The organism is Mesorhizobium neociceri, from assembly GCF_013520985.1.
Classification (GTDB): Bacteria; Pseudomonadota; Alphaproteobacteria; order Rhizobiales; family Rhizobiaceae; genus Mesorhizobium; species Mesorhizobium neociceri.
The window spans coordinates 56,514-170,518 of record NZ_JACDTY010000014.1 but is presented as its reverse complement, the minus strand read 5'-3'; the positions used below and the strand labels follow the sequence as shown (position 1 = coordinate 170,518).

At 63.2% G+C, this 114,005-nt stretch carries 109 protein-coding genes and 4 pseudogenes (2 of these 113 cut by a window edge); 56 read left to right on the top strand and 57 right to left on the bottom strand.

All coding sequences use genetic code 11. From position 1 onward, the window contains the following. The 8 genes from H0241_RS25000 to H0241_RS24965 all read left to right on the top strand — a co-directional run. Nucleotides 1–700, top strand: partial view of an ABC transporter substrate-binding protein gene (locus H0241_RS25000; RefSeq protein WP_181060492.1) — the 3' portion only. The gene continues 569 nt to the left of window position 1, outside the view; only the last 700 of its 1,269 coding nucleotides appear in the window; its start codon lies off the left edge, out of view; the stop codon is at nt 698–700. A gap of 81 nt (nt 701–781) precedes the next feature. Further along, nucleotides 782–1,717, top strand: a complete 936-nt coding sequence (locus H0241_RS24995; RefSeq protein ID WP_181060491.1) for a carbohydrate ABC transporter permease — start codon at nt 782–784, stop codon at nt 1,715–1,717. Next, nucleotides 1,710–2,615: a carbohydrate ABC transporter permease gene (locus H0241_RS24990; RefSeq protein WP_181060490.1), complete on the top strand. Its 906-nt coding sequence runs from the start codon at nt 1,710–1,712 to the stop codon at nt 2,613–2,615. Before H0241_RS24995 ends, H0241_RS24990 begins: the two co-directional genes overlap by 8 nt. An 82-nt stretch (nt 2,616–2,697) precedes the next feature. Next, nucleotides 2,698–3,804: an ABC transporter ATP-binding protein gene (locus tag H0241_RS24985; RefSeq protein WP_181060489.1), complete on the top strand. Its 1,107-nt coding sequence runs from the start codon at nt 2,698–2,700 to the stop codon at nt 3,802–3,804. Nucleotides 3,805–3,826: 22 nt separating this feature from the next. Beyond that, complete coding sequence (locus H0241_RS24980) at nt 3,827–4,594, top strand: SDR family NAD(P)-dependent oxidoreductase (RefSeq protein ID WP_181060488.1); 768 nt, start codon at nt 3,827–3,829, stop codon at nt 4,592–4,594. After that, nucleotides 4,591–5,601 carry a sugar phosphate isomerase/epimerase family protein gene (locus tag H0241_RS24975; RefSeq protein ID WP_235984457.1) on the top strand — a complete coding sequence of 337 codons (1,011 nt, stop codon included), beginning with the start codon at nt 4,591–4,593 and terminating at the stop codon, nt 5,599–5,601. Before H0241_RS24980 ends, H0241_RS24975 begins: the two co-directional genes overlap by 4 nt. Beyond that, nucleotides 5,601–6,413, top strand: coding sequence for an SDR family NAD(P)-dependent oxidoreductase (locus H0241_RS24970; RefSeq protein ID WP_181060487.1), 813 nt, complete (start codon nt 5,601–5,603; stop codon nt 6,411–6,413). The genes H0241_RS24975 and H0241_RS24970 overlap by 1 nt, the downstream gene beginning before the upstream one ends. A 229-nt stretch (nt 6,414–6,642) precedes the next feature. Then, nucleotides 6,643–7,482: an SLC5/6 family protein gene (locus H0241_RS24965; RefSeq protein ID WP_181060486.1), complete on the top strand. Its 840-nt coding sequence runs from the start codon at nt 6,643–6,645 to the stop codon at nt 7,480–7,482. Nucleotides 7,483–7,680: 198 nt separating this feature from the next. Here the strand turns inward: H0241_RS24965 and gloA2 are convergent, their stop codons facing one another. Together gloA2 and H0241_RS24955 are read right to left on the bottom strand one after the other, a co-directional pair. Then, a complete protein-coding gene (gene gloA2, locus H0241_RS24960; protein ID WP_181060485.1) occupies nt 7,681–8,064 on the bottom strand; it encodes an SMU1112c/YaeR family gloxylase I-like metalloprotein in 384 nt (127 codons plus the stop codon). A gap of 280 nt (nt 8,065–8,344) precedes the next feature. Further along, nucleotides 8,345–9,055 (bottom strand): annotated as a pseudogene (locus H0241_RS24955) (mechanosensitive ion channel family protein); the annotation flags it as partial. Nucleotides 9,056–9,383: 328 nt separating this feature from the next. Here H0241_RS24955 and H0241_RS24950 point away from each other — a divergent pair. Further along, nucleotides 9,384–10,019, top strand: a complete 636-nt coding sequence (locus tag H0241_RS24950) for an outer membrane protein (protein WP_181060484.1) — start codon at nt 9,384–9,386, stop codon at nt 10,017–10,019. On the opposite strand, the gene H0241_RS24945 is transcribed toward H0241_RS24950, so the two are convergent. Both H0241_RS24945 and H0241_RS24940 read right to left on the bottom strand, forming a co-directional pair. After that, nucleotides 10,016–10,594, bottom strand: a complete 579-nt coding sequence (locus H0241_RS24945; protein WP_181060483.1) for a GNAT family N-acetyltransferase — start codon at nt 10,592–10,594, stop codon at nt 10,016–10,018. The genes H0241_RS24950 and H0241_RS24945 overlap by 4 nt on opposite strands. A gap of 186 nt (nt 10,595–10,780) precedes the next feature. Continuing rightward, nucleotides 10,781–10,994: pseudogene (locus H0241_RS24940) on the bottom strand (hypothetical protein). 312 nt (nt 10,995–11,306) lie between these two features. On the opposite strand from H0241_RS24940, the gene H0241_RS24935 reads away from it, so the two are divergent. From H0241_RS24935 to H0241_RS24920, 4 genes are all read left to right on the top strand, one after another. Then, nucleotides 11,307–12,662, top strand: a complete 1,356-nt coding sequence (locus H0241_RS24935) for a selenium-binding family protein (protein WP_181060482.1) — start codon at nt 11,307–11,309, stop codon at nt 12,660–12,662. Further along, nucleotides 12,659–13,030, top strand: a complete 372-nt coding sequence (locus tag H0241_RS24930) for a 2Fe-2S iron-sulfur cluster-binding protein (RefSeq protein ID WP_181060481.1) — start codon at nt 12,659–12,661, stop codon at nt 13,028–13,030. The genes H0241_RS24935 and H0241_RS24930 overlap by 4 nt, the downstream gene beginning before the upstream one ends. A 5-nt stretch (nt 13,031–13,035) precedes the next feature. After that, on the top strand, nt 13,036–13,485 hold the full coding sequence (locus tag H0241_RS24925) for a CoA-binding protein (RefSeq protein WP_181060517.1): 450 nt from the start codon (nt 13,036–13,038) through the stop codon (nt 13,483–13,485). A 310-nt stretch (nt 13,486–13,795) separates the two neighbouring features. Further along, a complete protein-coding gene (locus H0241_RS24920) occupies nt 13,796–14,686 on the top strand; it encodes an ankyrin repeat domain-containing protein (RefSeq protein WP_181060480.1) in 891 nt (296 codons plus the stop codon). A 43-nt stretch (nt 14,687–14,729) separates the two neighbouring features. Here H0241_RS24920 and H0241_RS24915 read toward each other — a convergent pair whose 3' ends face one another. Continuing rightward, the gene (locus tag H0241_RS24915; RefSeq protein ID WP_328824820.1) at nt 14,730–15,959 is read right to left on the bottom strand and encodes an NAD(P)-binding domain-containing protein; all 1,230 of its coding nucleotides are present in this window, start codon (nt 15,957–15,959) and stop codon (nt 14,730–14,732) included. 58 nt (nt 15,960–16,017) lie between these two features. Continuing rightward, a complete protein-coding gene (locus H0241_RS24910) occupies nt 16,018–16,575 on the bottom strand; it encodes an OsmC family protein (protein ID WP_181060479.1) in 558 nt (185 codons plus the stop codon). A 240-nt stretch (nt 16,576–16,815) separates the two neighbouring features. On the opposite strand from H0241_RS24910, the gene H0241_RS24905 reads away from it, so the two are divergent. Continuing rightward, nucleotides 16,816–17,013 carry a hypothetical protein gene (locus tag H0241_RS24905; protein WP_181060523.1) on the top strand — a complete coding sequence of 66 codons (198 nt, stop codon included), beginning with the start codon at nt 16,816–16,818 and terminating at the stop codon, nt 17,011–17,013. Between the two features lie 191 nt (nt 17,014–17,204). On the opposite strand, the gene H0241_RS24900 is transcribed toward H0241_RS24905, so the two are convergent. Continuing rightward, on the bottom strand, nt 17,205–18,008 hold the full coding sequence (locus tag H0241_RS24900) for a hypothetical protein (RefSeq protein WP_181060478.1): 804 nt from the start codon (nt 18,006–18,008) through the stop codon (nt 17,205–17,207). Continuing rightward, complete coding sequence (dgt, locus tag H0241_RS24895) at nt 17,978–19,393, bottom strand: dGTP triphosphohydrolase (protein WP_181060477.1); 1,416 nt, start codon at nt 19,391–19,393, stop codon at nt 17,978–17,980. The genes H0241_RS24900 and dgt overlap by 31 nt, the downstream gene beginning before the upstream one ends. A 702-nt stretch (nt 19,394–20,095) precedes the next feature. Between dgt and H0241_RS24890 the strand changes: the two genes are divergently transcribed. From H0241_RS24890 to H0241_RS24880, 3 genes are read left to right on the top strand one after another with little or no spacing between them, the layout of a single operon-like run. Further along, nucleotides 20,096–21,421, top strand: a complete 1,326-nt coding sequence (locus H0241_RS24890) for a nucleoside 2-deoxyribosyltransferase (RefSeq protein WP_181060476.1) — start codon at nt 20,096–20,098, stop codon at nt 21,419–21,421. After that, entirely contained in the window at nt 21,418–22,041 is a 624-nt protein-coding gene (locus tag H0241_RS24885) for a 7-cyano-7-deazaguanine synthase (protein ID WP_181060475.1), read from the top strand. Before H0241_RS24890 ends, H0241_RS24885 begins: the two co-directional genes overlap by 4 nt. Beyond that, nucleotides 22,041–22,700 (top strand): HhH-GDP family DNA glycosylase, encoded by a 660-nt coding sequence (locus H0241_RS24880; protein WP_210285058.1) that lies wholly within the window; start codon nt 22,041–22,043, stop codon nt 22,698–22,700. The genes H0241_RS24885 and H0241_RS24880 overlap by 1 nt, the downstream gene beginning before the upstream one ends. 126 nt (nt 22,701–22,826) lie before the next feature. On the opposite strand, the gene H0241_RS24875 is transcribed toward H0241_RS24880, so the two are convergent. From H0241_RS24875 to H0241_RS24780, 20 genes and pseudogenes are all read right to left on the bottom strand, one after another. Next, nucleotides 22,827–23,810 carry a substrate-binding domain-containing protein gene (locus tag H0241_RS24875; RefSeq protein WP_181060474.1) on the bottom strand — a complete coding sequence of 328 codons (984 nt, stop codon included), beginning with the start codon at nt 23,808–23,810 and terminating at the stop codon, nt 22,827–22,829. A gap of 61 nt (nt 23,811–23,871) precedes the next feature. Then, nucleotides 23,872–24,924, bottom strand: a complete 1,053-nt coding sequence (locus tag H0241_RS24870; protein WP_181060473.1) for an ABC transporter permease — start codon at nt 24,922–24,924, stop codon at nt 23,872–23,874. Continuing rightward, nucleotides 24,924–26,441: a sugar ABC transporter ATP-binding protein gene (locus H0241_RS24865; protein ID WP_181060472.1), complete on the bottom strand. Its 1,518-nt coding sequence runs from the start codon at nt 26,439–26,441 to the stop codon at nt 24,924–24,926. The genes H0241_RS24870 and H0241_RS24865 overlap by 1 nt, the downstream gene beginning before the upstream one ends. Continuing rightward, a complete protein-coding gene (locus H0241_RS24860; RefSeq protein WP_181060471.1) occupies nt 26,438–27,436 on the bottom strand; it encodes a LacI family DNA-binding transcriptional regulator in 999 nt (332 codons plus the stop codon). Before H0241_RS24860 ends, H0241_RS24865 begins: the two co-directional genes overlap by 4 nt. Nucleotides 27,437–27,772: 336 nt before the next feature. Next, nucleotides 27,773–28,222 (bottom strand): GFA family protein, encoded by a 450-nt coding sequence (locus H0241_RS24855; protein WP_181060470.1) that lies wholly within the window; start codon nt 28,220–28,222, stop codon nt 27,773–27,775. 36 nt (nt 28,223–28,258) lie between these two features. Continuing rightward, nucleotides 28,259–28,798, bottom strand: a complete 540-nt coding sequence (locus tag H0241_RS24850) for an isochorismatase family protein (protein ID WP_181060469.1) — start codon at nt 28,796–28,798, stop codon at nt 28,259–28,261. An 89-nt stretch (nt 28,799–28,887) separates the two neighbouring features. Next, the gene (locus H0241_RS24845) at nt 28,888–30,906 is read right to left on the bottom strand and encodes an amidase (RefSeq protein ID WP_181060468.1); all 2,019 of its coding nucleotides are present in this window, start codon (nt 30,904–30,906) and stop codon (nt 28,888–28,890) included. A gap of 297 nt (nt 30,907–31,203) precedes the next feature. Beyond that, nucleotides 31,204–32,451, bottom strand: a complete 1,248-nt coding sequence (locus tag H0241_RS24840; protein ID WP_181060467.1) for an ABC transporter permease — start codon at nt 32,449–32,451, stop codon at nt 31,204–31,206. Nucleotides 32,452–32,487: 36 nt separating this feature from the next. Beyond that, nucleotides 32,488–33,198, bottom strand: a complete 711-nt coding sequence (locus H0241_RS24835) for an ABC transporter ATP-binding protein (protein WP_181060466.1) — start codon at nt 33,196–33,198, stop codon at nt 32,488–32,490. Nucleotides 33,199–33,203: 5 nt separating this feature from the next. Continuing rightward, nucleotides 33,204–33,662, bottom strand: coding sequence for a hypothetical protein (locus H0241_RS24830; RefSeq protein ID WP_181060514.1), 459 nt, complete (start codon nt 33,660–33,662; stop codon nt 33,204–33,206). Nucleotides 33,663–33,778: 116 nt separating this feature from the next. After that, nucleotides 33,779–35,521, bottom strand: a complete 1,743-nt coding sequence (locus H0241_RS24825; protein ID WP_181060465.1) for an alkaline phosphatase — start codon at nt 35,519–35,521, stop codon at nt 33,779–33,781. A 196-nt stretch (nt 35,522–35,717) separates the two neighbouring features. Then, a complete protein-coding gene (locus tag H0241_RS24820) occupies nt 35,718–37,748 on the bottom strand; it encodes an SEL1-like repeat protein (protein ID WP_181060464.1) in 2,031 nt (676 codons plus the stop codon). Nucleotides 37,749–37,830: 82 nt separating this feature from the next. After that, nucleotides 37,831–39,396: a WD40 repeat domain-containing protein gene (locus H0241_RS24815; protein WP_181060463.1), complete on the bottom strand. Its 1,566-nt coding sequence runs from the start codon at nt 39,394–39,396 to the stop codon at nt 37,831–37,833. Nucleotides 39,397–39,501: 105 nt separating this feature from the next. Further along, nucleotides 39,502–40,272: an exodeoxyribonuclease III gene (locus tag H0241_RS24810; protein WP_181060462.1), complete on the bottom strand. Its 771-nt coding sequence runs from the start codon at nt 40,270–40,272 to the stop codon at nt 39,502–39,504. 173 nt (nt 40,273–40,445) lie between these two features. Next, nucleotides 40,446–41,099: an alpha/beta hydrolase family protein gene (locus tag H0241_RS24805; protein WP_181060461.1), complete on the bottom strand. Its 654-nt coding sequence runs from the start codon at nt 41,097–41,099 to the stop codon at nt 40,446–40,448. 176 nt (nt 41,100–41,275) lie between these two features. Continuing rightward, nucleotides 41,276–42,397 carry a tetratricopeptide repeat protein gene (locus H0241_RS24800; protein ID WP_181060460.1) on the bottom strand — a complete coding sequence of 374 codons (1,122 nt, stop codon included), beginning with the start codon at nt 42,395–42,397 and terminating at the stop codon, nt 41,276–41,278. After that, nucleotides 42,394–43,299 carry a non-homologous end joining protein Ku gene (gene ku / locus H0241_RS24795; protein ID WP_181060459.1) on the bottom strand — a complete coding sequence of 302 codons (906 nt, stop codon included), beginning with the start codon at nt 43,297–43,299 and terminating at the stop codon, nt 42,394–42,396. Before ku ends, H0241_RS24800 begins: the two co-directional genes overlap by 4 nt. A 294-nt stretch (nt 43,300–43,593) precedes the next feature. Further along, nucleotides 43,594–46,083 carry a DNA ligase D gene (ligD, locus tag H0241_RS24790; RefSeq protein WP_181060458.1) on the bottom strand — a complete coding sequence of 830 codons (2,490 nt, stop codon included), beginning with the start codon at nt 46,081–46,083 and terminating at the stop codon, nt 43,594–43,596. A gap of 46 nt (nt 46,084–46,129) precedes the next feature. Beyond that, a complete protein-coding gene (locus H0241_RS24785; protein WP_181060457.1) occupies nt 46,130–46,354 on the bottom strand; it encodes a hypothetical protein in 225 nt (74 codons plus the stop codon). Nucleotides 46,355–46,669: 315 nt separating this feature from the next. Beyond that, nucleotides 46,670–46,885, bottom strand: a pseudogene (locus H0241_RS24780) (helix-turn-helix domain-containing protein); the annotation flags it as partial. A 203-nt stretch (nt 46,886–47,088) separates the two neighbouring features. On the opposite strand from H0241_RS24780, the gene H0241_RS24775 reads away from it, so the two are divergent. The 5 genes from H0241_RS24775 (at nt 47,089) to H0241_RS24755 (ending at nt 52,593) form a co-directional block, all read left to right on the top strand. Further along, on the top strand, nt 47,089–48,096 hold the full coding sequence (locus H0241_RS24775; protein ID WP_181060455.1) for an aldo/keto reductase: 1,008 nt from the start codon (nt 47,089–47,091) through the stop codon (nt 48,094–48,096). Between the two features lie 208 nt (nt 48,097–48,304). Further along, entirely contained in the window at nt 48,305–49,252 is a 948-nt protein-coding gene (locus H0241_RS24770) for a substrate-binding domain-containing protein (protein WP_181060454.1), read from the top strand. A gap of 254 nt (nt 49,253–49,506) precedes the next feature. After that, complete coding sequence (locus H0241_RS24765; RefSeq protein WP_181060453.1) at nt 49,507–51,072, top strand: sugar ABC transporter ATP-binding protein; 1,566 nt, start codon at nt 49,507–49,509, stop codon at nt 51,070–51,072. Then, nucleotides 51,069–52,085, top strand: a complete 1,017-nt coding sequence (locus H0241_RS24760) for an ABC transporter permease (protein ID WP_181060452.1) — start codon at nt 51,069–51,071, stop codon at nt 52,083–52,085. Before H0241_RS24765 ends, H0241_RS24760 begins: the two co-directional genes overlap by 4 nt. Before the next feature lie 10 nt (nt 52,086–52,095). Then, nucleotides 52,096–52,593 (top strand): GNAT family N-acetyltransferase, encoded by a 498-nt coding sequence (locus tag H0241_RS24755; RefSeq protein ID WP_181060451.1) that lies wholly within the window; start codon nt 52,096–52,098, stop codon nt 52,591–52,593. 93 nt (nt 52,594–52,686) lie between these two features. Here the strand turns inward: H0241_RS24755 and H0241_RS24750 are convergent, their stop codons facing one another. Then, on the bottom strand, nt 52,687–52,920 hold the full coding sequence (locus H0241_RS24750; protein ID WP_235984456.1) for a hypothetical protein: 234 nt from the start codon (nt 52,918–52,920) through the stop codon (nt 52,687–52,689). 306 nt (nt 52,921–53,226) lie between these two features. Here H0241_RS24750 and H0241_RS24745 point away from each other — a divergent pair, with 306 nt between their 5' ends. Next, nucleotides 53,227–53,763, top strand: coding sequence for an Hsp20/alpha crystallin family protein (locus H0241_RS24745; RefSeq protein WP_181060513.1), 537 nt, complete (start codon nt 53,227–53,229; stop codon nt 53,761–53,763). A gap of 36 nt (nt 53,764–53,799) precedes the next feature. Here the strand turns inward: H0241_RS24745 and H0241_RS24740 are convergent, their stop codons facing one another. The 5 genes and pseudogenes from H0241_RS24740 to H0241_RS24720 form a co-directional block, all read right to left on the bottom strand. Beyond that, nucleotides 53,800–54,429, bottom strand: coding sequence for a glutathione S-transferase family protein (locus H0241_RS24740; RefSeq protein WP_181060449.1), 630 nt, complete (start codon nt 54,427–54,429; stop codon nt 53,800–53,802). A gap of 88 nt (nt 54,430–54,517) precedes the next feature. Continuing rightward, the gene (locus H0241_RS24735) at nt 54,518–55,528 is read right to left on the bottom strand and encodes a LacI family DNA-binding transcriptional regulator (protein ID WP_235984463.1); all 1,011 of its coding nucleotides are present in this window, start codon (nt 55,526–55,528) and stop codon (nt 54,518–54,520) included. Nucleotides 55,529–55,682: 154 nt separating this feature from the next. Next, nucleotides 55,683–56,696 carry a zinc-dependent alcohol dehydrogenase family protein gene (locus tag H0241_RS24730; RefSeq protein ID WP_181060447.1) on the bottom strand — a complete coding sequence of 338 codons (1,014 nt, stop codon included), beginning with the start codon at nt 56,694–56,696 and terminating at the stop codon, nt 55,683–55,685. Nucleotides 56,697–56,732: 36 nt separating this feature from the next. After that, a pseudogene (locus tag H0241_RS24725) lies at nt 56,733–57,502 on the bottom strand (L-iditol 2-dehydrogenase). Nucleotides 57,503–57,683: 181 nt separating this feature from the next. Beyond that, complete coding sequence (locus H0241_RS24720) at nt 57,684–58,997, bottom strand: ABC transporter substrate-binding protein (RefSeq protein ID WP_181060512.1); 1,314 nt, start codon at nt 58,995–58,997, stop codon at nt 57,684–57,686. Between the two features lie 311 nt (nt 58,998–59,308). Between H0241_RS24720 and H0241_RS24715 the strand changes: the two genes are divergently transcribed. Together H0241_RS24715 and H0241_RS24710 are read left to right on the top strand one after the other, a co-directional pair. Beyond that, a complete protein-coding gene (locus H0241_RS24715; protein WP_181060446.1) occupies nt 59,309–60,295 on the top strand; it encodes a tagatose kinase in 987 nt (328 codons plus the stop codon). Next, complete coding sequence (locus tag H0241_RS24710) at nt 60,292–61,560, top strand: D-tagatose-bisphosphate aldolase, class II, non-catalytic subunit (RefSeq protein WP_181060445.1); 1,269 nt, start codon at nt 60,292–60,294, stop codon at nt 61,558–61,560. The genes H0241_RS24715 and H0241_RS24710 overlap by 4 nt, the downstream gene beginning before the upstream one ends. A 102-nt stretch (nt 61,561–61,662) precedes the next feature. Here the strand turns inward: H0241_RS24710 and H0241_RS24705 are convergent, their stop codons facing one another. The 4 genes from H0241_RS24705 to H0241_RS24690 form a co-directional block, all read right to left on the bottom strand. Continuing rightward, nucleotides 61,663–62,031, bottom strand: a complete 369-nt coding sequence (locus H0241_RS24705; protein ID WP_181060444.1) for a c-type cytochrome — start codon at nt 62,029–62,031, stop codon at nt 61,663–61,665. Between the two features lie 22 nt (nt 62,032–62,053). Further along, on the bottom strand, nt 62,054–64,261 hold the full coding sequence (locus H0241_RS24700; protein ID WP_181060511.1) for a xanthine dehydrogenase family protein molybdopterin-binding subunit: 2,208 nt from the start codon (nt 64,259–64,261) through the stop codon (nt 62,054–62,056). 5 nt (nt 64,262–64,266) lie between these two features. Next, nucleotides 64,267–64,737, bottom strand: coding sequence for a (2Fe-2S)-binding protein (locus H0241_RS24695; RefSeq protein ID WP_181060443.1), 471 nt, complete (start codon nt 64,735–64,737; stop codon nt 64,267–64,269). Between the two features lie 130 nt (nt 64,738–64,867). Next, the gene (locus H0241_RS24690; RefSeq protein WP_181060442.1) at nt 64,868–65,692 is read right to left on the bottom strand and encodes an SDR family NAD(P)-dependent oxidoreductase; all 825 of its coding nucleotides are present in this window, start codon (nt 65,690–65,692) and stop codon (nt 64,868–64,870) included. A 117-nt stretch (nt 65,693–65,809) separates the two neighbouring features. Here H0241_RS24690 and H0241_RS24685 point away from each other — a divergent pair, with 117 nt between their 5' ends. Both H0241_RS24685 and H0241_RS24680 read left to right on the top strand, forming a co-directional pair. Beyond that, the gene (locus H0241_RS24685; RefSeq protein WP_181060441.1) at nt 65,810–66,748 is read left to right on the top strand and encodes a GlxA family transcriptional regulator; all 939 of its coding nucleotides are present in this window, start codon (nt 65,810–65,812) and stop codon (nt 66,746–66,748) included. A 59-nt stretch (nt 66,749–66,807) separates the two neighbouring features. Continuing rightward, on the top strand, nt 66,808–67,398 hold the full coding sequence (locus H0241_RS24680) for a DUF922 domain-containing Zn-dependent protease (RefSeq protein ID WP_181060510.1): 591 nt from the start codon (nt 66,808–66,810) through the stop codon (nt 67,396–67,398). A 92-nt stretch (nt 67,399–67,490) separates the two neighbouring features. Here H0241_RS24680 and H0241_RS24675 read toward each other — a convergent pair whose 3' ends face one another. Next, nucleotides 67,491–68,195 (bottom strand): SDR family oxidoreductase, encoded by a 705-nt coding sequence (locus tag H0241_RS24675; protein WP_181060440.1) that lies wholly within the window; start codon nt 68,193–68,195, stop codon nt 67,491–67,493. A 130-nt stretch (nt 68,196–68,325) separates the two neighbouring features. On the opposite strand from H0241_RS24675, the gene gcvA reads away from it, so the two are divergent. Continuing rightward, nucleotides 68,326–69,225, top strand: coding sequence for a transcriptional regulator GcvA (gene gcvA / locus H0241_RS24670; RefSeq protein ID WP_181060439.1), 900 nt, complete (start codon nt 68,326–68,328; stop codon nt 69,223–69,225). A 48-nt stretch (nt 69,226–69,273) separates the two neighbouring features. Here gcvA and H0241_RS24665 read toward each other — a convergent pair whose 3' ends face one another. Both H0241_RS24665 and H0241_RS24660 read right to left on the bottom strand, forming a co-directional pair. Continuing rightward, nucleotides 69,274–70,377, bottom strand: coding sequence for a flavin-containing monooxygenase (locus tag H0241_RS24665; RefSeq protein WP_181060438.1), 1,104 nt, complete (start codon nt 70,375–70,377; stop codon nt 69,274–69,276). A gap of 229 nt (nt 70,378–70,606) precedes the next feature. Beyond that, nucleotides 70,607–71,269: a GntR family transcriptional regulator gene (locus H0241_RS24660; RefSeq protein WP_181060437.1), complete on the bottom strand. Its 663-nt coding sequence runs from the start codon at nt 71,267–71,269 to the stop codon at nt 70,607–70,609. Nucleotides 71,270–71,567: 298 nt separating this feature from the next. Here H0241_RS24660 and H0241_RS24655 point away from each other — a divergent pair, with 298 nt between their 5' ends. Then, on the top strand, nt 71,568–72,788 hold the full coding sequence (locus H0241_RS24655) for an NAD(P)/FAD-dependent oxidoreductase (protein ID WP_181060436.1): 1,221 nt from the start codon (nt 71,568–71,570) through the stop codon (nt 72,786–72,788). A gap of 23 nt (nt 72,789–72,811) precedes the next feature. Here the strand turns inward: H0241_RS24655 and H0241_RS24650 are convergent, their stop codons facing one another. Next, on the bottom strand, nt 72,812–74,239 hold the full coding sequence (locus tag H0241_RS24650; protein ID WP_181060435.1) for a LuxR C-terminal-related transcriptional regulator: 1,428 nt from the start codon (nt 74,237–74,239) through the stop codon (nt 72,812–72,814). Between the two features lie 173 nt (nt 74,240–74,412). On the opposite strand from H0241_RS24650, the gene H0241_RS24645 reads away from it, so the two are divergent. After that, nucleotides 74,413–74,661 (top strand): DUF1127 domain-containing protein, encoded by a 249-nt coding sequence (locus H0241_RS24645; RefSeq protein ID WP_235984455.1) that lies wholly within the window; start codon nt 74,413–74,415, stop codon nt 74,659–74,661. Nucleotides 74,662–74,698: 37 nt separating this feature from the next. Here H0241_RS24645 and H0241_RS24640 read toward each other — a convergent pair whose 3' ends face one another. Continuing rightward, entirely contained in the window at nt 74,699–75,115 is a 417-nt protein-coding gene (locus tag H0241_RS24640) for a winged helix-turn-helix transcriptional regulator (RefSeq protein WP_181060434.1), read from the bottom strand. A gap of 113 nt (nt 75,116–75,228) precedes the next feature. Here H0241_RS24640 and H0241_RS24635 point away from each other — a divergent pair, with 113 nt between their 5' ends. Further along, nucleotides 75,229–75,813 carry a dihydrofolate reductase family protein gene (locus H0241_RS24635; RefSeq protein WP_181060433.1) on the top strand — a complete coding sequence of 195 codons (585 nt, stop codon included), beginning with the start codon at nt 75,229–75,231 and terminating at the stop codon, nt 75,811–75,813. Nucleotides 75,814–75,987: 174 nt separating this feature from the next. On the opposite strand, the gene H0241_RS24630 is transcribed toward H0241_RS24635, so the two are convergent. Then, entirely contained in the window at nt 75,988–76,407 is a 420-nt protein-coding gene (locus tag H0241_RS24630; protein ID WP_181060432.1) for a VOC family protein, read from the bottom strand. 256 nt (nt 76,408–76,663) lie between these two features. On the opposite strand from H0241_RS24630, the gene H0241_RS24625 reads away from it, so the two are divergent. Further along, nucleotides 76,664–77,872 carry an MFS transporter gene (locus H0241_RS24625; RefSeq protein WP_181060431.1) on the top strand — a complete coding sequence of 403 codons (1,209 nt, stop codon included), beginning with the start codon at nt 76,664–76,666 and terminating at the stop codon, nt 77,870–77,872. A 140-nt stretch (nt 77,873–78,012) separates the two neighbouring features. Next, nucleotides 78,013–78,642: an ankyrin repeat domain-containing protein gene (locus H0241_RS24620; RefSeq protein WP_328824817.1), complete on the top strand. Its 630-nt coding sequence runs from the start codon at nt 78,013–78,015 to the stop codon at nt 78,640–78,642. A 49-nt stretch (nt 78,643–78,691) separates the two neighbouring features. Here the strand turns inward: H0241_RS24620 and H0241_RS24615 are convergent, their stop codons facing one another. From H0241_RS24615 to H0241_RS24600, 4 genes are all read right to left on the bottom strand, one after another. Continuing rightward, nucleotides 78,692–78,994, bottom strand: coding sequence for a DUF1330 domain-containing protein (locus H0241_RS24615; protein ID WP_181060429.1), 303 nt, complete (start codon nt 78,992–78,994; stop codon nt 78,692–78,694). Between the two features lie 15 nt (nt 78,995–79,009). Further along, complete coding sequence (locus H0241_RS24610) at nt 79,010–79,546, bottom strand: GNAT family N-acetyltransferase (protein ID WP_181060428.1); 537 nt, start codon at nt 79,544–79,546, stop codon at nt 79,010–79,012. 132 nt (nt 79,547–79,678) lie between these two features. Continuing rightward, on the bottom strand, nt 79,679–80,245 hold the full coding sequence (locus H0241_RS24605) for a GNAT family N-acetyltransferase (protein ID WP_181060427.1): 567 nt from the start codon (nt 80,243–80,245) through the stop codon (nt 79,679–79,681). Between the two features lie 98 nt (nt 80,246–80,343). Next, nucleotides 80,344–82,461, bottom strand: a complete 2,118-nt coding sequence (locus H0241_RS24600; RefSeq protein WP_235984454.1) for a cation:proton antiporter domain-containing protein — start codon at nt 82,459–82,461, stop codon at nt 80,344–80,346. Nucleotides 82,462–82,660: 199 nt separating this feature from the next. Between H0241_RS24600 and H0241_RS24595 the strand changes: the two genes are divergently transcribed. From H0241_RS24595 to H0241_RS24550, 11 genes are all read left to right on the top strand, one after another. After that, entirely contained in the window at nt 82,661–82,846 is a 186-nt protein-coding gene (locus tag H0241_RS24595) for a hypothetical protein (RefSeq protein WP_181060426.1), read from the top strand. A 208-nt stretch (nt 82,847–83,054) separates the two neighbouring features. Beyond that, entirely contained in the window at nt 83,055–85,274 is a 2,220-nt protein-coding gene (locus tag H0241_RS24590) for a sensor domain-containing diguanylate cyclase (protein ID WP_181060425.1), read from the top strand. Nucleotides 85,275–85,429: 155 nt separating this feature from the next. Next, entirely contained in the window at nt 85,430–85,669 is a 240-nt protein-coding gene (locus tag H0241_RS35775; protein ID WP_235984453.1) for a GDCCVxC domain-containing (seleno)protein, read from the top strand. A gap of 33 nt (nt 85,670–85,702) precedes the next feature. Next, nucleotides 85,703–86,170 carry a hypothetical protein gene (locus tag H0241_RS24585; RefSeq protein WP_235984452.1) on the top strand — a complete coding sequence of 156 codons (468 nt, stop codon included), beginning with the start codon at nt 85,703–85,705 and terminating at the stop codon, nt 86,168–86,170. A 134-nt stretch (nt 86,171–86,304) separates the two neighbouring features. Further along, entirely contained in the window at nt 86,305–87,741 is a 1,437-nt protein-coding gene (locus H0241_RS24580) for a multicopper oxidase family protein (protein ID WP_181060424.1), read from the top strand. A 30-nt stretch (nt 87,742–87,771) separates the two neighbouring features. Then, entirely contained in the window at nt 87,772–88,212 is a 441-nt protein-coding gene (locus H0241_RS24575; protein WP_181060423.1) for a DUF411 domain-containing protein, read from the top strand. 28 nt (nt 88,213–88,240) lie between these two features. Next, complete coding sequence (locus H0241_RS24570; RefSeq protein ID WP_235984451.1) at nt 88,241–88,765, top strand: TlpA disulfide reductase family protein; 525 nt, start codon at nt 88,241–88,243, stop codon at nt 88,763–88,765. 3 nt (nt 88,766–88,768) lie between these two features. Then, nucleotides 88,769–89,482: an SCO family protein gene (locus H0241_RS24565; protein ID WP_181060421.1), complete on the top strand. Its 714-nt coding sequence runs from the start codon at nt 88,769–88,771 to the stop codon at nt 89,480–89,482. 41 nt (nt 89,483–89,523) lie between these two features. Then, nucleotides 89,524–90,312 carry a DsbA family protein gene (locus H0241_RS24560; RefSeq protein WP_181060420.1) on the top strand — a complete coding sequence of 263 codons (789 nt, stop codon included), beginning with the start codon at nt 89,524–89,526 and terminating at the stop codon, nt 90,310–90,312. An 80-nt stretch (nt 90,313–90,392) separates the two neighbouring features. Beyond that, nucleotides 90,393–90,872, top strand: a complete 480-nt coding sequence (locus H0241_RS24555; RefSeq protein WP_181060419.1) for a hypothetical protein — start codon at nt 90,393–90,395, stop codon at nt 90,870–90,872. 154 nt (nt 90,873–91,026) lie between these two features. Continuing rightward, nucleotides 91,027–91,449 (top strand): hypothetical protein, encoded by a 423-nt coding sequence (locus H0241_RS24550; protein WP_181060418.1) that lies wholly within the window; start codon nt 91,027–91,029, stop codon nt 91,447–91,449. A 252-nt stretch (nt 91,450–91,701) separates the two neighbouring features. Here the strand turns inward: H0241_RS24550 and H0241_RS24545 are convergent, their stop codons facing one another. Together H0241_RS24545 and H0241_RS24540 are read right to left on the bottom strand one after the other, a co-directional pair. Beyond that, a complete protein-coding gene (locus H0241_RS24545; RefSeq protein WP_181060417.1) occupies nt 91,702–92,370 on the bottom strand; it encodes an ATP-dependent DNA ligase in 669 nt (222 codons plus the stop codon). Nucleotides 92,371–92,668: 298 nt separating this feature from the next. Continuing rightward, nucleotides 92,669–93,811 carry a helix-turn-helix domain-containing protein gene (locus tag H0241_RS24540; protein WP_181060416.1) on the bottom strand — a complete coding sequence of 381 codons (1,143 nt, stop codon included), beginning with the start codon at nt 93,809–93,811 and terminating at the stop codon, nt 92,669–92,671. A 302-nt stretch (nt 93,812–94,113) separates the two neighbouring features. On the opposite strand from H0241_RS24540, the gene H0241_RS24535 reads away from it, so the two are divergent. From H0241_RS24535 to H0241_RS24525, 3 genes are all read left to right on the top strand, one after another. Next, nucleotides 94,114–94,416 (top strand): hypothetical protein, encoded by a 303-nt coding sequence (locus H0241_RS24535; protein ID WP_181060415.1) that lies wholly within the window; start codon nt 94,114–94,116, stop codon nt 94,414–94,416. A 93-nt stretch (nt 94,417–94,509) separates the two neighbouring features. Next, nucleotides 94,510–94,740, top strand: a complete 231-nt coding sequence (locus tag H0241_RS24530; RefSeq protein WP_181060414.1) for a hypothetical protein — start codon at nt 94,510–94,512, stop codon at nt 94,738–94,740. Between the two features lie 161 nt (nt 94,741–94,901). Then, the gene (locus tag H0241_RS24525; RefSeq protein ID WP_235984450.1) at nt 94,902–95,633 is read left to right on the top strand and encodes a DUF2270 domain-containing protein; all 732 of its coding nucleotides are present in this window, start codon (nt 94,902–94,904) and stop codon (nt 95,631–95,633) included. Nucleotides 95,634–95,739: 106 nt separating this feature from the next. Here H0241_RS24525 and H0241_RS24520 read toward each other — a convergent pair whose 3' ends face one another. Continuing rightward, nucleotides 95,740–96,633: a LysR family transcriptional regulator gene (locus H0241_RS24520; protein ID WP_181060413.1), complete on the bottom strand. Its 894-nt coding sequence runs from the start codon at nt 96,631–96,633 to the stop codon at nt 95,740–95,742. A 149-nt stretch (nt 96,634–96,782) separates the two neighbouring features. Here H0241_RS24520 and H0241_RS24515 point away from each other — a divergent pair, with 149 nt between their 5' ends. Genes H0241_RS24515 through H0241_RS24495 form a run of 5 tightly spaced genes read left to right on the top strand, consistent with a single transcriptional unit; the run spans nt 96,783 to nt 99,660 of the window. Beyond that, a complete protein-coding gene (locus H0241_RS24515) occupies nt 96,783–97,187 on the top strand; it encodes a (R)-mandelonitrile lyase (RefSeq protein WP_181060412.1) in 405 nt (134 codons plus the stop codon). Beyond that, a complete protein-coding gene (locus H0241_RS24510) occupies nt 97,184–97,522 on the top strand; it encodes a carboxymuconolactone decarboxylase family protein (RefSeq protein WP_181060411.1) in 339 nt (112 codons plus the stop codon). Before H0241_RS24515 ends, H0241_RS24510 begins: the two co-directional genes overlap by 4 nt. 4 nt (nt 97,523–97,526) lie before the next feature. Beyond that, entirely contained in the window at nt 97,527–97,901 is a 375-nt protein-coding gene (locus H0241_RS24505) for a DUF2255 family protein (RefSeq protein ID WP_181060410.1), read from the top strand. 1 nt (nt 97,902) lies between these two features. After that, a complete protein-coding gene (locus H0241_RS24500) occupies nt 97,903–98,892 on the top strand; it encodes an aldo/keto reductase (RefSeq protein WP_181060409.1) in 990 nt (329 codons plus the stop codon). A gap of 27 nt (nt 98,893–98,919) precedes the next feature. Then, nucleotides 98,920–99,660 carry an SDR family oxidoreductase gene (locus H0241_RS24495; protein ID WP_181060408.1) on the top strand — a complete coding sequence of 247 codons (741 nt, stop codon included), beginning with the start codon at nt 98,920–98,922 and terminating at the stop codon, nt 99,658–99,660. Here the strand turns inward: H0241_RS24495 and H0241_RS24490 are convergent. From H0241_RS24490 to H0241_RS24475, 4 genes are all read right to left on the bottom strand, one after another. Continuing rightward, a complete protein-coding gene (locus H0241_RS24490; RefSeq protein WP_181060407.1) occupies nt 99,620–100,285 on the bottom strand; it encodes a sulfotransferase family protein in 666 nt (221 codons plus the stop codon). The genes H0241_RS24495 and H0241_RS24490 overlap by 41 nt on opposite strands. Before the next feature lie 91 nt (nt 100,286–100,376). Further along, on the bottom strand, nt 100,377–102,029 hold the full coding sequence (locus H0241_RS24485; protein ID WP_181060406.1) for an AMP-binding protein: 1,653 nt from the start codon (nt 102,027–102,029) through the stop codon (nt 100,377–100,379). Continuing rightward, complete coding sequence (locus H0241_RS24480; protein WP_181060405.1) at nt 102,022–108,276, bottom strand: non-ribosomal peptide synthetase; 6,255 nt, start codon at nt 108,274–108,276, stop codon at nt 102,022–102,024. Before H0241_RS24480 ends, H0241_RS24485 begins: the two co-directional genes overlap by 8 nt. Before the next feature lie 100 nt (nt 108,277–108,376). Further along, nucleotides 108,377–109,084, bottom strand: coding sequence for a 4'-phosphopantetheinyl transferase family protein (locus H0241_RS24475; RefSeq protein ID WP_181060404.1), 708 nt, complete (start codon nt 109,082–109,084; stop codon nt 108,377–108,379). 248 nt (nt 109,085–109,332) lie between these two features. Between H0241_RS24475 and H0241_RS24470 the strand changes: the two genes are divergently transcribed. Beyond that, entirely contained in the window at nt 109,333–109,638 is a 306-nt protein-coding gene (locus H0241_RS24470; RefSeq protein WP_181060403.1) for a hypothetical protein, read from the top strand. A 53-nt stretch (nt 109,639–109,691) separates the two neighbouring features. Here H0241_RS24470 and H0241_RS24465 read toward each other — a convergent pair whose 3' ends face one another. Continuing rightward, entirely contained in the window at nt 109,692–110,324 is a 633-nt protein-coding gene (locus H0241_RS24465) for a Vgb family protein (RefSeq protein WP_181060402.1), read from the bottom strand. A gap of 34 nt (nt 110,325–110,358) precedes the next feature. Continuing rightward, a complete protein-coding gene (locus H0241_RS24460) occupies nt 110,359–111,579 on the bottom strand; it encodes a coiled-coil domain-containing protein (RefSeq protein WP_181060401.1) in 1,221 nt (406 codons plus the stop codon). 388 nt (nt 111,580–111,967) lie between these two features. Here H0241_RS24460 and H0241_RS24455 point away from each other — a divergent pair, with 388 nt between their 5' ends. The 3 genes from H0241_RS24455 to H0241_RS24445 all read left to right on the top strand — a co-directional run. Then, on the top strand, nt 111,968–112,720 hold the full coding sequence (locus H0241_RS24455) for a DUF899 domain-containing protein (RefSeq protein ID WP_181060400.1): 753 nt from the start codon (nt 111,968–111,970) through the stop codon (nt 112,718–112,720). Nucleotides 112,721–112,796: 76 nt separating this feature from the next. Continuing rightward, nucleotides 112,797–113,069, top strand: coding sequence for a hypothetical protein (locus tag H0241_RS24450; protein ID WP_181060399.1), 273 nt, complete (start codon nt 112,797–112,799; stop codon nt 113,067–113,069). 44 nt (nt 113,070–113,113) lie between these two features. Continuing rightward, nucleotides 113,114–114,005 carry the 5' portion of a zinc-dependent alcohol dehydrogenase family protein gene (locus H0241_RS24445; protein ID WP_181060398.1) on the top strand. Its footprint extends 113 nt past the window's final position, so the window shows 892 of its 1,005 coding nt (coding positions 1–892); it begins with the start codon at nt 113,114–113,116; the stop codon falls past the right edge of the window.

Here is a 114,005-nt window from a genome sequence, read left to right as displayed (position 1 = left end):
GGATTCGACGGTGTTCGAGGTTGTGCTCTACGGCCAGGACATCGATCTCTATCGCAAGGCGTTCGTCCAGGGCGATGTCGAATCCATGCGCAGCCCGGGGATGGTCAAGGCCTTCGAGCAGATGCGTCTGATGACGAGCAAGTACATGGATCCGGGCATGGTTGGCCGCGACTGGGATTCGATGTCGGCGCTCGTCGGCAAGGGCGACGCGGCGTTCCACATCATGGGCGACTGGACGATCGGCCTGCTGACCGCCGCCGGCTTCAAGGAAGGCACCGACTATGTCTGCGCCCAGGCGCCGACCGATTGGGGCAAACCCGGCTTCATCCTCAACTCGGACTCGGTCGTGTTCTTCAAGCAGAAGGACCAGGATTACATTGACGGCCAGAAACTGCTTGCCAGCCTGATCCTGTCGGCCGACTTCCAGACGGTCTTCAACCAGGCCAAGGGCTCGATCCCCGCACGCCTGGATATCGATCTGTCGAAGGGCTTCAATCCGTGCCAGCAGATCTCGCAGAAGGATTTGCAGGCTTCGATCAAGGAAGGCACACTGGTCCGCTCGATGGCGCACAACATGACCATCCCGCAGAAGATGCGCGGCGCGATCATGGACTCCATCACCGAGTTCGTGGCGACGCCCGACATGTCAGCCGAGGACGGCGCCAATGCGATGGCCGACGCGGCAGAAGCACAGAAGTAGACGGGAGTGGCCGGGCGCAATTTCCATCCGCACCCGGCCATCTTCCATCCCGGTCCGCGCCCTGCCAGTCCCGTGCTCTGAATGTCCAATCACGACCTGATCCTGTCGGTCCCAGCGCCCGCCCGCCCCTGGCGGGAGCGGCTGGGCTCCGCAGTGCCCTTGCTGGTGCTCGGCCCATCGCTTGTGGCGAGCTTCGTCTACGTCTTCGTGTTCACCGGCTGGACGCTCTACATCTCACTGTCGAACTCCTCGCTGCTGCCGACCTACGGCTTCGTCGGCCTGGACAACTACGCGTCACTCTGGGCGAACCGGCGCTGGAACATCGCCTACACCAACCTCTTCTTCTTCAGCGGTTTCTACATTGTCGGCTCGATGGCCGTGGGACTGCTGCTGGCGATCCTGATCGACCAGCGGGTGCGCGGCGAAGCGGCCTGGCGCACCATCTTCCTCTATCCGCTGGCGGTCTCCTTCATCGTCACCGGCACGGTCTGGAGCTGGCTCTACAACCCGGTCGACGGCATCCAGGCGCTGGTGCGCGGTTTCGGCTGGACGAATTTCAGTTTCGCACTCGCCAGCGACCGGCATTATGCGATCTACGCAGTGATCATCACCGGCGTCTGGCAGGCCTCGGGCTTTGCCATGGCGCTCTTCCTGGCCGGTCTGCGCTCGGTGGATCAGGACCTCGTCAAGGCCGCGCAGATCGATGGCGCATCAGCCTTCCGCATCTATCGCAAAGTGCTGCTGCCGACGATCGCGCCGATTTTCCTGGCGGTCGCCGTCATCCAGATCCAGTTCGCCATCAAGACCTTCGACCTGGTGGCGGCCCTCACCAAAGGCGGCCCGGGAATCTCGACCACCTTCCCGGCCATCTATGTCTATGACCTGATGTTCCAACGCGGCCAGATCGGCGAAGGTGCTGCTGCGGCCATCATGATGCTTGCCGCTCTTGCCGTGGTGCTGGTGCCCTATTCGTTCTGGGTGGTCTGGCGCCGGCGCAAGGAAGCCGGCCATGGCTGACGTCTCACTGGACCAGTCGCTCGATCATCGCGCCGCCACGGTTGCGGCGCGCAGGCATTTCCTCACCCGCTTCGTCATCTACGGGCTGCTGGTGATCTTTGCGGCGATCTACCTGATCCCGTTGCTGGTCGTGGTGCTGAATTCATTCCGCGACCAGCAAGAGATCGCGCGCAACGGGTTGATCTCGCTGCCACGCAGCTTCCGCCTCGAAGCCTGGGGCCAGGCCTGGAGCAGCTATTGCATCGGCGGCACCTGCGAGGGCATGCAGCGCAACTTCTACAACTCCCTGAAAATGACGATCCCGGCGACGATCATCTCGACGTCGGTCGGCGCGATGAACGGCTACATCCTGTCGAAATGGCGCTTCAGGGGTTCGGAAGCGCTGTTCACCTGCATGCTGCTCGGTGTCTTCATTCCAGGCCAGATTTCGTTGATGCCGTGGGCGTTCATCCTCGGCAATCTGGGCCTCAGCAATTCGGTCTACGGGCTCGTCCTCATCCACGTAATCCAGGGCATTTCGTTCACCACTTTGTTTTGCCGCAACTACTATGTCAGCATCCCCGACGATCTCATCAAGGCGGCGCGCATCGACGGCGCGGGCTTCTGGCGCATCTTCCGCAAGATCATTCTTCCCCTCTCCTCGCCGATCCTGATCGTCACCGTGATCTGGCAATTCACCGGCATCTGGAACGAATATCTGTTCGGCGTCGTCTTCACCTCCGGGCAGCAGCAGCCGATCACGGCCGCGCTCGTCGCGCTGACGGCGAGCGGCACGAATGTACGCGCCTACGATGTCATGAGCGCCGCTGTGCTGATCGGCGCGCTGCCGCCGCTGCTGATCTATCTCTTCGGCGGCAAGTATTTCGTCCGCGGCCTGACCCAAGGTGCGATCAAGTGAGCCGCGATCAAATGAGGCGCGATCAAATGAGCGGAGCGTGTCTCATGTCGCCGATCGCCCCGTCCCGGAAGAAGAGCATCGCATGTCGACATTGACCATCCGATCCCTGCGCAAGAATTTTGGCGCGGTCGAGGTGCTGAAGGGCATCGATCTCGAGGCGCAGAACGGCGAGTTCATCGCGCTGGTCGGACCGTCCGGCTGCGGCAAGTCCACCTTGCTGGCGATGATCGCCGGGCTGGAATCTGTTACCTCCGGCGAGATCCGCATCGACGGAAGGCTGGTCAATTCGGTGGCACCGAAGGACCGCGACATCGCCATGGTGTTCCAGTCCTACGCGCTCTACCCGACGATGACGGTGCGCGAGAACATCACCTTCGGCATGGAAAGCCGCCGCGTGCCGAAGCCGCAGCAGGACGAGGCGGTCAAGCGGGTTGCCGCTTTCCTGCAGATCGAGCCGCTGCTTGGGCGCAAGCCCGGACAGCTCTCGGGCGGCCAGCGCCAGCGCGTCGCGATGGGCCGGGCGCTGGTGCGTGATCCGAAACTGTTCCTGTTCGACGAGCCGCTCTCCAATCTCGACGCCAAGCTGCGCGTCGACATGCGCACCGAAATCAAGAAGCTGCATCACCGCGTCGGCAAGACGACGGTCTACGTCACCCACGATCAGGTCGAGGCGATGACGCTAGCATCGCGCATCGCCGTGATGCATCAGGGCGAGGTCCAGCAATTCGACGAGCCGGCCACGATCTACAACCGTCCGGCCAACATGTTTGTTGCCGGCTTCATGGGTTCGCCGGCGATGAATTTTCTGCCGGCCGAACTGAGCGAACAAGGCGGTCGCCCCGTCGTTGCCTTGCAGAGCGCCGATGGCAAGACGGCCAGCCTGCCGATCGTCCAGGCGCTTCCATCCACTACACCGCGACAGCTCGTGCTCGGCATCCGGCCGGAGCACATCTACCGCTTCGATCCCGATCTTGCGCGCCGCAAACCAGGCATCGCGCAAATCGATGCCGTGGTCGAACTGGTCGAGCCGACAGGTGCCGAAACCATGGCCGTCCTGCGCCTGGGCGGCAAGGAGATCACCGGTCGTTTTGACCCCGACGGCACGCCACGGATGGGTGAGACGGTGACGCTCGGCATCGACATGGCGCGTGCGTGCCTGTTCGACCCGACGACCCAACGCCTGATCTGACCTGATCTGAAAGAGTTCCGCCTTGTCCTTCGCCACCTATCCGAGCCTGACTGAGCGTGTCGTGCTGATCACCGGCGGCGCGTCGGGCATCGGCGCCGACACGGTCCGCGCCTTTGCCGCCAATGGCGCTCGCGTCGCGTTTTTCGATCTGCAGCAGGAGGCCGGCGATGCGCTTGCGCGCGAACTCGCCGCCACGGCGCCGCAAGCGCCGCTGTTCCTGCGCTGCGACGTGACCGACATCCCTGCCCTCCAGGCCGCGATCGCCACGGTGCGCGACCGCCTCGGACCCGTCGCGGTGCTGGTCAACAACGCCGCCGACGACAATCGCCGCTCTGTCGCCGACATCACGCAGGCGACCTGGGACCACGCCCAGGACGTCAACCTCAGGCACCACTTCTTTGCCGCCCAGGCGGTGCATGCGCACATGAAGGAATTGGGCTTTGGTTCGATCGTCAATTTTTCCTCGATCGCCTGGCGTTTCGGCGCGGCGGAGATGGCGCCCTATGCGGCGGCCAAGGCTGCGGTGATCGGGTTGACCTTCGCGCTGGCGCAGGCGTTTGGCCCCGACAACATCCGCGTCAACGCCATCGAGCCGGGCGCCGTCATCACCGACCGGCAACGGCAGCTCTGGTTCAAGACTCAAGGTGCGGTCGACAAGGTCGTGCAGCGCCAGATGATCCGCAGGGTCCTGCTCGGCGAGGAGATTGCGCGCACGGTGCTGTTTCTTGCCGCCGACGACAGCCGCATGATCACCAAGCAGTCGATCACCGTGGATGCCGGCCTGCGATGACAAAGGATCGCTTCATGCTCGAGGTCGGCCTGAACCCCTACGGCCTGACCTATCATCTCGGCCTCCAGGGCCGCGGCACGCCACGCGCCAATCCCCAGCCTGCGGGGCTGGAAGGGTTCATCGCGCTGGCGACCGAACTCGGCGCACAGGTGCTGGAGATCTGGGTGCCATGGCTGACGGAACTTTCCGACGAAGCGGTGATCGCGCTGCGCGAACGGCTCGCCGGCCTTGGCATCACACCGATCGTCAGCGGCGGCCTTCTCGTGGGTGAACCGCTTGACGATGCATTTCGGGCCGCACGCCTGCTCGAGGCCAAGATCATCCGGACGGCGCTGACGCCGGTTCTCTGTGGCGACCGCAACGCCGCCGGCGAAAAATGGAGCGAGTACGCCGGCATCATTCGAGAGCGATTGAGAGAGTGGGGTGCCCGCGCGATCGCCGAGGGCTATGTCGTTGCCATCGAAAACCACCAGGATTTCACCAGCGGGGAAATCGTCGATTTCTGTGACCTTGGCGGCGAAGGCGTCGGCGTCACCTTCGACACCGGCAACACATTCCCGGTCGGCGAAGCGCCGCTCGATTTTACGCGGCGGATCGCACCTTACGTCCGCCATGTCCACCTCAAGGATTACCGCGTGCAGTTCACGAGCGAGGGCTACCGGCTGGTCCGTTGTGCCATCGGCGATGGTGCGGTGCCGTTTGCCGAGCTGTTTGCAATTCTCGACCAACACCACGATCGCATCACCGCCGTTCTCGAACCGGGCGCATTGGAGGCGCGGCATGTCCGGTTTCTTCGCGACGACTGGTGGCACGGCTATCCCGAGAAGACGGCACGCGAATTTGCAGCCTGCCTGGCGGCGGCGCAGCGCAACCGGCTGCCCGACGATGCCGACTACCGCACCCCCTGGGAGCGCGAAGACGACGTTTCACTGGTTTCCTATGAGCTCGACATGATCCGGCGCAGCGCCGCCAACATGCGCAACCTTGGTTTAGCGGAGAAGATCTGATGACGATACGTGAACTCGATGGATTGACCGCCTTCGTCACCGGCTCCGGCCGTGGCCTCGGCCGCGTCATGGCCGAGCGCCTGGCGGAACTCGGCGCCAATGTCGCGATCCACGACATGGATGAAACAGCGCCGGCCAAATATGGCGAGTTCGCCAATCTCGGCGAAGTGGTCGAGCGCCTGAAGCGGCATGGGACGAAGGTCACGTCGGTGACCGGCAACATCGGCGACCAGAAGGCGGTGGCCGAGATGAAGCGCAAGATCGAGGCCGATCTCGGCGACGTGCATGTGCTGGTCAATTGTGCCGGCGGCGACATCGGCGCCAAGGGCGGCAAGCCGAACCCGAACAACGCGCTGGACATCGAACTGGACGACATCCGCGTGCTCACCGAGAACAATCTGATCGGCACGATGCTGGTCTGCCAGGCCTTCGTGCCGCCCATGAAGCAGCGCGGCGGCGGCTCCGTCGTCAACATCGCGTCGGCGGCCGCACATCTCGGCTGCTCGCCCGAGGTCGTCTACTCCACGTTGAAGGCCGCGGTCGTGCATTACACGCGCTGCCTCGCCAAGGAACTGATCGACGACGGCGTGCGCATCAATGCGGTCAGCCCCGGCGCCACCAAGACGGCCCGCTTCCAGGCGACCCGCGTGGTCGATCCGGAGCGCATGGATTCGAGCAGGAGATCGCTGAACCGCTATGCCGAGCCGGAAGAGATCGCCGAGGCGGTGGCCTTTCTCGCCGGCCCCCGCGCGCGCTTCATCAACGGCCAGGTCCTCCGCGTCGATGGCGGGTTTACGATCTTTCCGGGGTGAAGGGCCGTCGCCCGGCTGCCGAATGAACTGATGCCCATCGATTGCGCAGAACGGTCCCACCACCGCATCGGCCCCTTGGGTATGGACGAATCCACTCATGCGCAATATGGATGGGGATATGGTCTGCCGTGGCGCTTTCGCGCTGAGGCAGGCGACGTTCGTTCAATGACGCTGCGCCGGGCGCCTTTGACGCCGCCCTGCAAAAGTGTCGACATCGGGGGACCTGGTCATGACTGACGACAACAAGCCGGCCGCAGACGTTACCAAGGATTGGCAAGCATCGCAGGGCCAGAAGGCCGGCGCCACGCGGCTGCGCCTTTTTGCAGCGCTCTCGTGGATCATTGCCATTGGCGGCGAGATCGCCGGGATTGTCTTGCTCTACAAGCACAAGTTCGACCACGGAAACCTGCCGCTGCTGATCGGCATTCTGGTCGGCATCGCGATATTTGCCATCGCCGGCAGCCTGCTTTGGAAGGCGGCCAACAGGAAGGACCCGGCTCGCGCATCCGACACATTCAGGTTCTTCGTCCAGAACCAGCTCGGCGCGATCATCACGCTGATTGCCTTCCTGCCGCTGGTTCTGCTGATCCTCAACGACAAGAACATGGACCCGAAGAGCAAGAAAGTTGCCGGCGGCATCGGCGCCGTGCTGGCCGTGGTTGCGACGCTGATCGGGGTCAGCTACCAGCCCCCATCGGTCGAGCAGTACACGCAGGACATGAACGCGTGCGCGACCCAGATCAAGGCGGGGCAGCCGACCACAGCCTGTTCGCCCGAAGTCGCCGCCCAGGCGCAGGCGATCGCCACCGACTCCACCACGGTGGCTGACGCAACGAAGGACGCGGCACACCCCGCCGGCCAGGATGTCGTGTACTGGATCGCGCCTGAAAACGGCGCCGCGAAGTCCGACACGGAGCATGTCTTCCACCTCTGCGCGGCCGTGAGCCCGCTAAAGGACAAGACCGTGAACAGCGGCTCGGTGACGGAAGCCTACGCCCAGAACGCCATCCGCATCACCAAGCAGATCGAGATGGAACAGAAGCAGTGCGGGTTTACAACCACGCCGTGAACCGGCCAGCGTTCTGGCGTGCCGAGGGGAGTGCGCCAAAGCGGACCAGACTGTAGTTGTCTAGCGTTGACGTGCGGCTCCCAGGCACGGAATGCTTACTTGCAGAGCTGAACGCAACGTAGGCAGGCGGCGGCTCGCTAAATCCCTGGCAGTGGCGTTCCCACATCCGATGACATGGTCGCGAAAGCTAACTGTTCCTTATGGGGCTTCGTAGAGTTCCAGCGGCAATCCATCTGGGTCTCTGAAAAAGGTAAACCGTTGGTCTGTATATGGGTCGATGCGGATTGGCTCAACGGCAACGCCGGCGGCTTCCAGGCGCACAATCACGGGATCAAGATTCGCCACGGCAAATGCCAGATGTCTCAGGCCTGTCGCCTCTGGATGGGACGGCCGCATCACTGGTGCGGGGAAGGAGAACAATTCCAGCTGGACGGACCCGATCCGCAGATCCGCCTTCCATGACTGCCGTTCTTCCCGATAGACCTCCCGGATCAGTTCGAGGCCGAGGAGTTCGACGTAGAACCGTCGCGACCGGTCGTAGTCGGTGCAGATGAGCGCGACGTGGTGAATGGCGTTCAGCATGCTACGAACTCTAGCCAAGCCGGCATTTGAGGCCAAGGTTACAATCGGGTATGCGGCACTTTGTTGATGTTCGCGAGGGTCGCCTCGTCCATACGGATTTCATCTGCGTACATCTCTGAAGGCTGCAAATTGAAATATCTAAGAATCCCGCGAGACAAGTTGGAGGCCTGGATTAGCCGGAGTCTAGGTCAGAAGGCTTGCAAACTGGTGGGCACCTGGTAGCGAGAGGACAAGGTGGCCAGTCCGCCTCACCTCTTCTTCCGCATCAACATCGAGAAGATCACTGGTCGTCGTGCCCTCGTCTGACCGGCCCAGCCTCTTTCATGATGACCTCGCGATGCGGATAGGGGATGCTTATGCCGTTTGCCTTGAACGTGTCCCACAGCGCCAGCAGCACCTTGCCGCGCACGTTGGTCAGGCCTTGCTGTGGGTCGCGGATCCAGAAGCGCAGGACGAAGTTCAGCGAGGAGTCGCCGAAGTCCGTCAGCCAGCAGACAGGCCGCCGGTCAGCCTCAACCCGGCCGACGCTGATCGCGGCCTCTATCGCCAGTTCGCTGACCTTGTGCGGATCGGCGTCGTAGGAGACGCCGAAGTTCACGTCGAGGCGCACGAGGTTGTCGCTGAACGACCAGTTGATGACCCTCTGGGTGATGAAGTCCTCGTTGGGGATCAGAAATTCGCGACCGTCGCGCGTCACCACTGAGACGAAGCGCCCCCGCAATTCGCGGATCCAGCCGAAGGTGCCTTCGAGCGAAATCGTGTCGCCCGGCTTGATCGACTTGTCGAGCAGGATGATCACACCGGAGACGAAATTCGAAACAACCTTCTGCAGCCCGAAAGCGAGACCGACGCCAACGGCGCCGGAAAACACCGTCAGCGCCGTCAGGTCGAGACCGACGGCGGAAAGCGCCACGGCGCCGGCCACCAGCACGAGGCCGATCTTTGCGACCTTGCCGACGAGGACGCGGATCGATGGTGTCAGTTCCTCGGAGAGGCGAGGCGGCCGCCTTCCTCGACAGCCTGGCAATCCCTCTGGGCGCGGTTCGTACCATGCGAGGCGATTTGATTGTGGATGCGCTGGATGACGGTGTCAGCTTTTGGGAATCGGCGCCGGTGATTTCAACGTCCGAGATAGGGCGCCAAGCATCCGTCCACGATCCGGCGTTCAAATGTCGGTAGCAGGTCGAAGCGTGCGTGAAACCTTGCCAGGCTGATAAAAGCAACGACCGGCTCAGGAGTAACTGTTGGAACAACTGTGACGGGATTGCTACAGTATTTTAATGCCCTGCGTGTAAGGTAGGACCCGGTTGGGGTGATTCATGTTCAAGATTTTCTATGCATCCGTTGCGCTCGTGGCCATCGTCGCGCCAGCCAAGGCGCAAGATGGCAATTGGACCGGCTACTATGCCGGTGCGGAGATCGGTGCCGGATTTTCGCACCCAGGCTTCAGCGGTGGTGGCGTCGTCAGCGGTTCGGACTTCAACGACACTGCGTTTGTCGGCGGCGTTTTCGTCGGTCACGATTGGCAGTCCGGCCAGTTTGTCTACGGCGGTGTGGCGAGTTTTGACTTCCTCGGGTTTCACGAAAAGACGGGCGAAGATCCGATATTTGGCGGCAAGACAAATTCGTATTCTTATGATCTCGATTGGGTTGCCTCGGCCAGAGCACGCGCAGGATTTCTGGCTTCGGACCAGTTGTTGTTATACGGGACCGCGGGTGTTGCGGTCACGCGCGTCAAGACGTCATTTGATTTCTTTTTAGGCGGCGCGGACAGCTCAAACAAGACACGTGTCGGCGGCGCATTTGGCGCGGGTTTTGAATACGCCTTCGCTCCAAAGTGGTCTTTCAAAACGGAATACATCGAATATCTGTTTGACAAGGTCGAGGTAGCGAACTCGGTTGATTTCAAACCACGGCTCGGGACCCTGAATCTTGGGATTTCCTACCGATTCTAGCTCTGCTTACGACCAAAAGATCTCGCGGTTTCGCGGACGAAATCCCTGGTCAGTCCGGGTCCTTCGAATTTGGGAAGCCTGGCCACAGCGCGCACCCGGCTCTTGAACTCATCGATCGTGAGCGCGAAGATCAGCTGGTCGAGCCTTTGGCCTGTCCCGGCATCGAGACGGTGGGACCGCAGTTCACCCTCTTGCCTCAACATTCCAAGTCGGCATGCGGTAACCGCCGCTTGATTGCGGGACAGTGGCTCAAACATCAACTTTTGCATCCCACGTTCGACAAACATGTGCCAGATCAGGAGCGTGACTGCTTCGAACGAAATTTGGAGCCGTCGATGGGCGGTGTCCCCGACGATGAGGTGCAATGATCCGATACGGTGCCTCTGGTCGATCTCCGCCATGATCAAGCCGATCGGCTCGTCGTTGAGCATGCGAATCGCCAGCAAGTTACGCCGTATGTTGTCAAAGCTGCCGACGTAGGAGCGAAACGAATCCAGGCCCATTGTCGTGCCGGGCATATTTAACCCGGCGGCGACGGCTGGATCGCCAAGCCAGCGTGTGAACCGTTCATTCACCTCGCCTTGTCGTAGCGTGCGAATCCGACAATGTTCGCCGAATCGGTCAACCAGTATCGATCGTGGAGCAGCGTTTATTGGCGGAAAGCCTGTGCGCTGGCCAGGTAGAGGCATCTTGGGCATTTGCGGACTCACCTCCCGTTCAAATATGCACTGACTGAGAATTCGAGACGGCGCGCGGCCCTGCTAGTCCGAAAACCTTACGCTCACGCCGCGCTGCCGAAATAAGCCTGCATCAATTTGCGGCCGAGCGGTTGTTCTGCGCCAACTTGGTCGGATCGAACACCGCCTGTTTTATCCCTTCTCGTGCCAGCGCCGCCTTAAGCGTCGCGACATGGGTGTCGATGTCCGCACGGAGCGAGGCATAGATACTTCCGGTCGCCTGGGTCGGTTCGCTCACATCTGTCGTCCTTTGGTTGGTTGGGGCGGCGGCTTAACACAGATTCGCGGCTGCGCCGATACCGATGAGACCGTCAGTGCACAGCGCCTGTACCGCAAACACAACAAGGCCCCTTCCGGGGCCTTGCGTATCAACCTCCGTGGCGGACTCTCTCCGCCCCTCACTTCCCCATCGGGGGCTCTGTCGCCAAGTTGTATGTCACGTGCGCACTTCACAAGCCACCCCGGCCATAGCGCCAATGCCAAGCATGCACTAACATTCCAGCTCGACCCCGTTGGGGCTGGCCAGTGATCTGTTCAAAGGGAAGTACCCATGACCAATCATTGCTGTGGACCGGGCTATGCTTCTCCAGCCGAGGCGATGACGGCACCTCGCGAAAAGCTGCTCTATACGATTGCCATCTACACCGGCACGGGCATTCAGAAGCCGGACTATCTGTGCACCATCGATGTCGACCCGGAGAGTTCGACCTACAGCCAGGTGATTTCGCGTTTGCAAATGCCGGGCATTGGCGATGAGCTTCATCACTCGGGCTGGAATGCCTGTTCGTCGTGCCATGGCGACGCGAGCATGGAGCGGAAATATCTGATCGTGCCGGGTGTGCGCTCGTCAAATCTGCATATTGTCGATTGCGGTACCGATCCGCGCAGCCCGACACTGTTCAAGGTGATAGACGGCGCTGAAATCAAAGCCAGGACCAACCTGTCGGCGCCACACACGGTGCATTGCCTCGGCTCGGACATCATCGTTTCCATGCTTGGTGACGCCCAGGGCAATGCCCCCGGCGGCTATTTGCAACTCAGCAAGGAGTTCGAGGTTGTCGGCCGCTGGGAAAACTCCATGGGCAGTATCAAGTTTGGTTATGATTTCTGGTACCAGCCGCGACACAACGTGATGGTCAGCTCGGAATGGGCCGCGCCCAATACCTTCATGCCCGGCTTTGACCTGGAAGAGGTTGGTCATCTGAAATATGGCCGGGAGATCCATTTCTGGGATTTTGAAAAGAAGGAGCCAAAGCAAACATTCTATCTCGGTGAAGATGGCTTGATCCCACTGGAAGTGCGATTCCATCATAACCCCGACAGCAGTCACGGCTTTGTTGGCGCGGCCCTTTCCGCAAACATCATCCATTGGTGGAAGGACGCGGCGGGTGACTGGCAATGGGAAAAAATTGTCGATGTCGGCAATGAGCCGCATCCCGAATGGCCGATACCAATACCGGGCGTGATCTCGGTCATTCTGCTCAGCATGGACGATAGATACCTCTATCTGTGCAACTGGTTGCATGGCGACATTCGTCAATACGACATCTCGGACCCTCACGACGCCAAGCTTACCGGACAAGTGTGGATGGGCGGACTTCTCGGCCGTGCGCCTGAGGTCAATGGCGTGAAAGTGACTGGCGGGCCGCAGATGATACAGCTCAGCCTCGACGGCAAGCGCCTCTATGTGACGACCTCGCTGTTCTCGACCTGGGACAATCAGTTCTATCCGGAGATCCGCACCAATGGCGGATGCATGCTGATGGTCAATTGCGACACGGAAAACGGCGGCATGGAAATCGATCCGCTATTCGTTGTTGATTTTGGCAAGGAACCAAATGGACCAAGCCGCTGCCACGAAACCCGTTATCCCGGCGGTGATTGCACGAGTGACATCTGGGTATGACCAGCTTCACCATCACTCTCGCCAATCAAGGCGGTGCGGCCTTTGACGTCGACCGGCGCAAGCCCCTCTTGCAAAGCTTGCGCGAGCAGGGCGTGGATCTGCCGTATGGGTGCAAATATGGCGGCTGCATTACCTGTGCTGCCAAGATGATCAGCGGCAAGGTCGATCAAAAGGCACAGCGGGCGCTGAACAACCGCCAGATCAACAATGGCTACATAATCCTCTGCGTCGCCCGCCCGATGAGCGACTGCACGCTGGAGGTCGGCGTTGAGAGCCACGACAAGCTCTATCGCAACCCCTTCCTTGACCCGCTGGCCGCTCATGAATTGAAAGCCGATATTGCGACCCCGTTGGAAGCAAAGAAATGACCCATATGAATCATGATGAGCCCTATTCCGAGGCTTATCTGCAAGACATTCTGAAATCGGTCAAAACCATCGCGATGGTAGGGGCGAGCCCCGACAAGACCAAGTTTTCCTACGGCGTTCTCAGGGTCCTGCACGAAACCGGCTATGACATGATCCCGGTCAACCCCAGTTCCGGTCTGGATGAGATTCGGGGGCTCAAGGTGTACCCATCACTAGCGGCCATCGACCGGCCCGTCGATATGGTCGAGGTTTTTCGCCGCTCCGAAGATCTGTTGGAAGTTGCACAGGAGGCCATCGCAATCAATGCCAAGGTTCTGTGGGGTCAGATCGGGGTGCGCGATGACGCTGCCGCCCGGTTGGCGGAAGAAGCGGGCTTGAAAGTGGTGATGAACCGCTGTCCCAAGATCGAATTGTTCCGCCCGTTCTGGAAGCCGAAGCTGCACCTGGGAATATGACTGCAGTGTGTCGGAATTCGGCGTTGCCGCAGCAAGGCGTGTCGACCGAGTATGACCTGAACCGGTCATTGCTAGCCCGACTTTCGTTCTCAAGGACGTCTGGCGCAACATGCGCTCATGACCCGGATGAGACCTTACAGCCCGTTGCCAGACGGGCCAGTAAGGACATGGCCGGTCTTCCTGAAAACTTTCATTTCTTCAAGGGCTGCCACCTGAGCCATCGATAGGCGTGGCTACGATCAGGCATTCGTGGTATATTTTGCCGGCTTGAAAGCATGACGCATGCTGCGTTTGCCTTGGGAGATGCCAAATGCGCATGCCCTTGCTCTTCATTCCACTATTGCTTGCACACATCCCGATTGCGTCGCATGCCGCCGACATTCACGACGCCGCCATAAACGGCGATGTCGCGGGGATCGCGGCGGCGCTCAATGCAGGCGCCGGCATAGATGAGAGTGATGGGACCGCAACGCCGCTCTACTTTGCGGTCTGGATGGGCCATATCGAAGCGGCAAAACTGCTCATAGAACGTGGTGCCGACGTCAACGCCCAGACGACTTTGGGTCCCCCGCTGATGATGGCTGTGGGGCCAGGCAAGATCGATCTGTTAAATCTGTTGCTGGAGCGGGGTGCAGATCCAAATTCCGACCGTGGCGGCGAATTCGCCCTTCATGTCGCCGTCACTCTCGATTGTTTCGACTGCGTGAAGGCACTGGTCGAGGCCGGCGCGGACGTGAATGCGAAGGCAATGGACGGCAAGACGCCCCTCCATCTGGCAAAAAGCAGGGGGCAACGCGAAGTTGCCGACTATCTCTTGTCGCACGGCGTCGTCTTGCCAACACCAGCCCCAATCTCGATGAAGTTGGCTTCTGCCGATGTCGAGAAAGGCCGAACCTACTTCACCGGCCGGTGTACCAATTGCCACAACGTCGAGCCACAGGGCGGGAACAAAATAGGACCGAACTTGTGGAGCGTCGTCGGCCGCGACAAGGCATCCATGGCAAATATGCGTTACTCCGACACCTTGCTGGGCTGGGAGGGTGTATGGACGTACGAGGATCTGAACAGATATCTCTTCGCGCCCATGCTCACCACGCCGGGCGTCAAGATGGAGACGCCTGGTGTCCCGGACGACACCGAACGGGTCAACCTGATCGCCTACTTGCGCACACTCAGCGACCAGCCGATCCCGCTGCCCTGAATCGATGGTATCTTGTGTAACTACTGCTACGGGCCTGCCTCGGCTAGCCGATTGAATTTTGCCTGAGGTACGATGCCAGATGGTCGCTGAGATCGCGTGCGTCGTCGCCGGCACCGTCGATCAGCGCGGACTTGCGGCGGCGCAGAAACTGCATCCCCATCAGGTACAGGCCCGGATGTTCCGCAACACCGCCGTCGTGGCGGACGTGGCCCTTGCGGTCGAGGACCGGCAGCTCCAGCCAGGAGTAGTCCGGCCGGTAGCCGGTGGCCCAGATGATCGTCCTGATCGTACCTCCGGCGAGATCGAGGCCGAGCGGCGGGTTTTCCTCGACACGGGTCGGCGGCAGGCGATCCGGCGGCCCGACCGTAGCGTCCAGCCCGTTGGCGCGCGCCCATTCGTCGATGAGGTCGAGCAGCCGGGCCATCTTGAGATCGGAAAGCGCGCACATGTTGCGCAACGACCCGGCAAACTGGGCCTTGCCGTCTTCGGTGATGCCAGCGAGACGGCCGATGAGCCTGACGCCGAGGTCGACCAGCGCATTTAGGTCGAGGGTGGTGCGGTCGGGCGTGCCGGCAAGCTGCAGCGAGGGAACCCGTCGCGCCCGCCTGATGTCGTCTACCTCGTCGTAGCGCTCGTCGAGCACGCCGGCAGCGTCCATCCACCATTCCAGGTCCTTGCCGCGATAGACGCGGGGCGCCCTTATGTGCTCGCCCACCGACAGGGTCACTTGACGCCCCGAACGCTGCAGCTCCAGTGCGATCTGGGTGCCGCTGGCCGACGCGCCCGCCACCAGCACACCACCGTCGGCGACCTGACCCGGATTGCGGTAGGACTGCGTCGTCAGCATGGCGACCGACGGCGGCACGCGGACGGCGAAATCGGGCAGGCGCGCGATGTTGCACGCGCCCGACGCCAGCACGACGGTCCGACACCGCCACTCGCCGCGATCGGTGCGCACGAGATATCCCGCTCCGTCACTGCGAACCGAGGTAACGGTCGTATGTGTCCTGACCGGAGCCGAGACCGCCTTGGCATAGTTGCCGAGAAAGTCGATCACCTCAGGCATCGTCCGGTAGCCGTCGGGGTCGTCGCCGTCGTAGCGGAAGCCCGGCAGCCGGCTCTGCCAGTTCGGGGTGAGCAGCCGCAGCGAATCCCATCGCTCGGTGCGCCACGTATGGGCGATCTCGCCGCGCTCCAGCAGCACATGGTCGATGGAGCGCTCCGCGAGGCAGCGGCTCATCGCGAGCCCCGCGTGCCCTGCACCGACGATCACTGTGGTGACGGAACTAATCGCGCCCTCTATCAGGAGAGTCTACGGCTCGAAGTGCCTCTCAATTCACCACGACCGTGACGTTCGTCGGATTGGTGACAATGTCATAGACCGCCGACCGCTTCTGCGACTGAGCGACGATAGCCTCGATGTCCTCGCGCTTGGCGTCGGCGTCGATGTTGTATTTCACCGTGATACCGCTGAAGCCGTTGCGCACGTCGCTGTCGATGCCGAGTATGCCGGCGATATCCATGTCGCCTTCGATGGTCGCCTTCACCGACTTCAACTGGATGTTCCGGTTCTGGGCAACCGCGGCGATGCCGGCGGTCAGGCAACTCGCCAGTCCGACCAGCACGTATTCGACAGGCGTGGCGCCCTTGTCCTGGGAAGCGAAGACCTCCGGATGGTCTGCGTCGAATGTGAAGGTGGTCTTGCGATGCTGATCTTCGCCGAGACCGTAGAAGCTCTCGACCGACGAGTGGCTGTGGGTGCCATCCTTCCATTCGCAGGCCGCACGCCACTTGAACTGCGCCGCCTCCGGGGCGTTGGTAAGTGCTTCTCGTGCGCCGAGCAGCGCCTCTACGTTAACGCCGTTGTTTGCCTGTACTTCGGAAGCCATAATTAATATCCTCCCTACCTTGCACTGGCTCAAAAACCCGACCGATCTCACTGACCTCCCGATCAGATTTCACCATGGCGCGGCATGCTATGGGTCGGGAAGCGTTTCTTCAAGTTGTTTCCGCAGCGGAATGTTCGCCCTCGTGTACCGAGTTGCGCCTTTGCAGGCTCTGGCGCGACCACGACCTTCAGCGTGGTCAATTGCAGTGTCTGCTTCCGGGCGGAGGCAAAGTTCGCCTCTGTGGCCGACATGAGGCGCAAAGCTGCCGTTCTTCGGCATGGCCAGCGTTGCCCCAAAACAAACAAGGCCCTCTGCGCGGCCGTCAGCCCGCTGAAGGACAAGACCGTCAACAGCGGCTCGGTGACGGACGCCCAGAACGCCATCACCAAGCAGATCGAGATGGAACAGAAGCAGTGCGGGTTCACGACCACGCCGTGAATGAGCCTGCGGTTTGGCGCGCGCAGCCGGGTGCGCCTGGGGCATTGCGGCCTAGGCGGTCGGCAACCCCGACTATCTTGGCGGCTTCGATCCGAAAAGAGGGCCTGTGCCTGCAGTGCCGCGAACGAATCTCTCGCGGTTGAACTGCCGCCGTGGCTTTGTGAGACCGTCTTCCTATCAGGTACCGCTATTCAATGGGAGGTTCCTGACACTGCAATGGCCCGATGCCCATGTGCAATCGTCCTCCTTACGTCCTCCCTCGAAAGGCAGTCACGAAGCACGTCGGCTCCCCTGAATGAGGTAACCAGCCCATCCCCATCTTTTCGCCCCTCTTCCGTAATGAGCCTGTCAAAGCCTTGGTCTGTGAGATGGCGCTCGATGAATGATTTGAGCTTGGGCCCCGGTTCCAAGTTCCAGAGCAGCAGACGGCGGACTGCTCGGTAGAGACTACCCGTGACGGACGGATTGGGCTCTAAGCTGATTTCAATCCGCCCGCTACGCAGATGGTCGAGATAACTGTCGGAGCATATAATCCTGCGCTCCTTCAGGTCGTAAAGGATCGCGTCGCAGTCGAAGAAGGTGCAGTGGGCTATGTCTTCGAGTTTGTGAACGCTAGCGTGCCCCGCTCTCCTAGCCCAAGTCGTTTCCAGCGCCCAGAAATCGAGCTTCCAGCCTTCGGCGTAGAACGAGAAGCCACCATATTTGTTGGGTTCCGCTCTGTGTTGTCGGGCGAATCTAGCTACGGCTTCCACATCGCCTTCGATCACTAGGTCGACGTCCGAGTGGAAAGCTTGGCGCCCAGCGCGCGCAAAATCCCTGACCATGCCGCCTACGATGGCAACACGATCGAACTGAAAGAAGAGCCTCGTCAGTACGCGTCGCAGTCTTACGTTGGGTTCCGACGCTTCCCTCCATAGGAAATCGTCTATCCGCCGCTTGATAGCGCGCTTGTCCGTAGCGACCTTCACCCGGGTATTTGCCTTACCTGTGTCCATAGCTTCAACGCAAAGGAATCCGTCATCCCCGACACCATGTCTGTTAGGAGCCTCAGCTCCCTGTATCGGATGGCGGCCGAATCCATTGTATCATAATTCGGCCGGGATGCCTCCTCGATATAGTTCGGGCTAATTAGGGACCAGCCGTATTTCGCTACCGCGCTCGTGCGCCGAGACGAAATATCCAGGAAGTCCTTCCTCTCAGATATGGCGCGCCAGAAGAACGACATCAAGCCGTCAAGAGCGGAAGCGCCGATGGCTTCCACCTTCAAGACCGCAGGGTTGCTAAACGCATGCTTTTTAGCAACGTCCTTCAGCGCTTCGCAAAGAGGTATCGCATCCATCAGCGGCTTCTCATGCCTGAACGCGAAAATCGCTTCGGACGCGTCGAGGAAGGCAGTGCTTGCGCCTTGAATTAGTTCCTCGATGAGGAAGGCCCGAAGATAGCCGATCTTAATGTCTCGGGCGACGTCAGCATCACGACCACCATTGTGGACCTTCTTGAATCGGATGTCCGCTTCGGCAACCGCCCGAGACCCGCTGCTCCTGTTATCGTGCATGAGGATCGTCAGAACGTCGTCAGGCGATATGATCTTCTTCTTCATGACGTCATCTACGTCGAGGATGCTGTAAGCGATGTCATCGCAGGCCTCCATAATCCAGGTAAGCGGATGCCTCTGCCCCTCCGAGAGCCCGGTCTTCGCCCTCACGTCTCGAACGATGTCCCTCTCGGACTCGAAGTATCCCAACTTCTTGTTGGACGCGTGGGTCTCGTCGAGGTTCCCAGCGCTGACCGGATACTTGAGGAGTGCCGCTAGCGTACCTGCGGTCAGATCAAGTCCGACGCGGTCTACGTGGGTCTGCAGCCTGGTTACCAATCGAAGTCCTTGCGGGTTTCCGTCGAACTTGAGGAACTCGTTGTGCAAGGCTTCTACAACCTTTTCCTTGTCGAGCTTCTTCGATCCCTGTTCGGGGCTGCGGTTGTCAAAAATCCACTCCTCTCGGGCCTTGAACCAATTACCGATGGCGGCCTCACCCTGATGCCCAAACGGAGGATTGCCGAGATCATGTGCAAGGCCGATCGAAGACAGAATTGGCTCAACGACATCATGCAAATCCGCGCCGAAAATGTCCGTTCTTTCACCTGCAATCCGCGCGCCTATCGACCGCGCCAAGTTCGCCACTTCGTGCGAATGCGTGAGCCGGGTGCGGACCCCATCGTTGTCATCCATCGGCCAGACTTGCGTCTTGTCTGCTAGCCGCCGGACGGGCGTGGAGAAAAGAAGACGATCATAGTCCTGCTGGAAGGACGATCTCCAGCCGCGCGGATCTCCGTCTGATGAATCTTTCACGCGAAGGCGGCGCGCTGACCAGATCAGGTTCATCATTGACTCCCAGGGTTCTGGGAAGTGCATAGTAGTTGTGGCCCACAAATGAAAGCTCGGCGCGCTGCGATATGACAGGATAGGGATGACGAGGCATGGACGCTAATTATGAAAATAAAAGTCCGAAAGCCGTCTAAAAACGAGCTTAGCGATCGAGGTTTTGCCGACGCATACCGACAACAATGCAATAAGATTGCGAGCACCTCGCAAATGCGAGGATGGCCGGTGCCGGGCAACTTCATCGAAAATAATGGTGTGTATTATCGGAATTAATACTTGATAAGGGTGGTTCGCTGAAGGTAGTCTATTGCAAAACTTGTGGAGGGATTGATGGGCAGCAGTGGATCAGGGCACCTTAGCGACTATTCTGGCAAACCAAAAACGGAGTCCGGCAGTGGATCGTCCGGCGGTTCCAGTGGCTCAGATAAGTGCGGTGAAGCATTCACCGCGAGCCTCGAAGATGTAGCAAGCCACGACTACTACGTGAATCACGGCTCCGCACCTGCGGTTGGCACCCCGCTTACGGTTGAAGTCAGGGGTCGGGTGGTAGCTGTTTCAGGTACGGAGTCGGTTGGATCGCTACCCACGCGGTTCAACTATCTTGCACGTTGTCTGCAGGACGGCTTCACATATACGGGTATCGTGACCGCATCCTCAAACGGTACCAATCCTCAAGTACAAGCCGATTTTGTGGCCGGCTAGATGCCAGGGACCATACTGATCGGTGAGGTCACGGTTGACTTCACAATGCCGACGCGCGCCACCGACGCAAAGGTGCGACTTGGCGGCGTCGTACATGCAGCACGAGGCTTGTGGGCTAGTGGCCAAGACTACGCCGTCGGGGCATTCTGCCCGGCGTACCTGGTCGAACAAGCGCAGAATTACCTGACCCAGCACGGGTGTCGGGATTTTGTCCTCCTCGGGGAGGTAACCGGTGCACCCAACGTAATCGCAATTGCTGACGTAAGAGAGGTAGGGCACCAAGGGTACGAAGACATCCTGCGTGGCGAGAGAAAAATTGTTCTAAGCGGCGACCACATCGATTTGAAGCGGTTCGACACCATCGTCATCTTCCCAGGAAGCTACGATTTGGAAGGTGTGATCAATCAACTCAGGCCAGGTGCTCGCGTCACGATTGATGCCGCCTACGATGTAGATGGCGCGGACACTCTCAGCTCGCTTACGGGTCGTATCGACTCTATAGTAATCTCGACATCCTCAGACTTGTTCGCAAAGCTTGCATCGAGCGAAATCACTCCGTTATTAGATTTGGCTAAGAGCGTTGGAGCAAAGCATCTGCTCCTGAAAGAGAACCGCGGAGGCAGTAGGCTATTCGACCTCGGAACCGATCGTATCGAGTATATTACCGCTACACTAGACGTCACGACGAACTCGGTGGGTGTTGGAGACGTCTTCACCGCAGTATTTGGTAGTTTCGACGGCAGCGCCAGGGACGCTGCTTGGCGGGGCATGCAAGTTGCGACGGTCTATTCTCAGACTACATGGCCGGACGATCTTCAACGCGACGTCAAGCGAGAACTCCGGATGCCAGTTGAGGTCGTTCGCGAATTAGGCGGCGTCACTTTACCGTGGCATGCGCGTCCGGGTCTGCAGATTTACCTAGCCGCACCAGATTTCTCATACAAAGATCACAAAGAGATCAGCGCTGCAGTTGCGGCGCTCGAATACCATAATTTCCGAGTTAGAAGGCCAGTCAAGGAGAACGGAGAAGCCGACCGCGAAGCACCCGTCGAGTCCCTCTCGTCCTACTACTTTAATGATGTTCAGTTGCTCCGAGAATGTGCAGCAGTTTTTGCGATACCGATCGAACGGGATCCAGGAACACTGGTCGAGATTGGCCTTGCAATAGAGATGGGAAAGCCAGTCGTTACCTTCGACCCTCGCGAAGAGAACCGGAACACAATGGTAATTATGGGAAGTGCCGCTTATTCATTCGATCTCGACGTTTGTTTAAACGGCATGTTTGATACCTTATCGAAGCTCCAGAGGGACGACACTCGTAAATGACCAAGAAAGTGATGCTTCTCGCATCGGGTGGCTTGGACTCAACGACCGTTGCTTTCGGGCTGCATGCGGAAGGAACGGACGTGACCCCGCTATTCTTCGACTACGGGCAACACTGCGTCGAGACCGAGTGGAGCCGGGTGAATGAAGTTCTACCCGCAGATATGAAGCGCCCTGAGCGTGTTGACCTTTCGGACCTTTTTCGTGGATCGAAATCGCGACTGATCGTTGAGGCCGACCTCTGGAAGGACAATGTCCGCGATGATGACCTTTACATCCCTTATCGTACCCTTTTGTTCTACGCTGCTGCTGCTGCAAGAGGGCAAACACTCGGTATCCTCGATGTCTACACGGGCTTCATCAATAGCAACCACGCCAAGGAAATCGACTGTACCGCCGAGTTTATGAATAAGCTTGACGGCCTCACCGACGCCATCGGACCGGTGCGGTTTACGTCACCCTTTCGATACTCATCAAAGACAGAAGTCGCCCAAGAGGCCATTCGCCTCGGAGTTCCCATCGGTAGGACATTCTCCTGCCAAGCATCTAGCAAGCTGCCCTGCGGAGCTTGCCCAAACTGTGTGGAGCGCCTAGGAGCGCTTCAGCAAACGGGACTACTATAGTGACTCGATCTCCGCCGGACCGGCTTGAACTTTTGAAGGCGGCACGCCGTGTAGCGGACTTGGCATCAACGCAAGGCGTCCCAACTACCTATGATGTGCGACGCACAACTTATGAACACGCCGGAGCCCTTCTCGCGGATGCCGTGCTACAGGCGGGGCTTAGCTACCGTTCGGTGGTCATGCCGCGCGTTGGGCGTATTCTGAAAGAGTTTCCGGATGCGGATCGAGTAAGTGCGCTCATCTGTCTCGTTAAGAAGGGCTGCACTGCGCATCTCCTCGACTGGCAGCACTCGACCAAGGTGGAGCGCTTCGAGCATCTGGTCGTATTTCTCCATAAGGCAAAAATGGACACCACAGAGGACATTCGCACGGCGCTCAAATCTGACGCGTTCTGCGCCGACCTCCTATTGTTGGATGGAGTAGGTCCTAAGACGATCGACTACATGGCTTGCCTGGTAGGGATCGAGTCGATTGCTGTTGATCGTCACATCAGAACTTTTGCTGCGCGAGCGGGAGTCAATAACGGCGACTACGACTTCCTGAAGAACGCGTTCTGCTACGCAGCCGATCTACTTTCCATTTCTCGGCGAGAATTCGACGCATGGGTGTGGTCCCGCGAAGCTCGACAAGAGTCGCCACAGTTGACTCTCGTCTTCTAATAGGATCACGCGGCGGGGTATCTCCTATCGGTCAACCCAGCCTTTTGTCGGCCATTAGTTCCCGAACAAGCAAGGCCCCTCACGGGGCCTTGCACATCAACCTCAATGCCGGGCTCTACCCGCCCCTCACTTCCCCATCATCTGCTTAGCATTCTCAGCCGTGATCGCAGTCGTTTCCACCGTCACGGTCGTGTCCACCGACGTCGCGCAGTCGAGCAGGATCTTTTTCGACATCTCGATCGCTTCCTTGGCACCCGTCGGGTAGGTGAAGGTCGCGGCCCAGTCGCCTTTGGCGACGGCCTCGATGCCGCCGGCCGGGCCAGGCAGGCCGTCGGTGCCGATGATCTTGACGTCCTTGCCCGCGCCCTTGGCGGCGAGCAGCGCGCCGGCGGCCATCATGTCGTTGGAGGCGTAGAGCACCTTGATGTCGGGGTGCGCCTGCAGCATGGCGGCGAAGGCGACCTGGGCTTTGTCCGGCACCCAGTCGGCGGCCTGCTCGGCCACGATCTGGATCTTCGCATTCCCCTTCACGCCTTCCTTGAAGCCATTCAGCCGCTCCACCGCCGGCGTCGAGCTCGGCAGGCCCTCCAGCACCGCTGCCTCGCCGCCATCGGGCAGCAGGGTCTTGGCGGTATATTTGCCGGCTTCCTCGGCGATCTTGAAATTGTCGCCGCCGATGAAGGCGGTGTAGTCCTTGCCAGGGTCGCCGACCGTCTTGCGGTCGAGCTCGATGACCGGGATGCCGGCATCCATGGCGCGCTTCACCGCCGGCGTCAGCGGCGCAGCCTCGAAGGGCGAGATCAGCAGGATGTCGACCTTCTGGGTGATGAAATTGTCGACCTGCGAGGTCTGCGTGTTGACGTTGCCGGCGCCGTCGGCGATCTGCAGCGTGAAGCCAGGCACTTCCTTGGCCGCCGCCTCCAGCTCGTCATTGACGTGCTGGCGGTAGGGCTCGGCATTGTTGGCCTGCGAAAAGCCGATGATGAACTGGCCGTCCTTGGCGCATGCTTTCACCATCGGGTCGGCGGCATAGGCAGAGCCTGCAATGCACAGGCCGGCGCCGGCCAGAAGCACGGCCTTGAGGGTCGATGCTCTTGTAGTCGTTGTCATTACTCTCTCCTCCTCGTCGGGCCGGGGGGCCAGACCTTGGTTGACGTTTCGCCGTCTCCTCCTAACGACCCAAACCCTCGCGGCGGCGAACGAGGGATTGAAGCACTGCCGCCAGAACGATGATCGCGGCTGTCGCGAGCAGCTGCATGGCGGGCGTGATGTTGTTGAGCTGCAGGATGTTGGCGAGTGCGCCCAGCATGATGGTGCCGGCGACGGTGCCAACCATGGAGCCGGCGCCGCCGAACAGGCTGGTGCCGCCGATGACCACGGCGGCGATGGCTGTCAGCTCATAGCCCATGCCGTCATTGGCGCTGCCGAAATTGAACTGGCCGGCATGCACGATGCCGGCGAGCGCCGCAGCAAAACCAGTGATGGCATAGACCGAAATTTTCACCATCGACACCGGCACGCCGGAAATGCGCGCGGCGCGCTCATTGCCGCCGACGGCAAAGACATAGCGGCCGAAGCGCGTGGTGTTGAGGACGATGGTGGCGATCGCCGCAAAGACGATGAAGACCAGCGTGGCCACCGGCACGGTGTTGTTGAACAGGCGCTCGCCCAGCACGGCGAAGACCGGCGGCGCCAGGCCCGGCCCGTCGCCATAGGAGATGTTGATGTACTGATTGCCGGAGACAACCAGCGCCAGGCCGCGCGCGGCCTGCAGGCCGGCCAGGGTGACGATGAACGGTTCGAGCCGGAAGCGGGTGGAGATGGTGCCCTGTATGGCGCCGAAGACGATGCCCAGGGCGAGCACGGCAAGAATGGTGGGTATGAGGCCGAACCCGCCGGAGATCATCATCGAGGCGGTGACGACACTGGAGAGGCCCAGCACCGCGCCGACCGAAAGGTCGATGCCGGCGGTGATGATGACGAAGGTCATGCCGATGGCGATGATGCCGGTCTCCGACACGGCGCGCACGATGTTGGCGATGTTGTCGGGATTGAGGAACAGGATTTCGCCATGGCGGCGCGGCGAGAAGATGATGCCGCCGATCGCCACCAGCACCAGGCCGATCAGGCTCTGGAAGCGCACGATGAGCGCCAGCGGGTCGCGATGTTTTTGGGGCGCCGCCGTCACTGGGCTCGCTGCCACGGAAATCTTGTCCTCAGACATCAGGCCTCCCTGCCGTTGGCCGCGGCCAGCACCGTGTGCTCGTCGACGCCGCCCATGAATTCCGCCACATTGCGCCCCTGGCGCAGCACCACGATGCGGTCGCACAGGCCGATCAGCTCCGGCATTTCGCTGGACGCCACCAATATGCCGAGCCCTTGTGCCGCGAGCGCCCGCAGCCGTGCGTAAATCTCGCCCTTGGCGCCGACATCGACGCCGCGTGTCGGCTCGTCGAGCAAAAGCAGGCGCGGGTTGCCGAGGATTTCTTTCGCCAGCACCACCTTCTGCTGGTTGCCGCCCGACAACGCGCCGACCGCGATATCCGGGTTCTTCGGGCGGATATCGAACTGGCCGAAAGATTGTTTGACCGCCTCGGCCTGCCGGCTTGGCGACATCAGGCCTGCCGGCGAGATGCGACGGATGACCGACATGACAAGATTGAGGCCAACGGCCATGCGCAGCATCAGGCCTGAGCCCCTGCGGTCGTCGGTTACGAAGGCGATGCCCGCGTGGCGGGCAGCGCTGATGGAATCAAGCTTTACCGGCCGGCCCGATATGGCGACCTCGCCTTCCCAGCGGCCGGACAGGCCGGTGCCGTAGAGCGCGGACAACAGCTCGGTGCGCCCTGCCCCCATGATGCCGGCGAGACCGACGATCTCGCCTTCATGGACATCGAGCGACACGCCTATCGGCGCCTGCCAGCCGGCGCTGTCGCGGGCGAGCCGGAAGCTCGCATCGCGCAGGCTGAGCAGCGGTTTTCCTGCGGCCTTGGAACGCTGGGGATAGAGCTCGTCGAGCGGACGCCCGACCAGCAGCCGCACCAGTTCGGCCTGCGGCGCGTGTGGCTCGGTGATGCCGGCAACGCGGCCATCGCGCATCACCGTCACCCGGTCGGCAATACCCGGCACTTCCTCCAGCCGGTGCGAGATGTAGACGATGCCGACGCCTGTGGCGGCGAGCTTGCGCATGATGTCGAACAGCCGCTCGACCTCGCCGACAGTGAGTGCCGCCGTCGGCTCGTCCATGATCAGCACGCGCGAGGCGTAGGACAGCGCCTTGACGATCGCCACCACTTGCCGCTGGCCGATCGACAGGTCCGCCACCATCGCCCCTGGATCGATGGCGATCTCGATCGCTTCCAGCCGCTTCTTCGCCTCGCGGCGCATCGCCGGCACGTCGAGGAAGCCGCCCGGACGCATCAGCTCGCGGCCGAGGAAGAGATTGGCCGCGACGTCGAGCGACGGCACCAGGTCGAGCTCCTGGAAGATGGTGGCGATGCCCGCGGCTTGCGCCTCGCGCGGGTTGTTGAAGCGCACCGGTTTGCCGTCGATCTCGATCGTGCCTTCGTCCGGCATGTAGACGCCCGACAAAAGGTTCATCAGCGTCGACTTGCCGGCGCCGTTCTCGCCGAGCAAAGCGTGGATCTCGCCCGCCTTGAGGTCGAAGTCGACACCGCGCAACGCCTGCACGCCGCCGAAGCGTTTGACGGCGCCGGTCATCACCAGAAGCGGCGCGCTCATTTCGGCCTCCCGCAGGAGGCGCGCGCCTGCAGCGTCGCCTGCAGCCGCACCGAGCGCGGCGCGGACGCGGTCGACGCGATGCGGGCGCTGAGCAGCGCCGCCGCCTGGCGGCCGATCTCGGTGCAGGGCTGCTCGATCAGCGTCAGCCTGGGCTCGAAACAGTCGGCCCATTCGAAATCGTCGAAGCCGACCAGCGACAGATCGCGCGGGATGATTAGACCCTTTTCGCGGATGGCGCGGACGGCTCCGATCGTCGTCATGTTGTTGCCGGTGACCAATGCTGTTGGCGGCTGAGGCAGCGACAGGATGGCGTGGGTGGATGCGGTCGCCGCCGCCGTGTCGACATTCTCCGGCGAGACATAGTGCGGCAGGCTCTCAAGTCCATTGGCGGCGAGCGAAGCGTGGAACGCCTCGATGCGCTCGCGCGTCGTCGCCAGTCCGGGCTGGCCGGCGATATAGCCGATGCGCTTATGGCCGAAGGAAGCGACATGGTCGATCAGCGCGCGCATCGCGGTGTCGTTCTCGACGCCGATCTGGTCGAAGCGGTCATCGGCGAAACGGTCGATCAAAACGCACGGCACTTTTTTGTCGGCGAGATAGTCGATGGCCCGTTGCGGCGAGCCCGACGGCGCCAGGATGACACCGTCGACGCGGCGCTGGTGGAAGGCGCGCACCACTTGCAGTTCGCGGTCGGGGTCTTCCTGCGTGTCGGAGAGAAAGACCATCAGGCCGAGGCGCGCGCATTCGGCCTCGACCGCACAGATGATGTCGGTGAAATAGGGATTGGAGATCGCCGAGATCGCCAGGCCGACACTGTTGGTGGTCGATGCTTTCAGCGACCGCGCCAGCTCGTTGGGCTGATAGCCCATGGCGGCAATGGCGTCGTTGATCAGCTTCGCCTTCTCCAGCGAAACGAAGCGCGTGTTGTTGACGACATGCGAAACAGTCGACACCGACACGCCGGCGCGCCGCGCCACCTCAGCCATTGTCGGCAAGACAATTCAGCGCCTGCAAGCGCTCCTCCCTATGCGTTTCCCGTCCGCTCTGATGGCGGATTTTCGGGGAGCTTAGGGTGATCGAAACGTTTGCGCAATCGATTCGATGGAAATTTTTGCAGACGCTGCGCTCTTACCTTCTCCCCTTGTGGGAGAAGGTGGATCGGCGCTTTAGCGCCGAGACGGATGAGGGGTGTTCCAGCGAAGTGAGGCGTTGGTGTTCCTGCTGCCAGGGAGCGAATGCAGATGTGTGCGTCAAGCTGGAGCACCCCTCATCCGACCTCGCTTCGCGAGGCCACCTTCTCCCACAAGGGGAGAAGGTAAAGCGCTCAGCCTTCAGCGTCCCGCATACTCCGCCACCAGCCCCTCATACTCCTCGAACGCCGGCAGCGCAGCGTAGCTGTGCACCGCCGGCGTCTCCGCCCAGGGCAGTTTCTCGCTGGTCCATGTCTCGATGAACGGCGTGAACCAGCCGGGTTCGTCGAGCATGGTCGGACGCAGATTGACGAACCAGTCGAGCTCTTCGGGCCGCGTAAACATCCAGCTCATGCAATGCGGGCAGAAATAGTGGCGCGAGGCGCCGTGCAGCCCGCCGATCACCGGCTCGCCCTGCGTGATTTCGAACCCATCCGAGGGAATGGCGGCGCTCAGCGAATAGGCGCTGGCCGACATGCGCTGGCAGCCGGTGCAATGGCAGGCCATGGTCAAAAGCGGTGCGGCGGAGATCTTGAGCCGCACACGTCCGCAGCGGCAGCCGCCTTCGGCCGGCAAGGTCAGGGTTGGCAAGACAACTCTCCCAGTCTTCCGTGCGGTTGGCGTGCGTCAGGCTTCGGTCAGCGCCTGCGTCGTCACCAGCGTGGCGCCGTCCTTAGCAAAGGCCGCATTGTGTCGAGCGATGATCTCGGCGGCGGTTGCGTCGAGCGTGTCCAGCGTCGAATGCGCGTCGGAAACCACGATGACGGCGAGGCCTTCGGCCAAGGCGCCCTTGACGGTGCCAGCGATGCAGAAATCGGTTTGGGCGCCGGCGAGCACGACCTCGCCAGCCCCCTGCCCGGCCACCCACGCGCCAAGCTCGGCATTCGAGAAGGCATTGCGGACGGTCTTGGAGAATGTCGGCTCGTCCTTGGCCTGGCCGAGTTCCGGCCATACCGGCCAGCCCGGCTCGCCCGGCGCCAGCGGATCGCCGGCCGGCCCGTCATGCCTGATGAAAGCGACCTTGCGGCCCTCGCGTCGCGCCCAGTCGATCAGCGAACGGGTGCGCTCGGCGATACCCGGCGCATCGTGGATCGGCGGCTCGACGCGCCCGTCGAACATGTTGGTCTGGAGATCGATGACGATGAGGGGAGCGGGAGCTTTTGACATGGCGCGAAGATAGCGCGCGAGGGAGATGGGTCAAGCGGTGGAGTTGCCGATCTCCCCCCTCGAGGGGGGAGATCAGCTATTTCGCCGCCTCACCCGATTCCACCAGTCACCACATAACCACCAGCGGTTCGCCCATCCTCCAGCCGCACGATGACGGTGACGATCGAACCGTAGGCGCCGCGCCAGACGCTGTGGGATCTTTCATGTTCGACTGCTGGCACCAGGATGCTGCCGTAAAGGCGGCCGCCGCGTTGCTGTATGGCGACGGGTTCGCCATTGACATGGACCTTGACGCCAACCGTTTCCGGGTCGATCGCAGCATCGAGTTCGACCGTTACGACGATCTCGGCCTGGTCTCCCCGAAGCCTCGTCTCGGCGGCAAGTGTGAGCGTCAACGGCGGCGTATCGCTGGCCCGCGAGCCACCGCGTTCCGCAAACACATCATCCGCCAGCGCCGGCGTGCGCGGCGGGCTGGTGCGGCGTTGGGTGGCGCGCTCGTAGTCGCCGGCCAAGCGTAGCAGGTTCACATCGTCATAGGCCTTGCCGGCAAACGTCAGCCCGACCGGCATGCCGATATCGGCCATCGTGCCCATCGGCACGGTGACGGTGGGGATGCCGAGATGGCGCCACACCAGATTGCCGTTGGCAACCCAGGTACCATTGCGCCAGGCAAGGTCCGCCGCAGCCTCGTCGACATCTGCATCGGCCGGTCCAACATCGGCGACCGCCGGCAGCACCACCGCGTCGAGCCGGTTCTCGTCCAGCCAGTCCTCGAAATCCAGGCGCCGCGTTGCCTCTAGTCCCTTCAGCCCGTCTTCCATCTCGGGAATGTCGCGGAAGGGCGTCACGCCCTGTTTCGCACGGGTGACATAGTCGGCGAGATCGAAACCGTCATTGCCATAGCGGTCGGGCAGCGTGCCCGGCGGCTGCGGGAAAATTTTTGGGCCGTCGACCGAAGCCAGATCAGGGATGGCGGGATCGGCATTGGCGCGCAGAAAATCGTCCCAGCCCCAGATGCAGAGATCCCAGATTTCGCGCTCGGCGAAGGCTTCCGGCACCAGCCCGCGCTCGACCATGTTTTGCGCACCCGGGCGGTCGCGTTCGTAATTGGAGACGACGGGGAAATCGACCTCGACCACTTCGGCGCCGAGTTTTTCGAGATCGCCCGCCGCCTGCCGCCAAAGGTCGAGCACCGAGGCGCAGGTCTCGATGGGCTTTGTCGCCTCGCCATCGCGGCCGATATACATTTTCGGCACGCCGAGACGCTTGCCCTTCAGCGAGCCTTCCAGTTTGAGCGCGGCGTAGCGTGGCGGCCTGAGATCGGCGCTTTTCGGGATCGGCACCCAGGGCTGCACGCGCCAGAAATCGCCGCGCGTCTCGTCATCGTCGGCGACGATCATGTCGAGCAGTCCGAGCATGTCGGCCATGCCGCGCGTGTGTGGCACCACCACATCCATGGTCGGCACCAGCGGCCAGTTGCCCCTGACCGAAATGACACCGCGCGACGGTGTGTAGGCGACCAGCGCATTGTTCGAGGCCGGCGCCCGCCCCGACGACCACGTCTCCTCGCCCAGCCCAAAGGCAGCGAAGCTGGCGGCAGTCGCCGTGCCCGAACCGTTGGACGAGCCGGAGGCGAAGGCGGCGGTCAGGTAATCGGCATTGTAGGGGCTTTCAGCGCGGCCATAGACGCCGCGCTGCATGCCGCCATTGGCCATAGGCGGCATGTTGGTCAGCCCGATCAGCACCGCGCCGCCGACCCTGAGGCACGCGATGGTAAAGGCGTCCTCATTGGCGACGAGATGCTCGAAGGCCGGCGAGCCGGCCGCCACCGTCATGCCCTTGACCTTGTAACTGTCCTTGGCAGTGTAAGGGATGCCGTCGAGCGGCCCGAGCACAGCACCATTGCGGCGGCGCAGATCGGAGGCGGCTGCCTCCTCGAACATTTTGGCATTGAGCACGGGCACGGCATTCAGCGCAATGCCATGGCGGTCGTAATGCGCAATGCGCCGCAGATATGCGCCGACCAGCTCGACGCTAGTGACAGTGCCCGCCTCCAACGCATGGCGCAGGTCGGTGATCGAGGCTTCGACGAGGTGTAGGTCGGGCATGGTATACTCAAGGTGCAGCGGCACAAGAGTCTTGGCATCGGGCGATGCAAGTGTCACGCCTCAAACGGCGGCATGACAACGAAGCTGCTGATCTCCCCCCTCGTGGGGGAGATGGCCGGCAGGCCAGAGGGGGGCGCTGTCCCGCCAGCCTCTCGATAAAACCGGATAACGTCACATCGAAATTGCATGTCGGATAGCGCGAAACTTCATCGGAGGTCGCGATCCTTCGCGCCCCCCTCTGTCCTGCCGGACATCTCCCCCACAAGGGGGGAGATCGGCAGCGTCGCCAACCCGGTTTCAGTTCCTCAGCGCCTGCGCCGGCGATTGCCGATAGGCGAGGATCGACGGCACCACCGCGGCTAGGCCCGCCACGACAAGCAGGATCAGCACTGAGCGCATATCCTCGATGCGGAACGTCACCGGCATAGCGAAACCGCTGGTCTCGGCCATCGCATGCGCGATCGTCCGGGCTGCCAGATAGCCGAAGAGGAAGCCGAGCAGGACGCCGGCGCCGACGATGACGAACGTTTCCACCCAGACGATCCCAAACACCACCTGGCGCGGCGCTCCGAAGGCGCGCAAGGCGCCGATCTGGTGCCGTCGCTGCAGAACATGGACGATGACGACCAGAAGGATTGCCGCCGCGACGAGGAACTGCGCGCCGGCCGCCACCACGGACAGGATGCGCCGGGCATCGCCGAGCGTACCGTAAAGCCGGGTCAGCACTTCGCCGGGAAAGACCGCCAGCGTGCGGTCGCTGCGATATTGCTGGCGTAGCTTGTAGGCGTCGGCGATGGTGTGCGGCTTCACCAGGACGGCCGGCAGGCCAGGCGCCGAAGGATCGAGAACGGCTTCGGGGTTGATCGGCGTATCGAAACCGTGCAGCTCAGTCCCGTCTTTTGCGTCAACCTGCTCGACAAGTGCTGCTATTCCAGCGCGGCCATTCTCGTGTTTATGAACATGCCACACCGCCTCTATCGGAACGATGATCGCCCGGTCCCAGGCCGTGCCGGTGGGGCTGAGACGGCCGACAATCGTATAGGTGAAATCATTGTGGATTTCGGTTGCCGCATGCAGCTGTCCGTGCGCGGGATGAAAGCGGGCGCCGACGCTTTTGGGCACGGAGGCGCCGACCAGCGCATCGCCAAGTCGCGTAAATGTGCGGCCTTCGGAGACACCGCCCAATCCGTCGACCAGCGCCTGTGTGGTTCCGACGATCGGAAAGTTTTCGACGAAATCACCGAAACCGACCGGCGCCGCCCAGGCCACCCGCTTGTCCCTGACGAGACCGGACAGCACATCGCCCGGCATCAGCGACAGCGGTGCCGCCTGCAGAAACACCGAGGACAGCACCAATTGCGTTTCGCTGCCGGGCGCGCCGATCACGAGGTCGAAGGCATCAGCCGCCTGCGCGCTGCCCAGCCGCAGCGCCCGCTCACTGAGCGTCACCGCAACGCCGAGCGCGGTGGCAAGCGCGATCAGCAGCGCCACGGCGGCCACGCCGATCCAGTGTCGCCTCAGATCCGCGGCGATGAAGCGGAGCATCGGTACTTCCTTTTTTCCAAATTTTCAAAGGCGAGCTCAGAAAGCTTCATCGCGCTCGGCCATCTCCTGCAACGCGCCGGTATCGCGCGTCACCTGACCGGCTTCCAAACGGATCATCCGATCCAGCCTTTCTATGAGCCGTTTTTCATGACTCGCGACGATGAGGGTGGTTCCCGCCTCGCCGGCCAATTGCAGCAATAGGTTCGCCACCGCAATTCCGGCATCCGCGTCGAGGCTGGCGGTCGGCTCGTCGGCGACGACAATGGCCGGTCTTGTGACCAGCGCCCGGGCAACGGCGACCCGCTGCATCTGCCCGCGCGACATGGTCTCGACCGGCTGTCCCGGACGCGAGATTTCGACCCGTTCGAGCAGCCGCAATCCTTCCGCCTTCAACTCGGCCACCGGGCGGACCCTCGACAATCGGCCGGGCAACAGCACGTTTTCCAGCGCCGACAGGCCGGGGCAGAGGTAGAACTCCTGCATGACCAGGCCGACATGGGCGGAACGCCAGCGGTCGCGCCTGGCTTCGGAGAGGCTGGAAAGCTCGGTATCGCTCCAGCGCACCGAACCGTGGCGTGTCCTTTCCAACCCGGTCACGATGTTGATGAACGTCGTCTTGCCCGATCCCGAAGGCCCGGTCACGGCGACTTTTTCGCCGGGCCTGATGTCCAGCGCAGGCACGGCCAGCGCCGGCTTCTCAAGGTCGCGGAAGGAGACCCGCAAATCGCGCATGGACAGGCCGAGCATGATCGCTACGCCCGCTGGAAATGCGCGTCGACGATGCGCAAAAGGCTGACGAAGCCGGTTTCCGGATCGGTCCACGAGCCGACTTCCAGTCTGCCTCCCACTTCAATGAGGGCGTTGGCCTGTTCGAAGGTTTGCGCCTGGTCAAGATAGATGACGACGATGTTGTCCGGCCAGTCGGCGTCGGACGAGCAGAACGGACACAGCGCCATCGGTATCTCGGTCAGGACGAAGAATTTCGCCTCGGCCTTGAGCGGCGGCGCCATGAAACCCTGCATGGTGACGTTCTGGCCGGCAAGCATCTTGACCTTGTCGGAAAAGCTCATGCCGAGCACGCCGATCTTGGCGTAGAGGTCATCGAAGGTGAGCGGCGAGGACGCGGCCGACGCGCCGCGCAGAGCCGCCGCAAGACAGAGCGTAGCCGAACCGAGCAGCATGCCGCGACGGGTGATCGGTCTGCACTCCATGATTGCCATTCCCTTGTCGACCGGCACGGGCACCGTCAGCGCCCGAACCATCGTCCCTGCCCGCTCCATCCGCAAGCGCCGGATGGAGCCGCCGGGATCATCATAGACTGCGCGGCTCAGTTCGTCGCCGGCGCCAGTCCGAGCGCATCGGCAAGGACCTTGTAGACGTCGCTCTCCTCCATGTAGCCCTTGAACCCTTCCGCGCCTGGGCCGGTGGCCTGCAACACGACGTCATCGACGGCATGGACCGCGCTATCGGCCGACTTCGGCAGATTGCCGATGCGCAGCACGGCGCCGGGCACGTCCTTGTACTTCTCGTTGGCGACATACTGCTTGCTCTCGTTCTGCACCGCCGGCACGAACGGGCCGTCGAGCTTCGGGCGGAACGTCTCGTAGTAGTCCGGGAAGTTGGCGCCGAAGATTGCCAGGCGGCGCGAGACATCGACGCTATCGGGGTAGCCGTCGTTGTTCTTGTCCTCGTAGTTCGGGAAGCCGGCGTCGGCGTAGGTGCCGACCTTGTCGCGCATGTCGGGGCCTGGCTTGTTGTCGTCGATGGTGCCGACGATGGAGACGCTGTGGGTATGGTCGCCGGTGACGACGATCATCGTATCGGGATGGGTCTTGGCGAATTCCACGGCGGCTCCAACTGCCTTGTCGAACTCGATGACCTCGACCATGGAGCGCTCCCAGTCCATCGGATGCGACATCTTGTCGATCGAGGCGCCTTCGACCATCAGGAAGAAGCCTTCCGGATTCTTCGACAGTTCGCCGAGCGCAACATTGGTCATTTCGACCAGACCCGGCTGATTGGGGAAGGTTTCCACGGTGCCCTTCTTAAGGAAATCGCGGTCGAGCGTGACATCCATGTTGCCGGTGTGGAACAGGCCGAGGATCTTGCCGGTGTTGGTCTTGGACGCGGCCTCGAGTTCGGTCTTGTCGGTGGCAAGCGCGTATCCGGCATCGCGGAATTTCGCGATGTAGTCGGTGTCGTCCTTGCGCTTGGAGCCAGCCGTGCTCTGCGGCAGGAAATAGGCGGAGCCGCCGCCGAGAATGATTTCGGGCTGCGTCTGGTAGAACATGCCGACGATGTCGGCCTTGTCGCCGCGGCTGCGGGTATGAGAGACGACTGCTGCCGGGGTGGCGTCCTCGACCTCGGCCGTCGAGACGACGCCGATCGACTTCTTGCCGGTGCGCCGCAAAGCCTCGGCGATGGTCTCGACCTTCGGGTCATCCTGGCTCGGCTTGGTGCGGTCGGCATAGACGCCGAGCGCGTTCACCGCCGTCTTGTGACCGGTCATGTAGGCCGACATGGTGTTGGCGCTGTCGGTGGCGATGGCGTTGGTCGACGACGTGCCGATAAAGGCCATATGGTCGAGATCGTCCATGTTGAGCCGGCCGTTCGCCTTGCCTTCGGTCATGCCCTTGGACATGATCCGCGCGCCGGTGCGGTGCGCAACCGACATGCCGTCGCCGAGCAGGAAGATGACGTTCCTGGCGCGCGGCGTCGCAGAGGTTCCGAACACCTCCCATTTGACGGACTTGGTCTCATCGCCGGCCTTGGCTTCGATCTCATAGGTGCCGGGCTGGGCGATGCTGGCGGCGCGGATCAAAATGGCGGAGGCATCGACCCCCTCTTCCTTCTCCACGAACTCGACCTTCTTGCCGAGGACCTCTTCGACCGGCTTGCCGTTGATCGTCACCGTGACTTGGTCTGGGGTGACGACCTTGTCGAACTCGACCTTCAGGTCGAAGGGAGATTGGGCGAGGATCGTGGCGCGGTCGAGAGGATAGATCGTGGCTGCACCAGCAGCGCTGGCAAGACTTGTCGTAACGGCAAGCGCGATGAGGGGGCGAAGCATAAGTGACCTCCAAAATTGACTGATAAAAGACAGTTTTTGGTATCCGCTGCCGATGTCCGTTATATGACACGACCTTGCCTGGACCGCTCACATTTCTGCGCCATCCGGAGCCGGTCCAGGCTCGGGATTGAACGAAGCTGCCGATGCGGCGCTCACTTGGTCGCCGGCTATCGCCAGCGTTGCTTGAGCACTCAGCTCATAGCGTCTTGCTGTCGAACTGGCCGTTTTCCTTCATCAGGTCGAGAAAGGTCTTGGCGCTGGAATTACCGTGGGCCGCAGCCTTGAGAAACCATTTGCCAGCTTCCTCGTAGTTTGGCTTCCCACCGATGCCGCGGTAATAGAGCGAGCCCAGACTGAACTCGGCATCGACATTGCCGGCCCTTGCTGCTTCCAGCCACCAGGACTCAGCAGCCTTGTCGTCTCTTGTAATGCCTACGCCGTTGGCCGAGGCATAGGCCAAACTGAGCTGGGCATCGACATTTCCCTGCCGCGCCGCCTTGAACCACCAGGCCGCCGCATCCGCACCGCTTTGCGCAACGCCGACACCCTCGGAATAGGCTGTGCCCAGCGCTTTCTGCGCGAAGGCATTGCCCTGGTCGGCGGCTTTGCGCCAGAGCCCTGCCGCCTGAACGGGGTCCTTCGTTACTCCCATACCATCCCAATACAGCCCACCGAGAGCGACCTGCGCAAGGTCATTGCCCTTGTCGGCCGCCTTGCTCAGCCAGTCGAATGCCTGCCTCTCATCCTTCCCAACGCCTTGCCCGTCCCGATACACGACCCCGACATTGTACTGCGCGACCACATGACCTTTGAGGGCGGCCTTCATCCACCATTGGAAGGCAAGATCATTGTCTTGCGCAACGCCGTGGCCCTCGTGGTAAAAGACGCCAAGCAGGTACTGAGCGTCGGCATTTCCACCGTCGGAAGCCTTTTGTGCCCAAGTCGCGGCCAACGCATCGTCCCGCCCGACGCCTTCGCCGAGGGAATACGCCCGGGCCAGATTGGCACCGGCTTCGGCATTCCCCGCTTCCGCGGCCTTGCGCCACCAATAGACCGCCTGGTCGGCGCTCTTCGCGACGCCTTGGCCCATCGAATAATATCCGCCCAGATTCGACTGAGCGAACACAAAGCCCTGATTGGCAGCCTTGTTCATCCACGCAAATGTCTGGCTGTCGTCCCTGGCTGTTCCTTTTCCCTGACCATATGCAGCCGCCACCGCGTATTGGGCTTCCGCCAGACCGGCGGTTGCGGCCTTCATCCACCATTCGAATGCAAGACGGTCATCCTGACCAACGCCGTGCCCCCGCGAATACAAGGTGCCCAGCAGGGCCTGGGCATTCGGCTCGCCGGCATCGGCCGCCTTTTTCACCCACATTACGGCGGCCTGATCATCCTTCGTGCGGCCTTGACCGAGATAGTAGGCACGGCCGAGACAGAAAGCGGCCTCCGCGTTTCCTTGATCAGCCGCCTTGCGCCACCAGGAGACAGCCTGCTCATAGCTTTGCGCAACGCCGCGGCCCTGCGCATACAGGACGCCGACGGTGTACTGACCATTCGCATTGCCCGTGTCGGCTGACTGCCGGGAGAACTTCAACGCCAGTTGATCGTTTCTTTCGACCCCTTGGCCGTTGAAATAGGCTTGGCCGAGAGAATATGCGGCTTCCCCGCTCCCCTTATCGGCCGCCTTGCGCCACCAATAGAGAGCCTGCTCATAACTTTGCGCCACCCCCTGGCCTTGCCAGTACAAGACACCGAGTTGGTACTGCCCATTGATGTTGCCTTTGTCGGCGGCCTTTCGTGAAAAACTCTCGGCAAGCCGACTGTCCTTTTCGACGCCCCTGCCGGCAAAGTAGGCTTGACCCAGCGCGGCTATAGCTTCCGCATTGCCGCCATCGGCGGATTTCTTCCACCAATACACCGCCTGGCCGTCATTTTGCGCCACGCCCTCGCCGCGCCAGTACAGCGCGCCAAGTTGGCCTTGTGCGTCGACATTGCCAGCGTCCGCCATGACCTTCATTTGACGGAATACCTCGGCATAATCCTTTGCCTGGAGAGCCGCTGCACCCTTTTGTGCCGCCGACCACTGCGCATAGTAATTTCGGACAGGACCGAGCAGCACAAAAACGGCCAGCAACCCCAGAACGACGGTGAGGACCCCTCGGCGACGCGACTTGGGCGGGCTGTAGACAGGTGTATCCACTTTGGGCGGCCAGTCGTTGTTGCTCACGGTCCCCAATCCATTTGCAGCCACCAGTAATCCTTAGCGCAAGCCAGGCTGTTCTGGAATATCCAAAGCATTGGACGTCGCGCTACTGCGGCGCGCCGGCGAACAGTATCTCGCTATCGCCGCCCGTCGCCGGCCAGTCCCTGATGGTGTGGTCGTCGCCGCCGGTGAGCAGCGTGCCGTCGGGGGCGAAGGCGACGGCGTAGATCGGGCCGGTGCGGCTGTCGAACATGGCGATTTGGTTGCCGGTGTCGACGTCCCACAGTCGCGCCGTGCCGTCGAGCGAGCCGGAGGCCAGGCGCTTGCCGTCGGCCGACAGCGCGAGCGTGTAGACCGTGCCTTCGTGGCCTTCGAAGCGGCGCAGTTCCCTAAAGGTGTCGAGGTCCCAGAGCTTGATCGTGTAGTCGCCGCTGCCGGTGATGGCGTGATGGCCGTCGGCGGTGAAGACGGCGCCGTAAGTGCCCTGTTCGTGACCGTGCCAGCTGCGCAATTGCTTGCCGCTTTCGACGTCCCAGTATTTCAGCGTGCCGTCGAGGGAGCCGCTGAGCGCGCGCGTGCCGTCGGGCGAGATGGCCACCGTGCTGATCGGCCAGTCATGTCCGGTCATCACATGCAGCGCTGACTTGTTCACCAGGTCCCAGACGATGACGTTGCCGGTGTCGTGGCCGCTGACGGCGCGTTTACCGTCCCGGCTGATCGCCAGTTTTCGGACACCGCCATTCGCGCCCGACGAGAAGACATGAAGCACCGCGCCGTCGGCGAGCTTTCGCAACACGATCTCGCCATCGTCGCCGGCGGTCAGCGCGGTGGCGCCGTCGGGCATGAACAGCGCCGTGCGCGCCATGTCCTTGTGCTCGCCGAGGTTGCGGATCAGCCGCTTGCCGGCGATATCCCAGAGCTTGATCATGTGGTCGGTGCTGGCACTCATGATGTCGCGGCCATCGGCAGACACGGCGAGCCAGACGACGGCATCGCGGTGGCCGTCGGGCTCAGTCGGCAATGGTGGCTCGGCGGGCGGCAATGGCGCGACGGTTTCGGGCGGAGCCGGAAGCGCGGCCTGGGGTGGCATGGCCGGAGCCGGCGGCGGAGCAGCTTCCGGTGGCGGGGCAGCCGGGGCAACAGCGACCTCGGGTGGCTGCGCCGGTATGGGCGGCGGCGCTGGCTGCGCCGGCTCCGGCGGTTTGGCTGCCTGCACCGGCGGAGCTGGCGGCGTCGCCAAGTCCGGCGGGACCCCGGCGACATCCTGGCCTTTCGGCCCGGCTTTGGGTTCGTTCGGGGCGGCTACCTCAGCGCCCGGGCCGGATGCGCGCAGCGGACCGAACTGGTCGGCCAGCAACGCCAGAACGACAATCGCTGGCAGAACCAGGAAGGTTCTCCGCAGCCGTGGCCTGCCGGGGTTTTGCACCTCGGCCGCCCGACCGAACAGCGGTGTTCCGGACGGCTGGTTCGGACGTCCCGGCAACAGGCCGGCAAAGAACAACAGCGCCCCGATCACACAGACCGCGCCGGCCGCGAACAAGGCAACCAGGTGCACGGAGGCAAAGGATGCCGCGATGCTCGCATCGCCCTGCGCCAGACGCTGTATGGCGAAGCAGACCACGCCGATAGCCAGCGAGAGCAGTCCAAGCAGCCTGTCAGCGCCCCTGTTCATCGACTCTTCCCCCGGGCTGCAAGCTTTGCGGCCGCCCATTCACGAAACTGGCAATGAAACGCGTAGCGCAAAATGTCATGCATGAAAGTGGCTGACATCACGCAGCTACTTCAGTTCCACCCATACCGGCGCGTGGTCGCTGGCGCCGTCCGCACCGCGAACATCGCGATCGATGCCGGTGGCAGTGAGGCGGCGCGCCAGTTTCTTCGACAGCAATATGTGATCGAGTCTCAAGCCGGCATCGCGCGGCCAGCGGTTGCGGCGGTAATCCCAGAATGTGTAGAGCGTTTCCTTGGGATGCTTCTTGCGCAGCGCATCCGTCCAGCCCTGCTCAAGCAGCCGCTGGAACGACGCCCGGCTTTCGGGCTGGACCAGCGCGTTGTCGTCATAGGAGCGGGTGGCGTAGATGTCGCGCGGCTCGGGCACGATGTTGTAGTCGCCGACCAGCGCCACCGGCAGGCCGGTGTCGAACAGCTGTTCGGCATGCGCTTCCAGCCGTTCATGCCACGCCAGCTTGTACTGGAATTTCGGCCCCGGCTGCGGATTGCCGTTGGGCGCATAGAGGCAGGCGATGACGACACCATCGACGGCCGCCTCGATGTAGCGGCTCTGCCTGTCGGCGTCGTCGCCAGGCAGCGCGTCCGCGGTCAGCACCGGCTCGGATCCTCGCGCGAGTATGGCGACGCCATTCCAGGTCGGCTCGCCCTTCCACACCGCGCCATAGCCGGCATCGGCCAGGGCCGTGCGCGGAAACTGCATGTCGCGCGCCTTCAACTCCTGCAGGCAGACGACGTCGGGTTTTGCGACCGCCAGCCAGGCCAGCAGGTTTTGCAGCCGGCTGTTGATGTTGTTGATATTGAAGGAGGCGATTTTCATAGAGAATACCGGGCACGCCTTTCGCTTCGTCATCCTCGGGCTTGACCCGAGGATCCATGCCGGGACGCCTGCCATGGAACGCGGCGAGGCAGAATTCTGCTTCGTAGCTGCGCTCGAAAGTCACGGCATGGATCCCAGGGTCTGCGCCGCGTCGCTTCGCTCCTTGCTTCGCCCTAGGATGACGAAGGCAATGGCCGCGCCGTCCACGCCTTCACCGTCTCGGCCAGCGTCTTCAGATGATCCGCCGTCGAAAACCCCGACAGCGCCTTGCGTGGTTTCAGATCGTGGTCGCCATCCTCCAGCCAGATCACTTCGATGGCGTCGGACAGCGCGTAGGTGGCGACCTCTTTCCTGGTGCCGAACTCGTCGCGCGTGCCCTGGAAGATCAGTGTCGGTGTCTTGAGATCGGCGAGATGTTTTGTCCTGAGCTGCTCGGGCTTGGCCGGCGGATGGAAGGGATAGCCGAGACAGATCAGCCCGGCGATCTCGCCCTTGGCGAACATCTCGTCGGCGACCATCGAGGCCACGCGCCCGCCCATCGACTTGCCGCCGATGATGAGCGGCCCGGTGACGCCCCTCGCCCGGAGATCGGCGATGGCCTTGATGTATTCCGGGTTCACCGTCTCGGCGCGTGGCGGCGGCTTGCGATGGCCGTAGCGGCGAGCGGCCATGTAGTGGAACTCGAAACGCGCAACCTGGAAGCCGGCAGCCGCCAGCGCCTTGGCCGTAGCGGTCATCGAGGGAGAATCCATCGACGCGCCGGCGCCATGCGCGAGCAGGATGGTGACGGGAGCGGTGTCGAAGCCGTCGAAGAGGAACGTGGTCATGGAGACTCCAACGTTGGTGACCCCTTCTCCCCTTGTGGGAGAAGGTGGCCGAGCGCAGCTCGGTCGGATGAGGGGTGTTCCAGGGAACGCCTGCATCTCATTCCTTCCAACACCCCTCAACCGTCTCGGCGCTGCGCGCCGATCCACCTTCTCCCACAAGGGGAGAAGGCAAGAACTCACCCCGCCGTGCGCGTCATCTGCAGATCGACGAACTGTATCCCCTTGGCCGCCATCCGCGCCCATTCGGACTCAGCGTCGAGTTCGAGATAGCGCACCCAGTTGCGGCGCGCTTCAGCCAGATTGCCGGCGTCGAACTCGAGCCTTGCGAGGTTGAACACCGGATCGGCATAGCCCTTGTCGAGCGCAATGGCCTTTTGCAGGTGCCGGCGCGCCGAAGCCACCTTGCCCTGATCGCTCATCAGTCCGGCGAGATTGAACCATGCCTCGACGAAGGCCGGATCGAGTTTGATCGCCCTTGCATAGTCATGCGCCGCGTCGGCCACGCGGCCGGCGCCGCGCAGGCAGTTGGCGCGGTTGAAGGCGGCAATGGCGTCACTCGGATCGATGCTGAGGCAGCGCTGGTAAAGCGCCGCTGCCTGCTCGTGGTCGCCCTGCTCTTCCGCGCTTTCCGCCTCGGCGAACAAGTCCTCCAGCGTGTCATCGCCGGCTGCACTGCCGAGATCGAACAGCAGCTGGCCGTCGAGCTCGCTCTGGCCGCCTTCGAGATAGATCGCATCCGGCCGGCCATGCTGCGAGCCGACATTGAGTGATTTGGCGGTGAGCGAGGCGACCGGGCCGGAGCGATGCACGGAGCGCGCGATGGCGCCCCATGAAGCGCCGCCGGCGACCAGTCCGGCATATTTGCGGGCGAGGATCAGGTCGCGGAAGGAATAGGGTTCGCCATCATGCTCGAAGGCGTCGAACAGGCTGAGCAGGTCGAGATCAGCGCCCGACAGCTTGGACTGGTCGATGAGCGACTGCCTGGACAGCGAAGACGTTTCGGGCGCCTTTATCAGGCCGAGCAGACGCAGGAAGCCATTTTCGCTGAGAAGTGTGCGGCCGGCGGCGCGCTCGGCGATAACGCGGCGCTCGATCTCGGCATCGCCGGTCTTCGCCATGCCGGCCTTGGCAAGCAGCGTGCGCCCGAACGCGACATGGCTGGTGCGCCTGGTGACGCCGCGCCGCAACTGGCCGTGCCGGCGCTCGACCTCGCGCGCGGCCAGCCGCAGCGGGAACGCCACCAGCGCGCCGATGGTGCCGAAGACGGCGCCGGAGGTTATGCCGGTGGGCGCCGTCACCCCTTGCTCTTGCCGACGGCCTTGAGCAAATTGGCCTTCAACGGATTTTCCTTGGCCGCGCCTGCCTTGGCTTTGGCGGCGGGCTTTTCAGCCTCGTCGGCCTTGCTCTTCGACTTGGCCGGCGGCTTGGCCGATTGCGAGAGGCTCGCCTTCAGCGCATCCATCAGGTTGATGACATTGCCGCGTTCGGGAGCCGCCGCAATGATCGGCTTGTGCCCCTTCAGCTTCTCTCGGATCATCTGCATCAGCGCGATCTCGTAGCGGTCCTCGTAGTTCTTCGGGTCGAAGGTGGTTTCCTTCTGCTTGATCAGCGCTTCGGCCAATTGCAGCATTTCAGCGTCGGGCTTGCCGGCCGGGATGTTGCCGAAATATTCAGCTGTGCCACGCACTTCGTTCGGGTTCCTCAAGGTGCAGACGAACATGCCGTTCTCGCGCGAACCGATCGTCACCACCCGCTCGCGGCTGGACAGGACAAGGCGGGCAATGGCGAGCTTGCCGGACTTGCGCATGGCTTCACGCAGCACGGCGAAGGTTTCCTCGGCCATGGCGCCATCCGGAGCCATGTAGTACGGCGCATCCTGGTAGATGACGTCGACCTCGTCTTCGTCGACAAAGGCCTCGATGTTCATCGTGTGGTTGGATTCGATGCGCACCGCTTCGAGGTCGGCATCATCGATGATGATGTACTGCTTGTCCTCGTACTCGTAACCCTTGACCAGATCCGAACGCTCGACCAACCCCAGTTCGGGGTCGACCGGCTTCATGTTGATGCGGTTGTGGGTCTTCTTGTGCAGCTGATTGAACGAGATGCGCTCGCTGGTCGTCGTTGCCGGATAAAGCCGGACCGGACAGCTGACGAGGCTGAGCTTGAGGTAACCTTTCCAACTTGCCCTGGGCGCCATGAACTCTCTCCTACGCGGCCATGCACTGACATTTCAGATTGAGCATGATCTTATCCGAAAACCGGTTCCCACTTTTCGGGATCATGCTCTCTGCAGCGCTTCGTCCGAAGGACGAATGGCGCTGCGAAAATCCTACACTGGCCCCAAACATACCGGCAAATTCCTGACGAAACCTTCCAGGCAGGTTGGAGGGGCTGTTGCTAGAGAATAGTTCAAATTGTTCGCATGGTCGATGGAATTGGAATCGGCCCAGCAAAACTTGGGTTCTCGCCCCTGCCGAGCGGGGAGAGGAACCTAGGTCTTGAAAGCAGGCAAATCCCTGGCGAAATCCTCCATGTCCGCCCAGGGATCGCCCGACGTCGCCAACAGGCCCGGCAGCGAGGAATAGTTCAGATCCTGCGGCGCATCGATGGTCTCCAGGTCGCTCCAGCTTACCGGTGTCGAGGCGGGGAGATTGGTGCGGGCACGCAGCGAATAGGGGGCGGCGGAGGTGTGGCCACGGGCGTTGCGGTGATAGTCGATGAAGATGCGGCGCTTGCGATTTTCCTTGCCCATGGTGGTGGTGAAAGTGTCGGGCGCGCTGGCCGCCAGCTGGGTGGAGATGGCGCTGGTCGCCTGGTGCAGCTTCTTCCAGTTCTGCTTTTGCGTCACCGGCACCGTGATGTGGATGCCACTGCCGCCAGACGTCTTGGCGAACGGCACCAGGCCGAGCCCTTCCAACTGGCCCTTGATGTGGACGGCGGCCTCCACCACTTCGCGCCAGGCGATACCCTCCCCCGGATCGAGGTCGAAGACGATCAGATCGGGCTTGTCGAGACTGGTGCGGTGGGTGCCCCAGGTGTGGAACTCGACGACGCCGAACTGGGCCAGCGCCAGATAGCCTTTTGCGCCTTCGACCGACAGGAAGGATTTGGTTTCGCCCTCGGAATTGACGGTATCGAACGTCACCACCGAGGGCGGCATGCCGGTGAAGGCGTGGCGCTGGAAGAAACAATCCTTCGGCAGGCCGGTCGGACAGCGCACCAGCGACACCGGGCGACCCATAATGTGCGGCAGCATGAAGTCGCCGACCAGCGCGTAATAGACGGCGATGTCGAGCTTGGTCGGTCCGGTCTTGCCGAACAGCCGCCGCTCCGGATTGGTCACCCAGATGGTGGCGAGATCGGCCTCGGCGATCAGCCGCTTGCGCTTGGGTGATACCGGCGTCGACAGGCCGACATCGCGCAGGCCACGGAACACGCCATGGCGCAGCGAATTGTCCGCCGTGCGGTTGGCGTAGTGGATGCGGGCCGACAGCAGCGGCCGCACCCATTTCATCTCGCGCATGATCTCGCGCGGCACGCCTTCGGGCGCCGTCGCGCCGTCGCGCAGCGGCTCCAGCCGCGCCAGCAATTCGGCTGCCGTCGCTGCGTCGAAGCCGGTGCCCACCTTGCCGCGATAGTGCAGTTCGCCATTCTCGAATTCGGCCATGCCGAGCGCGGCCAGTCCTTCGGCGGCGTCGGAGATGGTGTAGCCGGCTATGACGAAATCGCCCTTCTGCAGCGCCTTGACCTTGGTCCAGCTCTTGGTGCGGCCGCTCTGGTAAATGGCGTTGGCGCGCTTGGAGACGACGCCTTCCAGCCCGAGTTCGGTCGCCTGATCGTAAAGCCCCTGCCCGTCGCCCTCGACATGATCGCTCAACTGAATGGCGGAGTTGGCGCCGGCGCCGGCGAGAAGCTCGGCGAGCAGGGCTTTGCGTTTTAAGAGCGGCGCCTTGCGCAAGTCCCAGCCGTCGAGATGCGGGAGGTCGAAAGCGTAGAAATGCAACTTGCTGCCGGCGCCCGCCGACAGGGCATCCTGCAGCAGCGCGAAACGGGAAATGCCCTTCTCGTCCAGCACCATGATCTCACCGTCGATGATCGCCTGGCTGAGCGGCAGCCGCGAGAAGGCTTGCGGCAGGTCGCCATAGCGTTTCGTCCAGTCGATGCCACCACGCGTGATCAGCCGGACCTCGCCATCGATGATATGCGCCATGGTGCGATAGCCGTCGAACTTGATTTCATGCAGCCAGAGTTCGCCTGTGTCTTCCACCGGCCCGCCCGGTGGCTTCGGCACCTGGGTTGCAAGTTGAGGCTCGATGCGTGACGGTGGATCGCCCCTCACAGCGCCGGGCAACGCGCCGGGTTTCAGCGTGCCGGGTCTGGGCGGCAGGCGCGCCGGCTTCTTCGGCGGCGCCACCAACTCCTCGATGCGCTTGCCGGATTTCACGCTTTCCGGCCGCGCTTCGAGGATATCGAGCTCGGTGTCGGAAGCGAGGTCGCGCTCCTTGAACAAGAGCCAGTTTTTCTTGTTCTCGTCCTCGCCGGGCTTTGGTTTCAGACGCGTCAGCATCCAGCCACCAGTGAGTTTTTCGCCGGCCAGCCGGAACTTGAAGGCGCCGGTCCTCAGACTTTTTTCGACATCGTCCATCGGCGCCCAGGTGCCGGTGTCCCAGACGATCATCGGCCCGCCGCCATATTCGCCTTCGGGAATGACGCCTTCGAAGTCGATATATTCGAGCGGATGATCCTCGGTCTCGACGGCGAGGCGCTTGTCGGCCGGGTTGAGTGACGGCCCGCGCGGCACCGCCCAGCTTTTCAGCACGCCGCCGACCTGCAGGCGCAAATCGTAATGGTCGGCGGTGGCGTGATGCTTGTGAACGACGAAGCGATTGCCATCGCCTGAAATGAACCCGCCCGCCGGTTCCGGCGTCTTCGAAAATTCGCGCTTGGCGCGATAGGCTTTGAGCTTGGGCGGGGTGGTCATGTCCGCATGCTAGGCGGGATGCGGCAACTGCTCAATCGATGGCAGCTCAATCGTCGGTGGCCGGCGTCAGGTCGAGCTCGGCCGGCGAAAGGCCGCCCTGAAGCTGGCTCAGCCGGAATTCATCGACCCAATAGGCCTCGCCGTCGACCAGCACGCGGGCCGAGTAGACGCCGCCGGAAAAGCTTTGCGCGGTGACGTACACCTTGTGGCGGTCGAGCGCCTTGCGCACCGCGGCGCGCTTGGAATTCTGGCTGGTGACGGAACTGGCCATGGCTCACTCATACACAAGCGCCGCAAGACATGGCGGCCCTATTAGGATGCTGGAGATCGGGTGCTCTGTCAATTTTGACCGCCTGCGGGCATGACGACCGGCGGCAGTAAAAAGCCCGCTACCTCTAGGCAACGGGCTTTGCAGTGACTGCGATCGTGGCTAGAACGTCGAAGGAAGCTGGAGCGCAATGGCGCGCGAGAGCTGCTGACGCCTGTTCAGCGTCGGCTTTTCATAAATTTTCTTCATCGATATCCCCATAGCCCCAATGGCCGCCGGCACGGGGCGCTTCTAACCGGGCTTTGTCAAGCCAAGCCCTTATTCCGCCGCCAGCTGGGAGCGTCCCCGCACCGTACTGCGATAGACGTTCGGGGCGCTGCCGGTGACACGCTTGAAGGCGTTGGAAAAAGCGCTGTCGGAGGTGTAGCCGAGCCGGCGGGCGAGGCCAGAGACGGCGAGGGTGTCCTCGCGCAGCGCCCGTTCGGCGAGCCGCATGCGCCATTGCGTGAGATAGGCGAGCGGCGCGACGCCGGCACGCATGGGTGGCGTCTATTGCGAAAACGTCGACATCGCGCCGGTCCGAAAACAAGATGACGGCGTGCTGCCAGGGCGGCGCCCGCCTGACCGGGACGCTGGGCGTGATGCCCTATGCGGTCGACGCGCAATCTGCCGAGCGACTATGGAAACGGAGCGAGCGGCTCCTATAATTCCATTTATCCTCCCGGAGATCAAAGACAATGACCTTGAGAACCCGCAAACTCGGCAGCCAAGGGCTGCAAGTGTCGGCGATCGGCCTCGGCTGCATGGGTATGAGCCAATCCTACGGCCCGGCCGACGAGGCGGAATCGATCGCCACCTTGCACCGCGCCATCGAACTCGGCTGCACCTTCCTCGACACGGCCGAAGTCTACGGCGCCTATGCCAATGAAGAATTGCTCGGGCGGGCGCTGAAGGGCCGGCGTGACAAGGTTACGCTTGCCACCAAATTCGGCTTCCGCATCGAAAACGGCAGACAGGTCGGCCCGGAGCGCGACAGCCGGCCGGCGCATATCCGCGAGGCGCTGGAGGGCTCGCTGAAGCGGCTCGGCACCGACCATGTCGACCTCTACTACCAGCACCGCGTCGATCCGGCGGTGCCTATGGAAGACGTTGCCGGCATGATCGGCAAGCTGGTCGCCGAGGGCAAGGTGCGCTTCTTCGGCCTGTCGGAGGCGGGCGCAGCCAACATCCGCCGCGCGCATGCCGTGCATCCGGTGTCGGCGCTGCAGAGCGAATATTCGCTGTGGGAGCGCAATCTGGAGCCGGAGATCATCCCGCTGCTCAAACAGCTCGGCATCGGCCTGGTGCCGTTCGCGCCGCTCGGCCGCGGTTTCCTCGCCGGCGACGTCAAGCGCGCCGAGGATTATCCGGAAGGCGATTTCCGGCGCGGCGACCCGCGCTACCAGGGCGCCAATTTCGACGCCAATGTCGCGGCAGCGGCCACAGTGCAGGAAGTGGCGAGCGCCAAGGGGGTGAAACCCGCACAGATCGCGCTGGCCTGGGTGCTGCAGAAGGGCAATGACTTCGGCATCGACATCGTGCCCATCCCCGGCACCAAACGGCGAAAGTACCTGGAGGAGAACGTCGCGGCGGCCGCGCTGAAGCTCGATGCCGCCGAGATGGCCGCGCTCCATGCAGCACTTGCGCCCGGAAAGGTCTCAGGCCCGCGCTACAATGAGCGGGTCATGACGACGATCGACAGGTAGAGGCGCAGTCCCACCCGTTCTTGCGTAATCGATTTTCCTTGGCTAGCATCCCGCCGTCGGCGCCGGGCGGAGGAGACGTTGCGGCGGACCGGCTGGAGCGCCGTCGCGTCCCTTTGGGCGCTCACAGGACACTCCATTTTTGAATCGACGCAAGATGGTCCCGAACCGCTCCCGGTTCGGGGGTCCTGCGCTTTGTGGAGGATACCAGATGAACAGACGTGAATTCCTGCTGTCGACCGTGGCGACCGGCGCAATGGCGCTGGCCGCGCCCACGGCCTTCGCCGCCGACAAGCTGACCATACTGGGTTCGGTGCCCAATCTCGGCTTTCCGTTCTTCGTGCACATGCTGAACGAGATCAAGGCGGAGGCGCAGGCGCAGGGCGTCAACCTGACCGAAAGCGATGGCCAGAACTCGGCGCCGAAGCAGACCGCCGATATCGAGGCGGCACTGGTGCAGAAGGTCAACGCCATCGTCATCTCGCCGCTTGACGTCAACGCGCTGGCGCCGGCGATCGAGGAAGCAGTCAAGGCCGGCGTTCCCGTGGTCACCATCGACCGCCGCGTCGATGGTGTCGAAGGCATTCTCGCCCATGTCGGCGCCGACAACGTCAAGGGCGGCGAGGCCGAGGCACAGGCCATGGTGGCGGCGTTCCCGAATGGCGCCAAGCTGTTCCATCTGCAGGGTCAGCCGGGCGCCGGTCCGGCGATTGACCGCAACAAGGGCGTGCACAACGTGCTCGATCCGCTCAAGGACAAATACCAGATCATCTTCGAGCAGACCGCCAACTTCGCCCGCGCCGAAGCGCTGTCGGTGACCGAGGCCGGCCTTGCCGCCAACGGCAAGCCGGACGCCATCATCTGCGCCAATGACGACATGGCGCTCGGCGCGCTCGAGGCATGTGCTGCGCGCAACTTCAACGACGTCAAGATCTACGGTTTTGACGCGCTGCCGGAAGCACTCGTCGCCGTGCGTGACGGCAAGCTCGCCGGCACGGTCGAACAGTTCCCCGGCCAGCAGTCGCGCACCGCGGTGCAGATCGCGGTCGCCTTCGCCAGGGACAAGACCGAGCCGAAGGAGAAGCTGGTGCTGTTGACGCCGATCGTGATCGGCAAGGACAATCTCGACAAGGCGGAGAGGCTGAACGAGACGAAGTAGGGCGCTCGACGGCCGCTAGTTGGCGAGGCCGGCGGGACAGCACCCCCTCTGGCCTGCCGGCCATCTCCCCCTCACGGGGGGAGATTGAGCGTTCGACCGCTTTCGCCAACCTCCAGCGTTGCAGGAAAACGCGCCGGCAGGGACGCTGCCAATCTCCCCCCTTTTGAGGGGGAGATGTCCGGCAGGACAGAGGGGGGTGTTCAAGCTCGGCATTGGAGGCCGCATGAACTGCATTGAGGAAGCAACCTTTGTCTATGGCTGAAGCCGCCGCATCATCGCCCCCGCTCCTCGTCGTCGAAGGCGTGACCAAGCACTTTTCCGGCGTCACCGCGCTCAGCGACGTCTCGCTCGAGGTCTGGCCGGGCGAGATCCTCGGCCTGCTCGGCGAGAACGGCGCCGGCAAGTCGACGCTGTTGAAAATCCTGTCCGGCGTGATGCCGCCGTCGAGCGGCCGCATCGTCTTCGACGGCGCCGACTACGCGCCCTCCAGCCCGCAGGACGCCAAGCGCCATGGCATCGTCACCATCTACCAGGAACTCAGCCTGATCCCGACGTTGGCGGTGGCGGAAAACATTTTTATCGGCCGCGCGCCGCTCGGGCCGCTCGGGCTGGTCAGCTGGCGCAAGATGGAGGACGCCTCGCGCGCGATCATCGCTCGCGTCGGCCTCGCCATCGATCCGTCGACGCCGGTGTCGTCGCTGTCGGTGGCCGAGCAGCAGCTGGTCGAGATCGCCCGTGCTTTGTCGCTGAAAAGCCGCCTCATCATCATGGACGAGCCGACCTCGGCGCTGACCGAGACCGAGGTGCAGAAGCTGATGTCGATCATGGACCGGCTGCGCCAGGACGGCGTCGCCATCATGTTCGTCACCCATCGGCTGGAAGAGGCGTCGGCTATCTGCGACCGCATGACCGTGCTGCGCGACGGCAGGCTGGCCGGCCATCTCGACCGCGACGGCCAGCCGATCAAGATTCCGAAAATCATCGAGAAGATGGTCGGCCGCGCCGCATCCGAACTCTACGCGCGACCGACGCAGCGCGATGTTGCCGGCGCGGTCAGGCTCTCGGTGCGCGGCTTGCGGACAGTGCGCGATCCGCTGGCGCCGCATGCCATCGTGCTCGAAGGCGTCGATCTCGACCTCAAGGCCGGCGAAATCCTTGGCGTCGCCGGCCTCGTCGGCTCCGGCCGCACCGAGCTTGCCCGCGCCATTTTCGGCGCCGACCGCATCGCTGCCGGCACGATTGCGCTCGACGGCCAGCCGATCGCGCCAGCTTCGCCCGCCGATGCCATCAAACTCGGCATCGGCCTAGTGCCGGAAGACCGCAAGCACCAGGCGATCTTTGCAGCACTTGGCATCCTCAACAATTTCTCCATCGCCTCGCTTGGCCGCTACAGCAATGGCGCCGGCTTCATGGCCGAGCGGCGCGAGCGCGAGGCGCTGGCTGGCTACCGCAAGGCGCTGTCGATCCGCATGGCCTCGCCCGAACAGGCGATCGAGGGCCTGTCGGGCGGTAACCAGCAAAAGGTCATCCTGGCCCGCTGGCTGGCGCGCGACCCAAAGGTGCTGATCGTCGACGAGCCGACGCGCGGCGTCGATGTCGGCGCCAAGGCCGAAGTGCACCAGATCCTGGTGCAATTGGCAGCTCGCGGCATCGCCATCATGATGATCTCGTCGGAACTGCCGGAAGTGCTGGCGGTGTCGGACCGGATCGTCACCATGCGGCGCGGCCGCATCACCGGCGAGATGCCGGGCGTCGAGGCGACCGAGGAAAAACTGATGGAACTGATGGCGCTCGACCGGAAGCAGGAAGCGACGCAATGACCAGCACCACCGAACAGACCGGGCGTAGCGGCATCAACGTCGCGCGGCTTCTGATGAGCTTTGGGCCGCTGATGTTCCTGGCGGTGCTGATCATCATCTTCACCGTCTTGAAGCCGAGCTTCATCGACCCGATCAACCTGTTCAACATTTTGCGACAGATCTCGATCACCGGGCTGATCGCGCTCGGCATGACCTTTGTCATCCTCACCGCCGGCATCGATCTCTCGGTCGGCTCGTTGCTCGCCTTCTGCGGCATGGTGGCGGCGGTGGTGGCCAAGGGCGGCGCCGCCAACACGCTGTCGCTGTCGACCTCGGGGACTCAGGGATATGGCTGGTTCGCCGCCCTGCTTGCCGCCGTCATCGTCGGGGCGCTCGCCGGTGGTATGCAAGGCTTCGCCATCACCCGGCTGAAAGTGCCGCCTTTCGTCGTCACGCTGGGCGGGCTGACGGTGTTTCGCGGCCTTACGCTGACCATCTCCAATGGCGGCCCGATCTCCGGCTTCGACGCCTCGATGCGCTGGTTCGGTACGGGTTTGATCGGGCCGGTGCCGGTGCCGGCGATCATCTTCGCGGTCGCCGCGATCCTGTGCCACATCGTGCTGCGCTACACGCGCTACGGCCGCGCCGTCTATGCCGTCGGCGGCAATGCCGAAGCGGCAAGGCTGTCGGGTCTGCGCGTCGACCGCATCCTGATCTCGGTCTATGTCATCGTCGGCTTCTTCGCCGGGCTGGCCGCCTTCGTGCTGTCGGCAAGACTGAACTCCTCCGAGGCCGTCGCCGGCATCGGCTACGAACTGACGGTGATTTCCGCCGTCGTCATCGGCGGCACTTCGCTGTTCGGCGGCATCGGCTCGGTCGGCGGCACGGTGGTCGGCGCGGCGCTGATCGGTGTGCTGCAGAACGGGCTGCAGTTCAACAATGTCTCGTCCTACACGCAAAGCATCGTCATCGGACTGATCCTGATCCTGGCGGTGGCCTTCGACCGCTGGCTGAAGTCGCGGGTCAGGCGGTAAGGGTTCGGCGATGGTTCAGATCAGGGCGATGACCGGGAAGGATGTGGCGGCGGTGTCGCGGCTGTTGGGCGAGTCCTGGCGGCGCACCTATTCACCGATCATGGGACCCGAGACCACCGCGCAGCTTTCCGACGACAAGCATGCGCCCGAGCGGCTGGCGGCCGAATTGCTGGATGACAACAAGATGTCGTTCGTGGCCGAGCGGCCGGACGGTTCGATCGCAGGCTATGCGATGGCGGCGATGGACGATCGGGGCGACGTCCTGCTCGACCGGCTGCATATCGACAAGACCGAGTTCGGCAGCGGGCTCGCCACCGACCTGCTGCACGCCGTGCTCGCCGCCCATGCCGGCATTCCCAGCATTGCGCTGGAGGTAATCGAAGGCAACGACCGGGCGATCGCCTTCTACCGGAAGCATGGCTTCGAAGTGGTCGAGCACCGGCCTGCCGCGCACGGCGTCGGCGGCCACGCCTCGCTGATCATGCGCCGGTTGCTGTCGAGGGCGTGACGAGGGAGTGCAGAGGTGAAGAAGTGAGGAGTAACAAGGCGTGGACCGGGTACCCTCCCCACTCCCTACCCCCCAGTCCCTACTCCCTACTGCCTACTCCGCCGCCGCTTGCCGGCCGTCCTCATCCTCCGGCATGTCGAGGATCTCGATCAGCCGCGCCACTTTCGTTCCCGGCAAGGGGCGGCCCTCGTTGAGCAGCGCCTCGTCGGCACCGAGCCAGGCGAAGGCCTCGCGCAGTTCTTCAAGGCTGGCGCCGGTCAGCGCGATGTCGGCAATGACCGCCTCGTCTACCGGCCCCAACACCGAAATGATGTCGTCGCGTGTCATGATGACCTCCATGCAAAGGTGCCGGCCTGTCGTCGAGATGCACTCAGCCATAGACCGGCATCGGGAATAAAATCTGCTGCTGGATGGTATCTGGGTCTTGACTTCAGGCCGACAACCTCCAGATCGACATTTGTCGGTTTGCCGAACGGAACCGGCACAGGGAGCGCCGGCTCTTTGGCCGCCCTGCTTCGAACCCGGAGCGATGGCACGGTTCGACTTGAGAGTCTGCGGATCCAGGCTGAACACACGGATGCGGGGTTGCCGGCATCGCCTTATGTGACCAGTCGAGAAAAGGAGACCAATAAAATGGCTATTCGTGATCTCATACCCTGGGGCCGGGAAGGCAGTCAGGCCCCGAACTTCTATCGCGAAGGCGAGCGCGATCCCTTCATGACCTTGCATCGCGAGATGAACCGCCTGTTTGATGATGCGTTGCGCGGCTTCGACACACGACTGCCGTCGCTCGGCCGGGCCCTTGGCGCAAATGCCAACTGGCCGAGCTTGGAAATCTCCGACGGCGAAACCGAAATCCGCGTGACCGCCGAAATCCCGGGCATGGAGGAAAAGGATGTCGAGGTGATGCTCGATGACGGGATGCTGACGCTGCGCGGCGAAAGGCACGCCGAGACCGAGGACAACGACAAGCAGTTCTCCGAGCGCTTCTACGGCCGCTTCGAGCGGCGCATCCCGCTCGGTACCGAAGTCGAGGAAGACAAGGTCCGCGCCGCTTTCCACAATGGTGTGCTCACCGTGACGTTGCCCAAAACCCAGCGAGCCCAGGCCAGATCCAGGCGCATTCCGATCGGTGGCGACAAAGCCGGAACCGGCAAGAGCAAGCACTGACAATATCGACGCCGGGCGCCTCGCGCGCCCGGCTGCTCACGCGCCGGAATGCGGGTCGATCGCGTAGGGATGCACGGGGTAGCCCGGACCGATAGCCTCCTGCACGCGGCCGGTCCAGGCAAAGAATCCCGGATAGTCGGTCAACAGGAAGCCGCAATCCTGCGCCCGATGGCCATAGGCATAGACGGCGATATCCGCGATCGTGAAATCGTCGCCGGCAAGGAAGGGCGTGTCGGCCAGGCTGCGCTCCAGCGCGGCGAGCGTGCGGGCGCCGGCCTCGCGCTTGGCAGGGACCATCGCTTGATTGCGCTCCAGCCTTCCCGTCAATGTCCAGAAACGCAGCGAGCCGATGACCGGCTCGACATGATATTGCTCGAAGAACAGCCATTGCATGATTTTGGCGTTGGTGTAGCGGTCGGCCGGCAGCAACGGCGTGTCCTCGGCGAGATAGATCAGGATCGCATTCGATTCAGCGATCGCGCGGCCATCCTCCAGTTCGAGCACCGGGACGGCGCCGGCCGGGTTGAGCTTCAGAAAGGCGTCGGTGTGGCTCTCGCCCTCGAAGATCGAGACCATGCGGCTGTTGTACGGGATCTTGAGCAGCCCGAGCAGGACCCGGACTTTCCAGCCATTTTGCGACGGCAGATAATCGTGAAGCGTAAGCATGGTCGTCCTTTCGCAGCGGTCGCAGTCGGATTTGCACACTGCCACAGTACGCGCCACCCGATTCTTGCGGTGATGGACACGCTCCGGTTCAGGCCGAACTGCGCAGCATCAACTCGGCGTTGAGCAGGATGCGGCCGTTTGCCGGTTTGGCCGCCGGGGATTTTTCATCCAGCCGCTCCAGCAGAAGTTCGATCGCCAGCCGGCCGATCTCGTTGTAGTTCTGCGCCACCGTCGTGATCGGTGGGCAGGCATAGCGCGACAGCGGATGGTCGTCGTGCCCGGCGACCCTGAGGTCGCAATCCGCGCCATGACCGACCTTCAGACCGAGCTGATAGGCGGCGGCAAGCACGCCGAAGGCAACACGGTCGTTGGCGCAAAGCACGGTCTTCGTCGGGAAGCCTTGCCCCTTCAGGATGCGCAAAGCTTCATCGTAACCGAATTTCTCGAAATCCCACGACTGCGCGTCGGCAACAGGCGCGATGCTCGGCGTCATCTTCAATTGGTGCATGGCCTCGACATAAGCATCCTGCCGCGCCGAGGCGTTGTTGTTGACCAGCGGCATGGCGAAGTAGCAGGGCGGCTCGCCGGATCTGCAGAGATAGTCGACGATCAGCCTGAAGCTCTGCCTGTTGTCGGTGCCGACGAATGACGAGGTCTCGTCAAGCGGCGAGTCGACATAGATCAGCGGGATGCTCGATCCGAGTTCGGCCAGGATCCGGTGGTGCGACTGCACGCCGAGTGGCGCGATGATGGCGCCGGCAATGTTCATCGACTTGAAGGTCTGGATCGCCTGGTCTTCCATTTCGGCACGTCCGTCGGACGACAGCACAAACGCCAAGAAGCCGGCTTCGTTGGCGATCCGCTCGATGCGGCGCGTCAGTGCCATGTAGAACGGATCGGTCGAATTCGGAATGATGACGCCCAAAATGTTGCTGCGGCGGCGGTTGAGATTGACGGCGAACATGCTCGGCCGGAAGTCGGATTTCTTCAGCGCCGCCTCAATTGTGCCGCGCGTGTTTTTCCGCACCGAGCTAGGGTCGTTGAAATATTTGGAAACCGTGGTGCGAGACAAGCCGACAAAGGCCGAGAAGTCCTCCATCGTCCTGATCGTCTTTGCCATCCATGGGCTCCCTGTTCGAACTGCCGTCGCCACTGTCTACTTGAGTCACCTTTTCGCGGAAAGGAGGAGGACCGTTCTTTCCGGGCGCATGAGCAAGCTTGCTGCTCCATGGGCGTGGCCGCCCTGCCTTGATTTATGACTCCGCGGAAAACTGTACTTTCATCGTCGTTGGGTCGCCGCCGGCTTTGGCGAAAAACGGCAGCAGTTCGGCAAGCGGCAACTGGTGGCTGACAAGCCGCGCCATCGTGCCATCGTCGTGTTTGAGAATATCGAGCGCCTGCGGAATGTTGCGGTTGAGCGAATGCGACCCCGCCAATCGGATCTGGCGGCGGAATATCTCGAACGGTGCGACCGATATCCTGGCATCGGGGGCGCAGACGCCGAAGACGAGCGCGGTGCCGCCATCGGAGGTGAAGCCGATCATGCCCTCGACCACCTTGGCGACGCCGGTGGCGTCGGCGACGAAATCGAAGCCCCGCGCCCGTGCCGAGAGAGCCTGCGATCCCGACACCAACGGTTCCAGCCCGAGCGTTTCGGCAAAGGCGAGGCGTTGTTCGCTGATGTCGGCGACCGCCACATTCTTGACGCCCTTGGCCCTGAGCGAGAGGGCAAGCAACAAGCCGATCGGCCCGGCGCCGAAGACCAGCGCGTTGTTGGGCGCGTTCTTGCCGGCCTCGAGCCCAGCGGCACCGAGACCGTTGAGGACACAGGCGAGCGGTTCGGCAAGGGCTGCCGTGGCGAAACCGAGATCGCCGATCCCATGCAGATGGTCGACGGCAACCAAGCTGAATTCGGCAAAGCCGCCATCGGCGGTGACACCATAGGCTTTCAGGCTGACGCACAGATTGGTGAGGCCTTTCCTGCAGGCGGGACAATGCCCGCACGGAATGTTTGGATCGACGGCGACCCGGTCGCCGGGCCTGACGGTGGTGACATCGTCGGCGACCACTTCCACCGTGCCGGCATATTCATGACCGGGAACCAGCGGAAACGCCCCCTCCCCGTAGCGGCCATGCAGGACCTCGATGTCGGTGTGGCAAAGCCCGGCGGCGCGGACCCGTACCAGAACGTGCCCCGGCTTGATCTTTGGCAGGTCCAGCTCCGCCATGCCGGCAACGCCTGCGGCGGTAAATCGGATGGCCTTCATTTCAGTCTCCCTTGGCGATGCGGCTCAGAGAGCGCTTCAGCTCATCCAGTTGCCGCCATCGACGTTGTAGGTCTGCGCCAGAATGTAATCGCTGTCGGACGAGGCCAGGAAGCGGCGAGCCCGGCAATATCCTCGGGCTGCGCAAAGCGGCCGATCGGGACCGACTTCGCGACAGCGGCCTTCTTCTCGCCGGGCTTCAGGCCCTCCCAGCGGGCGAAGTGGGCGTCGACGACATCCCAATGCTCGCCGTCGACGACGCCGGGCGCGATGGCATTGACGTTGATGCCGTGCTTGACCAGCGCCAATGCCGCCGACTGCGTCGCCGAGATAATCGCTGCCTTGGAGGCGCAGTAAAGCGTCACCAGCGCCTCGCCGCGGCGGCCGGCCTGGCTCGCCATGTTGATGATCTTGCCGCCGCGGCCGCGCGCGATCATCACATTGGCCACCGCCTTCATCATGAACAGCGGCCCCTTGAGATTGATAGCGAACACCCTGTCGTAGCTCGCTTCGGTGATCTCGGTGATCGGCGCCATGTCGAAGATGGCCGCATTGTTGACGAGGATGTCGATACCGCCGAAATCGTGATCGACCTCGGCGACGATCCTGTCGATCGCTGCGAGGTCAGTGACGTCAAGCTTGATGGCGCTGGCCGAAGCACCGATCGCGGCGGCCGCCCGCGTCGCACGCTCGATGTCGATATCGGCAATCACCACGGTGGCGCCTTCGCGCGCATAGGCTTGCGCGAAGCCGAGGCCAATGCCGCGCGCACCGCCGGTTATCAGGGCAATCTTGTTCTTCAATCTCATTTCAATTTTTTCCGCGTTTCTCGAAAAGATGTACCGCCAAATGGCGGCTTTCGTCGCCTGCAAGGAAAGCACGGACCCGCTGTGGACGGGTCCGTGCATCCTCCGGGCCTGCTGCAACGGGAGGTTTTTTAGGCCCGGATCACCAGGGACGGCACACGCACGGTCCCTGGCTTGAACGCGCCTATTTGATGTAGCCAGCCTCGGTCATCGTCTTCTCCACCGAGGCCTGGGCGCCGCTCAGCACATCATCGACCGACTGCTGGCCGGTGACCGCTGCGGCAATCGCCTGACCGACCTCAGTTCCGATGCCCTGGAACTCAGGAATGGCGACGAACTGGATGCCGGTATAGGGAACCGGGTCCTTGGTCTGTTTGGTCGGATCGGCGGATTCGATCGCCGAAAGCACCGTCGCGGCGAAGGGCGCTGCCTTCTGGTAGTCGGCGCTGGCATAGGTGGACTTGCGCGTTCCAGGGGGTGCCGCAACCCAGCCTTCCGTCTCACCGACGCGCTGGACATAGGCTTTCGAAGTCGCCCATTTGACGAAGGACTTTGCTGTATCCGCTTTCTTGGTCGAGGTCGGGATGGCGAGGCTCCATGCCCAGCCCCAGGCCGAGCCGTTGGGCGTCACCGCCACCGGCGCCTTGGCGAAGGCGACCTTGTCGGCAACCTGGCTTTGCTTCGGATCATAGACGCGACCCGCCGCGGACGTGGCGTCGATCCACATGGCGCAATGGCCGGAGGCGAACAAGGTCTGGTTCTCGTTGAAACCGTTGGAGCTGATGCCCGGAGGTCCATCCTTCTTCATGGTGTCGACATACCAGCCGATCGCCTTCTTCCACTCAGGTGAATTGAGCTGCGGCTTCCAGTCCATGTCGAACCAGCGGCCGCCGAACGTGTTCACCAGCGTGCCGAGGAATGCCATGTTCTCGCCCCAGCCCGGCTTGCCGCGCAAGCACAGACCATACTGTTCCTTCGACTTGTCGGTGAGCTTGTCGGCGAATTCCGTGATCTGGTCATAGGTCGGCTGCTCCGGCATCTTCAGGCCGGCTGCGTCGAAAAGATCCTTGCGGTAGAGTGTAAACGAGCTTTCGGCATAGAAGGGCACGGCGTAGAGGTTGCCGTCGACCGTCAGGCCACTGCGGACCGGCGCGATCAGATCGTCATAGTCGTAGTCGGCGCCGAGATCGTTGAGCGGCGTCAGCCAGCCGCTCTTACCCCAGATCGGCGTCTCATAGCCGCCGATGGTCAGCACGTCGAACTGTCCGCCCTTGGTGGCGATGTCCGTGGTGACCCGCTCGCGCAGCACGTTTTCTTCGAGCACCACCCAGTTGACCTTGTTGCCTGTCGCCTTCTCCCATTCGGGCGACAGCTTCTGCATGATGATCATGTCGCCATTGTTGACAGTCGCAACCGTGATCTCCTCGGACAGGGCGGCACCCGCTGTCAGCGCCAAAGCAGCGACCGACAGGCCAAGAATTCCCATACGCTTACCAATTGGCATTTCGTCTCCTCCTTTACGAATGCGCATGTGTAAGTGAACATGCGTGCATATTTTATTGCGCTTGAAGACCGTCAAGTCAAGCCACGCTAGGCCTGATATTTGGTGTCTGGCCCAGGCTCGGCGCTTGACGACCCCGCCGTATGGCGCACTGTAAAGGCCGCACGCGCAGTAGATAAAGTGTACGTACGTGTAGTTTATGTTGACTTCGCGCTCGGCGCGATTTACCTCGGCTACAGCCGGGAGCTATCGTACGACCCGCACGCCGCCAGTGTCCCGTTCCGGCGGGGAGAGAAGGAATTGTAAGCATGAGCCTTTCGCGCCGCAGCGAGATCGCCGCCGAGGCCGTGGGGCCAACGATTGTCGCCGGCGAAATCCTGGTCGAGATCATGGCGACCGAACGGGGCTTTGGCTTCCTCGAACCGCAGACGCTGACAGGGCCATTCCCTAGCGGCGCACCGGCGATCTTCATCGACCAGGTCGGCAGGCTGGGCGGCGGCGCCGGCATCATCGGCTGCGTCGGCCGCGACGATTTCGGCACGCTCAATCTGGAAAGACTGAAGCGAGACGGCGTCGACGTCGCTGCCGTCGATATAAGCGACCGCTTCCCGACCGGATGTGCCTTCGTGCGCTATAGGCCCGATGGCGGCCGCGACTTCGTCTACAACATCGCCGAATCCGCCGCCGGCCAGATCCATCTCACCACCGCCGCACGCGTTCTGGCGGACAAAGCCGGCCATCTGCACATTATGGGATCGACGCTGTCGATTGCCGGGCTGAAGGAAATCGTCGCCTATGCTGGCAAGGCGGTGCGGGCGCGCGGCGGCTCGACCTCCTTCGACCCCAACATGCGCAAGGAGCTGATCGCCGGCGCCGATGGCGCGCTGTTTTCGGCGCTGGTCGACGATGCCGACCTGCTGCTGCCGTCCGGCGACGAATTGCTGGCGGCTGCAGGCATCGACGACGAGCAACAGGCGGTGACGGCGCTGTTTGCCCGGGGCGTCGGCGAGATCGTGCTGAAGCGCGGTGCTGACGGCTCTTCCTGGTTCGGCGCCGATGGCGCAAGGATCGACTGCGCCGGCTTTCTGGTCGAAGAAGTCGACCCGACCGGAGCCGGCGATTGTTTCGGCGCCACCTATCTGACCTGCCGCCGCCAGGGAATGGAGCCCGGCAAGGCCCTGCTCTATGCCAATGCCGCCGGCGCCCGCAACGTCACCCGGCGCGGCCCGATGGAAGGCGTTGCAGGCTTCGACGTGCTTGACCAATTCATCGCCGGCACTGCGAGGCGGACATGAGCCCGCTTGCAGGCCTCGCTACTGCCCACCGAAACGGAACGCCCTACGGCATCACCTCGATCTGCTCTGCGCATCCGCTGGTGATCCAGACGGCAATACGGCGCGCCGCCGCAAGCAAAGAGAAATACCTGCTGATCGAGGCGACCTGCAACCAGGTCAACCAGTTCGGCGGCTATACCGGCATGACGCCGGAAATGTTCGTGGCCTTCGTGCTGGAGATCGCCGGCAAGGGGCTGGACGCCTCGCGCATCATCTTCGGCGGCGATCATTTGGGACCGAACCCGTGGCGCGGCGAGCCGGCGGCGCAGGCGATGGACAAGGCCGAGGCGATGGTCAGCGCCTATGTCAAAGCCGGCTTCAGCAAGATCCATCTCGACGCCTCGATGGGATGCGCCGGCGAGCCGGCGGCGCTCGATGACGAGCTCATTGCCACACGCGCGGCGCGGCTGGCCCAAGCGGCCGAAACGGCGGCGAGAGCAATCGGTAGCGCGTTGCCGGTCTACATCATCGGCACCGAAGTGCCCGCCCCCGGAGGCGTCGATCACGCGATTAATGATCTGAAGCCGACCGAAGCGGCAGCGGCGCGGCGCACGATCGACGTTCACCGCGACATCTTTGCCCGCGAAGGCCTGACGGATGCCTTTGCGCGTGTCCTCGCCGTCGTGGTGCAGCCCGGCGTGGAATTCGGCAGCCAGAACGTGGTCACCTACAATCCCGAAAAATCGCAAGGCCTGACCGGGCTGCTCGATGAGCAACCCTCGCTCGTCTACGAGGCGCATTCGACCGATTACCAGAGTCGCGCGGCGCTGACGGCGCTTGTCGCCAACGGCTTTCCTATCCTCAAGGTCGGCCCAGGCCTGACATTCGCCTTGCGCGAGGCACTTTACGGCCTCGACCTGATCGCCTCCGAAATGGTTGCCGACTATGGCGACAGATCGCTTGCCCGGACGATGGAGCGCGTGATGGTGGCCGCTCCTGGGCACTGGCACAATCACTACCACGGCAGCGAAGCGGACCTCTATTTGCAGCGGCACTACAGCTACAGCGACCGCATCCGCTACTATTGGAGCAACCCCATTGCTGTTGCCGCCGTCGATCGGTTGCGCAGGGCGCTGGACGGCGTCGCCATTCCTGAAACGCTGATGCGGCAGTTTCTGCCGACGCTGCCGGCCAGGCTCGGACCGGCAGGCAATCCGGAGGCGATTTTCCATGCGGCGATCGGTGCGGTGCTGGCGGACTACGACGCTGCCTGCCGTGGCGGTTGAACCCGGTAACCCATCCCGCCGTCGCTTGCCACAGGGCTTGTCACGCCCGCCGTTCGCCCGGCGCCACCGGCACGAGCAGTCGCGCGTTTCAGCCGCCGGTCATCACGGAGAGCCGAGGGACTTGAGGTAGGCGATGATGTCCGCGCGGTCCGATGCCTTGGACACCGCAATTGTCATTGATGTGCCCGGTATTGCCTTGGCGGGCGCTGTCAGGAAGCCATCGAGTGTCTGTTCGTCCCAAGGCTTTGCATAGGCGATCATTGCTTTCGAATAGCGGAAGTTTGGCGCTGTCCCCGCTGGCCGTCCAAATACACCAGCCAGTCCTGGACCGACCTTGTTCTGGTCCGTTGCGGCGTGACAGGCCGCACAACGGCTGAACAGCGTCTTTCCGTGATCGGCATTTCCGTGGGCCGCAGCTGTGGAAACGATGGCCGCCGACAGTATGAGAGCGAGCGACAAGGGATGGCGCATTGCTATTCTCCAGCGGGTTGCTTCAAGCCGATTTCAGTTGCTCGGTGTCGATCGGCAGTTTGCGCAGCCGTATGCCCGTGGCGGCGAAGATGGCGTTGGTCACGGCCGGAACGATGGCCGACGTTCCGGCCTCGCCCATTCCGCCTGGAGGCTCCGTGCTGCCGACGATGTGCACCTCGACCGCCGGCGCCTCGTTCATGCGAAGGATCTGGTAGGTGTCGAAATTGCTTTGCTCGACACGTCCGTCCTTGAGCGAAATCTCGCCATAGAGCGACGCCGTGATGCCGAACATGATCGCGCCCTGGATCTGCGCCCGGACGGTATCTGGATTGACAGCGGTGCCGCAATCGACAGCACAGACGACACGCCGGACATGAACCGTGCCGTCCTTCGACACCTCGACTTCGGCGATCTGCGCCATATAGGTGGCGAAGACAAACTGCAGGGACACGCCCCGGCCAACCCGTTCCGGCAGGGGCTGTCCCCAGCCGGCCTTTTCAGCGGCCAGTTCGAGGACGGCCTTGGCACGCGGCGCGTTGTCGAGCAGAGCCAATCGATAGGCGACAGGATCGTGCCTGGCCGCAGCCGCCAGCTCGTCCATGAAGCTTTCGGTCACGAAAACATTGTGCGACGGCCCGACGCTGCGCCAGAAGGCAGTCGGAATACCCGCGGGTTCCACCTGCAGATACTCGACATGCGTATTCGCCAGACCATAGGCGAGATTGATCGCACCGTCGGTAGTGTCGGGGTCGAGACCATTGTTGAACGCAGGCGGCAGCCAGCGCGCGATGATCGACGAACCGGCGAAGCGATGGTTCCAGGCGATCGGCTTTCCCTTGCTGTCGAGGCCAGCCGATATTCGGTCGAAGAAATAGGGCCGGTACATATCGTGCTGGATATCCTCCTCGCGCGTCCAGACGACCTTCACCGGGCCGTCGACATGCTTGGCGATCTCGACGGCGCGCGTGACGCCATCGACCTCCAGGCGGCGCCCGAAGCCACCGCCGATCAGATGATTGTGGACGACAACCTTGTCCAGCGGCAGGCCGGCGGCTTCTGCCGCTGCTGCCTGGGCTCGGGCAAGGACCTGGCTGCCGACCCAGATCTCGCAGCCATCCTTGCGAACATGGACGGTGCAGTTCATCGGCTCCATGGCAGCGTGCGCGAGGAACGGAACCTGGTAGATCGCCTCGACCTTGGTGGCGGCGCCCGACAGGGCGGCGTCGACATCGCCGATATTCTCCGCAACCGGCCCCGCATTCAGCGTCGCCCTTTCGAGCTCGCCCACGATCGCGTCGGTGCCGAGCTTGGCGTGCGGTCCGTCATCCCATTCGATCGCCAGCGCCTCCAGCCCTTTCTTGGCAGCGCCCATATGGTCGGCCACGACCGCGACGGCGTCATCGAGCCGCACGATCTGGCGCACGCCCTTGACCGCCTTGGCTGCCGCGTCATCCACGCTCTTCACACGGCCGCCGAAGACCGGCGATTGCGCCAGCGTGGCGATCTTGACGCCCGGCGGCCGGGCATCGATGCCATAGACGGCCGTCCCATTGACCTTGGCCGGTGCGTCCAGACGCTTGGCTGGGGTGCCGATGAGCCTGAATTCCTCCGGTCGCTTGAGCGCCACGGTTTCGGGAGCGGGAACGGGTATGCGGGCGGCGTCAGCGGCAAGGTCACCATAGCTGGCACGCCTGCCCGTCGGCGCGTGAACTACTTCCCCGCCTTGCGCGCTGCACGATGCCGGATCGACATTCCAGCGCTTTGCCGCAGCTTGTACCAACATGGTCCTCGCCGTCGCACCAGCCTCGCGCATGGGCTGCCACGCCGCGCGTATCGCGTTCGAATTGCCGGTTGCCTGTATCCCGCCCAGTGCCGGATTTCCGTAGAGCTTTTCGTTGGGCGGCGCATGTTCCAGCCGCACCTCGCTCAGATCCACCTCCAGTTCTTCGGCGATCAGCATCGGAATGGCGGTGTAGGTTCCCTGGCCCATCTCGACATAGGGCATGGTCAGGACAATCTGCCCGTCGCCTGGGATGTGGATGAACGCATTGGGCGCGAAGCCTTCGGCGTCGGCTGCCTGGGCGTCGCCGCTCGCGAATGGCAGGTTCAGGCTCAGCATCAGACCGCCGCCCGCGGCCGCTCCTGCCTGCAGGAACCTGCGCCGGGAGAGACCGTCCGCCCATGGCGACCTATCCGTGACGGCGCCTTCGGAAATCAGCTTGTGGAGCATCATCGTCAACCTCCCTGCCCGTTCGATTGCGTGGCTTGCTTGATCGCTTCGCGGATGCGCACATAAGTCCCGCAGCGGCAGATGTTGCCGGACATCGCGTCGTCGATGTCGGCATCGGTCGGATGCGGGTTGCTGGCAATGAGCGCCGCGGCTGACATGATCTGGCCGGACTGGCAGTAGCCGCATTGCACCACTTCCCGGTCGAGCCAGGCCTTCTGGATTTCGGCGCCCGCCGCCGTCGCGCCGATTGCTTCGATCGTCGTGATCGCAGAGGTGCCAATGCTGTCGATCGACGTGATGCACGAACGGGTGGCGACGCCGTCGATATGCACTGTGCAGGCGCCGCAGAGCGCCGCGCCGCAACCGAACTTCGTCCCGGTCATGCCGAGCACGTCGCGCAACACCCACAAGAGTGGAATGTCACCTTCGACATCGACCGCCCGGTCGACGCCGTTGACCTTGATTGTGAGGGCCATAGTTTCCTCCATGCCATACGGGGGGATTCAGTGCCCGCGAACTCACCCGCCACCTTGCCGGGCAGCCTTTTTGATCGAAGATTTGCGGTCGAGAGCGTTGCGACCGGCTAGCGCAGCAGAAGCCGTCAGCTCATGGGTCGGCTGGTTCAAGATGGCCGAGGTTGTATCGGCGGGCCGGCACAGCCGTCGAAAGCTTCTCGAGCGACATCGCACGGCGCGCCGTCTCGAATGCATCCCACTGAACCTTGTCAGCCAGGGAGGGAATCGTGACGATCTCTCCCTGGTCGAGCCCGGCAAGGGCGGCGTCGACCATATCCTCCGCCGACATCACGATCTTGGTCGGCAGGTTCTTGATCGGAAGTCCGGCGATATCCCAGAATTCCGTCGCCGTCGTCCCGGGCAGGACCGCCTGGATACGCACGCCCTTGTCTGCCAGTTCATGGTGCAGGGATTGGCTGAGAGCCAGCACGAAGGCTTTGCTGGCGCCGTAGACGCCGTTCAGTGTTTCCGGCGAAATCGCCACGATCGAAGCGATGTTGATGATGGTGCCGCCGCCTCGCGCGACGAAGCCGGGTGCCGCGGCGTAGGTCAGCCGGGTAAGCGCGCTGACATTGAGCTGGATCATCTCCTCCATCTTCTTGACGTCTGAATTTAGCAGCGGTGTCGTCGCGCCGACGCCGGCATTGTTCACCAGCATGGCAGTGCCTGCATCCGAACGCAGGACCTTCTCGATCCCGGCCAGTTCCTGACTGTCGTTGAGATCGGCTGCGATCGTCTCGACCGATCGGCCTGTCTCGTCTTTCAGGCGTTGGGCCAACACCGCGAGCCGGCTCCCGTTGCGGGCAACAAGGATCAGGTCATAGCCGCGTCTGGCCAGACGGTCGGCATAGACCGCGCCAATGCCTGAGGAGGCGCCGGTAATCAGCGCCGTGCCCTTGCTTTCAGTAGCGCTCATATTTTGTCTCCCTGTCTTCCAACGAGCCGTCGGTGTTTGCCGGGGGAGATTAGGCTTGTGACGACGAGGCCCAAATGTCATATAACCGACGTTTTAGGACATTGTGCGAGGGTCCCCATGCAACGCATCGGCTTCGTCGTCTCCCCCGGTTTCCGGGTGATGAGCTTTGCGGTGGCCTCGGCGTTCGAATTTGCGAATTTCGAAATGGGTGAGCCTGTCTATGAGGTGCACCTGCTGTCCGAGACCGGCGGTTCGGTCCGCACCTCGCTTGGCATGAGCGTCGCCACGGAGCCGTTCGGCGCTGCGAATTTCGATACGCTGATTTTCGGCCGCGGCACCGAAGCGCCAACGCCGGGCCTGATCGAATTTGCGCGGCAAGCGCCCGCGCGATGCCGGCGGATTGCGGCGACCTGCCTCGGCGCCTTCATTCTCGCCGAGGCGGGTCTGCTCGACGGCCGTCGCGCGACCACGCACTGGAACCGCGCCCGCGACTTGCAGGCCCGGTTTCCGAAAGTGAAGGTGGAGGAAGACCGTATCTTCATCGTCGACGGCCAGGTATGGACCTCAGCCGGAATGACCGCCGGGATCGACCTGGCGCTGGCGATGGTCGAACAGGATCTCGGCGCAGACGTTGCTCGTGCGGTTGCCAGGCAACTGGTCGTCTATCACCGGCGCGCCGGTGGTCAGTCGCAGCATTCGGCCCTGTTGGCGCTGGCGCCCAAGTCCGACCGTATCCAGAACGCCTTGGCCTATGCCAAGCGCAATCTCGATACGCCGCTGACGGTCGGCGAGCTTGCCGAGGCGGCGCATCTCAGCCCGCGCCAGTTCAGCCGTGCCTTTCGTGCCGAAACCGGCCAATCGCCGGCCAAGGCGGTCGAGAATTTGCGGGTCGAGGCCGCCCGGCTGATGATGGAGCAGAGCCGCCATTCCATCGACATTATTGCCCGGCAAACGGGCTTTGCCGATCGTGACCGCATGCGCCGCGCCTTCCTGCGCGCCTTCGGACAGCCCCCTCAGGTGATCCGGCGCAACGCCCGTGCGGAGCTGGTGGCCTGAATGCCACGATGCGCTTCCCCACGCTCATGATGCGTCCGATCGGAAAGCTTCGCTTGGTCATGAGACCCGGCATTCTGTTCGCCCTGCTGGCGGCCTTGCTCGTTGCCACGCCGGCGCGCGCCGACTGGAAGCCGGTCGAGAAGGTCGAAACCTATGCCATATCAGGGCAGAGCGGCCCCGATCTCTATGCCTCGATCGGCGAAGCGGGGCCGTTGCTCGGCAAGGGCCGGGTCATTGCGCACACCAATTTCAAGCTGACCTGGACCAGGGACTACAAGCCGCAAGGTGGCGCCTGCGTGCTTAAATCGGCGCGGCCGAAACTCATCATCACCTACACCTTGCCCAAGCCGGCCGCGCCGCTGGCCCCTGCCGTGCAGAAGAGCTGGGAGATTTTCGCCGCCGGGCTCGCCGCCCATGAAAAGGTGCATGGCGCGGCCATCGTCGAGATGGTGCGCAAGATCGAAGCGATAAGTGTCGGCTTGACTGTCGCGGACGACCCCGGCTGCAGCAAGATCAGGACCGAACTGACCCGGCAACTCGCCGAAATCTCGCTGGCGCAGCGGCAGGCCAGCCGGGACTTCGACAAGGTCGAATTCGGTCCCGGCGGCAATCTGCGGCAGCTGGTCTTTAATCTGATGACCGGGAAATAGAGCCCATCGCGAACCGATTCAGGATGGCGCTCTATCTCTCTGTTTGACCACGATCTTTCGCGATCTGGCGATCACGCCTTGAGCCGCCTTGATCAGATGGCGCGGATGATGCCGCCGTCGACGCGGATGTTCTGGCCGGTGATATAGCCGGCGCCTTCAGATGCGAGGAAGGCGATGGTGGCGGCGACTTCCTCCGAAGTGCCGTAGCGCTGCATCGGCACGCTGTCGCGGCGCTCCTCGGTGGCCGGCAGGCTGTCGATCCAGCCGGGCAGCACATTGTTCATGCGCACATTGTCGGCGGCGTAGGTGTTGGCGAATATCTTGGTGTAGGCGGCAAGGCCGGCGCGGAACACGGCGGAGGTCGGGAACATCGGGCTCGGCTCGACCACCCAGGCCGTCGAAATGTTGATGATGGCGCCGGCCTTCTGCTTGACCATCTGCGGCGCCACGATGCGCACCGGCCGGATGACGTTGAGCAGGTAGACGTCCATGCCGGTGTGCCATTGTTCGTCTGATATCTCGAGGATCGGCGCGCGTGGCCCATGGCCGCCGCTGTTGACCAGCACGTCGATGCGGCCGTAGCGCTCGAGCGTCAGGTCGGCGAGGCGCTGCAGATCGTCATTCGACTGGTTGGAACCGGTGACGCCGAGGCCGTCAAGCTCCTTGGCCAGCGCCTCGCCCTTGCCGGAGGACGACAGGATCGCAACCTTGAAACCGTCCGCCGCCAGGCGCTTGGCCGCTGCCGCGCCCATGCCGCTGCCACCAGCGACGACCACTGCCACTTTTTCTACACTCATGAAGATTTTCCTTCGCGGGTTGGCGGGACTCTGAAAGCCCATGTTTCCGACGTTCGAGCAATGCTATAACTGGTTTTGCTCTCTGGTTCGAACCAGAAAGCCTGAAATCAAGCTGTAGAAAAACTCCTGCATGCCCGAAGCCTTCCTGAGCCTGCCGCCGTTGAATGCGCTGCGCGCCTTCGAGGCCGCCGCGCGCCATCTCAACTTCCGCATCGCCGCCGAGGAACTGAACGTGACGCAAGGGGCGGTGGCGCAGCATATACGCGGGCTGGAAGCCGATCTCGGCACAAAACTGTTCGAGCGGCTGCCGCGCGGCCTGGCACTGACCGACGAGGGCCGCGCCTACGTGCCGAACATCCGCCGCGCCTTCGACCTGATCTCGGAGGCCACCTTGCTGCTGCGGCCCGAACCGGCGCGGCTGACCATCAGCGTCACGCCGAGCTTTGCCACCAAATGGCTGATCCCGAAACTGCCGGAGTTCGTGGCGCACAATCCGCTGGTCGACCTCAGGATTCTCGCCAGCGAAAGCCTGTCGAGTTTTCAGGCCGATGGCGTCGACATTGCGGTCAGGCAAGGCCGCCCGCCCTTCGGTGCCGGCCTGATGGTCGACCTTTTGTTTCCGCAGCAGATCGTCGCCATCTGCAGCCCTGCCCTGCTGCCGGCCGGTGAAAACGAGATCGTGCCGACCGACATCCAGCACCACGTGCTTTTGCACGACGCGCACAATCTATGGCCGGAGTTCATGGAAAAGGCACTCGGCCTGAAGATGGCCACAGAGGCAAAACGCATGCGCTTCAATCAGACCAGCCTGGCGATCGACGCGGCCATTGCCGGCCAGGGCATCGCGCTGGCCAGCCGCTTCCTCGTCGCAGCCGACATTGCCGCCGGCCGGCTGGTGCAGCCGCTCGATGCAGAGATGCGCGGCACGCAGGATTTCTATGTCGTGGTGCCTCGCAAACAACGGCACCCCGAGCCGACGCAAGCGGTGCGGCAATGGCTGCTGGATGAGGGGGCGGTGAAAGATAGCTGATCTCCCCCCTTGCGGGGGAGATTGGCAGCTTGGCCGACAGCGCTTCTTTCACCCACGCCGCGCAATGTCGGCCGCCACTGCAATCGCCTCGCGGCCGATTTCCCGCAACAGACCGGTGACCGGGTTGTAGAAGCCGACGAGGTAGAGGCCGAGCTGCGAGGCGCGGGCGTTGACGCCGCTGCGTTCCGGCTGCAGTTCGGCTGGAACGAATTTCTCGTAGCCCGGTCGGTAGCCGGTGGCGAGGATGACCGCGTCGAAGTTCTCCCGCCTGCCATCGGTAAACTCCGCGCCGTGTTCGGCGAAGCGCGCGATGTCGGGAGCGATCTTGATGGCGCCTTTGGTGATCGCGTCCACCGTGCCGACATCGATGACCGGGATGCGCCCGACCTCGTCGATCTGCTGCAGGATGCCTTGCCTGGGCCGGACGATGCCGTATTTGTCGAGCTTGCCCAGGGCGAAATCGAGAATGATCGGGAACATCCAGTCGTTCAGCGCCTGCGGCATTGGCCGGCTGGCGATGCCGACCATCTGGATCGGCACGCCGAACAGTTGGCGCGGTACGATGTGGACGCCCTTGCGCACCGAAATGGTAGGCTTGGCGCCGCTTTCGGCGAGGTCGAGCGCGATCTCGGCGCCGGTGTTGCCCATGCCGACGATCAGCACCGAGCGGCCGACAAAGGGTGCGGCTTGCGTATAGTCGGCGCTGTGCAGGACCTCGCCCCTGAAGTCCTCGATGGCGGCAAGCTTGGGAACGATCGGCTCTGCATTGTTGCCGCTGGCAATGACGACATGGCGCGCTGTCAGGCTATCCGATTCCGCCTCGACCAGAAAACCGCTGTCGTCGCGGCGAATGGATCTCACCGTCACGCCGAAGCGCGGGCGCAGATCGAATTTTTGCGCGTAGTCGTCGAGGTAACGGACCACCAGTTCGCGCGGCACGTAGCGCGGATAGTCCCTGGGAAATGGCTGGAACGGCAGCGAAGAGAACGACTTGACCGTATGCAGATGCAGCCGACGATAGTGCCGCCGCCAGGCGGGCGCCACCTCCCGGGCTTTTTCGAGGATGACGAAATTCACCCCTGCCCGCTTCAGGCAGGCGCCGACCGCAAGGCCGGCCGGGCCGGCGCCGACAATGACGACAGTGGTGTCCAAGCGATTCTCCTCCCGCCGGCTGGCTAAAGCTATGCGCGGAGGCACAGGCGGGACAAGTGGGGGCGCCTTCCCTTCTCCCCTTGTGGGAGAAGGTGGATCGGCGCGATAGCGCCGAGACGGATGAGGGGTGTTCCAGCGGAGTGAGGCCTTGGCGTTCCCTGGAACAACCCCTCATCCGTCGCCTTCGGCGACACCTTCTCCCACAAGGGCAGAAGGGGGAGCGAACTTCTCACCCCCTCCTGAGCATCCCGGCCTTGGCCAGCGTCTCCATGCCATCGCAGAGATGTTTCTTCAGCACACGCACGGCTTCCGCCGCGTCGCGCTTGCGGCAGGCGGCGAGCAGTTCGCGGTGTTCGGCCTGCGAGACGCCGCGATAGTCGAGGCTGGACAGGAGCATGCGGACATAACGGTCGGCGGCATTGTGGTGCGCTTCGATCAGGCCGAGCAGCCGGGCGTTGCCGCAGGCGCTGTAGAGCGCCAGGTGGAAGGTCCGGTTCAGCGCACCCCAACGGGCGACATCAGGCTCGGCGTCGATGCGGGCGAGCACCTGCGCTGCCTCGTCGAGCTTTTCACTGCCAAGCGTTGGGACAGACAGGCTGAGCGCCTGGCTTTCGAGCAGGTCGCGCAACGCAAAGATCTCCCTGATCTCGGTGGCGTCCATACGGGCGACATGCGCGCCCTTGGTCGGGTGGATCTGCACGATGCCTTCGGCCTCGAGCTGGCGCAGCGCGTCGCGGATCGGCATGCGGCTGAAGCCGAAGCGCAGCGCAAGGTCGTCCTGGCGGAGCGCCGTGCCGTCCGCCAGGCTGCCATCGGCGATCGCCTCGCGCAGCACATTGGCAACTTGTTCGGCCACCGTCTGCGGCCGCTGCATTTCGGCAAATCCACGCATGCGATCCCCTCCTGCCAGCTGCTTCAGCGGCTTCTGCCGCCAACGTCATGGGCGCTGCCCTTCATCCGCCTGCCGGCGCTAGACGTTCGAAAGCCAGGCGATTGGCTCTTCATCCGTACGCGTACACTCCCAGATTGTGACGGAGAGAAGGCCAAAGCTCCTGCCCCAGCGCTCGCTCCCCAATTCTTCACGGGAGAGGTAAACGGCAGCGCCGACGACAACCTTACACAACAAACATGAGCTTGCGCGAATATATGTATTTCGTATACTGGTATACGAGACACATAGGGAGGAGATCGTGGCGCAAACCGCTTCCGCCATTGGCACCCCGGTCGACGCTATCGTCATCGGCGGCGGCATCGCCGGCTGCACGCTGGCCTGGGAACTGGCGTCCAGAGGCGTCAAGACGCTGATCCTGGAGCAGACCCTGATCGCGGCCGAATCCTCAGGGCGCAACACTGGCACCTTGCTCAGTGGGCCGCAGCCGGAGGTGGTCGAAATGCTCGATGCCTGCGCCGCGATCTATCAGGAGCTTGCCGCCGGCCCGGTGCCGTTCGAGTTCGCGCGGATCGGCCATCTCTTGATCTCGGAAGACGAGCAAAGCTTCGACGCGGCGGCCGCTGTTGCCGAGCGCTACCGCGCCGCCGGGGTCACGATGGACAGGATCAGCGGCGCGGATCTGGCGCGCGAGTACAAGCGCATCGGCTTCAACGTCGCTGGCGGCTACCATGTCGGCCGCGCCTGGACGCTGGAGCCGATGGGCGCAACGCATGCCTTCGCGCACGCGGCGCGCGAGGCGGGCGCCAAAATCCGCACCGGCCTGCGCGTCGCCCAGATTTTTTCGCGCAACGGCAAGGTCGAGGGTGTGCTGACCGACCAGGGCATCATCCCGGCCGATCTGGTTTTCATCGCTAATGGCCTGTGGATGTCCGACCTGCTCCGGCGCACCATCGGCGATGGACCGTTGCCCGGCCTGCCCTTCACCGCCGGCCGCGGCTGGCTGATCCAGCTCGGCAAGCTCGATTTCGAGTTGCCGTGGATCGTCGAGGAACTGACATGGCCGGACCAGGAGGAACTCGGGCGGCGCATGAGCCTGTCGGGCCTCGCCGATGTCGCGGCCCAGCGCGACGACCAGCCGGCGGTGGAGGCGATCTGCCTCAACCCGATGCGCGGCGGCGACGCCAGGCTCGGCGCCTCGCTGCAGCCGGCCTTTCGCGATCTGGTGCGCAACACCGATATGGCTGCCCGCATCGCGGCGCGCACACTGCGCATGCTGCCCGGTCTCGGCTCGCCCCGGGTGACGAATGTCTATCCCGGCAACCGCCCGATGCTGTCGGACGGGTTGCCCGTCGCCGGCCGGACTGCGGTCGAAGGGCTGTACTTGCATGGCGGAATGGGCTCGATCGGCATGCACGCTGCCCCCGCCACCGCGCGCTGGCTGGCAGAGGCTGTGCTTTCAGGCGACGGCAATCCGCAGCAGGCATGGCTCAGGCCACAGCGATTTGCGGGATGGGGCTGACCGGTCTTCACAACTGGCGAATCTCAGTCGAGCTTCGCCAGCTTTGCCGCATGACGGATGGTCTTGGCAGCATCCGGGTTGGCTATGGGATATCCGGCGATGAAGCGTTCGACCGAAAACTCGGGAAATTCGGCGCGCAGACGCGCCGCCACGGCGGCAGCCTGCGACGCCTCCCCAACCACCGCGTGCGCCAACGCCAGGAACATCAGCAAATCGGGGGAATCCGGCGCGCCCCGGCGCAGCGATGCGATGGCCTCGCGATGCCTGCCGCCGCCGAACAGGATGCGGCCCTGCATACCGAAATACCAGGACGGCGCCAGCGGATTGAGGCGCATGGCGCGCTCCATGAGCGACATCGCTTCGGTCGGATCGCCAACCACCAGCGCCCTGCTGCCGGCCAGCAGCGCCAGCGTGTCGGCATGGTTGGAACCGTATTCGAACGCGCGCCGGAATGCGCGTTCCGCCGCCTCGAGGTCGCCCAGGCATGCCATGAGATCGCCAAGGCAAGCCTGGGCGCTGCTATCCATCGGGTCGAGCCGGACCGCATTTTCGACGGCCGCCCGCCATCTTTCGATCGCTCCCTTCAAATCGCCATCGAGACCGTGACAGCACTGGATCGAATAGGCGTAGGCGAGCTCGGCCCAGCCCCTGGCAAAGCTGGCGTCGAGCTCGAGCGCGCGTGAAAGCAGCCGTATGGCCTCGGCATTGCCGGCGCGGCTGAACGTGTTGTGATGTTCGACGCCGAGCAAATAGAGGTCATAGGCGCGCAAGCTGGCGGGCGGCCTGCGACGGATTTCATTGCGGCCGATGGTGGCCAGCGCTCCATAACTGCCGGCGACCGCATTGATGACGCTTTCGGTCAGGCTGTCCTGCAGACTGAACACGTCCTCGATCGGGCGGTCGAAGCGATCGCTCCACAGGCTGACGCCGTTCAGCGCATCGGCCAGTTCGACGGTCAGGCGGATGCGATGGTCGTCGGCGCGCAACTGGCCGGACACGATATAGGTGGCGCCAAGCGCCTTGCTGTCGGCGGCGAAATCAGCAGGTATGCTGCCCAGCGCTTTCATGGTGTGAAAACCAATGACCGGCAGATCCCCGTAACGCGCAAGATCGATGGTGATGTCGGATGACAGGCCATCGGCGAAGCGGCCCCAGCGTTCTTCCGGGCTCAGGCTTTCTATCGGGAATATGGCAAGGATCGGCAGCCCGTCCGGTGGATAAGAGGCCGGTTGCGCGACGGAGCCGACCGCAAAATGCGAAGCGAGCGCGATCTTGTTGCGGACGCCAAGCTTTTCGTAGACCGCGGCAAGATGGGTGCGGACCGTCGAAGGCGCGATGAACAGCGCCTCGCCGATCTCGCGATAGGTCAGGCCCGAGGCAAATTTCTCCGCCACCGCGCGCTCGCGGTCCGATAACGCGTCAGCCGGTGAAGACGTCGCGATGCGGTTCATCGGGAATGAGTCCTGCCATCGGATCGGCGCGGTTTCAACCGCGACTGCTGCAAAATACTACAAATGCATGATCCCAAACACCGCATCTGACCGATGGTGAGCCTGCTCGTCGAAGTCCAGATTCCGAGCATGTCCCGCAGATCGGGAAAGCCATGCCAAAGGAGATGAGATCCATGCTGACGAACATATCCGATGTCGATGGCGCGATACGCTTCGACGCCAGCGAAACAGAGGCGAAATTGGCTGCAGGCGCGAAAAACCGGCTCAGCTTGTGGGGCCTGATCAAGGCCTGGGACGACCGTGCCTACTACCGCCGCCAACTGGCACGAATGGCCGGAGATACACCCGAACTGATCGACGACATCGGGCTGACGATGAAGGAGGTAGAGGCCGAGATCGCCAAGCCGTTCTGGCGCCGCTGAGCCACAGGCATCGCGAAAAGGAAGCTAGGGCTGCGCCCTAGCCGATATGCTCGGCCCGCAGCTTCTTCTTCATCTGCTCAAGGGCTACCTCACCGCCTGCGGCCAACTCGTCGGCGATCCTGGCCAGTTCGTTATCGGCCTTGCGGTATTTGCTGCCCCAGGCGCCGAGCGTCGACAGCACCGGCAACAGGTCGATGCCCGCCTCGGTCAGCCGGTAGATCGCCTTGAGCTTGTGCGTGGGGTCGTCGCTTTTGGTGACGATGCCCTCGTCCTGCAAGGTCTGCAGCCGCTCGGCCAGCGTGCGCGACGAGATGCCCTCGTCGGACTGCAAAAACTCCCGGAAGTGCGTCTTCCCCGCGAAAATCATGTCGCGAACGATCAGCAGCGTCCAGCGGTCGCCAAGCAATTCGAGCGACAGGCTCATGGGACAGCCGGATCTTTCCCTGGTCGACATTTCTATGGTTCCATTTTTAAATCACTTTACTATTGACATCATTTTCTCCTTGCGTCAATGGTTTCAAAAGTAAAGCATTTTTCAAGCACTCAGATCGAGCGAGGAGAACGACGATGAGGAAGCTGATCCTGCAAATGCAGATGTCTGTCGACGGTTTTGTCGGCGCTGCCGGCAACGAACACTGGCAGCTCTGGGAATGGGGCGACAACTGCCCGTGGGACGACGAATTGAAGCAGGATTTCAACGCGGTGTTTGCCGGCATCGACACCATTCTGCTCAGCCGCAAGATGGCCGAAGAAGGCTACCTCAGCCATTGGGGCAATGCGGCGAAAAACTATCCGCGCGATCCCTTCTATGCTTTCGCGCAGCGTATCGTCGAGGCGCGCAAGGTGGTGCTGACTGACAAGCTCGCGGCTTCGCGGTGGGAGCGCACGATGCTTGCCAGCGGCGACCTGCCGCGCGAGGTCAAAGTGCTGAAAGCCGAGGGCGGCGGCAACATGGCGGTGTTCGGCGGCGCCGGCTTTGCCTCGGCGCTGATTGCCGCGGGGCTGATCGACGAATTCCAGCTGTTCATCAATCCGGCGGCGCTCGGCGACGGCGAGCGGATTTTCGACCGCGGCGGCTTCAGGCAACTGCGCCTCGTCGGCTCGAAAGCCTATGCCTGCGGCATGGTGGTGAACCGTTACGCCCCGGCTTGACCTAGAGCAATTCCAGGAAAGGTTTGAACGGTTTTCCCGGGAAAAGCGCGTCGCGCTTTCCGTTGGGAATTGCGTTAGTCAAAGAGACAAGCGGCTCAATTATTGAATCGATGAACCGCTGCAACTTTTTGTTTTCACATACGGAAAGCCGCTTCGCGGTTTCCTTGGGATTGCCTAGAAATTAATCTCGACCGAAGCGGCACTGCGCTTTGCCGGCCCGTGAAACACCGCCTCGATGTTGTTGCCGTCGGGGTCAAGCAGGAAGGCGGCGTAGTAACCGGGATGGTAGGGCCGCTCGCCCGGCGCGCCGTTGTCGGTGCCGCCGGTATCAAGGCCGGCCGTGTAAAAGGCATCGACCATGGCGTTGTCCCTGGCCTGGAAGGCCAGATGATGGCGCCCGGTCAGTTGCCCCCTCGCCGCCCGGCTATCGAGGCTGGAGATGAACAGCTCGTCGGCCCAGAAATAGTCCTCCGCCTCGCCGCCGATCGGAATGCCGAGCACTGCAAAAACGGCTTCGTAGAAGCGCCGGCTGGCCTGCAGGTCTTTGACCACCAGCTGGATGTGGTCGATGAGGCGGCCGCGATGCAGCTCCATGAGCGATCTCTCCCGTTTACGAGATCACAAACCTAGTGCCGCAGAATGGCTCGTCAATTCGGCTGTGTATTTTGTCGGCGCGTCGCAGCCCTTGCGCCGCCTGCTTTTGCGGCCTCCGGATGGACTTCCATGCAAACCGGATAAAAAATGCAACCGGATTGTCGGATTCGAAATCCCGCCAACGTCCTTCGGACGCAAGTGGCGTGACGAGGCTGGAAAAAATCGCGCCGCATCGAACCGATTTCGGGAGAAGACCATGAACAATTCCTACCGTTGGGTCATCGTCGCGGCTGGCGCGTTGATGACCTGTGTGGCGCTCGGCGCGATGTTTTCGCTGGCGATCTTTCTCGAGCCGATGGCGCTCGACACCAACTGGTCGCGCACCGGCATTTCCAGCGCCATGACGCTGAACTTTCTGGTGATGGGCGCCGGCGGTTTCGCCTGGGGCGCCATCTATGACCGCGTCGGCGCCCGACCCGTCGTCCTTGCCGGCGCGGTGCTGCTTGGCCTGTCGCTGGTGGTGGCAAGCCGCGCCCAATCGCTGCTGGTCTTCCAGCTGAGCTATGGCGTCATCGTCGGCCTCGCGGCCAGCGCCTTCTTCGCGCCGATGATCGCGCTGACCACCGCCTGGTTCGACACCCATCGCAGCCTTGCCGTGTCGCTTGTCTCGGCCGGCATGGGCGTGGCGCCGATGACCATCTCGCCCTTCGCGCGCTGGCTGATCACGGCCTATGACTGGCGCACGGCGATGTTCGACATCGGCGTGATGGCTTGGGTGCTGTTGCTGCCGGCCGTCTTGCTGGTGCGCCAGCCGTCAGCGGCGGTCGCGGCATCGGATGGCAGCGCGCCGACGCTTGCCGCCGATCCCGGAATGAGCGTCGGCCAGGCGTTGCGCTCGCCGCAATTCCTGGTGCTGGGCATGACCTTTTTCGCCTGCTGCGCGGCGCATTCGGGGCCGATCTTCCACATGGTGAGCTATGCCATGGCCTGCGGCGTGGCGCCGATGGCGGCGGTGTCGATCTACAGCGTCGAGGGCCTTGCCGGCCTTGGCGGGCGCGTGCTCTACGGCGTTCTCGGCGACAGGCTGGGCGCCAAGCCGGTGCTGATCGTGGGCCTCGTCATCCAGGCGGTGGTGATTGCCGCCTATCTCGCCGTCGGCAATCTCGAGCAGTTCTATCTCCTGGCCATCATCTTCGGCGCCACCTATGGCGGCGTCATGCCGCTCTATGCGGTGCTGGCGCGCGACTATTTCGGACCGCGCATCATCGGCACGGTGCTTGGCGCCGCCACGATGCTGTCCAGCCTCGGCATGTCGTTCGGACCGCTCGCCGGCGGCATGATCTTCGACGCCTATGCCAGCTACTCCTGGCTGTTCATCGGCTCGGCGCTGATTGGCCTGGGTGCTGCCGGCATCGCCATCGCCTTCCCGCCGCAGCCCGGCCGGGAGCGGCTGCAAGCGGCTTGAAGTCCCTGGTTTCCGCCCTGGCGGCGCGGAAATCTGTTTGCCCGATGCATGCGAATATGAAAGGCTTCCGACCGAAGATACCGCACGCCGGCCAGGCCGGCGTGCGGTCTTGGCCAAGTCTGTTCACGGAGGCAGTTGCAGTGGGCCTGGAAGCCGAGGACGCGAAAGGCTGGTCGACCCTGTTGGGTGCGGCGGAGAAAGGCGACATCGAGACCCTCCGCGCCGAGCTGGCTGCCGGGGCCGACATCAACCAGACGGATGAGGGCGGCTGGTCGGCATTGCATCTGGCGGCCCACAACGCCCGCGGCCCGGTGCTCGAAGCGCTGATTTCGCATCCGCAGATCAACGTGAATTCCAGGAACAAGTGGAAGAGCACGCCGCTCAGCCTCGCCGCGGCCAAGGGACACCACGCCGCCGTGACGGCGCTGGTCAAGCATCCCGACATCGATATCGACGCGCGCGCCGACTACTATGGCCGGACAGCGCTGATCGAGGCGGCAAGGACCGGGCATCTGGATATCGTCAAGCTGCTCGTCGAACACGGCGCCGACGTCAATGCGGCCGACAAGACCGGCCGCAACAGCGCGCTCATCGAGGCGATCAAGGGGCGGCACTATGACGTGGCGCAATATCTGCTGGAAACGAGGAAGGTGAACTTCCTCAACAAGGACATGCGGCTCAATGCCTTGATCTGGGCCGGCAGCACCCGCAATGCCGAGCTTATCGAGAAGCTGGAAGCCGCGATCCACGCTTTCTTCGAAGGCAAGTAAGCGCGTCAGATCGCTCCGGCACATTTCTCCCAGCGCGACAGATCACGGCCTAGATCGGTGACAAAGCGATCCCTTCGACAGCCAGTATGCGTGTCCTGGCGCTGCGAAAGCGGATCTCCTTCAAACGCTCGTATTCCGGCGAGTCATACCAGGCCGAAAGCGATGCCATGTCGGGAAATTCGATGATGACGAGGCGGTGCGGGTGCCAGTCGCCCTCGAACACCTTGGTCGCGCCGCCGCGCGCGAGATAGCGGCCGCCGTAGCGCTCCTCGGTGGCCGGAACCTCACGCCTGTATTGATCGAATACGGCCGCGTCGGTGATATCGACATCGGCGATAAGATAGGCCGCCATCGGCGTTCTCCCTTCTCAAATTGTCTTCCACATCATCAGGATCGGAACCGGCGCGCCGCCGCTGTCGTCGAAGATCTTTTTCCCGGGCTGGTAGCCGCAGGCCCGATAGAGCGGCTCTCCGGCCATTGTTGCTCCGAGCTCGACACGACGAAAGCCTTCGTCCCTTGCCGCACTTTCGCAAATGGCGAGGATAAGGCGGCCAATGCCGCGCCGCACGAAATCGGGATGCGTATACATCGCCCTGACGCGCGCCGCGTCCTTGGCGGGATCGAGCAGCGCCGCGTTGCGTTCGGGCGACTGATCGCCGCCATACATAGTCGCGCGCCGGCTCCAGCCACCGCAGCCAGCAAGAGCCCCACCGCAGGTCACGACAAAATAGGTTCCATCATCGATTAGCTGCGTGTCCAGGCCCATGATCGTACGGCTGGATTCGATCTGGGCGTCGTCGAGGAAGGGTTTCTGCAGCTCGGCAATCGCCAGCGCCATCAGCGCCGAAATCCCCGCCATGTCGTCGCGTGTCGCTGTCCGGTACTGCAACTCCTGGCCAACCATCAGGGAAATCCCAAAGACCGTCGACAATCGCAATAATATATTAGAACTTGCTCATACTGAAGCTGAATTCGGAAAACGGAGCTGCCAGAATTTGGGTTCCCCACCCTATGGAAGCAGGAGAGGAACCTGGCGTCAAACGCCGCCGGCCTCCACCGTTATTGCGACCACCCAGCGGTGCTTGCCGATCTTGCGGGCGCGCTGAAAACCTTGGCGTTCGAACATCGCCAGCGTGCCATTGTGCAGGAAGGCGCCAGCGACCGAGCGGCCTTCCGCATCCTCGGGATAGCTTTCCACCGTGCCGCCGCCGAGGCGGGCGATCTCGGCGAGCGCGCCGGCAAGTGCTGCCGCCGCCACACCCTTGCCGCGATAGGCCTTGTCGGAGAAGAAGCAGGTGATGCGCCAGTCCGGCAGGCTCGTCAGCCCTTCCTCATAGGCGCGCCGGTGCTTTATACGCGGCAGCTCCTGCGTCGGGCCGAACTGGCACCAGCCGACACAGGCCGCGCCATCGAAAACGAGGGCCGCATGTGCATGGCCCTCGCGGACCCGGGCCTCCTTCTCGGCGCGGTTCCCTGCGGCGCCGACGCCTTTGGCGTGGAAGGCCATGCACCAGCAGCCGCCCCAGACGCCATTGTGCCGCTCGACCAGCGTGGCGAACTGCGGCCAGGTGTTTTCGTCGAGGGGTTTTGCGCTGAAGCTCATCGTGACCTCTCCGACACCGAGGATAACCAATCGGGAGAGATTTTGAAGCTTGGCCGCTTGCTATCATAATGGCATCGCGATTGCTTTGCGCGGAAGCCTCACCCGGTTCCCGTGCCAGACCGCAGCGCCTCGCGATCCTCGTCGTCCCGACGCAGCCTGGAATCGGAGATCAGCACCACCGGGCATTGGCAGCGCTGCAGCACGCCGGTGGTCGTCTCGCCGAAGATGAGTTCCTCGCCGGTGCGCCGCGCCACGCCCATGACGATCAACGCCGCCCCCCTGCCCGCCTGGCGGGCAATGGCATCGGCGGCGGCGGCCCGGCTGCGGATGGCCGTCTCGATCTCGACGCCGTAGCGGTCGGCAAGTGCTACGATATCCTTCAACACCGCCTCCCTGCGGCGATGCGAGACCGTGTCGCGCGGCTCGTCGCGGCCGACGCGCGCGACATAGAGCATCTTGACCGGCGCACCGGTTACGGCTGCGATGGCCAGCGCCAATTCGGCGCCGCGGCGCGCGATCGCGGTGCCGTTGACCGGCACCAGGATCTTGCCGGTTCCGGGGCCTAGCCTTGGCATCTGGCGGCCGGCGCCGGCCGGTTTCAGCACCAGGCAGAGCGGCCCCTCGAAGGCGCCGGCGATCTCGTTGAGGCGGCGTGTGAAGCCGCCCTTCGAGGTGACCGCGCGGCCGAGCCCGATCAGCAGCAGCCCGTAGCCCTTGCGCGCCTCCCTGGCGACCATTTCGGCTGAAAGTTCGACCTCATGGCGGCGCGTGACGAGCGCCGCGCGAGCCGGCTCCTCGTCCGAACTCCTGGCGGCCTCGCGGCTGTCCTCGGCGCCCTTATCGAGTGGTTCCACGTTGGGCTCGGCGTCTTCGCTCTCGCCGCGGGCATGCAACACCGTCGTCGGCCTGCCCGCGCCGATAACGCCGGCGAGGTACGCAGCGAAGCGGCCGATAACGCCCTCGTCGGTCACCACCAGCAGCCGCTCCAGATTGGCGATGAAGCCGCGCTGGTCGATCTCCTCGCGCTCCAGCCGCTTCTTTTCGTTCTCGCCCATCGGCAGGCGGCCAAGCGCCCATCGCAAGGTCGGCGGCATGGCGAGGGTGGTAATGACGGCCATGGTGACGATCATGGTGAAGAGGGTGTGCGAGAGCACGCCGATCGACAGGCCGATCGAGGCGACGATGACCTCGGTCGAGCCGCGCGCATTCATGCCGCAACCAACGGCGATGCCTTCCCTGCGGCTCATGCCGGCAAGCTCGGCGCCGATGAAGGCGCCGGCGAATTTGCCGAAGCTGGCGATCGCGACCAGCGCCACGGTGAGCAGCGCCAGCTGCGGGTCGACAAGCACGGTGAGGTCGGCAGAAAGGCCGGCGACGCCGAAGAACACCGGCATGAACAGCGCTGTGATGACGCCACGCAACTGCCCCTCGATGTGGCGCGACAGGATCGGCGACTCGCCGACCAATATGCCGGCGACGAAAGCTCCGAGCACGGTGTGGACGCCGATCAAATCGGTGATCAATGCCATCGCGCCCATGATGGCGAGGATGACGGTGACGACGGCGTATTCGCTGCGGAACGTGTCGTTGGTCCAGCGGATGGCATCGAAAACGATGCGGCGGCCGAGCGTGAAGGAAAACGCCATGAAGGCGCCGACGCCGACAATGGTGAAGACAAGGCTGCCGAGCTCGATGCGCCCCTTGGTGGCGATGCCGATGGTGATGGCGATGATCACCCAGCCGATCGTGTCCTCGATGATGGCCGACGAGACGATGATCTGGCCGAGGTCGCGGCGCATGAAGTTCATCTCGCGCACCACCATGGCGACGATCTTGACCGAGGAGATCGACAGCGCCGTGCCGAGGAAAAGGCCGGCGACGATGCGCTCGGTTCCCTCGGCCAGCAGCGTGGCCGGCATGAACTGGGCGGCGGCGAAGCCGAGCGCGAAAGGCACGGCGACACCAGCGGCGGAGATGGAAAAACAGGCGCGTCCGACACGGCGCACCAGCCGCAGATCCGTCTCCATGCCGGTAAGCAGCAAAAGCATCAATACGCCGAGCTGTGCGATGGCGTTGATCATGCTCTTCTGCGCGGCGTCGCCTGAAAAGATCACGCGTTCTGCTTCCGGCCATAGCCAGCCGAGCAGCGACGGCCCAAGCAGGATGCCGCCGATGAGCTGGCCCATCACCGCCGGCTGGCCGAGGCGCTCCAGCAACTCGCCAATGCCGCGGCCGACCAGCAGGACATGCGCCTCTCATTCTGCCCGAAATAACGGTTACATGCGACATCGATTGCACGGTCGCGCGCGGCCGGCGGCACTGCGACAATTCGATTCAAATGCGGCTGTGGATGTTTGCTTTCGGGTAAAGCGAGTCGCACATGTTCGGCGCACGGCGGGCAATAAGGAGAAGCTAATGAAAAGCGACTTTGCCGCCGCCCGGCTGCATCTGGAGCGGGCCTGCCACTATCTGCGAGGCGACGACGAAACGAGCAGCGAGGCCCTTGCGGCGCTCGACCTGTTGATCGAGGCGATCGTTGCGGCCCAGTACACACGGCCGGCGGAGGTGGTGGATTTTCCACGGTCGGCAAGGCTGCGGTAGTCCCACGAAGAGGCCGCTTCGGGTAGGAGCGGCCTCGGCATGCCATCGGCTGACGAGCCGGCAATCGCCTGTCTTTAATCGCGTTCGACGGGACAAGGTTCGGGCTCGCCGTTAGCACGTTGATAAGCATTTGGTAATAAAAGACAGACAATGAAATACAGGCTCGATCCAGCGTATAGGATGCCGGTATCCTCGGCGGATTCGTGTCATGCGCATTAGAAGCCAGATCATCCTCAGCATGGTGAGCGCCGCGGCCTTGATCGGGCTGGTTGGCGGCGTTGCCATTTTTACGCAGAAAGCAGCGACCAACTCGCTGGGATTGACCGAAGCGACCAACGTCGCGCGCGAACTGGCCGACACCATCGTCTTCAAATCATCCGACGGTTCGCCTTCGCTGCTCGAGCGGCCTGACGCGCTGCGCGAATTCCTGGAGTTGCAGCACCATCGCTCGCTCAGGGATTTCCTGGTCGTCGACCGCAACAAGGTCCTCCTCGCCCATGCCGCCGACGAGGAACACACGATCGGCGAGAAGTTCGATCACGACCCCAATAACGAAGTCGGCCAGACCCTGGCGGACGGCGTCCCGCGCAAGTTTTCCGATGCCCATGAGGCAAACGAGATACTTGCCGTTCCGATACAGAATGCCGAGGGTGCGATCGCCGGCGCCGTGCTGCTGGAATACGATCCCCTGCTGCGCGCCGCCGAACAGCGCACCAACGACATGCTCTGGCTGGTTGGCCTCAGCGCGGCGGCCGCAATGCTGGTAGCGACGGCATTCGCATGGCTGCTGCTCAACCGTTTCGGCGCCGGCCTTTCCGACATGATGCGAGGCATGCAATCGCTGGCAAAAGGCGATGCCATGACGCGCATAGATCACACCCGCAAGGACGAGTTCGGGCAATTGGCGCACGGCTTCAACATGATGGCCGACCAGCTTGCCTCCGCAAAAGCTCACACCGAGGACATCGTCGAGACGGCGGCCGAAGGTATTGCCGTGCTGGACGCCGATGGCCGCGTCGCCAGCGTCAATCCCGCGGCGGCGGCGATGATCGGACGGCGCGCCGACAAGATCGTCGGGCAGGACTGGGCCTCGGTGATGACAATGCGTGATCCCAGAGGCGGTGAGTTCGCCGGCGGCGCGTCGCCTGTCGAGCAGGCCTTGACCACCGGCCGCCAGCACCAAAGCGAAGTGCGCCTGGCCAAGTCGGATGGCTCGCATGTGCCGGTGATCGCGAGCTGCAGTCCGCTCAGCAGGTCCGACGGCGGTCTCGTGCTGACGCTGAGCGACATCAGCGAGCTGCGCCGCGCCGAGGGGGTGGTCAACGAGCGTGCCGATCAGCTTGCGGTGCTCAACCGTGAGCTGCACGAGAAGTCGGAGACCACGACCCGTCTGGTCAAGCTTGGGGAGCTGCTGCAGGCCTGCGTGACTTTCCCCGAAGCGTTTTCAGTGGTCGGCACCGCCATGGCCGAGTTCCTTGGTGGCCTGAGCGGAACCGTCCACTTGACCAGTGCCTCGCGCAACCTGGTCGAGGAAATGGCGCATTGGGGCGATATTCGGTCGAGCGTCGGGCAATTTGCGCCGGAAGACTGCTGGGCCCTGAGACGCGGCCAGGAGCATGTCGCCGGCCCTGGCATGCTGACGCCGCGCTGCGCCCATATCACCGAGAACGGCAAGAAGGGCTATGTCTGCATGCCGCTGGCGGCGCAAGGCGAGACGCTGGGCATCCTGCATCTGTGCGAGCCGAATGCGGCCGAGAGACCGCAGTGGCTGGCTGAACGGCAACAGATCCTGCGCGGCGTCGTCGACACGCTGGCATTGGCGCTGGCCAATCTTCGGCTGCGCGAGACGCTCAGGCAGCAATCGATCCGCGATCCGAACACCGGCCTGTTCAACCGGCGCTATCTCGAGGAAACGAGCAGCCGCGAACTGCGCCGGATGGAACGCTCGGCCCAGCCGCTGACGATCCTCATGCTCGACGTCGATCACTTCAAGCAGTTCAACGACACGTTCGGGCACGAAGCAGGCGACCTCGTCTTGAAGCAGGTCGCCGCGACATTGATCGAGCACGCCAGGGACAGCGATGTCGTGTCGCGCTACGGCGGCGAGGAATTCGCCATCGTCATGCCGGGATGCTCGCTCGAGGAAGGCGCCGAACGGGCGGAAGCGCTGCGCCAGGCTATCAGGCAGCTTCACCTGACGCATCGCGGCCGCACGCTGGGCACCGTGACGGTCTCGTTCGGGGTCGCCGCCTACCCCGAGCATGGAGCGGGCTGGGCTGAAATCACCAATGCCGCCGATCATGCGCTTTATGAGGCCAAGGGCGAAGGACGCGACCGCGTCGTCGTCGCCAAGAGCGGCGCGCCCGGCGAGCGGCCCGCGATCCAGCTGGTATCGGCCGCGAAAGCGAGTGTGGACATCAAGGGCTAGGCTTTCGCCCGATCAGCTATGTGCTTAGCGGAAAGCATGTGAGATGGTGATGTACGCATAACCTCACTGGAGGCCGATGCACTCGCGCCTGTGTCGGCGCGGTCATGGTCGGTGCGAGCGTTGCCACTACTGATTGCTGAACCGGTGCGATCCGCATGACGCAACTCACATCCACCCTCACCTGTCCGAATTGCGGGCATCAAGCCAGCGAGACGATGCCGGTCGATGCTTGCCAGTTCTTTTACGAATGCAGACGCTGCGGGACGTTGCTCCGGCTGAAGGCGGGATACTGTTGCGTTTTCTGCTCGTACGGAGATGTGCCGTGTCCGCCGGTCCAGGAGGCGCGTGCCGGAGGACCGCCGGCGTCGTGCGGCGGCAAGGATTGTCAGGGTTGACGAGTTCACGCCAAGCGAAGCCGAGCGGCCGTGATGTCGCAGCAGCTGGCGATCACGGGCTTGGGACTTGCAAAAGCCGCGCTTTGCGGTCAGCCTAAAGGGATGGTGGCCCGGCTTTCGCCAAAACATCTGCTCGTCATGCTGCTCGCGGTCTTTCTGACCGCCGGGTTCAGCCTGTCCGCCGCTCAAGCCAGCGCCATGTCCGCAACGATGACAATGACAGCCGACGACAGCATGGCGATGCCCGCCGGTGCAGGCATGGGCAAGATGGCCGATGTCGGCATGAAGGGCGACTGCAAGGCCTGCCTCAAGGATGCCGGTGACAATGGCAATCCGATGCACTGTTCGCCGACCTGCATCGCGCCCGTGTTTGCGGTGCTGCCGCAGGGCCTTGCCATGACGACAGCTCCCCGCTTGCGGCAGCCGGCAGCGCTGCCCACACCGTTCCCGTACGGGCGAAGTTCCCTGCCCGACCCATACCCTCCCAGACCCAGCGCCTGACGCCGATTCAGCCGTCTTACGGCTGACCCCGGCGCCTGATCGCCTGCGCGCGCAAGAAGCGCCGCGGGCACGCATGGCAATCCAGTTCGATGTCGGCATGCCCGCCATCGATCGAGATCGCAAAGGGTTGAAGGGTGAATTACGATTTCCATTATTCCATATCGCGCCGCGGGCTTCTCGCGGCAGTGGCGGGCGCTGCCGTGTCCGCTTCGCTGCGTCCCGCGCGCGCCTCGGCCGTGGACCAACGCCAGATCAAGGTTGCGCCGGGCCAGGCGCCGTTGAACGGCGTCGACGGCCAATCTACCGCTGTCTGGACCTACAACGGCATCGTCCCCGGGCCGGCGCTGCGGCTGCGGCAGGGCGAGCCCGTCCGCATCACCATCGAGAACGGGTTGGATGAGGACACAACGGTTCATTGGCACGGCATCCGCTTGCCGAACGCCATGGACGGTGTGCCCGGCCTGACCCAATCGCCCATCAAGCCGGAAACAAGCTTCATCTACGAGTTCACGCCGCCAGACGCGGGCACCTTCTGGTACCACCCGCATGCCGACAGCCTGGTGCAACTCGGCCGCGGTCTTGCCGGCCCGCTCATCGTCGAGGAGGCCGAGCCCGTCGCCGTCGACCGCGACCTGCTCTGGTTGCTGCAAGATTGGCGACTCGCCGCCGACGGCCAGATCGCCGGCGGCTTCGGCAGCGCCATGGATGCGTCGATGTCCGGCCGCGTCGGCAACCTCATCACCATCAACGGCACCGCGCCGGGCGATCAGAATGTGAGGGCGGGCGAGCGCGTCAGGCTGCGGCTCGCCAATGCCTCGCTGGCCCGCATGATGGCGCTTCGCTTCGAAGGCCACCGCCCGGTCGTCGTCGCGGTCGACGGCCAGCCCTGCGACCCGCATGAGCCGGAGGACGGCCGCCTGGTGCTGGCGCCGGCCATGCGCATCGACATCGTTCTCGACTTGCAAGGTGACCCCGGCAGCAGCCACGCGGTCATAGACGACTTCTATGACGGCCTTGCCTATACGCTGACCAATCTCGCCTATGACAAAGCGGCGCCGTTGCGCGCCCATCCTCTCGACGCGCCTGTCGGCCTGCCGCGCAATCCGCTACCCGCGCCGGACCTCGCGAACGCCGTGCACCAAGAGATCATGCTGCAGGGCGGCATGATGGGCGGCGGCAAGCTGAAGGGCGTCGGCGGCATGATGGGCATGGGAATGCCCGGCATGAACGGGGGTGCCGCCTGGGCGATCAACGGCATGTCGATGACCGGCGACGGCCACGCCGGCATGGCGCCGCAGTTCACGCTCGAACGGAGCGCCACCTGCCACCTCACCATCCGCAACGAGACCGCCTGGTGGCATCCCATGCACATCCACGGCTTCAGCATGCTGGTGCTGTCGCGCAACGGCGCGGCCGTGCCACACCGGCAATGGCAGGACACGGTGCTGCTCGCCCCCAAGGACACGATCGAATGCGCCTTCGTCGCCGACAATCCCGGCGACTGGATGCTGCACTGCCATGTCGCCGACCACCAGATGGCCGGCCTGATGACCGTGCTCCGCGTCAAATGAAGTTGAACCGCTTACCCAAAGGAGACTGAAATGAAACTGATCTATCGCCTAGTCGCCCTCACCGCCCTTGTCGCAACGCCCCTGCCCGCAGTCGCGGCGACGATCCAGGCGGTCATGTACAAGAACCCGCAATGCAGCTGCTGCGAATCCTACGCCAACTACCTTGAGCACAACGGATTCAAAGTGGACATCAAGCCGGTCAACAATCTGTCGCAGATCAGCAGCGATGCAGGTGTGCCCGCCGACCTTGAGGGCTGCCACACGCTGATGGTTGACGGCTACGTCGTCGACGGTCTGGTGCCGGTCGACATCGTCAAGAAGCTGTTGACCGAACGGCCCGCCATCACCGGCATCACGCTGGCCGGCATGCCGACAGGCGCCCCCGGCATGGGCGGCGAAAAGGATGGCACCTGGACGATCTACGCCTTCACCAAGGACGGCAAGGCGCCAACCGTCTACGCGACGGAGTGAGAGCCCGATGGTCATAAGCAGAGTAACGATGGCGATATTCGGCGCGTTGCTCGCCGCGGCGCTGCCCGCTTCTGCGGCGGAGGCGCCGCAGAACTTTGCGGTTGTCGACACGCCCGCTGCAGTGCCTGAGATCGGCTTCACGGACGCCGCCGGCCAGCCGAGAACGCTGGCCGATTATTCCGGCAGGGTGGTGCTGCTCAACATCTGGGCGACATGGTGCGCGCCTTGCCGCAAGGAAATGCCGACGCTCGACCGGCTGCAGGCAAAACTCGGCGGACAGGGCTTCGAGGTCGTCGCGCTGTCGATGGACAGGAAGGGCCCCGACGCCGTCAAGAAATTCTTTACCGAGATCGGCATAGAGCACCTTGAAGTCAACATCGACACTTCGGCCAAGGCCATGTTCACGCTCGGCGCGGTGGGCCTGCCGATGACTTTGCTGATCGACCGTGACGGCAAGGAAATCGGCCGGCTGATCGGGTCGGCCGAATGGGATGCGCCCGATATGGTCGACTTCATCCGCGGCCGCATCGCCGCCAACCCGGAAAGGAAATGAGCGATGCACATCCAATCGAGTTGGAACGAATGGACGCGTGTGCTGCTGGTCGCGCTCGCGGCGCTGGTCGCTGGCTTCACTCACGGTGCTCGGGCGCACTCGCTCGACGATGTCGACGCCATGCTGCAGAACGACGAGAAATATTTCCAGCCGATCGACAAGCCTGCGCCCGATTTCACGCTGCGTACCGCCGACGGTCGCACCGTGCGACCGGCCGATCTCCTCGGCAATGTCGTCGTGCTTCATTTCATCTACACATCGTGCCCAGACGTGTGCCCGCTCCATACCGAGAAGATCGCCGAGATCCAGAAGATGGTGAATGGCGCGCCGATGAAGGATCAGGTTACCTTCGTGACCATCACCACCGACCCTACAAAGGATACGCCAGATGTGCTCAATGCGTACGGACCGGCGCATGGACTCGACCCGGCCAACTGGCTGTTCCTGACCACGACCCCCGATCAGCCGGAGGATGCGACCCGCAAGCTGGCGGAAGCCTTCGGTCACAAGTTCAGCATGACCGATGACGGCTACCAGATGCATGGCATCGTCACCCATGTGATCGACAAGGAAGGACGCTGGCGGGCGAATTTCCACGGCCTGAACTTCGCGCCCGTCAATCTCGTCACCTTTGTCAACGCGCTGACCAACAATGTCGAGCGCCCGCACGCCGAGCCGGACGAAGGCTGGCTGGCGAAGTTGAGGGACCTGTTTTGAGGCGAGAGCACCGGGCAACTGCGAGAAAAGGAGAAAGGCACATGTTCATCAGGCCAAGACAGGCAAGCCCTTCCCGTGGCGGCATCCTCTGCACGCTCCTTATTGCCACGCTGACAGGTTGGCTACTGCTCAATCCGGGTTTGCAAGGCATATCGGCGCGTGCGGCCGGCGAGATGTCCCAGGACCAGCTCGATCAGCAAATCCATGACTACATCCTGGCGCATCCTGAGGTTCTCATGCAAGCACTGCAAAGCCTGGACCAGCGTCAGCGTGAAGCAGAGGCGGCCCAGGCAAAGCAGGTGCTGGCGTCGCGCGCCGACGACATCTTCCGCGACAAGCAAAGCCCCGTCGGCGGCAACGCGCAGGGCGACGTCACCCTGGTCGAATTCTTCGACTACAATTGCCCCTATTGCCGGCAGATGGCGCCGATCATGGAACAGGCCGCAGCCGACGATCCGCAGCTCAAAATCGTCTACAAGGAATTTCCCATTCTCGGTCCGGATTCCCTGTTCGCGGCCAAGGCAGCGCTGGCGGCGCAACTTCAAGGCAAATATGGCGCTTTTCACAAGGCGCTAATCGGTGCGCGGACCAGGGTGACCGAGGCGGCCGTACTCAGGATCGCCGGCGAGGTCGGGCTCGACGTCGAGCGCATGAAGACCGACATGCAGCAGCCCGACATCCAAACATTGATCGACCGCAACACGGAGTTGGCCCAGGCGCTGAGGATCACCGGAACGCCGGGCTTCGTCGTCGGCGATCAGATTTTTCCGGGTGCTACCGATCTTGAGACGATGAAGAAACTGATCCGGCAGGCAAGGAGCGGCAAATGACGGCGAACCCAAACCGGCGAACGGTCGTTCTCGGCGCAATCGGCGCCGCCACGGCCCTTGGCCTATTCGAGGACGAGGCTATGGCTACGGACGACCTGGCGGCCCGTTTCAAGGATCTCAGCCAGAACGGCAACAGCACCTGTTCGGCCAAGTTTACAGAGTCGATCGCGACCCTGCCTGCGATGTCACGGATTACAGGCTCATGTTGCAGCCCGATGGAAATGAAACGATATGCCGACCAGGTGAACGGCCTGGCCAAATACCGCGACATCGCGATGATCCCGAGCGATCCCTATGTCATTCCGGCGGGCATCGCTCAGAAGATGATGCCTTACTACGACCTGAACCTCAGCGGCGACGAGCAGATGGCCTACGACTACGCAATGGCCAATTCCGAGGAGAAAGGCCCGTGCTGCTGTCCATGCTGGCGCTGGAAGGTGTATGGCGGACTGGCGAAATACCTGATCCACGAGCACGGCTTCACCGGCAAGCAGATCGTGGATGTGTGGGACTTTCCGACGGCTGCGGCGGAGGGATGTAACTCGGAAGACCATCCCTAGCAGACGGAATTGGCGGCTGCGATCTGAAAAGCGAGGCGGACCGCTGTCACGGTACTGGCTCGCGCTTCCGGAATCCTCTGCGGCCTATTTGCGTCTGTGCTAAAATATTTTGATCACGCACTTTCGTGCGTGGCTAATACAATGGGAGGATGCGATGAAAACCATGAATCGCAGGTCTGCAATTGCTCTCGGTGTGACGGCTGCCGCGGTATCGCCCTTGTTCGCCCTGGCGGCATCTGCAAAGACCAAGAAATACGGCCCGAAGGAAGGCAAGGAGATTGCGCCCGGCGTCAGAGTGGTGGAGGTCGGCACCGGGAACGCCGACATTCCCGCTTACAAGAGCATCGCGATTGTCGATGTAGTGTTTCAGCCGGGAGCACACGCGCCTCAAACCGTTATGGACAACGACATGGTGTGCACCATTACTTCCGGCGCATTCACCATTAAGAAGGCGGACAAGGAATTCAAGCTCAAGACGGGCGACATGTACACTTGCGCCAAGGGCAAAACTGACGAGGCGACGAATACGAGCAAGGAGGTCGGCGTGCATCGGATCGCCGTCCTGATACCTGCCTAGAGAAATGATTTCTCGGCTACGAACGGGAGCCGGCGGGCACAGGGCCTGCCGGCCGCCGGGCGGCAAACTTCGCACTGTTTCGTCCGTGTTCGCGCTTCTAAGCCCTCCCCCCAGCGCAGTAGCCGCATTGGCTGGCCCTGTCGCCATCCTTCGGCGGCGAGCCTGCCATCTTTTCGACCCGCTGCCACAGGCGGAGGCGAATTGACTGGTTTCATTGCGATGACAGCGCTGCCGATATATCGTCTCTCGCCGTCACGCGTGGCCATCAGGGCCATTGGAGCCGTGCCAGGCTCGCGAATGACGCCCGGCAATGCGGAAATCGCCTTCCTCGAAGTAACTGGCCTTCAGCCATGTGGTCGACGGTCCGCTCCGGTAGCGGCTGTCGGCGCGCTTCGAGATGATGCCCTCAAGCCCCATCTTGTCGATGGTGCGGAGGATCGCCAGTGTATCTCCGTCGAAATGCTCGCTGTACCGGATCTTGCCGGCGCCAGGCTCAACCAGTTGCCACAGCGCCTGCTTGCGCTGCAGCAGGGGCAAGGGAGCAAGATTGCGTCCATCGAGATGGAGGATGTCGAACGCCACGAACACCAGCCGGCTCGGCTCATTCCAGATCGCGGTTTCCAGCGCAGGGCAATCGGGAGCGCCCCGCTCGCCCGCTACAATGACCTCGCCATCGAGAATGGCAGCCCTGCATGGCAGCTCGACTGCCAGCGCGATGGGCCAGTATTTTGCCGTCCAGTCATGGCCGTTCTTGCTGAAAAGACGCACGCCGCCTTGATCGATGATGAGCTGCGTCCGATAGCCGTCGAACTTGACCTCGTGAACCCATCCCTCATCTTCGGGCGGTTGCTCGACCAGAGTCGGAATCTGCGGCGGAATGAACTCCAGCCGGCCGCCGCTGACCTTGCCACGCTTACTCAATGACGGACACCTTTGACCGCGTAGCGGGAGGCGTTGCCGGCACAGGCAGCGACACCCCAGCTATCTGGACGCCTGCCGCCTGTGCCGAGCCCCCGCCAGACCCATTGCGAACATCTACGGACGAGGCCGGAATGTCGTTAGCTTCGCATCCAGATACTTATCCTTGCGTACATATCTCGCTCTCGGTGCGGCGCTCTGGTCCGTCCCTGGCTGGCCCACGCTGTTTCAGGTTGCCGCCAGCCCACGTTCGCGCCGATGGCGGCATCGCCGCCCGGCTCGACCATCGCCGATCCCGTACTCAGCTTCCGAGCGATCTGAGCCAACCTTCAAAGGAAGAGGCCTTCTCGTGCCCAGCAGGCGAAACAGAGTTGGCGGAGCGCGGCAACACCACAGTGGTGCGGCCTTCGCGGGGGCTGTAACCGAATTCCTTGCTGAATGCCCGGCTGAAATTAGCGGCTGAACTAAACCCGAAGGCTTCGGCAATTTCAACGATGCGCCGGCTGTCCGCCGGATCGCTAAGCGCAATATGGGCTGCCAGAAGCCGGCGGCTTTGTATGTAATGGAGAACACCACCGCTTGGTTCGAATAACTGATAGAGACGAGAGCGCGATACGCCCAGCGCCCGGCACATTGAATCCGGTGTCAGATGAGGCGTATCCAGATTGTTTTGGACGTATCGGCGCGCTCGCTCCATCAGCGCGACACCCGCCAGTTGTTCGGCGGCGGCAGCATGTTCCGCCGGCGGCGCGAGGCAGGCAATGATCATGCTGCGTGTTGCGTGCACGATGCGGGGCAGATCTTCGGCCGTGAGACTGCGCAGTCTTGCTTCGATGCTGTTGACGTAGTCAACCAAGAGGCTGGCAAAGTTGCCGATCAGACTTGAATTGTTCTTCGCGTCGAGGGTTGCGGCCACATCAGAGAACAAATCACGCGGCAGATAGAGAAAGAGACTTTCGGAGTCCGTTGTCCTCCCGCGAAACGGATAGCCAAGCGACCTGATCTCCAATTTGCCCGGCTGGCCTTCTGCAACGCGGCGATCGACCTCCGTCCACGACCGGCCAGTACGTGGCAAGGCGATATACCAGTGATCGATCGAACTGGACCGAAGCTTGGCGGCAGAACGGATGTAACTATGTGCCGGAGCGTGCTGTTGGACGATCAGCATGCCACCGAGGTTCCAAGCCGTGTGGTCGGCGGGAAAGCCATCGTCCGGCGACTTGTCATCCGGCAACTTGACCTCGACAAGCGGAGCCATGTGCGCTTGCCAGGTGGCGAATTGATCCTCTGGTGCCAGTTCGAGCGTTGAAAAGGACAAAGGCTGGAGCGCCGGCCCGAGTGGCGAAGCTGACTCGTTATGAGGTTGAGCTTCGCGCGGCCAACGACGTCGATCACGCTCCGGCGGCTGCTTCGCAGGGGTCTTGCCTTGCCTTTTTGCGTCCATCGCGTGGTGCCATATCCGAATCGGCTATGCCCATGCCCCTCGCAATCATGTGGTCTATCTCGGGTATCTGGCAAGGCTTTGAGGCCGATATCGACAAACCAGCCGGATCAAGCCGTTCGGTGACCACAGCCGAAACTGCTGCCGACGGCAGCGGAACTCGCGTCGACAGAGCAGGCGATCACCCTGGCTACAGCAAGAAATGCATTCCGAGATAAGTTTCTGGATGCGACGCTAACGACACTCTTCAGCCGGCTGCATATATAATTGAGCATTGTGGAAGCGTAGTTGGGGAGACCGTCGAAATGAACGCAAAGCTCAACAGCGAAGCTCGTCGCAAGATAATTCTTGACGGATACATTAACAACGAGCCGTTGAAGGATATTGCGGCCAAGATCGGATGCTCACTGGCAAGTTTGAAGGTCACAGCCAGTAAAATCGGCTGCACTCGAACTCCGAAGGAGGCGGCCGATTTTAGGCGTGGCTTTCATATCCCGGAAAACAAGCGACATGATTACTACCAGCTGATGAACATTGGTCAGTATAAAGCTCGTGAATGCGCGCAAATTTTGGGACTTCTGACCGTTCAATCGTCAGGAAACGAGTAAACTCACAGCAATACACTGTCGACGATATTATCGCTGGAGCATTCCATCGCCTCAGCGGCTCGTCGGGCAGCGGGCCCTGAAAGGTTCGCACAAATGCCGCGTGGGCGCTTCAACCGCACCTGCCTCAGCCCCCACGATCTGGCTATTTGCGAACACGTGTTCGATCAGGTCTGCGCGGATGAACATCTCAACCCCTTGGGCCCGGACGCCGAAATCCTGGCGGTGATGGTTGTGGCCATTTTTCGAAATGCTCGCACCAGCGAGCGCGAACTGCTGGAAGCAGTCAGGTCTCGTCGGCAAAAGGTCGCGGGAAGCGACCCTTAGCGCACCGCATTCGATCGCGTAGCCGGGCGGGCCTGGCTGAGCGCATAAGCCCCTCCAAGGAAAGAGGCTGGAACGTTTCGGCCCGCCGCGCGTTGCGTCTATTGGGGTGAAGGCCGGCTTGTTTCGGCCGGCCATGGCGTTAGGGAGGCGCGTGGCGGGGAATGTCGCAGGTCAAGACCGTGAAGCCCGACGAGGCGGCGGCGCCGCCGCGGGTGTCGGATGCGTTTGCGCTGAAGCTCACCTCATCGGAACTCGCGACCACCATGTCACATTTCCACCGCGCAGAAATCGCCCGCATGGCTGGCTGGCGCGACCGGCTGGACCGCACCAGCAACTGGGCAATCACTGTCGTCGCCGCCATGCTCTCTGTCTCGCTATCGACGCCAAGCGCCCATCACGGCGTGCTGCTGTTTGCCATGCTCTTGATCACGCTGCTTCTGTGGATCGAGGCGCGGCGCTACCGCTTCTTCGACGTCTACCGGGCCAGGGTACGCCAGTTCGAGCGCTACTATTTCGCCCAAATCTTCTCGCCGCAGCCTGACTACGCCTCCAACTGGCTGGCCATCGTTGGTGAAGGCCTGCGATCGCCGCGCTTTCTGATCTCGCAGCGCGCGGCTCTGGTGCGCCGACTGCGCCGCACATACATTTTTATGTACACGATCCTGATGCTGGCCTGGGTGCTGAAGATCACAACGCCCAGCCTGCAGCGCGAAGGATCGCCGATCGGCTTCGGCGCGTCATTCCTCGACGCCGCGCGCGTGGCGCAGCTGGGCCCGGTCCCGGGCATCTATGTGGTGTGCATGGTCGGGTTGTTCTATGTCGGCCTGCTCGCCGCCGCCTTCCTCATTTCAAGCGACGAGGGCGAGCTGTCGCATGGCACCGTGCATGTCTGAGCATGGTTCCGAAAAGCGCAACCGGCACCCCGCGCTAACGCGCCGACCCCGCCGCTGCATCCGCTGCACGTGCGATTATTTCGCCGAAGGCCAACGAAGGTTGGGCTCAGCCGCGATGGCGCAGTGCATCGACCAGCAGCGAGAAGGCAGGCGTCGCCTGGCGGCGGCTGGGGTAATAGAGATGGTAGCCGGGAAAGGGCGGGCACCAGTCGGCCAGCACCCGCAGCAGGCGGCCGTCGGCCAGATGCGCCGTCACCTGCTCCTCCGGCAGATAGGCAAGGCCGAGGCCGGCCAGCACCGCGTTCATGCGCAGCGCGCCTGTGTTGAACACCAACTGGCCCTCGACACGCACTTTCAGCTCACGTCCGGCCTTTTCGAATTCCCAGGCATAGAGCCCGCCATAGGTCGGCAGGCGCAGATTGATGCAATTGTGGTCCGTCAGGTCCTGCGGCGTGCGTGGCTTTGGCCGCGTGGCAAAGTAGGCTGGCGAACCGACCACCGCCATGCGCATGTCGGGGCCGATGCGGACCGCGATCATGTCGCGCGCTACCTGTTCGCCAAGCCGCACGCCGGCGTCGTAGCGCTCGGCAACGATGTCGGTCAGGCTGTAGTCGACAATGATCTCGACCCGGATGTCGGGATAGTCGGGCAGGAATCTTTCCAAGGCCGGCCACAGGATCGCATCGGCCGAATGCTCGCCGGCGGTGATGCGGATGGTGCCGGCGGGTTTTTCGCGCAGTTCGCTGAGCGCGGCGAGTTCGGTTTCGATCTCGTCCAGCCTCGGGCCTATCGTGCGCACCAGGCGCTCGCCGGCCTCGGTCGGCGACACGCTGCGCGTGGTGCGGGTCAGAAGCCGCACGCCGAGCCGCTCCTCCAGCGCGCGCAATGTGTGGCTTAGCGCCGATTGCGAGACGCCAAGCTTGGCCGCAGCCTTGGTGAAACTCCTCTCGCGCGCGACAGCGAGGAAGGCGGTGAGCTCATTCAGGTTGTCTCGCGGCATTGATGAACTCTCCTCATAGGTACATGCCGGATATAGCACCTAATCGCGAATAATCGCAGGCCCTAGATAGGCTCCATCACAAATCGGGCAGCGTCGCGCGCCAGCAAAGACGGCGGCCATCTCCGCTGGCATCGAAAAGGAACAGAGCCATGGACATCAAGCGAAGCGGCTCGCAGCCCTCGGCCAAAGGCCCTGCCGACTATTTTACGGGATCGGTGCGTATCGATGCACCGTTCAAGGGCAGCGAGCCTGCCCGGGTCGGCGGCGCCACCGTGACCTTCGAGCCCGGCGCGCGCACCGCCTGGCATACGCATCCACTCGGCCAGACACTGATCGTGCTTTCAGGGGCCGGCCTGGTGCAGCGCGAAGGCGGGCCGATCGAAGACATCCGTCCCGGCGACATCGTCTGGTTCGCGCCTGGCGAGAAGCACTGGCATGGTGCGGCGCCAACCACGGCGATGAGCCACATCGCCATCGCCGAAGCGCTCGACGGCAAGGTCGTCGACTGGATGGAGAAAGTCACCGACGAACAATACGGAGTTAAGCCATCATGACCGATGCACCAGCGGTTCCCAAAAATCCGTTCTCCGATATCGCGCCCGCCCTCGGCAAATATACCGACAAGGTGCTGTTCGGCGACGTCTGGAAGCGTCCCGGCCTGTCGCCGCGCGACCGCAGCCTCATCACTGTCGCCAGCCTGATCTCGGGCTACCGTATCAATGAAATGCCGGGGCACATGAAGCGAGCGCTCGACAACGGCGTGACCCGGGACGAGCTCATCGAAACCATCACCCATCTCGCCTTCTACGCCGGATGGCCGACGGCAGCCACGGCTGTGGGCATTGCCCGCAAGGTCTTCGAACAGGCCGACACCGAAAGAAGGGGATGAGGACATGACGTGGTCGAAAAATGAGCTCGCCAAGATTGGAGCGAGCGACGATCTGCACATATCGCCGCTGCGCGATGACGGCGTGACCCTTGGCACGCCAACCTGGATCTGGTCGGTCGTGACCGACGGCGAACTCTATGTGCGCGGCTACAATGGCCAGGCATCGCGCTGGTACCAGGCCGCGATCAGGCAAAAGGCCGGTCGCATAAGCGCCGCCGGTATGACCAGGGACGTCGGCTTCGAGTCGGTCGACGAAGCTATCAACGACCGCGTCGACGATGCCTACCGGGCGAAATACGCAGCGAGCCCTTATCTCGCGCCGATGATTGCGGCGCGCGCCCGCGCCGCAACGGTGCGGATCACACCGAAGGAGAATTGAGATGCAAAAACGCACACTTGGAAACAGCGGTCTGGAAGTCTCGGCCATCGGTCTCGGCTGCATGGGGATGAGCCAGTCCTACGGGCAGCCGATGGAGACGGCGGATGCGGTCCGCCTGATCCGCGCGGCGTTCGAGCGCGGCATCACTTTCTTCGACACCGCCGAGGTCTATGGGCCGTTCAAGAACGAAGAGGTCGTCGGCGAGGCGTTGCAGCCGATCCGCGACCAGGTGGTGATCGCCACCAAATTCGGCATCGACATTGCAGGCACCGCCGGGCACAGCGGCATGGACAGCAGGCCGGAGCACATACGCGACGTCGTCGAGGCTTCGCTCAAGCGATTGAGGACCGATCGCATCGACCTCCTCTACCAGCACCGCGTCGACCCGATCGTACCAATCGAAGATGTGGCGGGCACGGTGAAGGAGCTGATCAGCCAAGGCAAGGTCAAGCATTTCGGCCTCTCGGAGGCCGGCGTACGCACCATCCGTCGCGCGCATGCGGTGCAGCCGGTCGCAGCCCTGCAGAGCGAATACTCGCTATGGTGGCGCGAGCCGGAAGAGGCGATCCTGCCGGTGCTGGAGGAGCTGGGGATCGGCTTCGTGCCGTTCAGCCCCTTGGGCAAGGGCTTTCTCACCGGCGCCATCCGCGCCGACACGACGTTCCACAGTAACGATTTCCGCAACACGGTCCCGCGTTTTGCGGCGGAGGCCCGCAAGGCCAATCAGGTTCTGGTCGATGCGATCGGCGCGATCGCGACCGAGAAGAAGGCGACCCCGGCGCAGGTCGCGCTTGCCTGGCTGCTGGCGCAAAAAGCCTGGATCGTTCCGATCCCCGGCACAACGAAGCTCAACCGCGTCGAGGAGAACATCGGCTCGGCTGCCGTTGCGCTGACGGTGGACGATCTTGCCAACATCGAAAACGCGGTCTCGGCGATTGCCGTGCAGGGAGAGCGCTATTCTCCGCAGCAGGCGGCAAGGATCGACCGCTGATCGCGACGAAATCAGAAGGGTAGAGTCATGGCACAAGGTATCGAAAACAAGGTCGTCGTCATCACCGGCGCCAGCAGCGGGCTTGGCGAAGCCGCCGCACGGCTGCTGGCGAAAGAAGGCGCGAAACTCGTGCTGGGCGCGCGACGTCTCGATCGCTTGCAGGCGCTGGCAACTGAGCTTTCACTCGGCAAGGACGCTATCCTGCAGACCGACGTCACCGATGTCGATCAGGTCCGGCGTCTCGTCAACCATGCGGTGAAGGTGCATGGCCGGGTCGACGTCATCATCAACAATGCCGGGCTGATGCCGCACTCACCGCTGGAGCGCGGCAAAGTCGAGGACTGGGACCGGATGATCGACGTCAACATCAAGGGCGTGCTCTATGGCATCGCCGCTGCCCTACCGCACATGAAGACGCAGAAGAGCGGCCACATCATCAACGTTTCGTCGGTCGCCGGCCATAAGGTCGGGCCGGGCGGCGCGGTCTATGCCGCCACCAAGCATGCGGTGCGCGTCATCTCGGAAGGGCTGCGCCAGGAGGTGAAGCCCTACAACATCCGCACCACCATCATTTCGCCAGGTGCGGTGGCGACGGAATTGCCGGACAGCGTCACCGAGGCCGATGTCGCAGAAGGCGTGCGCGCGCTTTACGACCGGGTGGCCATCCCGGCCGATTCCTTCGCCCGAACGGTGGTGTTTGCCATGAGCCAGCCCGACGACGTCGACATCAACGAGATCCTGTTCCGGCCGACGGCGCAGGAGTATTAGGGCCGCTGCCTTGCTCAGCGCCGCCGGTCAGCCCAAATTGCGCCTGAAATTCCCTGGTGTCGTTGCGATTGGGATAGGGCTGGTCCGGCACTGGAACGCGCAGATGCGCGCACAGCGTGTCCCAGCCGTCGCCCAGTTTGTGGACCAGCAGCCGCTCCGGCGGCACTGACGTCATGACCGCGGCGACGTTGGCTTCATAGAGGGCAATCGCGGTCGCGCCATCATGTGCCTTGCCGCCGAAGACTTGCTTGGCGATCAAGGAAATGCCCAGCGCCTCCTCATCCCTCAGCTGGCTGATGCCGGCCAGGATGGTCTTCTCGAAACTCTGCCACCAGCTTTCCGGCGAGCGCCAGGTGAGGATGACCGAGGCGTCGGGATAGACCTCGATCAGCTCGCGCCAGTAATGCGCCGACGGCCAGTCCATGCAGGAGGCATAGCCGGCAAACAGTTCGCTCCAGTCGGGCGCAGCACCCTTCACCAGCGCGCGCCAGAGCCGCTTCTGCCCCTCATTGGCGATGACTTCGGACATATGATGACAGGGACCCAGGCCGAGGATGGTCAGCGCTTCGCGCATCGAATCCGTGCCGGTACGGCCAAAGCCCGCTCCGATCACCTTGATCGACATTTTTTCCTCCCTGGGTTGAACCGGCCGAGGTGGGCCGCGACCCGTAAGCGGTTTCCCCTCGGGATCGGCGAGGCTGCCGCGGAGCCCGATGTCACCAGTTGCTAGGGCGGCCTAAAAGCCCTTGCCATATCTTGATCAGTCTTGCAGCCAACCCGTCCGCATTCCCCTCAGTCGCTTCCTCGCTGGTTTCGGCAGGTCTGCGCGCTTGCAAATACTGCAGGAGCAGCGGCCGGTCTATCTTGCCGGTCGGCGTCAACGGCAATGTTTCAATCGCGTGGATACGGGCTGGAATCTTCCATTGCGGCAGGATCGGCCGCAATCCGGCCCTCAGGACCTCGGCTCGAAACAATGCGCCCTGCTTCATGACCACGAACGCAGCAAGCTGGTGTGCATCCTGGCGAAGCTCGGTGACGACAGCGGCTTCCCTGACGGTTGGAAGCAGCATGAATGCCTGCTCGATTTCCCGCGTTTCGACGCGGTAGCCGCGCACCTTCACCTGGTCGTCTCGGCGCCCAATGAATTCGAAACTGCCATCGCCCGACAAACGCCCGATGTCACCGGTGTGGAACAGATGCTGGTCGGGAAAATCGGGATCGTTGCGGAAATACTTCGCCGTTTCGGACGCCTGCCGCCAATAGCCGTGAGCCAGAAACGCGCTGCGAACGACGAGTTCGCCAACGCTTCCCTGTTCGACCGGCTGGCCTTGTTCATCGACGATCAGGAGAAACTTGTCAGCGACCGCGCGCGGCGGCGGTACGGTGCCTGGCGCAAGTGTCTCGCCCGGAGCCACCGATGCCACGGCAATATGGCCGGCTTCGGTGGAGGAGAAGCGATGGCGCAAGGCGCAGGACCTGGAGAAGCGATGGCGCCATTGCTCGATATCGGAGCCAATGACGGTTTGACCTGCCAGCGCCACCAGCCGGACCGAGGGGTGCAGGCCGCTGCCCTCGATCATCTCAAGATATTTGCGAAACAGCATGACGGGCGGATGAAGCAGCGTGATGCGACGCGCGTCGATCCACGCTCCGAGGTCGCCGAGGCCACGCGATGCGGCATCGTAGAGTTCCAGCGTGGCGCCGTTGAGCAGTGCTCCGAAGACGTCGGCCTCCGATGAGGCGAAGCTGCAATAGGTCAGAAGCGACTGCCGGTCCGTCGCGTTCACCCCGTCATATCGAGCACAAAGCCAGGCCCGATGCAGCACCGCGCGATGGCTCTTCACCACACCTTTTGGCCGCCCGGTGCTTCCCGAGGTGTAAAAGATCCCGGCGGGGTCGCCAGGGGCGACCGCAACATGCAGTGCATCCGCGGAGAAACGCGCGTCGATGTCATCGAGCAGGAGAAGCCGGCTGTCGTCATCGACCAGCTCGCGCGCAGCGGTTGCGTGCGCCGCATCGGCAAGCAGCAGATCCGGCGCTGCGTCGCTGACGATGTCACGCTGGGCGTTTGGCGGCATTGCGGGGTGGATGCAAAGGAACGCCTTTGCCGCCTTCAGCGCCGCCAGCGCGCAGATCACCATCTCAGGCGAATGGTCGACGAGATAGGCGACACATCCGCGCCCCTGCTGCGTGCGGTCGAGGATCGCCCGGGCCAACTGATTGGCGCGCTGTTCAACATCGCCATATGTCCACGGCCGGACGCCGCCGATCGCCACGTGCGTGGCATGTTCGCGCACCACTTTGTCGAAGCGTGCCGGGATGCTCTGATCCAGCTCGGCCCGGTCGAACGCCATCGCCGGCTCAGCCATGGCTCTCGGCGAGCTGGTTTTCGCTGACGACATCCAGTTCGGCGTCGAGCCCGGCCCTGCGGGCGTAGGCGACGAGCGCCCTGTAGGTCGATGGGCGCAATCGCACACCTTCGCTCAGGCTCTGCTGGCGGGTGCGCAATTCCATCTCGCCGGGAACCAGGATTTCGCTGGCGTCTTCGGCGCGCTCGCCGTTCCTGGTCTGCTCGATCAGCCGATCGACACGCCGGGTGAAATCCGATGCCGGCATGAACCGCTCCGGATCGAGCGCCATGAAGAAATGGCCGTAATTGGGAGCGCCCTCACGCAACCTGTCCTGATGGTGGTCGGCGCCAAAACCGGCACCGCTGAGCACGCCGGCAAGCACCTCCATGACCAAGGCCAGGCCATACCCCTTGTGGCCGCCGATCGGCACGCCGAGCCCGGCGGCGAGATCGCCGAGGTCCGTCGAAGGACGCCCGAAACGGTCGAGGATCCAGCCTGCGGGCAACGGACTGCCTTCGGCAACCGACAGGCCGATCTTGCCGCGCGGCGCAACGCTCATGGCGACATCGAGAAGGATCGGGAAATGCCGCCCTGCGGGAATGCCGACGCCGAGCGGATTGTTGCCGAATGTCGGCGTGACGCCGCCCGTCGGCGCCAGGATCAGCGGTCCATTGGTTGTGCACAGACCGACCAGGCCTTTCCTGGCCGCTTGCCAGACATAGTGGCCGGCGGCGCCGAAATGGTTGGAGCGGCGCACACTGACAATGCCGACGCCGTCCTTGCTTGCCTTTTCGATGGCGAGGTCCATTGCCACCGTGCTGACCCACTGGCCCGGACCGTTGTCGCCATCGATGCGCGCGATGGTGGCGCTCTCATGCTCGATGCGGATTTGCGGCCGCGGGTTGATCTTGCCCGCAGCAATCCGCGAGGCATAGCGCGGGATGCTGACCATGTCGTGCGTCGGCTGTCCGCGCAGGCTTGCCTCGAGCTGCACTTCGGTGACGATCTCCGCACCCCTAGGGGTCAATCCGGCCCGTGTCAGTGCTTCGCGGCCGTAGGCGCGAAGGCTTTCGATCGTCACCAGGATTTTCGCTGGATTTGTGGCTGTTGCCGGGACCGTCGCGACTGCCTTTCCCAGGCTCGCCCGAGCAATGGCGCGCGCCAGATCGGCGATCGTCTGGTGCTGGTAGAGCTGACGCAACTCGACGCCCAGACCGGCTTTGCCGGCTTCGACGACTATGTTGATACTGAGGATGGAATTGCCGCCGAGGTCGAAGAAGTTGTCGTGCAGCCCAACCTCGTCCAGCCGCAGGACTTTTTTCCAGACCTGCGCCAGTATTGTCTCGGCGCCGGCCTGGCCCACCCCGCGTGGTTCGGTCTGGCTCGTGGGGAGCATGCCTTCACTCGACCGGGCCAGCGCCTCAATTTGCCTGGCGATCGCGACCCGCCGGTCGATCTTGCCGTTCGGCAGGCGCGGCAAGCGGTCCACAACGACAATGCGCTGAGGCAGCATGTAGTGCGGCAGCTGCTGGCGCAGAAATTCGCGCAGCCGCCGGGACAAAGCGGGCGTTTGCGCATCATCAGGCTCCTTGGCCGCAACGAAAGCGACCAGGCGTTTGCCATCGCCCAGATCATCATCTTCCTCGACAACACCGACGAGACACTCGCGCACCTCCGGATGCGCATGGATCGCGGCCTCGATCTCCCCTGGTTCGATGCGGAAGCCGCGAACTTTGACCTGTTCGTCGGCGCGTCCGGCTATTTCGATTATCCCGTCCGGCCGATAACGCGCCAGATCGCCGGTTCGCTGCAGCCAATCGCCATCGTCCGCGCTGAACGGGTTCGGCACGAAATTATTGGCCTCGAGATGATTGATGTAGCCGCGGCCTATGCTGGCGCCGCCGACATACAGCTCGCCGCTGATGCCAACCGGAACCGGGCTGAGGGACGCGTCCAGCACATAGGCCTGCGTGTTGGCGATCGGCCGGCCGATCGGCACCATCGCCGCCGCCTCGCCTTCGATCGGAATGGGATGGACGGTCACGATCCCCGTCGTTTCGGTCTGGCCGAACATGTTGATGAATTGCGTCCCCGTCTTGCAGAGGCGCCGCCATTTTTCGACCAGCGTGCTGGACAAAGGCTCGCTGGCCGACAGCATCAGCCGCAGCCGATTGTCGAGCAGTCTTGCCCGCACGAATTGGTCGAGCGACATCAAGACCTGCAGGCAACCAGCCGAGAAGGATGGGACAAGATCCAGCACCGTCACGCGCTGGCGGCGCACCGTCTCGAACAGCAAGTGCGGGTCAGCTATCTCCTGGGCCGAGGCGATGGACACTGCCGCGCCGCATGACAGCGGGACGGCAAACTGCCGTATCGAAGAGGAAAACGAAAAAGAGGCAGTGTGCAGATAGATGTCGTCCGGACGAATGGCGACAGCGCGAACCATCGCCTGAGCATAGTGACCGACGTTGGCCTGCGTGATCATCACGCCCTTTGGTTTACCGGTAGAGCCCGACGTATAGATCACGTAAGCCAGTGCATCTGCCATCGGGGTGATACCGGGATTGCCAGGGTCCTGCACGGCGACAGATGGCTGGCAGGCGTCGATGCAGATGGTCTGCACCGTTGCCGCGCTGAATGTCGGCAAAAGCGCAGTTTCCGTTATGAGCAGCGCCGCCCCTGCATCGCGCAACATAAAGGCAATGCGTTCCGGCGGATGGTCGGGGTCGAGCGGCAGAAATGCACCGCCCGCCTTCCATACACCCAGCAACACGGCCAGCGTCTCGGCAGACCTCGGCAGGCAGATCGCGGTCAATGTCTCGCTGACTACACCACAGCTGCGAAAATAATGGGCGAAGCGGTTGGAACGCTCGTTGAGCTCGCGGTAGGTAAACTGCCGATCCTGATCGAGCACGGCGACGGAGCCGGGTGTAAGTCCAACCTGCGCCTCGAACAGCCTGACATAATCCTGCCCCAGCAGCTCGCCTGCATCCGTGCGGTTCCACTCGATCACGATCTGGCGACGGTCGATCTCGGGCAACAGCGGCAGTTGCGACAGTCTTTGCCCGGGATCGCTTGCTATGCCTTCGAGCAAAGCCTGGAACTGACGGGACAGCCGCTCGATCGTGGCCGGCTCGTACAGATCGGCGTTGAATTGCCAGGTCGCGGCCATCCCCTGCGGAGTTTCCGACAGGTACAGCGTGAGGTCGAATTTCGCCGCTACCTTGTCGATGCGCAGCGGCCGCGCCGCGAGGCCCGGCGCGAGATCGAAGGCAGATCCCGCTGAGTTGTCGATTGGCTGAAATGGCGCATCCGGAACATTCTGAAACGCGAACATGATCTGGAACACCGGGGGGTGGCCAGGATCGCGCCGGATCTTCAGCTGCTCGACGATGCGTTCGAGCGCGACGTCCTGGTGCGCATAAGCGCCGAGCGCCGTCGATCGGATGCGGCCGAGCAATTCAACAAAGGAGGGGTCGCCGGCAAGCGTCGTGCGCAACACCAGCGTGTTGGCGAAAAACCCGATCAGCTGTTCCAGTTCCCTCCTCGGACGATTGGCGATCGGCACGCCGATGATGCAATCGTGCTGGTCGTTGTGGCGAAAGAGCAATGTCTTGAACGCCGCCAGAAAAATCATGAAGGGGGTCGCATCATGGCTGCGACCGAGGGCCTTCAACCGGTCCGTCGTCTGGCGGTCGATCTTCGTTTGCAGCGTGCCGCCGCGATAGGATTGGGTCGCCGGGCGAGACCGGTCGCTTGGCAGCGTGCAGGCCGGTGGCAACCCCTCGAGCCGACGGGTCCAATAACCGGTTTGACGCTCGATCTCCGCTGTCTCGATGCCGCGTTGCTGCCAGGAGGCGAAGTCGCCGTATTGAAGCGGCAGTTCCTCCAGCGGCGATGCCCGCTCGTCACGAAATGCTTGGTAGAGCTGCTTCAGTTCGGCATGCAAGACGCCGGTCGACCAGCCGTCGAAGATGATGTGATGCATCGTCAGAAGCAGCGCATGTTCTTCAGGTGCCAGCCGGATCAGGCTGGCGCGAAACAGTGGGCCTTGCGCCAGATCGAATGGTTCGGCGCTATCCTCGCCGGCAAGGCGCGTTGCCTCGGCGGCGGCTGCATCCATCCCGAGGCCGGTCAGGTCGATCGTCGCCATGCTGGTTTGCCGAAATTCGGAAACCAGTTGCACCGGCTCGCCGTCGCGCATGTGAAAGGTGGTGCGCAAGATGTCGTGCCGTCGGCGAATTTCATCGAGCGCCAACACCAGTGCGCGCTGGTCGAGCGCACCTGTCAGCCACAGTGAGACCGACGTGTTGTAGGCGCCGCCGGCGCCCATCCGGTCGAGAAAATAGACGCGTTGCTGTGCGGATGCGAGCGGCGCGGACGCCCCATCGGGACGGTGGGGAATGCGCGCGCCGGATGCAGACGCCGATCCTTGTTCCAGCCGCGCCGCGCCGTCCGCGACGAGATTGGCCATCTCTTCGCCGATGCGCTGCGACAGCCGCGCGATCGTCGGGCTGTCAAACATGCAATCGACCGGCAATTCGACCTGGAAGATCGACCGCAGTCGGGCGAGAACCTGCATCGCGGTCAACGAATGGCCGCCGAGATCGAAGAAGTCGTCATGGATGCCAGGCGGCTCGCTTCCCAGCACTTCGGCCAGAACCGCCGCCACCCGGCGCTCGGTGGCAGTGCGGGGAGCAACCGGCTCGCCGGCTTGCGACCGATCGGATTGACCGTTCTGCGGAGCCAGCGCCAGGGCCAGATGCCGGCGATTGAGCTTTCCATTGGCATCGACAGGCAGTTCACCCACCAGAACGATGCGCTGCGGCACCTTCGAGCCAGCCAGCCGCTTGGCGACAAAGCCACGGATCTGCCGAGCCGACGCCTCCTGCCCGGGTTTGAGCACGATAGCCGCTTCTATGGTCTCGCCGAGCACCAGATGCGGGACGCCGAAAACAACCGCCTGTTCGATCGCCGGATGGTCGAGCAAGACCTGCTCCACCAGCGTCGGCGATATCTTTTCGCCGCCGCGATTGATGGTGTCCTTCAACCGGCCGGTGACGAACAGATAGGCTTCGGCATCGAGATGGCCCATATCGCCTGTCCGCAGCCAGCCATCGACAAACGCGGTTTCGTTGGCGGCAAGGTCGCCATCGTAGCCGTGCATGACATTGGCGCCGCGAATGACCACCTCGCCACTGGCGCCGGGCGGCAGGAGATGCCCGGCCTCATCCATGATGGCGACTTCCGGACCCGCGGCCTTGCCGACGGAGCCAGGCTTGCGTTCGAAAGGAGGAAGGCGATTGCTCGCAATCTGCGGCGCCGCCTCGGTCATCCCATAGGCCTCGACGAACGGTACGTCGAACACGGCTTCGATATCCGCGATCAATTGCGACGGCATGGGTGCCGAAGCCGAGCGAACGAAGCGCAAGCCGCTTTGGCGCTGGTCGGTGCGACACAGATGGATCTGATCGAGGACCGCGCGATGAATGGTCGGCGACGCCGAATACCAGCTTGGCCTGAACTCGCCGAGACAACCGAAGAAGCTGTCGACGGAAAAACCGGCCATGCTGATGTAGCAGCCGCCTGAAACCAACGACGCCAGAAGGGAGCTGATGCCGTGGATATGAAACAGCGGCATCACACCCAGGCAGCGGTCGTCATGCCCAAGGCCCAGCGCCGCGGCGATGTCCTGTGCCGAAACGCAGAGGTTTCGCTGGCTCAGCGGCACCAGCTTGGGGCGCGCCGACGTGCCCGACGTGAACAGCAGCAGCGCGGCATCGTCCGGCGTTGCTGCACCCTGTGGTGCTGACAACGGCTGATCGTCGCCATGCGCCCCACCCTCGCCCTGCAGCGAGAAAAGCCCGGCCACCAAGCCGGGCTCGGCAAGCAGGTGCAGGATGCGCATGTTCAGCGACGCCGCGACGTCAAGCAGCGGCGATTGCCAGCCATGCGGCACGATCAGCACCCTGGCACGCAGCGCGGCCAGCTGTGCTTCAAGCTCATAGACGGGCCATCCGGGGTTCAGAGGAGCGCATGCCGCATTGGCGGCAACCGTCACGATCGCTACCGCGGCTTGCGCGCCCTCTGGCAGCAGCAAGGCGACGCGGTCCGACGGCCCGACGCCTTCCAGCGCCAGCCTTTCGCCGACATAACGAATCTGGCGCCCCAACCCTTCATAGGTGAGAGGCGCACAGCCCGTGGCCACCAGAGCCACCTGCTGCGATCGCGCATGCCGGTCCACATGGCCACGTATCGTGTCCATCAGATCCCGGTTCCGGGATCGATGTTGATCAGAAATAACCACCCGTTCAGTCCAAAGAGCCCATGCTGGGTTCAGTGAGTGCTTGCTGACAGCATGGCTGTCAATGCGCGGCGACCTCGAAACATGAGAACAACGTCCCGTGAACACTGTCGAAGCGGCCTTCGAAACAAATGTTGCCGACCACCGCGAGGCGGTCTGATGGAACGATCCTGGCTTGGGCAGTGCGATTGTCCACATCCAGTTCGACACAAACGTCCTGAAACGTCAAAAATTGCCGATGGAGTGGAAAGTGCATTTTGTAGAAGGCTTCCTTGATCACGAACAGCAGCTTTGGCAGGTCGTAGCCCAGCTGCTTTTCAATAGCTTGCCGCTGTTCCAGCTCCGAGGCTCGCGACACCAGCTTTGTCAACTCGTCCGACAGCGAAGAATCGTCCTCGATGTCGATGCCGATCCCAGTCCAGTCGGCGGAAAGCCCGACGGCGACAGCGCACAGGCTATTTGTATGGGAAATCGAGCCGGCAATAGCTGTCGGCCAGACCGGGACCCGATCAGGCCCTACCGGGATGATGCAGGCGGGAATGCCCAAAGCTTGTAAAGCCTGCCTTGCGTAGATGCGCCCGGCACGAAACTCGCGGCGCCGCGCCGGCACGATGTTGCCCAGGGATTGTTCTTCGGCGACCGACAAGTCCTGGTCGGCGATGTCGAGATCGCCGCCTTCGACGACAACGCCATCGGAAACCAGCCGCCGAATGGCTGCCACCACATCGGCCGGCAACCGGTTGCTACGGACTTCCGGCTCGCTCGGCAACGCCACTCCCTCGTCGGCTGCGATGCTTGTTGCGCACCTCGCCGCGCCATCGTGAACACGTCACCATCATCCGCGCAAGACGGTCACGCTCCCAAGATATCAGTCTCGCGGCATGGCGTACAAAGTGACGGCGTCGGGTGCCTGTCCGATATGCGGCCGCCAACGATATGTCGTCCCTTGCGCAAAGTTCGGGTTGACCGCCGTGGGGCGCGCGGCGACTATCCCTGCAACGTGCAGGAGGACATGCAATGGACGAACCCGATCGCTGGCGGCACATGGCGAGTGCGCCCAAGGACGGCAGCCGCATCCTGGTCACGGTGCGGCCGTCGGAGCAGGGCCCGGCCGAGGTCGACCTCGCCTATTGGTCGCGCGCCGACCAGTTCGGCACGGAAGGCTGGCGCTCTTCCGATTCGTCTCCGGGGCGGGTGATCGAATATCCCGAACCGGAGCTGAAATGCTGGATGCCGCTGCCGACGGCCAATCTGAGCCGGGCTTCCATGCCCAGCCCGTGGGAAGGCGAAGACGTCCTTCTGCTCGATGGGTCGGGAATATGATGACGGCAGGACGACCGTAGGAAATACGCTGCCGGCCTTATGCTCTGCCGGCCTCACCTGGGCCGACGCACCGCCCGCACCATGCCGCCGGGGCCGCTGCCGCAGAAAAAGCGGTCGCCGCCGTCGGATTCGAGCCCCGACACGCCCTTCCCCGCCGGCATGTCGAGCCGCTCCAGCACCTTTCCGGTTTGCGGGTCGACCCGGCGCACGTCGCTCTGGTCACCTTCCCAGGTGCCGTGCCACAGCTCGCCATCCACCCAGGTCACCCCGGTGACGAAGCGGTTGGATTCGATGGTGCGCAGGATTTTCCCGGTCTCGGGATCGATCTGGTGAATCTTGCGCGCCCGGTTCTCCCCTACCCAGAGCGTGCCTTCAGCCCAGGTCATGCCGGAGTCGCGACCGCCGCCGGGCGCCGGAATGGTGGCCAGCACCTTGCCAGTGTCGGGATCGATCTTCTGGATGCGATCCCCGGCCAGTTGAAACAGATGCCGGCCATCATAGGCGGTGCCGGCGTGGGCAGCGACATCGATCGAGCGTTTTGTTTCACCGCTTACCGGATCGAAAGCCGTCAGCTTGTCGCCGTCGGCAAACCAGACATTTTGTCCGTCGAAGCTCACGCCATGCACCGTATCGACATCAGGAAAAGGTCCGTATTCGCGCAGGATTTCGGCGGCTGAATGTTTCATGTCCTGGTCCTCGATCATGGTCACCGAACCTTCCCTAGCCGTTCGGCAGCGGCGCCGGGAGTAACAAGGTGGTCGTGAAACCAGCCACCGGCGGTGTCATCCAGCGGCGCGCGCGGCCGTGACCGAACGACTGCACCTTGCCGGTCTCGGCGAGCTGTTCGAGCGCCCGCTGTACGCTGCGCTGGCCGGCGCCGAGCGCCAATGCCAGCGCCGAGCTTGCCCACGATTCGCCATCGGCCAGGAAGGCCAGCACCGCCGCGTGCCGCTCCTCGATCGGCCGCGCCAGCACCGCCACCGCGACGGCCTGACGCGGCGCCAGCGCAAAACCTTGGCTCGTCGCCTCGATGCCGGCCAGCTGCAGCAACTCGGCGCGCAGCCGGCCGATCTCGACCCGCAGCCTGGCCCGGTGCGATTCATCCGCGTGCCTGCCGCCAAAGGCGCGGGCAATCAGCGTCGCCCGTGGCACATCCGCCGGCCAGGCTTCGGCGAGCGCACGTGCGAGCGCAAACAGCACCGGCCGCGTGGCCAGAGAGACAGCGATTTCCTGCTTGCGCACGACATAACGGAACGTATCGACGACCAGCGCCGGTGACGCCACCAGCGCCTCGACCTCCTCGAGCAGCAGCGGGCGTTCGGCGCCAGCCGCGATCAATCGCGCCGCCGGCGTCTCGAGTGACAGAAAGGCGCTGTCGACCTCGGCCAGGAGGCCCGGAATGCCGGCTCGGCGGGCGGCATGGCGCGCCCATTCCAATGCCTGGCGCGCGGCTTTCGTCTTGAGACGCCGCATGGCGATGCCGGCAACGGCCAATTCATGCGCGGCGCGTGAGGCCGGCGGAAGCGGCGCCGGATCGAGCCCGGCCAGCACGTCTTCAGCCTCGTCGAGGCGGCCAATCAAAAGCAGGCGGCGCACCTTGAGATGCCCGGCATGCGCGGCGTTCAGCCGGTCACCATGCTTTTCCAATGTCGCCCGCGCCGCATCGAGCGCCTTGGCCGGCCAGCCGAGGTCCCGCGAGACCAGCGCGATCTCGGCCTCGGCGACGACGCATCTGGCGCGCGCCACCGGCTCTTTTGGGCCGAAGGCGCGGCCGGCCCGACGCAGCAGTGCCTTGGCGCGGTCGAGATCGCCGAGCTGCGCCATCGCAATGCCGCGCAACGCCAGCGCCGGCGCATCCTCGCGCAAGGCGACGCGGTCGAGCGCGCCGAGCGGATCGCCCGCGGCCAGCGCCAGCCCTGCCGCGGTGATCAGCGAGTCCATTCAAATCCTGTCACACTTGTAACTCCCACCCCCGCCGGTCATGGCCCTAACTTAAGTCACTGCCGCCAAGCAGCAAGCCGGGGACGGCAACCTAGCCATCTGGGCTGGCAGGAGACACTCGGGCTGCCGTTGACGCCAATATCGGCATTCACTAGCCTGAGCATCTCAGATGGTATTTTTAAGCTTCTCATAAGGGAAAACTGACAATGCCTGCTTCCGAGGATCTTGAGCAAACTGCGCGGCCCCGCCACCCCTGCTGCGGTGGGCCTCCGTCAAATCCCGTCACATTTGTAACTCCGCCCTCGCCGCCTCGCGGCCCTACCCTACCTCACGATCAGCAGACAACGACGCGCCGCAACGGCGTAATGACTGGCAAAGGAGACGAGCAATGACCAAGCACGTGGCAATGAAGACCCCACCGGTCGTTTCAAGGCAGGAATGGGAAGCCGAGCGCGAAAAGATGCTGGTGAAGGAGAAGGCGACGATGCGCGCCAGGGACGCGCTGTCGGCCGAGCGCCGGCGCATGCCGTGGATGGAAGTGGACAAGACCTATGTGTTCGAAGGCCCCAACGGCAAGGCAAGCCTGCTCGACCTGTTCGAGGGCCGACGCCAATTGATCGTCTACCGCGCCTTCTACGAACCCGGCGTCTATGGCTGGCCCGAACATGCCTGCCGCGGCTGTTCGCTCGGCGCCGACCAGGTCGGCCATCTCGCCCATCTCAACGCCCGCAACACCACGCTTGCCTATGCTTCGCGCGCGCCGCAGGCCGACATTGTCAGCCTGAAGCAGCGGATGGGCTGGGAGATGCCCTGGTACACAATCACCGACAGCTTCGACAAGGATTTCGGCGTCGACGAATGGCACGGCCACAACGTCTTCATCCAGGACGGCAAAAAGGTGTATCGCACCTACTTCATCAACAGCCGCGGCGACGAGCGGATGGGCACGGTCTGGAGCTATCTCGACGCCACGCCGCTCGGCCGCCAGGAAGTCTGGGAGGATTCACCCGAAGGCTATCCGCAAACCGAGCTCTACGGCTGGTGGAACTGGCACGACAATTACGATGCCGGACCCGACAAGACCTGGGAAAAAGTGTCCGCCGCAGGCGAAGCCGCGTTCCGGGACAAGGACGGCAAGTAGGACTATCCAGCTTGGGTTCCTCGCCCCGCAGGGCGAGGAACCAAGTCCCAGCCATTGACCATCGAGGATGAGAACCATGAGCGACATCGGCATTGGCGCTGGCAGTGAGATCCCTCAAACCACTGGTGCGGCCCCGCTCGGCATCGCCGACTGGCTGTGCCTCGCCGCGGCGCCGACTTTTGCTGTGATGGCGCTGCTCACCTGCATTCACACTGGCGTCGGCGTCATGTCGTGCTTGGGCGCCGATGCCTCCCTGCTCACCGGCATGCCGGTGATGTATCTCTTGATGAGCGCCTTCCATCTGGCGCCATGGTTGCGCGTGATTTCCGGCCGGCCGGTCCGGCAATAGTCCGGCTCGCCACTGCCATTCCAACCGCACGCCGGAGACAGACAATGAGGCTGGTCAGGCTGAGAGCGCCGGGCGGGTTGGACAGGCTCGACCTGGTCGAGGAGGATCAGCCCCGGCGTGGACCAGGTGAGGTGCTGGTCAGGATCCGCGCCTGCTCGCTCAACATGCGCGACGATTTCGCGGTGCAAGGCAAGGTGCCTCTCGCCGATGGGCGCGTGCCGCTGTCGGACGGCGCCGGCGAGGTGATTGCCGTCGGCGACGGCGTCTATGCGTTCAAGTCAGGAGACCACGTCGTCAGCACCTTCTACCCCTGGTGGCTGGGCGGCGATATGACGCCCGATACGAGGCGCGACATTCCGGGAGACAGTTTCGACGGCTTTGCCGGCGAATATGTGTGCATGCCGGCGCAGGCCTTCACCAAGGCACCGGCGGGCTACACGCATCTCGAGGCGGCAACGCTCACCTGCACGGGCGTCACCGCCTGGCGAGGCCTGGTGACCTGCGGCAAGGTGAAGCCCGGCGACACGGTGCTGATCCTCGGCACCGGCAGCGTGTCGCTGTTTGCGCTGCAATTTGCCAAGGCCGCCGGCGCCCGGGTCATCGCCACGTCGTCCGACGAAAAAAAGCTGGAGAAGCTGAGACGCCTCGGCGCCGACAGCGTCATCAACTACAAGGCGGTGCCGGACTGGGGCGGCATGGCCAGGGATCTGACGGACGGACGCGGCGTCGATCATGTGATCGAGGTCGGCGGGCCCGCCACGCTGACGCAGTCGATAGCGGCCTGCCGCACAGGCGGGCACATCGCGCTCATCGGCGTCCTGACCGGTTTTGCAGTTGAGGTCTCGATCCCGGCGCTGTTTTCTAACCAGATCCGCATCAGCGGGATTTCCATCGGCAGCAAAGCCGACCAGGAAGACATGATCCGGGCGATAGAGG

Bases quoted from the DNA above. Each gene is read 5' to 3' on its own strand.
- H0241_RS24575 (WP_181060423.1), top strand. From the start codon at position 87,772: ATGAAACTGATCTATCGCCTAGTCGCCCTCACCGCCCTTGTCGCAACG.
- H0241_RS24650 (WP_181060435.1), bottom strand. From the start codon at position 74,239: ATGAACCGCATCGCGACGTCTTCACCGGCTGACGCGTTATCGGACCGC.
- H0241_RS24935 (WP_181060482.1), top strand. From the start codon at position 11,307: ATGACCAATCATTGCTGTGGACCGGGCTATGCTTCTCCAGCCGAGGCG.
- ligD (WP_181060458.1), bottom strand. From the start codon at position 46,083: ATGACCACCCCGCCCAAGCTCAAAGCCTATCGCGCCAAGCGCGAATTT.
- H0241_RS24520 (WP_181060413.1), bottom strand. From the start codon at position 96,633: ATGCCGCGAGACAACCTGAATGAGCTCACCGCCTTCCTCGCTGTCGCG.
- H0241_RS24930 (WP_181060481.1), top strand. From the start codon at position 12,659: ATGACCAGCTTCACCATCACTCTCGCCAATCAAGGCGGTGCGGCCTTT.
- H0241_RS24990 (WP_181060490.1), top strand. From the start codon at position 1,710: ATGGCTGACGTCTCACTGGACCAGTCGCTCGATCATCGCGCCGCCACG.
- H0241_RS24970 (WP_181060487.1), top strand. From the start codon at position 5,601: ATGACGATACGTGAACTCGATGGATTGACCGCCTTCGTCACCGGCTCC.
- H0241_RS24755 (WP_181060451.1), top strand. From the start codon at position 52,096: ATGGTTCAGATCAGGGCGATGACCGGGAAGGATGTGGCGGCGGTGTCG.
- H0241_RS24630 (WP_181060432.1), bottom strand. From the start codon at position 76,407: ATGGAGCTGCATCGCGGCCGCCTCATCGACCACATCCAGCTGGTGGTC.
- H0241_RS24845 (WP_181060468.1), bottom strand. From the start codon at position 30,906: ATGCCCGACCTACACCTCGTCGAAGCCTCGATCACCGACCTGCGCCAT.
- H0241_RS24625 (WP_181060431.1), top strand. From the start codon at position 76,664: ATGAACAATTCCTACCGTTGGGTCATCGTCGCGGCTGGCGCGTTGATG.
- H0241_RS24975 (WP_235984457.1), top strand. From the start codon at position 4,591: ATGACAAAGGATCGCTTCATGCTCGAGGTCGGCCTGAACCCCTACGGC.
- H0241_RS24995 (WP_181060491.1), top strand. From the start codon at position 782: ATGTCCAATCACGACCTGATCCTGTCGGTCCCAGCGCCCGCCCGCCCC.
- H0241_RS24815 (WP_181060463.1), bottom strand. From the start codon at position 39,396: ATGAACAGGGGCGCTGACAGGCTGCTTGGACTGCTCTCGCTGGCTATC.
- H0241_RS24555 (WP_181060419.1), top strand. From the start codon at position 90,393: ATGGCTACGGACGACCTGGCGGCCCGTTTCAAGGATCTCAGCCAGAAC.
- H0241_RS24835 (WP_181060466.1), bottom strand. From the start codon at position 33,198: ATGCTCGGCCTGTCCATGCGCGATTTGCGGGTCTCCTTCCGCGACCTT.
- H0241_RS24695 (WP_181060443.1), bottom strand. From the start codon at position 64,737: ATGGCCCTCACAATCAAGGTCAACGGCGTCGACCGGGCGGTCGATGTC.
- H0241_RS24570 (WP_235984451.1), top strand. From the start codon at position 88,241: ATGGCGATATTCGGCGCGTTGCTCGCCGCGGCGCTGCCCGCTTCTGCG.
- H0241_RS24535 (WP_181060415.1), top strand. From the start codon at position 94,114: ATGAACGCAAAGCTCAACAGCGAAGCTCGTCGCAAGATAATTCTTGAC.
- H0241_RS24785 (WP_181060457.1), bottom strand. From the start codon at position 46,354: ATGGCCAGTTCCGTCACCAGCCAGAATTCCAAGCGCGCCGCGGTGCGC.
- H0241_RS24775 (WP_181060455.1), top strand. From the start codon at position 47,089: ATGACCTTGAGAACCCGCAAACTCGGCAGCCAAGGGCTGCAAGTGTCG.
- H0241_RS24690 (WP_181060442.1), bottom strand. From the start codon at position 65,692: ATGAGCGCTACTGAAAGCAAGGGCACGGCGCTGATTACCGGCGCCTCC.
- gloA2 (WP_181060485.1), bottom strand. From the start codon at position 8,064: ATGCTGAACGCCATTCACCACGTCGCGCTCATCTGCACCGACTACGAC.
- H0241_RS24525 (WP_235984450.1), top strand. From the start codon at position 94,902: ATGTCGCAGGTCAAGACCGTGAAGCCCGACGAGGCGGCGGCGCCGCCG.
- H0241_RS24875 (WP_181060474.1), bottom strand. From the start codon at position 23,810: ATGACAACGACTACAAGAGCATCGACCCTCAAGGCCGTGCTTCTGGCC.
- H0241_RS24645 (WP_235984455.1), top strand. From the start codon at position 74,413: ATGCTGACGAACATATCCGATGTCGATGGCGCGATACGCTTCGACGCC.
- H0241_RS24510 (WP_181060411.1), top strand. From the start codon at position 97,184: ATGACCGATGCACCAGCGGTTCCCAAAAATCCGTTCTCCGATATCGCG.
- H0241_RS24710 (WP_181060445.1), top strand. From the start codon at position 60,292: ATGAGCCCGCTTGCAGGCCTCGCTACTGCCCACCGAAACGGAACGCCC.
- H0241_RS24810 (WP_181060462.1), bottom strand. From the start codon at position 40,272: ATGAAAATCGCCTCCTTCAATATCAACAACATCAACAGCCGGCTGCAA.
- H0241_RS24450 (WP_181060399.1), top strand. From the start codon at position 112,797: ATGAGCGACATCGGCATTGGCGCTGGCAGTGAGATCCCTCAAACCACT.
- H0241_RS24680 (WP_181060510.1), top strand. From the start codon at position 66,808: ATGAGACCCGGCATTCTGTTCGCCCTGCTGGCGGCCTTGCTCGTTGCC.
- H0241_RS24700 (WP_181060511.1), bottom strand. From the start codon at position 64,261: ATGCTCCACAAGCTGATTTCCGAAGGCGCCGTCACGGATAGGTCGCCA.
- H0241_RS24715 (WP_181060446.1), top strand. From the start codon at position 59,309: ATGAGCCTTTCGCGCCGCAGCGAGATCGCCGCCGAGGCCGTGGGGCCA.
- H0241_RS24595 (WP_181060426.1), top strand. From the start codon at position 82,661: ATGAAAAGCGACTTTGCCGCCGCCCGGCTGCATCTGGAGCGGGCCTGC.
- H0241_RS24615 (WP_181060429.1), bottom strand. From the start codon at position 78,994: ATGGCGGCCTATCTTATCGCCGATGTCGATATCACCGACGCGGCCGTA.
- H0241_RS24485 (WP_181060406.1), bottom strand. From the start codon at position 102,029: ATGGCTGAGCCGGCGATGGCGTTCGACCGGGCCGAGCTGGATCAGAGC.
- H0241_RS24750 (WP_235984456.1), bottom strand. From the start codon at position 52,920: ATGACACGCGACGACATCATTTCGGTGTTGGGGCCGGTAGACGAGGCG.
- H0241_RS24735 (WP_235984463.1), bottom strand. From the start codon at position 55,528: ATGGAGGACTTCTCGGCCTTTGTCGGCTTGTCTCGCACCACGGTTTCC.
- H0241_RS24585 (WP_235984452.1), top strand. From the start codon at position 85,703: ATGTCGCAGCAGCTGGCGATCACGGGCTTGGGACTTGCAAAAGCCGCG.
- gcvA (WP_181060439.1), top strand. From the start codon at position 68,326: ATGCCCGAAGCCTTCCTGAGCCTGCCGCCGTTGAATGCGCTGCGCGCC.
- H0241_RS24765 (WP_181060453.1), top strand. From the start codon at position 49,507: ATGGCTGAAGCCGCCGCATCATCGCCCCCGCTCCTCGTCGTCGAAGGC.
- H0241_RS24540 (WP_181060416.1), bottom strand. From the start codon at position 93,811: ATGGACGCAAAAAGGCAAGGCAAGACCCCTGCGAAGCAGCCGCCGGAG.
- H0241_RS24730 (WP_181060447.1), bottom strand. From the start codon at position 56,696: ATGAAGGCCATCCGATTTACCGCCGCAGGCGTTGCCGGCATGGCGGAG.
- H0241_RS24865 (WP_181060472.1), bottom strand. From the start codon at position 26,441: ATGAGCGCGCCGCTTCTGGTGATGACCGGCGCCGTCAAACGCTTCGGC.
- H0241_RS24460 (WP_181060401.1), bottom strand. From the start codon at position 111,579: ATGGACTCGCTGATCACCGCGGCAGGGCTGGCGCTGGCCGCGGGCGAT.
- H0241_RS24610 (WP_181060428.1), bottom strand. From the start codon at position 79,546: ATGGTTGGCCAGGAGTTGCAGTACCGGACAGCGACACGCGACGACATG.
- H0241_RS24870 (WP_181060473.1), bottom strand. From the start codon at position 24,924: ATGTCTGAGGACAAGATTTCCGTGGCAGCGAGCCCAGTGACGGCGGCG.
- H0241_RS24740 (WP_181060449.1), bottom strand. From the start codon at position 54,429: ATGCTTACGCTTCACGATTATCTGCCGTCGCAAAATGGCTGGAAAGTC.
- H0241_RS24885 (WP_181060475.1), top strand. From the start codon at position 21,418: ATGACCAAGAAAGTGATGCTTCTCGCATCGGGTGGCTTGGACTCAACG.
- H0241_RS24685 (WP_181060441.1), top strand. From the start codon at position 65,810: ATGCAACGCATCGGCTTCGTCGTCTCCCCCGGTTTCCGGGTGATGAGC.
- H0241_RS24705 (WP_181060444.1), bottom strand. From the start codon at position 62,031: ATGCGCCATCCCTTGTCGCTCGCTCTCATACTGTCGGCGGCCATCGTT.
- H0241_RS24770 (WP_181060454.1), top strand. From the start codon at position 48,305: ATGAACAGACGTGAATTCCTGCTGTCGACCGTGGCGACCGGCGCAATG.
- H0241_RS24660 (WP_181060437.1), bottom strand. From the start codon at position 71,269: ATGCGTGGATTTGCCGAAATGCAGCGGCCGCAGACGGTGGCCGAACAA.
- H0241_RS24760 (WP_181060452.1), top strand. From the start codon at position 51,069: ATGACCAGCACCACCGAACAGACCGGGCGTAGCGGCATCAACGTCGCG.
- H0241_RS24745 (WP_181060513.1), top strand. From the start codon at position 53,227: ATGGCTATTCGTGATCTCATACCCTGGGGCCGGGAAGGCAGTCAGGCC.
- H0241_RS24500 (WP_181060409.1), top strand. From the start codon at position 97,903: ATGCAAAAACGCACACTTGGAAACAGCGGTCTGGAAGTCTCGGCCATC.
- H0241_RS24470 (WP_181060403.1), top strand. From the start codon at position 109,333: ATGGACGAACCCGATCGCTGGCGGCACATGGCGAGTGCGCCCAAGGAC.
- H0241_RS24515 (WP_181060412.1), top strand. From the start codon at position 96,783: ATGGACATCAAGCGAAGCGGCTCGCAGCCCTCGGCCAAAGGCCCTGCC.
- H0241_RS24490 (WP_181060407.1), bottom strand. From the start codon at position 100,285: ATGTCGATCAAGGTGATCGGAGCGGGCTTTGGCCGTACCGGCACGGAT.
- H0241_RS24830 (WP_181060514.1), bottom strand. From the start codon at position 33,662: ATGGAGTGCAGACCGATCACCCGTCGCGGCATGCTGCTCGGTTCGGCT.
- H0241_RS24965 (WP_181060486.1), top strand. From the start codon at position 6,643: ATGACTGACGACAACAAGCCGGCCGCAGACGTTACCAAGGATTGGCAA.
- H0241_RS24505 (WP_181060410.1), top strand. From the start codon at position 97,527: ATGACGTGGTCGAAAAATGAGCTCGCCAAGATTGGAGCGAGCGACGAT.
- H0241_RS24495 (WP_181060408.1), top strand. From the start codon at position 98,920: ATGGCACAAGGTATCGAAAACAAGGTCGTCGTCATCACCGGCGCCAGC.
- H0241_RS24480 (WP_181060405.1), bottom strand. From the start codon at position 108,276: ATGGACACGATACGTGGCCATGTGGACCGGCATGCGCGATCGCAGCAG.
- H0241_RS24910 (WP_181060479.1), bottom strand. From the start codon at position 16,575: ATGGCTTCCGAAGTACAGGCAAACAACGGCGTTAACGTAGAGGCGCTG.
- H0241_RS24605 (WP_181060427.1), bottom strand. From the start codon at position 80,245: ATGAGCTTCAGCGCAAAACCCCTCGACGAAAACACCTGGCCGCAGTTC.
- H0241_RS24565 (WP_181060421.1), top strand. From the start codon at position 88,769: ATGCACATCCAATCGAGTTGGAACGAATGGACGCGTGTGCTGCTGGTC.
- H0241_RS24635 (WP_181060433.1), top strand. From the start codon at position 75,229: ATGAGGAAGCTGATCCTGCAAATGCAGATGTCTGTCGACGGTTTTGTC.
- H0241_RS35775 (WP_235984453.1), top strand. From the start codon at position 85,430: ATGACGCAACTCACATCCACCCTCACCTGTCCGAATTGCGGGCATCAA.
- H0241_RS24840 (WP_181060467.1), bottom strand. From the start codon at position 32,451: ATGCTCCGCTTCATCGCCGCGGATCTGAGGCGACACTGGATCGGCGTG.
- H0241_RS24900 (WP_181060478.1), bottom strand. From the start codon at position 18,008: ATGGACACAGGTAAGGCAAATACCCGGGTGAAGGTCGCTACGGACAAG.
- H0241_RS24465 (WP_181060402.1), bottom strand. From the start codon at position 110,324: ATGAAACATTCAGCCGCCGAAATCCTGCGCGAATACGGACCTTTTCCT.
- H0241_RS24675 (WP_181060440.1), bottom strand. From the start codon at position 68,195: ATGAGTGTAGAAAAAGTGGCAGTGGTCGTCGCTGGTGGCAGCGGCATG.
- H0241_RS24920 (WP_181060480.1), top strand. From the start codon at position 13,796: ATGCGCATGCCCTTGCTCTTCATTCCACTATTGCTTGCACACATCCCG.
- H0241_RS24925 (WP_181060517.1), top strand. From the start codon at position 13,036: ATGAATCATGATGAGCCCTATTCCGAGGCTTATCTGCAAGACATTCTG.
- H0241_RS24590 (WP_181060425.1), top strand. From the start codon at position 83,055: ATGCGCATTAGAAGCCAGATCATCCTCAGCATGGTGAGCGCCGCGGCC.
- H0241_RS24640 (WP_181060434.1), bottom strand. From the start codon at position 75,115: ATGTCGACCAGGGAAAGATCCGGCTGTCCCATGAGCCTGTCGCTCGAA.
- dgt (WP_181060477.1), bottom strand. From the start codon at position 19,393: ATGAACCTGATCTGGTCAGCGCGCCGCCTTCGCGTGAAAGATTCATCA.
- H0241_RS24825 (WP_181060465.1), bottom strand. From the start codon at position 35,521: ATGCTTCGCCCCCTCATCGCGCTTGCCGTTACGACAAGTCTTGCCAGC.
- H0241_RS24530 (WP_181060414.1), top strand. From the start codon at position 94,510: ATGCCGCGTGGGCGCTTCAACCGCACCTGCCTCAGCCCCCACGATCTG.
- H0241_RS24550 (WP_181060418.1), top strand. From the start codon at position 91,027: ATGAAAACCATGAATCGCAGGTCTGCAATTGCTCTCGGTGTGACGGCT.
- H0241_RS24805 (WP_181060461.1), bottom strand. From the start codon at position 41,099: ATGACCACGTTCCTCTTCGACGGCTTCGACACCGCTCCCGTCACCATC.
- H0241_RS24950 (WP_181060484.1), top strand. From the start codon at position 9,384: ATGTTCAAGATTTTCTATGCATCCGTTGCGCTCGTGGCCATCGTCGCG.
- H0241_RS24985 (WP_181060489.1), top strand. From the start codon at position 2,698: ATGTCGACATTGACCATCCGATCCCTGCGCAAGAATTTTGGCGCGGTC.
- H0241_RS24850 (WP_181060469.1), bottom strand. From the start codon at position 28,798: ATGTCAAAAGCTCCCGCTCCCCTCATCGTCATCGATCTCCAGACCAAC.
- H0241_RS24455 (WP_181060400.1), top strand. From the start codon at position 111,968: ATGACCAAGCACGTGGCAATGAAGACCCCACCGGTCGTTTCAAGGCAG.
- ku (WP_181060459.1), bottom strand. From the start codon at position 43,299: ATGGCGCCCAGGGCAAGTTGGAAAGGTTACCTCAAGCTCAGCCTCGTC.
- H0241_RS24890 (WP_181060476.1), top strand. From the start codon at position 20,096: ATGCCAGGGACCATACTGATCGGTGAGGTCACGGTTGACTTCACAATG.
- H0241_RS24560 (WP_181060420.1), top strand. From the start codon at position 89,524: ATGTTCATCAGGCCAAGACAGGCAAGCCCTTCCCGTGGCGGCATCCTC.